At 73.5% G+C, this 104,522-nt stretch carries 85 protein-coding genes, 4 tRNA genes and 1 riboswitch; of the genes, 52 read left to right on the top strand and 37 right to left on the bottom strand.

Annotation, left to right across the window (positions count from 1 at the left end):
- Positions 1–146: 146 nt before the first annotated feature.
- From ACIGZJ_RS00955 to ACIGZJ_RS00940, 4 genes are all read right to left on the bottom strand, one after another.
- Positions 147–2,705, bottom strand: a complete 2,559-nt coding sequence (locus ACIGZJ_RS00955) for an ATP-dependent Clp protease ATP-binding subunit (protein WP_396455736.1) — start codon at positions 2,703–2,705, stop codon at positions 147–149.
- 110 nt (positions 2,706–2,815) lie between these two features.
- Positions 2,816–3,817 (bottom strand): proline racemase family protein, encoded by a 1,002-nt coding sequence (locus tag ACIGZJ_RS00950; protein ID WP_396455304.1) that lies wholly within the window; start codon positions 3,815–3,817, stop codon positions 2,816–2,818.
- Between the two features lie 81 nt (positions 3,818–3,898).
- Positions 3,899–5,701, bottom strand: coding sequence for an ATP-binding cassette domain-containing protein (locus ACIGZJ_RS00945; RefSeq protein ID WP_396455303.1), 1,803 nt, complete (start codon positions 5,699–5,701; stop codon positions 3,899–3,901).
- On the bottom strand, positions 5,698–7,683 hold the full coding sequence (locus ACIGZJ_RS00940; protein ID WP_396455302.1) for an ABC transporter ATP-binding protein: 1,986 nt from the start codon (positions 7,681–7,683) through the stop codon (positions 5,698–5,700). The genes ACIGZJ_RS00945 and ACIGZJ_RS00940 overlap by 4 nt, the downstream gene beginning before the upstream one ends.
- 546 nt (positions 7,684–8,229) lie before the next feature.
- Between ACIGZJ_RS00940 and ACIGZJ_RS00935 the strand changes: the two genes are divergently transcribed.
- From ACIGZJ_RS00935 to ACIGZJ_RS00885, 11 genes are all read left to right on the top strand, one after another.
- Positions 8,230–9,144: a transglutaminase domain-containing protein gene (locus tag ACIGZJ_RS00935; protein WP_396455301.1), complete on the top strand. Its 915-nt coding sequence runs from the start codon at positions 8,230–8,232 to the stop codon at positions 9,142–9,144.
- Positions 9,141–10,622 (top strand): class I adenylate-forming enzyme family protein, encoded by a 1,482-nt coding sequence (locus ACIGZJ_RS00930; RefSeq protein WP_396455300.1) that lies wholly within the window; start codon positions 9,141–9,143, stop codon positions 10,620–10,622. Before ACIGZJ_RS00935 ends, ACIGZJ_RS00930 begins: the two co-directional genes overlap by 4 nt.
- Positions 10,623–10,713: 91 nt before the next feature.
- A riboswitch (ZMP/ZTP riboswitch) is annotated at positions 10,714–10,799 on the top strand.
- Positions 10,782–11,987, top strand: coding sequence for a phosphoribosylaminoimidazolecarboxamide formyltransferase (locus ACIGZJ_RS00925; protein ID WP_396455735.1), 1,206 nt, complete (start codon positions 10,782–10,784; stop codon positions 11,985–11,987). Its footprint overlaps the riboswitch before it by 18 nt.
- 418 nt (positions 11,988–12,405) lie before the next feature.
- Positions 12,406–12,756: a 4a-hydroxytetrahydrobiopterin dehydratase gene (locus ACIGZJ_RS00920; protein ID WP_396455299.1), complete on the top strand. Its 351-nt coding sequence runs from the start codon at positions 12,406–12,408 to the stop codon at positions 12,754–12,756.
- A gap of 33 nt (positions 12,757–12,789) precedes the next feature.
- Positions 12,790–13,695, top strand: coding sequence for a dihydropteroate synthase (folP, locus tag ACIGZJ_RS00915; protein ID WP_392927320.1), 906 nt, complete (start codon positions 12,790–12,792; stop codon positions 13,693–13,695).
- Positions 13,696–13,743: 48 nt separating this feature from the next.
- Positions 13,744–14,373, top strand: coding sequence for a GTP cyclohydrolase I FolE (gene folE / locus ACIGZJ_RS00910; protein ID WP_396455298.1), 630 nt, complete (start codon positions 13,744–13,746; stop codon positions 14,371–14,373).
- Positions 14,374–14,499: 126 nt separating this feature from the next.
- Positions 14,500–15,285: an SDR family NAD(P)-dependent oxidoreductase gene (locus ACIGZJ_RS00905; protein WP_396455297.1), complete on the top strand. Its 786-nt coding sequence runs from the start codon at positions 14,500–14,502 to the stop codon at positions 15,283–15,285.
- A 40-nt stretch (positions 15,286–15,325) separates the two neighbouring features.
- Positions 15,326–16,507, top strand: coding sequence for an acyl-CoA dehydrogenase family protein (locus tag ACIGZJ_RS00900; protein ID WP_396455296.1), 1,182 nt, complete (start codon positions 15,326–15,328; stop codon positions 16,505–16,507).
- Between the two features lie 58 nt (positions 16,508–16,565).
- Complete coding sequence (locus tag ACIGZJ_RS00895; protein WP_396455295.1) at positions 16,566–17,390, top strand: phytanoyl-CoA dioxygenase family protein; 825 nt, start codon at positions 16,566–16,568, stop codon at positions 17,388–17,390.
- A 4-nt stretch (positions 17,391–17,394) separates the two neighbouring features.
- Positions 17,395–19,176 (top strand): AMP-binding protein, encoded by a 1,782-nt coding sequence (locus ACIGZJ_RS00890; protein ID WP_396455294.1) that lies wholly within the window; start codon positions 17,395–17,397, stop codon positions 19,174–19,176.
- Positions 19,170–20,504: a bifunctional folylpolyglutamate synthase/dihydrofolate synthase gene (locus ACIGZJ_RS00885; protein ID WP_396455293.1), complete on the top strand. Its 1,335-nt coding sequence runs from the start codon at positions 19,170–19,172 to the stop codon at positions 20,502–20,504. Before ACIGZJ_RS00890 ends, ACIGZJ_RS00885 begins: the two co-directional genes overlap by 7 nt.
- 92 nt (positions 20,505–20,596) lie before the next feature.
- Here the strand turns inward: ACIGZJ_RS00885 and ACIGZJ_RS00880 are convergent, their stop codons facing one another.
- From ACIGZJ_RS00880 to ACIGZJ_RS00865, 4 genes are all read right to left on the bottom strand, one after another.
- Positions 20,597–21,976, bottom strand: a complete 1,380-nt coding sequence (locus ACIGZJ_RS00880) for a condensation domain-containing protein (protein WP_396455292.1) — start codon at positions 21,974–21,976, stop codon at positions 20,597–20,599.
- A complete protein-coding gene (locus tag ACIGZJ_RS00875; RefSeq protein WP_396455291.1) occupies positions 21,973–22,230 on the bottom strand; it encodes a phosphopantetheine-binding protein in 258 nt (85 codons plus the stop codon). Before ACIGZJ_RS00875 ends, ACIGZJ_RS00880 begins: the two co-directional genes overlap by 4 nt.
- Positions 22,231–22,296: 66 nt before the next feature.
- Positions 22,297–24,720: an acyl-CoA dehydrogenase family protein gene (locus tag ACIGZJ_RS00870; RefSeq protein WP_396455290.1), complete on the bottom strand. Its 2,424-nt coding sequence runs from the start codon at positions 24,718–24,720 to the stop codon at positions 22,297–22,299.
- Between the two features lie 410 nt (positions 24,721–25,130).
- Positions 25,131–26,144, bottom strand: a complete 1,014-nt coding sequence (locus ACIGZJ_RS00865) for an LLM class flavin-dependent oxidoreductase (RefSeq protein WP_396455289.1) — start codon at positions 26,142–26,144, stop codon at positions 25,131–25,133.
- A gap of 1,826 nt (positions 26,145–27,970) precedes the next feature.
- On the opposite strand from ACIGZJ_RS00865, the gene ACIGZJ_RS00860 reads away from it, so the two are divergent.
- Complete coding sequence (locus tag ACIGZJ_RS00860; RefSeq protein ID WP_396455288.1) at positions 27,971–28,990, top strand: ParB N-terminal domain-containing protein; 1,020 nt, start codon at positions 27,971–27,973, stop codon at positions 28,988–28,990.
- Between the two features lie 65 nt (positions 28,991–29,055).
- A complete protein-coding gene (locus ACIGZJ_RS00855; protein ID WP_396455287.1) occupies positions 29,056–30,531 on the top strand; it encodes a glycoside hydrolase family 3 N-terminal domain-containing protein in 1,476 nt (491 codons plus the stop codon).
- 16 nt (positions 30,532–30,547) lie between these two features.
- Here ACIGZJ_RS00855 and ACIGZJ_RS00850 read toward each other — a convergent pair whose 3' ends face one another.
- Positions 30,548–31,438, bottom strand: coding sequence for an arylamine N-acetyltransferase (locus tag ACIGZJ_RS00850; protein WP_396455286.1), 891 nt, complete (start codon positions 31,436–31,438; stop codon positions 30,548–30,550).
- Between the two features lie 166 nt (positions 31,439–31,604).
- Between ACIGZJ_RS00850 and pgl the strand changes: the two genes are divergently transcribed.
- From pgl to ACIGZJ_RS00805, 9 genes are all read left to right on the top strand, one after another.
- Positions 31,605–32,303 carry a 6-phosphogluconolactonase gene (pgl, locus tag ACIGZJ_RS00845; protein ID WP_396455285.1) on the top strand — a complete coding sequence of 233 codons (699 nt, stop codon included), beginning with the start codon at positions 31,605–31,607 and terminating at the stop codon, positions 32,301–32,303.
- Positions 32,300–33,418 (top strand): ROK family protein, encoded by a 1,119-nt coding sequence (locus tag ACIGZJ_RS00840; RefSeq protein WP_396455284.1) that lies wholly within the window; start codon positions 32,300–32,302, stop codon positions 33,416–33,418. The genes pgl and ACIGZJ_RS00840 overlap by 4 nt, the downstream gene beginning before the upstream one ends.
- A complete protein-coding gene (locus tag ACIGZJ_RS00835; protein ID WP_396455283.1) occupies positions 33,415–34,548 on the top strand; it encodes a sedoheptulose 7-phosphate cyclase in 1,134 nt (377 codons plus the stop codon). The genes ACIGZJ_RS00840 and ACIGZJ_RS00835 overlap by 4 nt, the downstream gene beginning before the upstream one ends.
- Complete coding sequence (locus tag ACIGZJ_RS00830) at positions 34,545–35,723, top strand: dehydrogenase (RefSeq protein WP_396455282.1); 1,179 nt, start codon at positions 34,545–34,547, stop codon at positions 35,721–35,723. The genes ACIGZJ_RS00835 and ACIGZJ_RS00830 overlap by 4 nt, the downstream gene beginning before the upstream one ends.
- Positions 35,724–35,802: 79 nt before the next feature.
- On the top strand, positions 35,803–36,894 hold the full coding sequence (locus tag ACIGZJ_RS00825) for a DegT/DnrJ/EryC1/StrS family aminotransferase (protein WP_396455281.1): 1,092 nt from the start codon (positions 35,803–35,805) through the stop codon (positions 36,892–36,894).
- Positions 36,895–36,916: 22 nt separating this feature from the next.
- Entirely contained in the window at positions 36,917–37,594 is a 678-nt protein-coding gene (locus ACIGZJ_RS00820; RefSeq protein ID WP_396455280.1) for a ribulose-phosphate 3-epimerase, read from the top strand.
- Entirely contained in the window at positions 37,594–38,241 is a 648-nt protein-coding gene (locus ACIGZJ_RS00815; protein WP_396455279.1) for an HAD-IA family hydrolase, read from the top strand. Before ACIGZJ_RS00820 ends, ACIGZJ_RS00815 begins: the two co-directional genes overlap by 1 nt.
- Positions 38,242–38,361: 120 nt before the next feature.
- Positions 38,362–38,730 carry a PadR family transcriptional regulator gene (locus ACIGZJ_RS00810; protein ID WP_392927281.1) on the top strand — a complete coding sequence of 123 codons (369 nt, stop codon included), beginning with the start codon at positions 38,362–38,364 and terminating at the stop codon, positions 38,728–38,730.
- A complete protein-coding gene (locus ACIGZJ_RS00805) occupies positions 38,727–39,299 on the top strand; it encodes an HAAS signaling domain-containing protein (RefSeq protein WP_396455278.1) in 573 nt (190 codons plus the stop codon). The genes ACIGZJ_RS00810 and ACIGZJ_RS00805 overlap by 4 nt, the downstream gene beginning before the upstream one ends.
- A gap of 12 nt (positions 39,300–39,311) precedes the next feature.
- On the opposite strand, the gene ACIGZJ_RS00800 is transcribed toward ACIGZJ_RS00805, so the two are convergent.
- Complete coding sequence (locus tag ACIGZJ_RS00800) at positions 39,312–39,869, bottom strand: flavoprotein (protein ID WP_396455277.1); 558 nt, start codon at positions 39,867–39,869, stop codon at positions 39,312–39,314.
- Between the two features lie 177 nt (positions 39,870–40,046).
- On the opposite strand from ACIGZJ_RS00800, the gene ACIGZJ_RS00795 reads away from it, so the two are divergent.
- Positions 40,047–40,970: a nuclease-related domain-containing protein gene (locus ACIGZJ_RS00795; RefSeq protein WP_396455276.1), complete on the top strand. Its 924-nt coding sequence runs from the start codon at positions 40,047–40,049 to the stop codon at positions 40,968–40,970.
- A 242-nt stretch (positions 40,971–41,212) separates the two neighbouring features.
- Here the strand turns inward: ACIGZJ_RS00795 and ACIGZJ_RS00790 are convergent, their stop codons facing one another.
- Entirely contained in the window at positions 41,213–42,121 is a 909-nt protein-coding gene (locus ACIGZJ_RS00790) for a hypothetical protein (RefSeq protein WP_396455275.1), read from the bottom strand.
- A gap of 464 nt (positions 42,122–42,585) precedes the next feature.
- Positions 42,586–42,657, bottom strand: a tRNA-Val gene (locus ACIGZJ_RS00785).
- A gap of 222 nt (positions 42,658–42,879) precedes the next feature.
- On the opposite strand from ACIGZJ_RS00785, the gene ACIGZJ_RS00780 reads away from it, so the two are divergent.
- Positions 42,880–44,214 carry a hypothetical protein gene (locus ACIGZJ_RS00780; protein ID WP_396455274.1) on the top strand — a complete coding sequence of 445 codons (1,335 nt, stop codon included), beginning with the start codon at positions 42,880–42,882 and terminating at the stop codon, positions 44,212–44,214.
- A 91-nt stretch (positions 44,215–44,305) separates the two neighbouring features.
- Positions 44,306–44,530 (top strand): zinc ribbon domain-containing protein, encoded by a 225-nt coding sequence (locus tag ACIGZJ_RS00775; RefSeq protein ID WP_396455273.1) that lies wholly within the window; start codon positions 44,306–44,308, stop codon positions 44,528–44,530.
- An 81-nt stretch (positions 44,531–44,611) separates the two neighbouring features.
- Here ACIGZJ_RS00775 and ACIGZJ_RS00770 read toward each other — a convergent pair whose 3' ends face one another.
- The 3 genes from ACIGZJ_RS00770 to ACIGZJ_RS00760 form a co-directional block, all read right to left on the bottom strand.
- Positions 44,612–45,460 carry an HAD family hydrolase gene (locus tag ACIGZJ_RS00770; RefSeq protein ID WP_396455272.1) on the bottom strand — a complete coding sequence of 283 codons (849 nt, stop codon included), beginning with the start codon at positions 45,458–45,460 and terminating at the stop codon, positions 44,612–44,614.
- A gap of 5 nt (positions 45,461–45,465) precedes the next feature.
- Positions 45,466–47,979 carry a phosphoribosyltransferase gene (locus tag ACIGZJ_RS00765; RefSeq protein ID WP_396455271.1) on the bottom strand — a complete coding sequence of 838 codons (2,514 nt, stop codon included), beginning with the start codon at positions 47,977–47,979 and terminating at the stop codon, positions 45,466–45,468.
- Between the two features lie 97 nt (positions 47,980–48,076).
- Positions 48,077–49,288, bottom strand: a complete 1,212-nt coding sequence (locus ACIGZJ_RS00760) for an HpcH/HpaI aldolase/citrate lyase family protein (RefSeq protein ID WP_396455270.1) — start codon at positions 49,286–49,288, stop codon at positions 48,077–48,079.
- 359 nt (positions 49,289–49,647) lie between these two features.
- Between ACIGZJ_RS00760 and ACIGZJ_RS00755 the strand changes: the two genes are divergently transcribed.
- Positions 49,648–50,766 carry a TerD family protein gene (locus ACIGZJ_RS00755; protein ID WP_396455269.1) on the top strand — a complete coding sequence of 373 codons (1,119 nt, stop codon included), beginning with the start codon at positions 49,648–49,650 and terminating at the stop codon, positions 50,764–50,766.
- Between the two features lie 52 nt (positions 50,767–50,818).
- Here ACIGZJ_RS00755 and ACIGZJ_RS00750 read toward each other — a convergent pair whose 3' ends face one another.
- Positions 50,819–51,565 carry a Tellurium resistance gene (locus ACIGZJ_RS00750; protein WP_396455268.1) on the bottom strand — a complete coding sequence of 249 codons (747 nt, stop codon included), beginning with the start codon at positions 51,563–51,565 and terminating at the stop codon, positions 50,819–50,821.
- A gap of 508 nt (positions 51,566–52,073) precedes the next feature.
- On the opposite strand from ACIGZJ_RS00750, the gene ACIGZJ_RS00745 reads away from it, so the two are divergent.
- Positions 52,074–53,237: a DUF2637 domain-containing protein gene (locus ACIGZJ_RS00745; RefSeq protein WP_396455267.1), complete on the top strand. Its 1,164-nt coding sequence runs from the start codon at positions 52,074–52,076 to the stop codon at positions 53,235–53,237.
- A 96-nt stretch (positions 53,238–53,333) separates the two neighbouring features.
- On the opposite strand, the gene ACIGZJ_RS00740 is transcribed toward ACIGZJ_RS00745, so the two are convergent.
- The 5 genes from ACIGZJ_RS00740 to ACIGZJ_RS00720 all read right to left on the bottom strand — a co-directional run bounded on the left by ACIGZJ_RS00740 (position 53,334) and on the right by ACIGZJ_RS00720 (position 57,394).
- Positions 53,334–54,440, bottom strand: a complete 1,107-nt coding sequence (locus ACIGZJ_RS00740; RefSeq protein WP_392927258.1) for a DUF475 domain-containing protein — start codon at positions 54,438–54,440, stop codon at positions 53,334–53,336.
- Between the two features lie 187 nt (positions 54,441–54,627).
- Complete coding sequence (locus ACIGZJ_RS00735) at positions 54,628–55,203, bottom strand: TerD family protein (RefSeq protein WP_387939956.1); 576 nt, start codon at positions 55,201–55,203, stop codon at positions 54,628–54,630.
- Positions 55,204–55,433: 230 nt separating this feature from the next.
- On the bottom strand, positions 55,434–56,009 hold the full coding sequence (locus tag ACIGZJ_RS00730; RefSeq protein ID WP_387939954.1) for a TerD family protein: 576 nt from the start codon (positions 56,007–56,009) through the stop codon (positions 55,434–55,436).
- 262 nt (positions 56,010–56,271) lie between these two features.
- Entirely contained in the window at positions 56,272–56,730 is a 459-nt protein-coding gene (locus ACIGZJ_RS00725; protein ID WP_396455266.1) for a peroxiredoxin, read from the bottom strand.
- Positions 56,731–56,959: 229 nt separating this feature from the next.
- Entirely contained in the window at positions 56,960–57,394 is a 435-nt protein-coding gene (locus ACIGZJ_RS00720) for a DUF3052 domain-containing protein (protein ID WP_387939950.1), read from the bottom strand.
- A gap of 516 nt (positions 57,395–57,910) precedes the next feature.
- On the opposite strand from ACIGZJ_RS00720, the gene aceE reads away from it, so the two are divergent.
- The gene (aceE, locus tag ACIGZJ_RS00715; protein WP_396455265.1) at positions 57,911–60,661 is read left to right on the top strand and encodes a pyruvate dehydrogenase (acetyl-transferring), homodimeric type; all 2,751 of its coding nucleotides are present in this window, start codon (positions 57,911–57,913) and stop codon (positions 60,659–60,661) included.
- A gap of 178 nt (positions 60,662–60,839) precedes the next feature.
- On the opposite strand, the gene ACIGZJ_RS00710 is transcribed toward aceE, so the two are convergent.
- A complete protein-coding gene (locus ACIGZJ_RS00710; protein WP_396455264.1) occupies positions 60,840–62,447 on the bottom strand; it encodes an MFS transporter in 1,608 nt (535 codons plus the stop codon).
- A 219-nt stretch (positions 62,448–62,666) separates the two neighbouring features.
- On the opposite strand from ACIGZJ_RS00710, the gene ACIGZJ_RS00705 reads away from it, so the two are divergent.
- The 9 genes from ACIGZJ_RS00705 (at position 62,667) to ACIGZJ_RS00665 (ending at position 74,247) form a co-directional block, all read left to right on the top strand.
- Positions 62,667–63,371: a TetR/AcrR family transcriptional regulator gene (locus ACIGZJ_RS00705; RefSeq protein ID WP_396455263.1), complete on the top strand. Its 705-nt coding sequence runs from the start codon at positions 62,667–62,669 to the stop codon at positions 63,369–63,371.
- A gap of 109 nt (positions 63,372–63,480) precedes the next feature.
- The gene (locus ACIGZJ_RS00700) at positions 63,481–64,782 is read left to right on the top strand and encodes a sensor histidine kinase (protein ID WP_396455262.1); all 1,302 of its coding nucleotides are present in this window, start codon (positions 63,481–63,483) and stop codon (positions 64,780–64,782) included.
- Positions 64,779–65,453, top strand: a complete 675-nt coding sequence (locus ACIGZJ_RS00695) for a response regulator (RefSeq protein WP_396455261.1) — start codon at positions 64,779–64,781, stop codon at positions 65,451–65,453. The genes ACIGZJ_RS00700 and ACIGZJ_RS00695 overlap by 4 nt, the downstream gene beginning before the upstream one ends.
- A 121-nt stretch (positions 65,454–65,574) precedes the next feature.
- Positions 65,575–66,693 carry an alpha/beta hydrolase gene (locus tag ACIGZJ_RS00690; protein ID WP_396455260.1) on the top strand — a complete coding sequence of 373 codons (1,119 nt, stop codon included), beginning with the start codon at positions 65,575–65,577 and terminating at the stop codon, positions 66,691–66,693.
- Between the two features lie 30 nt (positions 66,694–66,723).
- Positions 66,724–67,968, top strand: a complete 1,245-nt coding sequence (locus ACIGZJ_RS00685; RefSeq protein ID WP_396455259.1) for an acyltransferase — start codon at positions 66,724–66,726, stop codon at positions 67,966–67,968.
- 232 nt (positions 67,969–68,200) lie between these two features.
- The gene (locus ACIGZJ_RS00680) at positions 68,201–70,093 is read left to right on the top strand and encodes a galactose oxidase-like domain-containing protein (protein ID WP_396455258.1); all 1,893 of its coding nucleotides are present in this window, start codon (positions 68,201–68,203) and stop codon (positions 70,091–70,093) included.
- 47 nt (positions 70,094–70,140) lie between these two features.
- Complete coding sequence (locus ACIGZJ_RS00675; RefSeq protein WP_396455257.1) at positions 70,141–72,435, top strand: Dyp-type peroxidase; 2,295 nt, start codon at positions 70,141–70,143, stop codon at positions 72,433–72,435.
- Between the two features lie 95 nt (positions 72,436–72,530).
- Positions 72,531–72,878 carry an MmcQ/YjbR family DNA-binding protein gene (locus ACIGZJ_RS00670; RefSeq protein ID WP_396455256.1) on the top strand — a complete coding sequence of 116 codons (348 nt, stop codon included), beginning with the start codon at positions 72,531–72,533 and terminating at the stop codon, positions 72,876–72,878.
- A gap of 184 nt (positions 72,879–73,062) precedes the next feature.
- Complete coding sequence (locus ACIGZJ_RS00665) at positions 73,063–74,247, top strand: alpha/beta hydrolase (RefSeq protein ID WP_392927237.1); 1,185 nt, start codon at positions 73,063–73,065, stop codon at positions 74,245–74,247.
- Here ACIGZJ_RS00665 and ACIGZJ_RS00660 read toward each other — a convergent pair.
- Positions 74,211–75,248 carry a helix-turn-helix transcriptional regulator gene (locus ACIGZJ_RS00660; RefSeq protein ID WP_396455255.1) on the bottom strand — a complete coding sequence of 346 codons (1,038 nt, stop codon included), beginning with the start codon at positions 75,246–75,248 and terminating at the stop codon, positions 74,211–74,213. The genes ACIGZJ_RS00665 and ACIGZJ_RS00660 overlap by 37 nt on opposite strands.
- Before the next feature lie 99 nt (positions 75,249–75,347).
- On the opposite strand from ACIGZJ_RS00660, the gene ACIGZJ_RS00655 reads away from it, so the two are divergent.
- Entirely contained in the window at positions 75,348–75,926 is a 579-nt protein-coding gene (locus ACIGZJ_RS00655) for a TIGR03086 family metal-binding protein (RefSeq protein WP_396455254.1), read from the top strand.
- A gap of 30 nt (positions 75,927–75,956) precedes the next feature.
- Here ACIGZJ_RS00655 and ACIGZJ_RS00650 read toward each other — a convergent pair whose 3' ends face one another.
- Positions 75,957–76,970, bottom strand: coding sequence for an aldo/keto reductase (locus ACIGZJ_RS00650; protein WP_396455253.1), 1,014 nt, complete (start codon positions 76,968–76,970; stop codon positions 75,957–75,959).
- Entirely contained in the window at positions 76,967–77,458 is a 492-nt protein-coding gene (locus tag ACIGZJ_RS00645; protein ID WP_396455252.1) for a MerR family transcriptional regulator, read from the bottom strand. The genes ACIGZJ_RS00650 and ACIGZJ_RS00645 overlap by 4 nt, the downstream gene beginning before the upstream one ends.
- A gap of 121 nt (positions 77,459–77,579) precedes the next feature.
- Here ACIGZJ_RS00645 and ACIGZJ_RS00640 point away from each other — a divergent pair, with 121 nt between their 5' ends.
- Positions 77,580–78,413, top strand: coding sequence for a serine hydrolase domain-containing protein (locus ACIGZJ_RS00640; protein WP_396455251.1), 834 nt, complete (start codon positions 77,580–77,582; stop codon positions 78,411–78,413).
- 52 nt (positions 78,414–78,465) lie between these two features.
- Here ACIGZJ_RS00640 and ACIGZJ_RS00635 read toward each other — a convergent pair whose 3' ends face one another.
- Positions 78,466–79,242 (bottom strand): pirin family protein, encoded by a 777-nt coding sequence (locus ACIGZJ_RS00635; RefSeq protein ID WP_396455250.1) that lies wholly within the window; start codon positions 79,240–79,242, stop codon positions 78,466–78,468.
- 207 nt (positions 79,243–79,449) lie between these two features.
- Here ACIGZJ_RS00635 and ACIGZJ_RS00630 point away from each other — a divergent pair, with 207 nt between their 5' ends.
- From ACIGZJ_RS00630 to fabF, 5 genes are all read left to right on the top strand, one after another.
- Positions 79,450–80,646 (top strand): PucR family transcriptional regulator, encoded by a 1,197-nt coding sequence (locus ACIGZJ_RS00630; RefSeq protein ID WP_392928288.1) that lies wholly within the window; start codon positions 79,450–79,452, stop codon positions 80,644–80,646.
- A 90-nt stretch (positions 80,647–80,736) separates the two neighbouring features.
- On the top strand, positions 80,737–81,687 hold the full coding sequence (locus ACIGZJ_RS00625) for an ACP S-malonyltransferase (RefSeq protein WP_396455249.1): 951 nt from the start codon (positions 80,737–80,739) through the stop codon (positions 81,685–81,687).
- Positions 81,684–82,715 carry a beta-ketoacyl-ACP synthase III gene (locus ACIGZJ_RS00620; protein WP_392927221.1) on the top strand — a complete coding sequence of 344 codons (1,032 nt, stop codon included), beginning with the start codon at positions 81,684–81,686 and terminating at the stop codon, positions 82,713–82,715. The genes ACIGZJ_RS00625 and ACIGZJ_RS00620 overlap by 4 nt, the downstream gene beginning before the upstream one ends.
- Before the next feature lie 81 nt (positions 82,716–82,796).
- Positions 82,797–83,039 (top strand): acyl carrier protein, encoded by a 243-nt coding sequence (locus ACIGZJ_RS00615; RefSeq protein ID WP_387939906.1) that lies wholly within the window; start codon positions 82,797–82,799, stop codon positions 83,037–83,039.
- Positions 83,040–83,178: 139 nt separating this feature from the next.
- Positions 83,179–84,444, top strand: coding sequence for a beta-ketoacyl-ACP synthase II (fabF, locus tag ACIGZJ_RS00610; RefSeq protein WP_396455248.1), 1,266 nt, complete (start codon positions 83,179–83,181; stop codon positions 84,442–84,444).
- 66 nt (positions 84,445–84,510) lie between these two features.
- Here the strand turns inward: fabF and ACIGZJ_RS00605 are convergent, their stop codons facing one another.
- On the bottom strand, positions 84,511–85,005 hold the full coding sequence (locus ACIGZJ_RS00605; RefSeq protein ID WP_238740953.1) for a DUF3145 domain-containing protein: 495 nt from the start codon (positions 85,003–85,005) through the stop codon (positions 84,511–84,513).
- 372 nt (positions 85,006–85,377) lie between these two features.
- Positions 85,378–86,400 (bottom strand): NADP-dependent oxidoreductase, encoded by a 1,023-nt coding sequence (locus ACIGZJ_RS00600; protein WP_396455247.1) that lies wholly within the window; start codon positions 86,398–86,400, stop codon positions 85,378–85,380.
- A gap of 96 nt (positions 86,401–86,496) precedes the next feature.
- On the opposite strand from ACIGZJ_RS00600, the gene ACIGZJ_RS00595 reads away from it, so the two are divergent.
- Both ACIGZJ_RS00595 and ACIGZJ_RS00590 read left to right on the top strand, forming a co-directional pair.
- On the top strand, positions 86,497–86,961 hold the full coding sequence (locus tag ACIGZJ_RS00595) for a MarR family winged helix-turn-helix transcriptional regulator (RefSeq protein WP_387939898.1): 465 nt from the start codon (positions 86,497–86,499) through the stop codon (positions 86,959–86,961).
- Positions 86,962–87,159: 198 nt separating this feature from the next.
- A complete protein-coding gene (locus ACIGZJ_RS00590) occupies positions 87,160–88,728 on the top strand; it encodes an LCP family protein (protein WP_396455246.1) in 1,569 nt (522 codons plus the stop codon).
- A 10-nt stretch (positions 88,729–88,738) separates the two neighbouring features.
- Here the strand turns inward: ACIGZJ_RS00590 and ACIGZJ_RS00585 are convergent, their stop codons facing one another.
- Positions 88,739–89,674 (bottom strand): 1-aminocyclopropane-1-carboxylate deaminase/D-cysteine desulfhydrase, encoded by a 936-nt coding sequence (locus tag ACIGZJ_RS00585; RefSeq protein WP_396455245.1) that lies wholly within the window; start codon positions 89,672–89,674, stop codon positions 88,739–88,741.
- A gap of 212 nt (positions 89,675–89,886) precedes the next feature.
- Positions 89,887–89,960: transfer RNA gene (locus ACIGZJ_RS00580), tRNA-Ile, on the bottom strand.
- A 190-nt stretch (positions 89,961–90,150) separates the two neighbouring features.
- Here ACIGZJ_RS00580 and ACIGZJ_RS00575 point away from each other — a divergent pair.
- Positions 90,151–90,999 carry a trypsin-like serine peptidase gene (locus tag ACIGZJ_RS00575; protein WP_396455244.1) on the top strand — a complete coding sequence of 283 codons (849 nt, stop codon included), beginning with the start codon at positions 90,151–90,153 and terminating at the stop codon, positions 90,997–90,999.
- 104 nt (positions 91,000–91,103) lie between these two features.
- Positions 91,104–91,871, top strand: coding sequence for a trypsin-like serine peptidase (locus ACIGZJ_RS00570; protein ID WP_396455243.1), 768 nt, complete (start codon positions 91,104–91,106; stop codon positions 91,869–91,871).
- A gap of 124 nt (positions 91,872–91,995) precedes the next feature.
- Here ACIGZJ_RS00570 and ACIGZJ_RS00565 read toward each other — a convergent pair.
- Both ACIGZJ_RS00565 and ACIGZJ_RS00560 read right to left on the bottom strand, forming a co-directional pair.
- Positions 91,996–92,068 (bottom strand) — tRNA-Asn (locus ACIGZJ_RS00565).
- Between the two features lie 61 nt (positions 92,069–92,129).
- Positions 92,130–92,202 (bottom strand) — tRNA-Asn (locus tag ACIGZJ_RS00560).
- Between the two features lie 243 nt (positions 92,203–92,445).
- On the opposite strand from ACIGZJ_RS00560, the gene ACIGZJ_RS00555 reads away from it, so the two are divergent.
- The 4 genes from ACIGZJ_RS00555 (at position 92,446) to ACIGZJ_RS00540 (ending at position 97,296) form a co-directional block, all read left to right on the top strand.
- A complete protein-coding gene (locus tag ACIGZJ_RS00555; RefSeq protein ID WP_392928286.1) occupies positions 92,446–92,742 on the top strand; it encodes a hypothetical protein in 297 nt (98 codons plus the stop codon).
- A gap of 108 nt (positions 92,743–92,850) precedes the next feature.
- Complete coding sequence (locus ACIGZJ_RS00550) at positions 92,851–94,281, top strand: FGGY family carbohydrate kinase (RefSeq protein WP_396455242.1); 1,431 nt, start codon at positions 92,851–92,853, stop codon at positions 94,279–94,281.
- A 95-nt stretch (positions 94,282–94,376) separates the two neighbouring features.
- A complete protein-coding gene (locus ACIGZJ_RS00545) occupies positions 94,377–95,780 on the top strand; it encodes a glutamate decarboxylase (protein WP_396455734.1) in 1,404 nt (467 codons plus the stop codon).
- 433 nt (positions 95,781–96,213) lie between these two features.
- On the top strand, positions 96,214–97,296 hold the full coding sequence (locus tag ACIGZJ_RS00540; protein WP_396455241.1) for a DUF2690 domain-containing protein: 1,083 nt from the start codon (positions 96,214–96,216) through the stop codon (positions 97,294–97,296).
- 8 nt (positions 97,297–97,304) lie between these two features.
- Here ACIGZJ_RS00540 and ACIGZJ_RS00535 read toward each other — a convergent pair whose 3' ends face one another.
- The 5 genes from ACIGZJ_RS00535 to ACIGZJ_RS00515 all read right to left on the bottom strand — a co-directional run bounded on the left by ACIGZJ_RS00535 (position 97,305) and on the right by ACIGZJ_RS00515 (position 104,339).
- Positions 97,305–98,561 carry a sigma-70 family RNA polymerase sigma factor gene (locus tag ACIGZJ_RS00535; protein WP_396455240.1) on the bottom strand — a complete coding sequence of 419 codons (1,257 nt, stop codon included), beginning with the start codon at positions 98,559–98,561 and terminating at the stop codon, positions 97,305–97,307.
- Between the two features lie 160 nt (positions 98,562–98,721).
- Positions 98,722–100,632, bottom strand: a complete 1,911-nt coding sequence (gene dnaG, locus ACIGZJ_RS00530) for a DNA primase (RefSeq protein ID WP_396455239.1) — start codon at positions 100,630–100,632, stop codon at positions 98,722–98,724.
- A 104-nt stretch (positions 100,633–100,736) separates the two neighbouring features.
- Positions 100,737–102,047, bottom strand: coding sequence for a deoxyguanosinetriphosphate triphosphohydrolase (locus ACIGZJ_RS00525; protein ID WP_396455238.1), 1,311 nt, complete (start codon positions 102,045–102,047; stop codon positions 100,737–100,739).
- Positions 102,048–102,180: 133 nt separating this feature from the next.
- On the bottom strand, positions 102,181–103,185 hold the full coding sequence (locus ACIGZJ_RS00520) for an SGNH/GDSL hydrolase family protein (RefSeq protein ID WP_396455237.1): 1,005 nt from the start codon (positions 103,183–103,185) through the stop codon (positions 102,181–102,183).
- Positions 103,186–103,394: 209 nt separating this feature from the next.
- Complete coding sequence (locus ACIGZJ_RS00515; RefSeq protein WP_396455236.1) at positions 103,395–104,339, bottom strand: PAC2 family protein; 945 nt, start codon at positions 104,337–104,339, stop codon at positions 103,395–103,397.
- Between the last annotated feature and the right edge of the window lie 183 nt (positions 104,340–104,522).

The following is a 104,522-nucleotide window of genomic DNA, read 5'->3' as shown; positions in this document are numbered from 1 at the left end:
TGCTCTGGGCGTACTCCCCGGGGAGTACGCCCAGAGCACGCCGACGGCACGTCCCGAGCGGGCCCGGAGCCGACCCGAAGCCCGCCGACGCCCGCGCGGGGCCGCCCTTCACCGGACGGCCCGCGCGGGGCGGACCGGCCGTCGCCTCAGTTCCCACCGGACCGGGCCAGGCTCCCCGTGTCCGCTGCGCCTTCCTCCCCCGGCCCCCCGGCCTCCCCCGCCGCCGAGGCCTCCGGTCGGGCCGGCGTCACCACCAGCCCGCCGTCCTCCACCGACGCGATCAGGGTGTCGCCCGGCTGCACACTGCCGTCCAGCAGCAGGTTGGAGACCCGGTTGTCCAGCTCCGACTGGATGGTCCGGCGCAGCGGACGCGCCCCGAACTCCGGCTGGTAACCCCGGTTGACCAGCCACTCCTTGGCCCCCTCGGTCACCTCAAGACCCACGTCCTGTGCCTTCAGCCGGCGCCGGCTGCGCTCCAGCAGCAGGTCGACCACCGAGAGCAGGTCCTTGCGGGTGAGCCCGTGGAAGACGATCACCTCGTCGATCCGGTTGAGGAACTCCGGCCGGAACTGCCCGCGCAGGTCCCGCATCAGGTCCTCGCGGATCTCGTCCACGTTGCCCGCGTGGTCCAGGATCCGCTGCGAGCCGATGTTGCTGGTCATGATGACCACGGTGTTGCGGAAGTCGACCGTGCGCCCCTGGGCGTCCGTCAGCCGCCCGTCGTCCAGCACCTGGAGCAGCAGGTTGAAGACGTCCGGGTGGGCCTTCTCCACCTCGTCGAAGAGCAGCACGCTGTACGGCTTGCGGCGGACCGCCTCGGTGAGCTGGCCCGCCTCCTCGTAGCCGACGTACCCGGGCGGGGAGCCGACCAGCCGGGAGACGGTGTGCTTCTCCTGGAACTCGCTCATGTCGAAGCGGATCATCCGGTCCGGGTCGCCGAACAGCAGCGCGGCCAGCGCCTTCGCCAGCTCGGTCTTGCCGACGCCGGTCGGCCCGAGGAACAGGAAGGATCCGGTCGGCCGCTCCGGGTCGCCCATCCCGGCCCGGCCGCGCCGCACCGCCTGGGCGACGGCCGTGACCGCCTGGTCCTGGCCGATCACCTTCCGGTGCAGGTGCTCCTCCAGCCTCAGCAGCCGCTCGCGCTCGGTCGCGTTGAGCTCGGCGACCGGGATGCCGGTGCGGCCCGACAGCACCTGGGCGATGTCCTGCGCGGTGACCGCGACGACCTCCTCGCGCGACCCGGCCATCGCGGCCAGCTCGTCCTCGGTCTGGCGCAGCTCGGTCTTCAGGTTCGCGGCCCGCACGAACTCCTCGTCCGCGACGGCCTCGTCCAGCTCCCGGCGCAGCTTGGTGATCCGGTCCTGCACCGGCATCACCTCGGTGGAGCCGCTCAGGCTGCGCAGCCGGACCCGCGCACCGGCCTGGTCGAGCAGGTCGATCGCCTTGTCCGGCAGGAAGCGGTCGCTGACGTACCGGTCGGAGAGCGTGGCGGCCGCGTCCAGCGCCTCGTCGGTGAACCGCACCTGGTGGTGCGCCTCGTACGCGTCGCGCAGCCCGTGCAGGATCTCGACCGTCTCCTCGACGCTCGGCTCGGGCACCAGCACCGGCTGGAAGCGGCGCTCCAGCGCGGCGTCCTTCTCCACGTGCCTGCGGTACTCGTCCAGGGTGGTCGCGCCGACCACGCTCAGCTCGCCGCGGGCCAGGGCGGGCTTGAGGATGTTGCCCGCGTCCATCGAGCCCTCGCCGCCACCGCCCGCGCCGACCACGGTGTGCAGCTCGTCCAGGAAGAGGATCACGCTCTTGTCGGCCGCCGTGACCTCGTCGATCACGGACTTCAGGCGCTCCTCGAACTCGCCCCGGTACTTGGAGCCCGCCACCAGCGCGGTGAGGTCGAGGGCGACCACCCGCTTCTCCTTGAGGCTCTGCGGGACGTCCCCGGAGACGATCCGCTGCGCCAGGCCCTCGACGATCGCGGTCTTGCCGACACCCGGCTCGCCGATCAGGACGGGGTTGTTCTTCGTCCGGCGGGAGAGGATCTCGACGGTCTGCTCGATCTCCTCGGCGCGGCCGACCACCGGGTCCAGCCGGCCCGCCCGGGCGTCCTCGGTGAGGTCGCGGCCGTACTCGTCCAGGGTGGGCGTCGAGCTCGACCGGGTACCCGCACCGCTGCGCTCGCCGCCGGTGCCGCGGCCCACCAGCGCCGTCCGCAGCGCCTCCGGCGAGGGCGCCGCGTTGCGCAGGGCCGATCCCGCGCCCGAGCGCTCCTCGTCCAGCAGTGCGCCGAGGATGTGCTCCGGCCCGATGTACGAGGCCCCGGCCGCCTGCGAACGGGCGTGCGCGGCAAGCAGTGCGCGCTTGGCGGACGGGGTGAGCGAGGGGCGCCCGTCCGGGGCCGCCGCGTCCCCGGTCGGCAGGGCCTTGCCCAGGTCCTCGGCGAGCTCGTCCGGGTCGATCCCGGCACGCTCCAGCATCCGGCGGGACGGCTCCACCCGGGTGGCGGCCCAGGCCAGGTGCGCGGTGTCCAGGTCGCTGCCCCCGTCCTCGGCGGCCCGCTGCGCGGCCAGCGCCAGCAGCTCCTGCGAGGACTCGCTCAGCAGCCGCCCGATCGGCACCCGCTGCACGGCGGGCGGGGAGGCCGTCGGGCTCATCCCGAAGAAGCGGCTGAGCAGATCCGAGAACGGATCGTTCGATCCGAACGGGGGCATCGTCACTGTGGATCACCTCTCCCAGGCGGTTTGGGCCCACACAAACACAGCCTGCAGCGGGCCGCCTGTCGGGACGGACCCGCCCGGGGAGCGTCGGACACACTCAGGCTCTAGAGCAGAAAGCCCGCCGGGAACGGGTCGTCCGGGTCGAGGAGGAACTGCGCCGTGCCGGTCAGCCAGGCGCGGCCGGTGATCGAGGGGATGACCGCGGGCCGCCCCGCCACCGCGGTCTCCTCCAGGACCGCGGCGGTGAAGCGGCTGCCGATGAAGGACTCGTTGACCAGGACGTCGCCGACGCCCGCCTCGCCTCGGGCGTGCAGCTGGGCGATCCGGGCGCTCGTCCCGGTTCCGCACGGGGAGCGGTCGAACCAGCCGGGGTGGATCGCCATCGCGTGCCGCGAGTGGCGGGCGGTCGAACCCGGTGCGACGAACTGGACGTGGTGGCAGCCGGCGATCTCGGGCACCTCCGGATGGACCGGGCGCACCTGCTCGTTGACGGCCTCCATGATCGCCAGTCCGGCGGTCAGGATGTCCGCTCCCGCCCGCCGGTCGAAGGGCAGGCCCACCTGGTCCAGCGGCAGGATGGCGTAGAAGTTGCCGCCGTAGGCGAGGTCCATCCGCAGCGGGCCGTACCCCGGCACCTCGACGAGGGCGTCCAGCCGGTCCACGAACGAGGGGACGTTGCGCAGCGTCACACTGCGGGCGGCGCCGTCCTCGACCTCGACCTCCGCCACGACGAGCCCGGCCGGGGTGTCCAGGCGGATCACCGTGCGGGGCTCGGTGACGGGCACCATGCCGGTCTCGACCAGGACGGTCGCCACGCCCATGGTGCCGTGGCCGCACATCGGCAGGCAGCCGGAGACCTCGACGAAGAGCACGCCCCAGTCCGCGTCCGGGCGGGTCGGCGACTGCAGGATCGCGCCGCTCATCGCGGAGTGGCCGCGCGGCTCGTACATCAGCAGGGTGCGCAGGTGGTCGAGGTGGTCCAGGAAGTAGCGGCGGCGCTCGGCCATGGTGGCGCCGGGGATCGTGCCGACGCCGCCGGTCACCACCCGGGTGGGCATGCCCTCGGTGTGGGATTCGACGGTGTGCAGGACGAGCCGGCTGCGCATGGGGGTTCTCCGGTGGTGCGGGGTCGGACGCCCGGCCGGGGCGGCGGGTGGCGGTCGCGGCCGGCGGTCGGTGGTAGGCGGTCAGTGGTAGGCGCGGGCCTGGAGTTCGAACAGTTCGCGGTACGGGCCGTGCTGCTGCATCAGCTCGGTGTGGCCGCCCGACTCGCGGACCGCGCCGTCCTCCAGCACCACGATCAGGTCGGCCTGACGGACGGTCGAGAACCGGTGCGAGGTGAACAGCACGATCGCGCCGTGCTCGCGCGCGGCCAGTTCGGCCGTGCGGTCGAAGCGGCGGAAGAGCGCGTGCTCGGCCGCCGCGTCGAGCGCGGCGGCGGGCTCGTCCAGCACCAGCAGCAGGGGATCGCGGCGGATCAGGCAGCGGGCGAGGCCCAGTGACTGCCACTGCCCGCCGGAGAGTTCGGCGCCGTCGCCGTAGGAGCGGCCCAACAGGCCGTCCAGGCCGTCGGGAACGGCGGCGAGCGCGCGGTCGGCGCCCGCCGAGGAGATCGCGGCCAGGACGGGCGCGTCCTCGGCCATCAGGTCGGCGGCGCCGACCCCGACGCTCTCCCGGAGCAGCAGTTCCAGCCGGGCGAAGTCCTGGAAGAGCGGGGCGACCCTGGCGCTCCACTCGGCGGCTGACAGCTCGTGCAGGTCCGTCCCGTCCACCAGGATCCGGCCCTCGGTCGGCCGGTAGAGGCCGCAGAGCAGCTTGACCAGGGTGCTCTTGCCCGCCCCGTTCTCACCGACCAGGGCGACGGTGGCCCCGGCCGGGATCAGCAGGTCGATGCCGCGCAGGGCCGGGCGGTCACCGCCCGGGTAGCGGAACCCGACGCCCTCCAGCCGGATGCCCCGCTCCAGTCGGGCGGGGGCCGGCAGAGCCGGGCCCGGGCGGGCGGGGGCGGCCTCGGCGTCCCCCTCCTCGGACCAGTTCCGCAGCTTCTCCAGCCGCTCGGCGGTGCGGCCCGCCCCCTGGAGGACGCCGAACAGCCCGACCACCCCGGAGACCTGCACCGCCACCTGCACCGCGAGGGCGATCACCAGCACCAGGTCCCCGACGGCGGACGTACCGGTGGCCGCCTGGGCGACCACGGTCAGGACGGCGCCTCCGTAGGCGAGCGCGAAGCAGAGCTGCCCGGCGGCCCGCAGCGCGGCCGCCCGGGCCTCGGCGCGGGCCAGGGTCCGCGAGACCGACCGCCAGTTCGCGGTGTAGTGCCGGACCAGCTCCCGGCCACCGCCCAGCAGCCGCAGCTCCATCACCGGCTGCGCGGTGGTGGCCAGCGCCAGGAGGTGCTGGCCCAGCCGGGTGCGCTCGGCGGACTCCTCGCGCGCGGCGTCCGACAGCTCCTGCGCGCGGCGGCCGAGCCGGACGGGGAGGACCGCGGCCAGCGGCAGCAGCGCCAGCCAGGGGTTGACGGAGCCGAGCAGCACCGTGGTGACGACGGTCTGCAGTGCCAGTCCGAGGAACTGCAGCAGCGCCTCCAGAGCGGCCCGGACCCGGGCGAGTTCGTCCCGCACCAGCGCCACCGTGTCGGCGAACCGGGGCCGGTCGGCGTGGGCGAGCCCGGGCACCCCGTTGGACACCGCGCACAGCTCGCGGTGCAGCCGGGCCTCCAGCTGCTCGCCGAGCTCGAAGTAGGAGAGGTGCGCGAAGTGGCCGAGCATCAGCTCGGCCAGCAGCAGCCCCGCGGCGGCCAGGGCGGCGGCCGTGGCGGCGCCGCCGTGGCCGGCGAGGGACTCGTCGGTGAGGCGGCGCAGTGCCAGCGCGATGCCGGGGGTGGCGAGGTATCCGAGCAGCAGGAGGACGGCCGACACCAGCAGTCGGCGACGGCCGTGTCGAAGGGCGAGTCCGCCCAGCAGCCGGGCGGCGCGCAGCATCAGGCTCATCGGGCGGACTCCAGGGTCGGCGGTGCGGTTTCCCCGGGCACGGCCTCGGGCGCGGCATCGGGCACGGTCCCGGCCTCGGCCTCAGCCTCGGCCTCGCCGAAGCGGGCGGCCTGGAGCCGGAACAGCCGGGCGTACTCGCCGTCCCGGGGCAGCAGTTCCCCGTGGGTGCCGCGCTCGGCGACCCGGCCGCCGTCCAGCACGACGATGTGGTCCGCCCGTCGCACGGTGGAGAAGCGGTGCGAGATGACGACACTGGTCAGGCCCTCGGTGAGGGTCAGGAAGCGGTCGAAGAACTCGCTCTCGGCGCGCACGTCGAGCTGGGCGGTGGGCTCGTCCAGCACGAGCACCCGGGCGCCCGCCTCGACGGCGTAGAACGCCCTGGCCAGCGCGATGCGCTGCCACTGGCCGCCGGAGAGGTCCTGCCCGCCCGTGTAGCGCTGGGAGAGCACGGTGTCCAGGCCCTGCGGGAGGCCTTCGATCAGCGCCCGGGCGTCCGCCCGGTCGATCGCGGCGTCCAGAGCGGCGGCCAGGGCGGCGGCCGACAGCCCCTCGGCGAGGTGGGGCGCGCCCATGGTGATGTTCCGACGCGCGGTCAGTTCGTAGCGGATGTAGTCCTGGAAGATCACCGCGAGCCGGCTCTGCCAGGCGTCGGCGGCGATCGTCCGCAGGTCCACGCCGTCGACGGTGACCCGGCCGGAGTCCGGCTCGTAGAGCTTGGTGAGCAGTTTGACCAGGGTGGTCTTGCCCGCGCCGTTGAGGCCCACGATGGCGGTGGACCGGCCGGCCGGGAGGTCGAGGTCGAGGCCGTCGAGGACGGTGCGGCCGCTGCGCGGGTAGCCGAATCCGACCTTCTCGAAGCGGATGGCGGCCGTCGGCTCGGCGGCGGGTTCCACCGCCGCCCTCCCCTCGGGGACCGGTGCGGCGGACCGGGCGGTGGCCGACCCGGTCTGCCGCTCGAAGTCGCGGAGCGCGTGGAAGGCCTGGAGCCCGAACTGGGTCTGGGCGTCGCTGTCGGGGAAGTAGACGCCGAAGCGCATCGGCACCAGGGCGGTCTGGAGGGCCAGCGCGAGTCCGAAGAGCCCCGGTTCACCGTCGAGGGCCTGCCGGACCACGGCCAGCAGCAGCACGACCGCGCCTGCCAGCCCGGCGGCGGTGAACCAGAGGAACGGGGCGAACAGCAGCCGCCGCCGGGCCTTCCAGAGCGTTCGCAGGAAGAGGTCGCTCCGCGCGTCGTGCCGGGCGGCCAGCCAGTCGAAGATGCCCAGGATGCGGATCTCCTTGGCCGCCGACGGGCCTGATCCGAGCTCCCGCAGGTAGGCCAACTCCCGCCGCCGGGCACCGAGGCCGCGCCACATGTCGGCGAACCGGGCGAGCGAGCCGCGCTGGCCGAACCGGACCAGCAGGGCGGTCGCCCCGGCGGCCAGGGCCGGCCAGGGGCCCAGCACCAACGCCAGCAGTACCACCGCGCCCGCCAGTTGGCCGTACCGCGCGACCAGGGCCAGCAGGCCCGCGACCGCGTCGCCGGGCGTCAGCGTGGTGCGCTGGAAGGCCTCGCGGGCGTTCCCGAGCAGGGTGAGGACGGCCGGATCCTCCAACGCGGCGATGTCCGCCCCGGCCAGCGAGGCGGACATCATCCGCCCGGCGCAGTGGACGTCGACCCGGCGGACGACCACCCTGGCCAGGTACTGCTGGAAGGGGGCGAGGAGCTGCTGGAGCACGAGCGCCGCGACCCCCAGCGCGAACGGGGTGAGCAGGCCGCTCCAGTCCCGGTCGGACGGGTCGAGCGCGGCGGGCACCCGGGAGATCACCTCGGCCATGCCGACCACGAAGCCCAGCGGCAGCAGCCCGAGCACCAGGTTGAACAGCGCCGTCGCGGCGACCGTCGCCCGGCCGGCGGCCGGCATCAGCCCCAGGATGGGCAGCCACTGCCCGGTGCGGCGCGCCAGGAACGCGCGCAACGGGGTGGCGGTTGCTTCGGGCACAGGAGCCCCTTCGTGGTCGGGCGGGTCGGCGGGCCTGCGGTGCGAAAGGCCTGCGGGTAGGCGGACCTTCGGGGAGGCGGACCCGCGGTCTGCGAGAGGTTCGGCCACGACGCCTTCCGGCCCGAACGGCGCCACGCCGCTCCCCCGGTCCCGCCCGGGGTCCGGGGTCCGGGGTCCGGGGTCCGTCCCAGCGGTCGCGGAGCGGGGTGGGCCTCGTTTCAGGGCCCCCGCGGTACGGGCGGTGCGGCGCCGGCCGGCCGCTCACCCGAGGTCGGGGGGATCGCCGGACGGCAGCACCGAGCCACGGACGCTAGCAGCGCGCCGACGAGGTTGTCCAGACCAATCGCAGGCCCCGTCGAACACCCTGACCAGGCCGTTCGACACCCCATTTCCGGTTCATCGGATGGCAGTTGAAAGATCGAAAGGCTTTGACCTATGTTTCCCAGCGCCGACCGACCAGGCGTCGGCCGACGGCCCGACCGACAGTCGGCGCGACGGTCGGCGCGATGTTCGGCGCGACCGACGACGGACCCCAGGAGGCCCCGCGTGACCATCCCGGCCGAGGGCCCATCCCCGGCGCGGATCATCGCTCCGCTGCTCCGCATTCCGCATTCCCAGCGGGTCTTCCGACTGCCGCCGTCCGCACTGAAGCGGGGCTACGGAATGACCGGGGAGATCGTCGACCAGCTCGTCGGTCTCGGCCTTCCGCACCTGGCCACCCCCGAGGGCCCGCTCTTCGACGAGGACGACATCGCCTCGGTGTCGCTCTACCTCCGGCTGCCCTCCGCCAGGCGCGGCGTGATGACCTACTGGGTCCGCGCGCTGCGCCGCCTCGGCACCGCCGGGGCACCGCCCGTCCACCGGGTCGACGTCGCCGCCGGCTGCCCCGATCCCGGGCACGAGGGCGCCTGCCGGTACACGCTCGCGCTCGACGACGGACCGCCGCGCGCCCAGGACGCCCACCGGGACGCCACCGAGCCGCTGGCCTCCCTCGTCGTCCGGGCGGCGGGCCGGCCCCGGGAGCTCCCCGCCGCGGTCCGCGAGGTGCTGCGCGTCTTCCAGGACATCGACTACTACCTGCTGCCCGGGACGGCCGCCGCCGAGCCGGGACTCATGCAGCGCACCGGGATCGGGGACTGCATCCTGATGGCCCGGGCACTGGTGGAGGAGGCCCTCGACCGCGGCATGGACGCCCGCGTCGCGTCCGGGCTCATCGTCGCCGTCCCGTTCTCCTCCGCCCACACCTGGGCGGAGTTCCAGGTGGCCGGCGAGTGGCTGCCGGTCGACCCGCTGCTGCCCAAGGCGCTCTCCGCCTGGGGGGTGCCGGGCGCCGCCGAGTGGCCGCCGACGCTGTCCCCGGTCGGCCTGTTCCACCGGCTCGGCGGGCAGCCCCGTCAGCTGGTCACCCACGGCGGGGAGCCCTGCGGGTTCTCGCTGCGCACCAGGGAGGAAGCCGCTTGAGGCAGCTTCACGAGGTGCTCGCCCGGCAGGCCGCGGCGACGCCCGGGGCCCCCGCGGTGGAGGACGCCGACGGCGGGTACAGCTACCGCGAACTGCTGCTGGCCGCCGAATCCGTGGCGGACCAGCTGACCCGCAACGGCGTGGCGCAGGGCGACCGCGTCCTGCTGCACGGCGCCAACTCCCGCGCCCTCGCGGCCGCCGTCTACGGCTGCTCCCGGGCCGGCGCCGTGTTCGTCCCGCTGCACCCGGGCATCCGGCCGGCCCAGCTGGCGCACATCGCCCGGGACTGCACCCCCGTGCTCGCCCTCGTCGATCCGGAGCTGTCACCGACCCACCGCGACTCCGGGGTGCCCGTCCTCGCACTGGGCGCGCCGCCGGCGCCGCCCAGTGCGGCCGCCCGGTCCGGCCCGCCGGAGCCCCGGTACGACCCGGACCGCCCCGCCGCGCTGATCTACACCTCGGGGAGCACCGGTGCGCCCAAGGCCGTGGTGTCCCCGCACGCCCCGATGCTGTTCGCCGCGCGGGCGATCGCCGAACGGCTCGGCTACCGCGGCGACGACACCGTGTTCTGCGCACTGCCGTTCTCGTTCGACTACGGGCTCTACCAGTTGCTGCTGTCGACCCTCGCGGGCGCCCGACTGGTGCTCCCGCCGCCCTCGGACACCGGGCCGCGCCTGCTGAAGGCGCTCACCGCCTGCGGCGCCACCGTCCTGCCGCTGGTGCCCAGCATGGCCGCCGCCCTCGTGCAGCTGGTCGGCCGGGCGGGGCAGCCGCCGGACGGGGTGCGCCTGGTGACCAGCACCGGCGCCGCGTTCACCGAACCACTGGCCGACGCCCTGCGGCGGGCCCTGCCCGAGGCCGGGCTCGCCCTGATGTACGGCCTGACCGAGTGCAAGCGGGTCTCGATCCTGACGCCCGCCGAGCTCGACCTGCGGCCGGGTTCGGTCGGCCGCCCGCTCACCGGGACGGACTGCCAGGTGGTGAACGCCGAGGGCCGTGCGGCGGCGCCCGGCGAGGAGGGGGAGATCGTGGTCCGCGGACCGCATCTGATGGCCGGCTACTGGCGCGCCCCGGAACTGACGGCCGCCCGGTTCCCCACCGGGCCGGACGGCACGGCCGAGCTGCGCACCGGCGACTTCGGCTGGATGGACGAGGACGGCTACCTCTACGTGAAGGGCCGCACCGACGACATCTACAAGCAGAACGGGTTCCGGGTCGGCGCGATCGAGGTCGAGCGGTCCGCGCTGGCCGTCCCCGGCGTCGCCCAGGCGGCCGTCCTCCCCCCGTCGGGCACCAGGCCGGCCTGTCTGTTCCTGGTGACCGGCCGCACCCTGGCGGAGTTCGTCCACGGCCTGGGCGACCACCTGGAGCAGTACAAGGTGCCGCCGCTGATCCGCATCGTGGCCGGGCTGCCGCTCACGGCGCACGGAAAGGTCGACCGCGGTCGGCTGGCCGCCCTGCTGGACGGCGGCCCGTGACCGGGCGGCGGCCGCCGCCCGGTCCGTCCCGACGTGCCAACTTTCCTTGATCGATGAGCCGTTGCCCCCGGTCGCGGCTGAGGATATGGTCCTTCCCGGCCGCGACTGGCGAACAGTGGAGCACCACAGGGGAGCGGCCCCCACACGGAGCCGACGTCGATCGCCTGGGCGTCTTCCCCAGTTGTCCCGTCATCTGAGGAGACCCACGTGGACATGCGCTACGGCATCAACCCCCAGCAGGCGGCGGCGCGGGCCGTCCCGGTGAACCCCGACCGCCTGCCGCTGCGGGTCCTGCAGGGCCGGCCCTCGTACATCAACCTGCTGGACGCCCTCAACTCCTGGCAGCTGGTGCGCGAGGCCGCCGGCACCCTCGACCGGCCGGCCGCCGCCTCCTTCAAGCACGTCTCCCCGGCCGGCGCCGCGCTGGCGGGCGGGATCGACGAGGCGACCGCCCGGCTGTACGGCGTGGACGCCGACTCGGTGGGCGAGCTCACCAGCGCCTACCTCCGGGCCAGGGACGCCGACCCCAAGTCCTCCTACGGCGACTTCGTGGCCGTCTCCCACGAGGTGGACGTCGAACTGGCCGAACTGCTCGCCAGGGTCGTCTCGGACGGCATCGTCGCCCCCGGCTACGCCCCGGGCGCGACGGAGATCCTGGCGAAGAAGAAGAACGGCCGCTTCCTGGTGATGGAGGCGGACCCGGCCTTCGAGCCCCCGGAGCAGGAGAACCGCGACGTCTTCGGCCTGCGCCTCACCCAGGACCGCGACACCACCGCGCTCACCCCCGACCTGCTGGCGGACGTCCAGGTCGGCACCCTGCCCGAGCAGGCCAGGACCGACCTGCTGCTCGGCCTCGCGGTGCTGCGCTACACCCAGTCCAACTCGGTCTGCTACGTGCGGGACGGCATGGCCCTGGGCATCGGGGCGGGCCAGCAGTCGCGGGTGGACTGCACCCGGCTCGCGGGCGCCAAGGTGGACACCTGGTGGCTGCGCCGGCACCCGCTCGTGCAGGGCCTCGCGTTCCGGCCCGAGGTCCGCCGCCAGGACCGGGTGAACTGGCAGATCCGCTTCATCGAGGGCGATCTGACGGCGGACGAGCGCGCGCGCTTCCACGAGGCGGTCGAGGTGGAGCCCGGTGCGCTCGGCCCGGCCGAGCGGGCCGACTGGCTCGCCCGGCTGAGCGGCGTGTCCTTCGTCTCGGACGGCTCGCTGCCGTTCCGCGACAACGTCGACCACGCCCGTCGGCACGGGGTCACCAGCATCGCCGAGCCCGGCGGGTCCATCCGGTCCGGCGAGGTCGAGGACGCCTGCCGGGAGCACGGCATCGCCCTGGCCAGGACCGGCCTGCGGCTGTTCCACCACTGATCCGACCGGCCACGCCACCGGGGCGCCGCGCACTCCCGCGCGGCGCCCCGGTGGCGTTTCAGGGCCGGTCCGACCGGCCGCCCCGAAGCTCGACGCCGATGGCAAACCCCCTGGTTCCAGCGCGAGTTGGCGCGGCGCTGGACGCCCACCGGCCTGTACTTGAACAGCCGATCCGATTACCTTGATCAAATGGGCGGTGGCCGTTGCCCCACGAGGCCGGCCGCCCCCTCGCGGCCCGCCCGGGGCCTGCACCCGACGCGCCGCGTCCGGGCCGCCCCATCGGTCGGCGGGACCTCCCCGCCCCCCAGTGACGCCACACCGTGACCCGCCCGCCGGTTCCCACCGGTCGGCCGATCGCGCCCATCCGCCTGCCCGCCCATCCGCCTGCCCGCGCAGTCGCCCATCCCCGGAGAGACCCGTGACCGCCACCGCCCCCACCGACCCCACCGACCCCGCCGCGCCGGCCGTACCGGCCGCCTGGCAGCAGCAGGACAACGCCCTGGTTCGGGTCTTCGAACCGTCGACCTTCCCCGAACTCCTCGCCACGGTAAGCCGCGTGGAGCAGGTCGCGGAGGCCGCCAACCACCACCCCGACATCGAGATCCGCTGGCGCCCGCCGGTCCGCACCCCGCAGGACGACCCCGCCGTGAAGCTGCCGGCCGTGCTCTCGCTGACCTTCCGCTGCAACACCCACACCCTCGGCGCGGTCACCGCGGCGGACGCGGCCCTGGCCGCGTCCATCGAGACCGCCCTGACCCCCGCCGGCTGAGCCCGCCGACCGAGTCCGAGAGGAGAACGCACCGTGTCCGCAGGAACCACCACCACCGTCGGCCCCCTGGACATCCACTGGGGGAGCCGCACGTACATCCTGGCCATCATCAACGCCACCCCCGACTCCTTCAGCGGCGACGGCGTCTACGCCACCCCGGCCGCCGAGGCCCAGGCGATCAGGATCGCGGCCAGGGCGCTGGCCGACGGCGCCGACGTGGTCGACATCGGCGGCGTGCCCACCTTCCCCGGGGCCGCCCCGGTCCCGTGGGAGGAGGAGCGCGCCCGGGTCGCCCCGATCGTGCGGGCCGTCAGCGCCGAGGTCCCGGTCGCCGTCTCCGTCGACACCTGCCAGGCCAGGGTCGCCGAGGCCGCCCTCGACGCCGGCGCCCACATGATCAACAGCTGCTGGGGGCTGCGCACCACCGACGGCGGCTGGAACGCCGACCTCGCCAAGGTGGTGGCCGAGCGGGAGGTCCCGCTCGTCCTGACCCACAACCGCAGGTCGGTCGCCGTCACCGGGCCCAACGGCGGCTACTGGCTGGACGCCGGCTACCGGGACGTGCTCGCCGAGGTGATGGCCGACCTGCGCGAGCAGCTCGCCTACGCCCAGGAGCAGGGCATCGCCGCCGACCGGCTGATCGCCGACTTCGGCCTCGGCATGGGCAAGGCGCCCGCGCAGAACCTCGTGCTCTTCCGGAACCTCGCCGCCATGCGCGAACTCGGTGCCCCGGCCCTGCTGTCGCACTCGCGGAAGAACTTCATCGGCGAGGTCGTCGGCGGCACCCCGGCCGAGCGCGACGGCGCCACCGTCGCCACCACCGGCCTCGGCATCGCCGCCGGGGTCGACATGCTGCGCATCCACAACGTGCCGCTGAACAAGCAGGCCGCCCTGATGTGCGACCGGCTGCTGCGCGCGCAGCCCACCCCCGCGGGCTGAGCACCCGCCACGTCCGGGCCGCCAGGCCCCCTGCCCCGAGAGGAACCCATGCCTGCCGCTGGAACAGCCGAACCGACGGTCATCCCGGCCGTCCCCGAGCAGCACATCCACGTCGCCCGGGGCGGCGCCGCCCCCGACCTGGCAGCGGCGGAGGAGGCCGCCGGGCACTTCCTCGCCGCCCTCGGCGTGCCGACCGACTCGGAGAGCCTGCGCAACACCCCGCGCCGGATGGCGAAGGCGTACGCGGAGCTCTTCACCCCCCGCCCGTTCGACCTCACCACGTTCCCCAACGACGAGGGCTACGACGAACTGGTCCTGGCCCGGCGCATCCCGCTGCGCTCGGTCTGCGAGCACCACCTGCTGCCGTTCGTCGGCGTCGCCCACGTCGGCTACCTGCCGAAGGACCGGATCCTCGGCCTCTCCAAACTGGCCCGCGTGGTGGAGCACTTCGCGTGCCGCCCGCAGGTCCAGGAGCGGCTCACCAAGCAGATCGCCGACTGGCTCGACACCCGCCTCGCCCCCAAGGGCGTGGGCGTGGTCATCGAGGCGGAGCACACCTGCATGACCCTGCGCGGCGTCCGCGCCGGCGGCACCGACACGGTGACCTCGACCCTGCTCGGCACCCTGCGCGACGACGCGCGGTCGCGCCAGGAGTTCCTGGCGCTGACGCAGCGCTGACGGCAGCACCGACGCAGCACCGATGCGGCACCGACGCAGCACCGGCGCGGCACCGACGCAGCACCGACCATCCGCCGAACCGGCCGCAAGCCGCCGCGTCCGGCCCACCACGAGGGGTCCTCCGACATGACCACCGCACTGGACTACACGAGCATGTTCCGGCTGGACGGCCGCCGGGCCGTCGTCCTCGGCGCCGGCAGCGGCATCGGCCGGGAGGCCGCCCTGGCGCTGGCCGCCCAGGGGGCGGAGGTGATCTGCGCCGACCTCGACCCGGCCTCGGCCGAGCAGACCGCGAAGGAGGCCGGACCGGCGGCCCGCCCGCTGGAGCTGGACGTCCTGGACCGGCCGGCGCTGACCCGCGCGGCGGAGCTGCTCGGCGACGTCGACGTCCTGGTGCTCACCGCCGGCACCCACGTCCGCAAGCGCCTGCTCGACTACTCCGCCGAGGAGTTCGACCGGGTCGTCACGCTCAACCTCCGGGGGGCCTTCGACGTCATCCGGGCCTTCGGCGGCCCGATGGCGGCCCGGGGAAGCGGCAGCATCATCGGGTTCTCCTCGATGCGCGCGGTGGCCCTCGAACCCGGCCAGGGCGTCTACTCGGCGAGCAAGGCCGGGGTGGCCCAGCTGCTGCGGGCCGCGGCGACCGAGTTCGGGCCGAGCGGGGTGCGGGTCAACGCGATCGCCCCCGGCATCGTGGAGACGCCGCTCACCGCGCAGATCATGGCCGAGCCCGACTGGTACCGGGCGTACGCCGAGAAGAGCGTGCTCAACCGCTGGGCCCGCCCGGAGGAGATCGCCGGCGCCGTGGTCTACCTCGCCTCGGACGCGTCGACCTTCGTCACCGGCGCGGTGCTCGCGGTCGACGGCGGGTGGACCGCCGCCGACGGGCGCTTCGAACCGCCGTCCAAGTGACCGGACCGAGGTCCGGCCGTACCGAGCTCCAGGAGAACCGATGGACGTCGTCCCGGGCGCGAACAGCGCCGAACCCGAGGTCGAGGCGCTGGCCGGCCTGGTGCCCCTGCTGCGCCGGCACGCCGCCGAGACCGAGCGGCACCGCCGCCTCGTCCCCGCCGTGGTGGACGCCCTCACCACGGCGGGGCTGTTCGGCCTGGCCGTCCCCGAGCGCCACGGCGGGCGGCAGGCCGGCCTCCCCACCCAGGTGCGGGCGCTCGCCGAGCTGGGCCGGGGGTGCGCCTCCACGTCCTGGACGGCGTCCATCTACCTCACCGGCTGCTGGCTGACCGGCCTGTTCCCCGACCGGGTGGCGGCGGAGGTGTTCGCCGTCCCGGCCGCCCGGATCTCGGTGAGCCTCAGCCCCACCGGCGTCCTGGCGGACGGACCGGGCGGCCCCCGGCTGACCGGCCGCTGGGGGTTCAACACCGGTGTGCCGGACGCCCACTGGGACATCCTGGGGGCGCTTCGGCAGGCCCCCGACGGCACCCGCGAACACGTCCTGGTGCTGGTGCCCACCGCCGATCTGTCGGTCCACGACGACTGGTACGCCTCCGGCCTGCAGGGCACCGGGAGCAACACCGTCGAGTGCGCGGACCTGGCCGTGCCGGCCGAGCGGGTGCTGCCCTTCCCGGTCGGTACGACGCTGCCCGGCGGCGACCCGCAGGCCGCCCCCGCCGCACCCCGGTACGAGGTCTTCCCGCTGTTCTCGACCCTCAACGTCGGCACGCCGCTCGGCATCGCCCGGGCGGCGGCCGAGTTCCTGGTCGAGCGGGCCCCCGGCCGGCAGATCACCTTCAGCCCGTACCCGGACCAGAGCCTCGCCCCGCTGACCCACCGCCAGCTCGGCGAGGTCGGCCTCAAGCTGCGGCTGGCCGGGCTGCTGGCCGACGACCTGGCGGAGCGCACCGAGCGGCTGGGCGCCGCGCACACCGCGCACGCGCTCGCCGAGCGCGCCGCGGCCCGGTCGTCCGCCGCGTACGTCGCCAGGCTCTGCCACGAGGCCGTCGAGATCGTCTGCTCGGCGAGCGGCGCCTCCTCCATCCGGTCCGAGGTGCCCGTGCAGCGGATGCGGCGCGACATCCAGGCCCTGTGCCTGCACGCGGCGCTCAACCCGGACACCGCGCTGGAGCTCCAGGGCCGGATAGCCCTCGGCCTGGACCCGCAGAGCAACTTCCTCTGACGCCGCTTGCGCCGACGCCGCGCGCCCGACCTTCATCCACCCCGCTCAGGAGGCGGCTTTGACCATCCCGACACCCGCCGCGTCCCCGGACGCCGTCGCCCAGTACCACGAGACCGGCTGGTACCCGGCCGGGTTCGCGCTCGACCGCGACTCGGTGGCCGCCGTCCGCGGCCGGATCACCGAACTCGGCGGCCGGCGCCGCCCCGAGGTCGTGCACGAGAAGCAGGGCGGGAGCACCCGGGCCGTCCACGGCTGCCACACCTGGGACGAGCTGTGCGCCGCGCTGGTCCGGCTGCCGGAGCTGGTCGGCCTGGCCGAGTCGCTGCTCGGCGGACCGGTCTACGTCTACCAGTTCAAGGTCAACTTCAAGCAGCCGTACGAGGGCGCCGCATGGCCGTGGCACCAGGACTACGCGTTCTGGCGCGAGGAGGACGGCATGCCCCGGCCCGACGCGGTGAACATCGCCATCGCGCTGGACGACGCCCACGAGGGCAACGGGCCGCTGACCGTGATCCCCCGGTCCCACCGGCTCGGCCTGCTGGACCTGCCCGAGCCGACCGCCCGCTCGGGCGACTGGCGCGACCACGTGTCCGCGGACCTCGCGTACACCGTCTCCCCCGACCTGGCCGCCCGGCTCGGCGCCGAGCACGGCACCGAGCTGCTGGTCGGCCCGGCCGGCACGGTGCACGCCTTCCACCCGAGCATCGTCCACTCCTCGACCGACAACCTCTCGCCCGACCGCAGGGCGCTCCTGCTCATCACCTACAACGCGGTGGCCAACGCCCCGGCCGCACCGACCAGGCCGGAGTTCCTGGTGGCGCGCGACACCGCCCCCGTGGTGCCCGCGGCCGACGCCCGGCTCACCCTGCGCCGGGCCGGGTGACGGCATGACCGCACCGACGGCGCGCCCGTCCGCGCCCACCCGGGTCGACCTGCTGCGGCGCAGCGCGGCGCAGCGGCCCGACCACGTGGTGCTGGCGACGGTGGACGGCCCCGAGCTGACCTACGCCGAGTGGGACGCCCGGTCGGACGCGCTCGCCCGCCACCTGTCCGACCACGGCGCCGCCCCGGGCGGCCGGATCGCACTGGTCTTCCCCGAGGACCAGTGGGTGTCGTTCGCCTGCTGGCACGCGGCGGCGCTCAAGGCCGGCGCCACGGTGCTGCCGGTGTCGGCCCGCTTCACCGCCGCCGAGATCGCCGGGCTGATCGCCGCCGTCCGGCCCTCGCACGTGGTCTGCGCCGAACGGCCCGACGCCCTCACCGGGGACGCGGTCTGGCTGGACAGCGCCACCGTCCCGGCCGCGGACGGGCCCGCGCCGCCGCGGGTGCCGGTGGCCGAGGTGTCCGAACTCGTCTGCACCTCGGGCACCACCGGGCGCCCGAAGATCATCGCGTGCTCGGAGGCCAACCTGCTCGCCCCGCTCGCCGTCGACCAGGCCTCCGGTCTGGTCGTCCCCACCGGGGCCGAGCGCTCGCTGCACTCCACGGTGATCGGCACCGCCGGCGGCCAGCGCATCCTGAACGGCGCCTACATCGGCGGCGGGAGCAGCTACATCGCGCTGCCGGACCCGGCCCCGCGCCGCCTGCTGGAGGCCGTCGACCGGTACCGCCCCGACCGGATCGGGCTGGTGCCCGCCTCGGCGGCCGCCCTCGTGGCGGCCGACACCGGCGGCTACCGCCTCGACAGCGTGCGCGTGGTGACCGTCTCCACCGCGGCCGCCACCGCCGCCCTGCTGACCGCCGTCCAGCGGCTCTTCCCGCTCGCCGGGGTCCTCCGGATGTACGGGGCCACCGAGATCCTCCCGGCCGGCGCGGCGATGCTGTTCGACCCCGCGCGGCCCGAGGCCGTGGGCGCCCCGGTCGGCCGGACCCTGGTCTCGATCCGCGACGAGGACTTCGCCGAACTGCCGCCGGGCGCCACCGGCCTGGTCTGGCTGCGGTACGCCGGGGCTCCGGCGCGCCGGCTGTGGGTGTCCCCCGAGGACGTCCGGGACCTCGACCGGGAGGGCTGGCTGTGGGCCGGTGACCTCGGGTCCGTGGACGCCGACGGACTGCTGCGGATCGACGGCCGGGCCGACGACGTGCTGAACGTCGCCGGCATGCGGGTCTCACCGGGCGAGATCGAGGCCGTGCTGGCCGGGCACCCGGCCGTCGCGGACCTCGCCGTCCACGGCGAGCCGGACGGCGCGGCCGGTGACCGGGTCACCGCCGTGGTGGTCGCCCGCCGACCGGTGGAGGCCGCCGAGCTGCGCCGGTTCGCCGCGCAGCGGCTGGCCCGGCACAAGGTCCCCTCGGTGGTGCGGTTCGTCCCGGACCTGCCGCGCGGGGCCACCGGCAAGGTGCGGCGGCACCTGCTGGCCGCTGTGCCGACCGCGCCCACCGCGCCCGCCGCCGGGCCGGCCGCGCCGGGCCCGGCGGCCTTCCTGCGCGCGGTCTGGGCCGAGCACACCACCGACGACCCGGGCGTGGACGCCGGCTTCTTCGACCTCGGCGGCACCTCGGTCGGCGCCATGCTGATGCTGACCCGGATCGAGGAGGAGTTCGCGGTCGAGCTGCCCGCCGAGGCCCTCTACACCCACCCCACCCTGGCCGGGTTCACCCGGTTGGTGGCAGAACTCACCGAGGGCGCGGCACCGCTCCCCCCGGCGACAGGAGAAGAGCCGTGCTGAACCCCGAAGCGGGCGACGCGGTAAGCCCCCAGGACCTCTACGACGCCGTCCTGGCCTCCTCGCGGCCCCGCCACTGGGACGAGGAGTTCGACCTGGAACGGGTCCGCCGGCTGATGGCGGTCCTGGGCGACCCCCACCGCGGGCTCCCGGTGGTCCACGTCGGCGGCACCGCCGGCAAGGGGTCCACGGCCCGCATGATCGCCGAGATGCTCCAGGCCGGCGGGTACCGGGTCGGCCTCTCCACCAAGCCGCACCTGCGGAGCCTGACCGAGCGCTTCCTCGTCGACGGCCGGGCGATCGGCGCGGGCGAGCTGATGGACCGCGCCCGGGCGCTCGGGCGCCTGGTCGACGGCATCGGGCCCACCTGGTTCGAGTCGGTCTCCGCCCTCGCCCTGCGCTACTTCGCCGACGCCGAGGTCGACGTGGCGGTGGTCGAGGTGGGCATGGGAGGCACCACCGACGCGACCAACGTGGTCGAACCGCTGGTCAGCGTAGTGACCAACGTGGGTGACGACCACGTCGACATGCTGGGCGGCAGCCTGCTCACGGTCGCCGGGCACAAGGCCGGCATCATCAAGCCCGGTGCCGTCGCCGTGAGCGGGGTGACCCGGCCCGAGCTGGCCGAGGTGATCAGGGCGCGGGCCGCCGAGACGGGCTCGCCGCTGCTGGAACTCGGGCGGGACTTCACCGCGGAGATCGAGTCCGTCGACACCGAGGGCACCGGCTGGCGGCTCTCCGGCGCGGGCGGCGACCGGTCCGGCCTGCGGCTGCGCGCCCGCGGCCGCCACCAGGTCTCCAACGCGGCCCTCGCGGTGACCGCCGTCGAGGCCCTCGGCTCCCGGGGCCTGCCGGTCGCCGAGGCACACTGGCGCAAGGCCCTGGCCGAGGTGACCGTCCCCGGGCGGCTGGAGACCGTCCGGCGCGCACCGGAGGTCGTCCTGGACGGCGCCCACTGCCCGCCGAAGCTGGAGGCCCTGGCCCAGGCGCTCGGCGAGGTGTACGCGGGCCGCCGCAGGATCGGGGTGCTCGCCCTGGCCCCCGGGCGGGACGGCGAGCGCTCCCTGGGGCTGGTGGCCGACACCTTCGACGTCGTGGTCGCCACCGGCTACCAGGCCCACACCGAGTTCGGCGCGATCTCCGGGCGCTCCACCGGGGAGATCGCGGAGATCCTCGGCCGCCTGCGCCCCGACCTGCCCGTCCACCAGGCCGCCGAGCCGTGGGACGCCTACCGGTTGGCCCTCTCGCTCGCCGGCGAGCACGACCTGATCTGTGTGACCGGGTCCTTCAACCTGGTCGGCGCGGTGCGCAACCGGCTGCTGGCGGACTGAGCGGACCCCGCGTCGGCAGAAGACCCGGCCGCCCCCTCCGTCCTGGACGGAGGGGGCGGCCGGGTCTTCTGGGCGCTCGCCGGGTACTTCCGTCAGGGCGCCCCGACGGCCGCCGACACGATCACCCGCTCGACCGCGAGCAGCAGTTCCTCCGTCCGTTCCCTGGGCAGGTAGTGCAGGTCGACCAGGGCGTGGTGGACGTCGACGCCGTCCGACTCCTGCGCCCAGTACCAGAGTTTGACCTCCTGGCGGGGCCGCGGACCGTCCCACACCACCTCGGTGCGCGGGCGGAGGTCGGAGATCTCCCGCGCGGCGGCGGCCTGCGTGCGCGCGGGCCGCATGTCGTTGAAGCCGCAGGACAACTCGATCTCCGCCACGCCGCGTTCGGCGCTCACCGCGGCCCGCAGCGCGGACAGCTCCACCGGGTCGCACTGCGCCCTGCGGTAGGCCCGCAGCGCGGCCTGGCCGGTGTCGCGGACCACCTCGGGGAAGCCCCGGTCGCGGGTGGGGACCAGCGTGACGCAGCTGCCGAGGGCGATGCCCACGAGGTCGCGCAGCTCGGGGAACCCGCGGTTCGACGCGATCAGCTTGACCGGGACCTCCGCCCGCCCGGTGACGGCGCCGAGCACCACGTTCAGAGCCGCCATCAGCACGGTGGTGCTGCTGACCCCGAGCCGGTCGGCCAGTGTTCCGGTGGCGAGCGTCAGCGCCGGCGAGACCATGGTGACCTGGCCGAACCGGTCCGGATCGGTGTCGGCCACCGGGGTGCCGGCAGGCGGGGTACCGGCAGGCGGGTCGAAGATGCTGACGGGCGCCGCGCGCAGGACCTGCTCCCAGTAGCCGAGCGCGGCCGCGGAGCGCTGCCGCAGCCGCGGGGTCGCCTCGGCGGCCGCCTGGTCGAAGTGCTGGTGGTGCACGGGGGCCAACCCGGCGGGGGTGGTCCGGCCGTGCAGCAGCGCGTCCAGTTCCTCCGTCAGCAGGACGAGGCCCGAGTAGTCCAGGGTCACGTGGGACACCACCAGCACCAGGTACCGGGGCCTCCCCCCGTGCTCCAGGACGGCGAGCCGCAGCGGCAGTTCCTCGGTCAGCTCGAACCGCTCGGCCCGGAGGCGGTCGCACAGCCGGGTGGCGGCCCGCGCCGGATCCGGTGCCGAGGTGCGGTAGACGGGCACCAGGAGCTCCTCGGCGTCGGCGAGCCGCTGGACCGGTCCGCCACCGGCGTCGACCGGGTAGCGGGTGCGCAGGCTCTCGTGCCGGGTCACCACCGCGCCGACGGCCTCGACCACCTCCGGCAGCCCGCAGTCCGGCGGAACGGCCAGCACCTTGCCCTGGTTGAAGTGGTGGTCGTGCGGCTTCATCCACTCCGTGTCGTTCCACTGCAGGCGCTGGGCCCAGGTGAGGGGCGCGGTGCCCGAGCGCCGGCCGCCGACCGGGATCCGGACCACCTGGGCCCGGGTGACGTCCTCGTTCACGACTGCGGGGTCGCCAGGCTCGTCATCGCCGCCCAGAGCGCGCCGGGGGTAGCGAAGTTCTCGGGCGTGAGCATCGCGTCCGGGATGGTCGTCTCCAGGGCGTCCTCCAGTCCGATCAGCAGCTGCACCGTCGCCAGCGAGTCCAGGCCGAGCGCCGTCAACTGGGCTTCGGGAAGCAGGTGTTGATCGGCCTCCAGTAGGGGGAGGTGCTCCCGGAGTACCTGCTCGAACTGCGGTGTCCATTCGGTGGGCACGGTCTTGCTCCGCTCTGGTGGTGGTGGTCCGACGGCCTGGTGACCGCCGGCCCCGCCTGTCGGCCGTCAGCCGGACGCCGCGCTCCCGAGGAGCCGGACCTCCCGGTCGACCAGGCACAGCGTTCCGGTCGCGGTCAGCAGGCGGTCGTTGGAGTAGTTGAGGCTCGCCGACCGCAGGTCGCGCAGGTGGCGCTCCAGCGGGACGGGAGAGTCCGCCCGGTAGCCGAGCCCGAGTCCGGCCAGCTCCACACACCGGTCGGCCGCGCGGTGGCACAGCTCCGCGGCCAGCACCTTCAGGGTGTTGAGATGGATCTGCACCGAGATCTCGGCGGGGTCCGTGCCCAGGGCGCGGCAGCGCGAGACCTCCTCCTCGCTCTGGCGCAGATAGGCGCCGACCGTCTCCAGGTCCATCCGGATCCTGGCCAGCCGCTCGGCGACCAGGTCGGACTTCAGGTCCAGGGAGGACGGACGCACCGGCGAGCGCAGCACCGTGATGAGCTCGGCCAGCGCCTGCCGGGCCGCGCCGAGCCAGCAGGCCGACCAGCCGATGTGGCCGAGCGGGGCGAAGCCGGAGACCGCCACCTTCGCGAACTCCCCTCTGGTGCCGACGATCTGATGCGGCGCCACCACGGCGGACAGCCGCAGCGCGACGCTGTGGGTGCCCCGCATGCCCAGCGGGTTCCAGTCGCCGCCGACCTGGATGTCGGCCTGGCCGCGCTCGACGTAGACCAGGGTGACCTGCCGCGGCGAGGCCTCCGGCGCGTCGCGCATCGTGACCAGGAAGCCGTCCGCCACCGCGCCGCCGGTGACGATGGGCGCGTCCCGCTCGACGACGAGGCCGTCCACGGTCTCCCGCAGCGGGGCGGCGCTGGTCAGCAGATGGCCGCCGGTCTGCTTCTCCGAGGTGATCGAGCCGAGGTAGACCTCGCCCGCCGCGATCCTGGGCAACAGGTCCGCGCGCAGCTCGGCGGTGCCGAACCGGACGACGGCGTCGACCTGTTGGCAGTGCATCGCCCAGATCATCGCGGTGGACAGGCAGGCCGAGGCCAGGATCCCGGCCACCTCGACGAGGTCGGCGAGCCCGCCGCCCAGTCCGCCCTGGGCGACCGGGACGAGCAGCCCCATCAGGCCGCTGCCGCGCAGGGCCGCCAGGGCCTCGGCGGGGAAGCGCGCCTCGGTGTCCACCGCGCGGGCGTGCTCGGCGATCACCGGGAGGATCCCGCGCGCCCGGTCCGCCGGCGAGGCGGCCCGCTCCGGGCCGAACGGGTGCGCGTCCCGCCGCAGTTCGAGCAGCGTGGCGGACACCACCCGGTCGTCGAGGACGGCGACCTCGGCGGGCGCGGGCCGGGAGAGGAAGCCGATCAGGCTGGCGGTCAGGCCGTACGCACCGGTGTTCGGGATGGCGAGCAGGTCGCCCGGCGCCGGGCAGGGCAGCACGGCGTCGTGCGCGAGGGTGTCGCTCGGGGTGCAGAGCGGTCCGACCAGCGTCACCCGCCGCTCCGCCGCGGGGTCCGGGTCGGGGCCGTCGGCCGTCACCGCCCTGGCCCGGACCGGCGGCAGCCTGCGCAGGCCCGCGAGGCCCCCGAGGGTGTTCACGCCTGCGTCGAGCACCACGAAGGTCTTTCCCTTGCTCTCCTTCACGTCGGTGACGCTGGTGAGCAGTTGCCCGCAGGAGCCGCTGAGGTAGCGGCCCGACTCGAAGGCCACCTCCGGGGCGCCGTCGCGCCACCCGGCGAACCGCCGGTCGAGCTCCTCCTCCAGGGCTCCCCGCAGCAGCGGGTAGTCGGGCCGCTCGCCGGGGACGGCGTACGGGTGCGCGAACCCGCCGCCGAGGTCGAGCAGCCGCACCGGGATCCCGTGCTCGGACCGCAGGAGCGCCGCGGTGCGCACGCTCGCCACCAGCTCCCGGATCAGTCCGGCCTCGTCCCCGGCGTTGGTCAGGGCGAACAGGTGCAGGCCGACCAGTTCGACGTTCGGGACCTCCGCGACGGCGCCGGCCCAGTCGGCCGCGGCGTCGAGGTCGAACCCGAACTGCGAGGCGGTGCCGGTCATCCGCAGCCCGGCGGACCCGGCGCCGGTGGTCCCGTTGATCCGCAGCAGGCACTGCGCCGTCACCCCGTGCCGCTCGGCCGCCGCGCCGATCCGCCGCAGGTCGTCGAGCGACTCGGCGGAGTAGCAGGTGACGCCGGAGCGCATGGCGTGCGCCAGTTCGGCGGCGGTCTTCCCGGGCCCCGTGTACAGGCAGTCGGACCCGGCGTGGCCCGCGAGCAGCGCCGCGTCCAGTTCGCCCGCCGAGCTGACCTCGGCGCGGCAGCCGGCCGACCGCAGGGTGCGCACGACGTCCGGGTGGGGGTTGGCCTTGAGCGAGTAGAACAGGGTGGCACCGGTCGGCAGCCGGTCGCGCAGCGCGGCGGCGGCCTCGGTGGCCCGGGCCAGGTCGTAGACGTAGAGCGGGCTGCCGAACTGTTCGACCAGCGTGGTCGCCTTCATCGCTTCTGGTTCCTCACGGTTGCGGGCGACCGCTTCCGGTCGGTCCTGTGACAGGGGGGCGGCAGCTCCTCGATCAGCGCCCAAGTCCCGGTCGCCCAAGCCCCGGCCGCGCGGCCGCCCAGCTGCCCGGCCCACCGCGTACGACCCCCGGGGAACACGCTCGGATGAAGATACACACGGGGCGGGGCGTTCACGTCGAACGCTTTGAGCACCCGTCAGCGGCCCTCGCGGACGGGTCGTTCAACTGCTCCCGGGCAGCAGTTGAACGACCCCTCCCGGGCCCCTCCCGGACCGAACCCGGACAGGCCGTGCGGTCCGTCGCCGACCTTCCCCGCGCCGCCCCGCCGCGTTCAACTGCTCCGCGTTCAAGTGATCCGGGTTCAAGTGCTCCGCGTTCAACTGCTCGGGGTTCAAGTGCTCCGGGTCCGGCCGAGCAGCGAGAGCACGGCGTCGGCGTGCCGGAAGTCCTCCGCCGTGCTCATGTTGCCGAGCAGGACCACCCGCACGCCCGCCTCGAGGTACCGGGCGAGGTAGCCGGCGACGGCCTCGTAGTCGCCGACCAGCAGCGGGAGGGTCCCCTTGTCGGCCCGGTACGCACCGGTCCAGTACACGTCGTCGTAGACGTCGCCCTCGGTCGCCAGGACCGCCAGCCGCCGGCTCCAGTCCGATCCGGTCCTGCGGCGCATGGCCGCCGTCATCCGGGACGCCCGGCTGTCCTGGTACGTCTCGCGGGCGGCCGCCCAGGCCTGCGCGCCGGTCGGCCGCGCGACCAGCCCCACCCGGATTCCGATCCGCGGTCCTCCGGCCAGCGCGCCCGCGAAGTCCGCAGCGAACCCCGCCACCGGCTCCGGGTGGGTGATCGCGACGTCGGCGACGGCCCGGGCCGCCTCCAGACCCGCGGGCGACGAACCGGCGACGAACACCCGGGGCATCAGCGAGGGGGCGAGCGGGGCGTTGATCCGCAGGCCCTCGTACCGGTAGTAGCCGCCCTCGTGGTGGAGCGGGCCGGGCTCCGAGAGCAGCCCGCGGATCACCGAGACGTACTCCACCGCGCGCCGGTAGCGCTCGTCGTGGTCCAGCGTCTCGCCCACCTGGGCCAGTTCGGCCCCCGCGGCGCCGGTGATCAGATTGAGGTCCACCCGGCGGCCGTGGAGGGTGGTCAGCGTGTAGACCATCTGGGCCACGGTAAACGGCGGCGCGGCGTACGGCTGGGCGGCGACCAGCGGCACCAGGCGCTCGGTGCACCCCATCATGGTCGACGCGACCAGCCAGGGATCGAGGTTGCGGTGGTTGTAGAAGGCCAGCAATCCGGTGAACCCGTGCTCCTCGGCATTCCGGGAGACCTCGCCGAGGGCGGAGAGCCCGTGCCCCTCGCCGGGTCGGGACGTGGCGGCCGTCGCGTAGACGTCAAAGTCGTGTTTCACCGTGTAATCCCTGGTCTGCTCGGCGGGCTGGTGCCTTTTCGGGTTCTCCGCGGGGAGGCGATCGGGCAAATTCCCCACGGAATGCCGACGCGGCCGGCCGGCGTCCGGTAGTGGGCCGGGAGGGTGGGGAGGGCTCCGGCCGGGCTCATGGGAGGTCGCGGCCCGGACGGGCCGGTCGTACGGGGTGGTCCGGGTGGTCCGGGTGCTCCGACGGCCTCCTCGGCCCTGCGGCGGGCGCCCGACCCGCCGGCCGGGGGCCGCGGGCTCCGAGGGCCACGCGGCGGGGGTCCGGCGGCAGTCACGCTAGACCACCGCCCGCCCGTCCTCAACAGCCCTCCCGGGAACACCGTCGGACGGCGGGCGGCCCGCCGAGGCCGGCGGCCGCTTCACGTTTCGCCGACCGGGCGGCACAACGCCGTCGACCGGAATCCGATCAGAATCAAATCCGAATCCAATCAGAATGAAATCCCCCCACCTGCGGGGCCGCGAATCAATGGTCGCACCCACAATGACCGATCCCCCCGGCCGATTCCCGCAATCCGCGCCGGCAATCCGTCCGGAAATCGCCGCCGAGGAGCGGTGAATCGGCGGTGGCACCCCGGGATCCGACCCCGCCGCCAATCCACGTAACGCGCGTAGACATTCCTTGCACGGCACAGCCGGCGATGGTGACCGACCGTCAACCCCATTCGGCGCAGCACCATCGAGGCAGGGAGCCACCCGTCAGACGGGTCAAACATCCCCGAGTTCTGCACGCTCTGGACACACCCGCACGAGCAGGGCCGCACCGAACCGCACCTGCGGGTTCGTCATGAACCAATGCCCTCAAGGGAGTCGGCGAAATTACGTCGCCCGTGCAGCGGAAGCCCGCACTCCGGTCGCCCGCCGGAACGCCTCCGCCCTACTCCACCGCGACCCTCGCGCATCTGTGGCGCCATATCCCACATTGAACTCGGGGGAGCCGCCCATATTGGTCTAGACATAGGAACTGCGCCCCTGTTACGTTTCGCATCGCATGACCGCTGGGGGTGTCGTCAACTACGGCTCCGGGGGAGCCCGTTACTCGCGTTCAAAGGTCCTTTGAATGCGGGCCGGGGGCCGCCTCGGCCGGCTGCAACCCCCACTCGGCGGGCCGTTCATTACCTGCGATCCGCAGCCGGGTCCAGGACGGCCCCGACCGATCCGTGCTTGATTTCTGACGGGGATATCGGATACATGAGGGCCCAACACCGACGAAGAGACGCCTCGCCGCAGGCACGCCGAAGAGCCGGCCACGGCGTGGCGCCGGACCCGCTCGCCGCGTCGGCGGACTGTGCGGCCCTCGGCACGAGCGCGCCGCGCACCCGACCCGCCGACAGTGCGGAGCCGCACCGCGCCGGGTGACCCGGCCCAGTCCTGTCCGGTCGCCCTGGGAACCCCGGCCCGATCGGGCAGCCCCGGCAGCCGTGCTCCCACCCGGGCATGCGCACTCCGCGCGGCCGACCGGACCAGCAGGCCTCCGTCCACCGGAGCCCGTCCCGACGCGAACCGTCACCCACCCATGACGCCGCGTCGGATCCACTCGGTGCGGCGCGGCGCCCTGCCGCCACCGAAGGGCCCTCGTCATAGGGTCGCCCGTTCCGCAGCCGCGCGTGCGTGCAGGCCGCAACCGGTCGCCTCGGACGGCGCGCACCGGTGGCGGGCGGATCACCGGTCAGGGGCGGGGTGTTGCAGGGCGGCCGGTGTCGGTGCCATGGACCGACACCGGCGGGGCGCGGGCGAGCAGGCCGCCCGGGCCCGATTTCCCATGGCCAGTACCGAGTTCGATGACAAAGGGGGAGTTTCCGATGGAAGGCCGGCTCGATACGGCGGTGCTGGGGCTCAGCGAGGACGGTGCCGGGGAGCGCACGACCGAGTCGGTCCCCATCGCGTCACTGCGATCGGCCGACTCGCCGCGACTCCAGGCCGAGGACCCGGACCACGTGCAGGTCCTGGCGCAGTCGGACACGCCGTTGCCGCCCATCGTCGTCCACCGGTCGAGCATGCGGGTGATCGACGGGATGCACCGCGTCCACGCCGCCCGGCTGCGCGGCGCCGAGCGGATCGACGTCCGGTTCGTCGAGGGTGACGAGAAGGACCTCTTCCTCCTCGCCGTACGGCTCAACGTCACGCACGGCCTGCCCCTCTCGCTGGCGGACCGCCGCGCCGCGGTGGCGCGGATCCTGGTCTCCCACCCCCAGTGGTCCGACCGGGCCATCGCCGAGGCGACCGGGCTCGCCGCCAAGGCGGTCGGCGCCATGCGCCAGGAGCCCGACGCCGAGGTGGCCACGCTCCAGGCCCGGATCGGCCGGGACGGCAAGCGCCGTCCGCTGAGCAGCGCCGAGGGGCGGCGGTCCGCCGGTGAGCTGGTCAAAGCCGATCCGCAGACCCCGCTGCGCCGGATCGCCAGGGAGGCGGGCATCTCCCTGGGCACCGCCTCCGACGTCCGCGCCCGCGTGCTGCGCGGCGAGGACCCGGTGCCGCAGCCGCGGCTGCGCGGCGTGCCCGCCGCGAGCGGCGCCGAGGCCGCAGCGGTCCTCCCGCACGGCGCTCCCGCCGCCCCGGCCGTCGAGCGGCGCAGCCAGCGGGACGTGGCGATGGCGATGCGGATCCTGGTCGCGGACCCGTCGCTGCGCTTCACGGACGCCGGGCGCAACCTGCTCCGCTGGCTGGGCGGACACGTCATCGAGCCGGACGAGTGGCAGACCGTGGTCGAGACCGTGCCGAGCCACTGCGTCGGCACGGTGGCGGACCTCGCGCACCGCTGCAGCGACTCCTGGCGGGAGTTCGCCAAGCAGCTGGAACAGCGCCACCGCGCGTCGGCCTAGGGCCTGCCTGACACAAGGCCTCAACCGGACACGTCCCCGCACGAAAGAACAGCCGAGGGAAACTGATGGACCGTCTGTCGACTCTGGTCAACTCCTGCCTGCTGCCGGCCTACGGCGGCGCGGCGCCCACCGACTGGCTGCGGCGCGAGCTGGACGACGGGCTCGCGGGGATCGTGCTGTTCGGCGCGAACCTGGGGCTCCTGGACGGCCGGGTGCGCGAGGTGGTCACCGAGCCGCTGCGGGCCCACCGCCCGGATCTGATCGTCGCCCTGGACGAGGAGGGCGGCGACATCACCCGGGTCGAGTACCACCGGGGCAGCAACTACCCCGGCAACCTCGCCCTCGGCGTGGTGGACGATCCGGCGCTGACCTCGCAGGTGGCCGGCGCCATCGCCGCCGACCTGATCGACGCGGGCGTCTCGCTGAACCTCGCCCCCTCCGTCGAGGTCTGTCCCGGGTACGACATGCCGGTGTTCGGCGCCCGGTCGTTCGGCTCCGACCCGGCGCGGGTGGCCGCGCACACCCGGGCCTTCGTCGAGGGGCTGCAGCGCCACGGCGTCGCCGCGACGGCCAAGCACTTCCCCGGTCTGGGGGCCACCCGGGTCGACTCCCACTTCGAGCTGCCCGTCGTGGACACCCCCGCCGCGGAGTTCCGCTCCCGTGACCTGCACCCGTTCACGGCGGCCGTCGAGGCGGGCGTGCAGGCCGTGATGACCGGGCACGTGGTCGTCGGCGCGATCGACGACACCCCGGCCACCTTCAGCCCGCGGTTCGTCACCGACCTGCTGCGGGGTGAACTCGGCTTCGACGGCGTGGTGATCAGCGACTCGCTGGACATGCGGTCCGCGCAGGCCGGGCTGGGGTTCGGCGGCGCCGCCGTGCGGGCCTGGCTCGCGGGCGTCGACCTGATGATCATCGGGCCGCAGGACGGCGAGGGGATCTGCGCGGAGATCCGGGACAGCGCCCGGCGGGCCGTCGCCGAGGGCGTCCTGCCGCTGTCCCGGCTGGAGGAGGCCGCCGAGCGGGTCGCCCGGCTGCGCAAGTGGACCTCCTCCCCCGTCAGGCCGGCCGGCGACCTGGGCGGGGTCGGGCTGGCGGCCGCCCGCCGGGCCGTCGAGGTGCGCGGCACGCTGCCCGCGCCCTCCGCGCGGTTCGTCGTCGAGCTGCGCCCGGAGCCCAACATCTCCTGCGGCACGGTGCCGTGGGGTCTGGCGGAGCCGATGGCGCGGCTCGGCGCGCTCGCCGGGGCGCTCACGGTGGCACCCGGCACGGCGGCCGCCGACCTCGACCTGCCGGCGGGCGTGCCACTGGCCGTCGTGGTCAGGGCCGAGACCGCGGACGCCTGGCAGACCGGGGTGCTCACCGCACTGCTGGCGGGCCGCCCCGACGCGGTCCTGGTGGACATGGGCTTCCGCGACCTGCCCGCCCCCGCCGGCACGGTGGTGCTGAAGACCTTCGGCGCCGGCCTGGTCAACGCGATGGCGGCGGCCGAGCTGCTGTCCGGCAGGCGGGCGGCGGGCGCCCCGAGGGACCGGTGGTGAGACCGCCGCCGGGGGGTCAGCCCCGCCGCGCGCCCGGTAGGGCCGCGCCCTGCCGCAGCCAGGCCTCGTGGCCGTCGCACACCACCGCCCACAGCCGCTCGCGCCCGGCGGCGCCGAGCTCGTCGAGGGGCAGGCCGAAGCGGGTCCGCAGCACCTCGAACCACTCGTCGGGGCCGGTCAGTTCACGGCGCTGATCGCCCGCCGCGTCGATCCGGGTGAGCACCCGGCCCAGCAGCAGGTCGGTGCCGAGGGCGTCCCTGCGCTGCACCCGGGCGAGGCGGACGAAGTCGGACTCGGGCGAGGTCGACAGGTGGGCGTGCTGGTCGGCGAAGTCCTCGGCTCGGGCCGGACGGACGGAGATGTCGGCGCCCGCGAAACCGCGCAGCGGGCGGTGGTCCAGGCGCCAGCCGCCGGGCTCGCAGGAGGACTCCGACAGCCGGTACCCGAACGGGCCCTGCTCGGTCAGGCCGGGCCGCAGCGGGAGGGGCTCGTGGAAGGCGAAGCCCAGACCGACGTCGACCAGCCAGCGCCCGTCGGGCGACTGCGGCGTCGGCAGCCCGCCGACCGTCAGCGCCATGTGGTTGCCGTTGACCCCCACCGGCTCCGCCTCGTCGACCTTCTGGACGCCGACCCGGTGCATCCCGACCTGGTAGCCGAGTTCTCGCAGAAGGACCAGGAAAGCGCCGTTCAGCTGGAAGCAGTAACCGCCCCGGCGGAATTGCCCGATACGGTCGAACGACTCCTGCGGGTCGATCCCCGCGGGCGTTCCGAGCTGGAAGTCCAGCGTCTCGTAGGGAATTCTCTCCACATGGGCGCGGTGCAGTCGTCGCAGATTCCCGACGGTGGGCGCCAGGTCGCCGGCGAGGCCGAGTCGGTCGAGATATCCAGCGATAGTGGTCGTCGGCATGGTCGGAACCGTAGCAGCCGTCCACGCCGTTCGACAGGGTCTGACGTGCGGGTCCATCTCCCGCCCCCAGGGCGGATGTTCAATCCCGCCCATGGCCGGAGAGAGCCGCCCGCAGTACGGTCGTACCGGATTGATCGATTGTTTGGCCAAGACCGGGAGTTTTGCATTGAGCCCCCTCCCCTCGAAGGTTCTGCCGACCGCCGACGCGGTGGCCGAGAATGCCGCAGAAGCCGTCGCCGAAGCCGTACGAAAGGCCGTGTCCGAGCGCGGCGAATGCGTCGTCGCACTGACCGGAGGAAATACTCCGACCGCGGCCTACCAATTGCTCGCGACCTACGACCTGCCCTGGGCGTCGGTGCACTTCGTGCAGACCGACGACCGGGTCCTCCCCGAGGCCGAGACCGGGTCCAACTGGCGGATGATCTGCGAGACGCTGCTGGACCCGGCCGCGGTGCCCCGGGACCGCCGGCACCCCATGCCGGTCCGGTCCGGCGACCCGGCCGACGGCGCGGCGCAGTACGCGAAGCTGCTGGCCTCGCTGACCGGCACCGCGGGCGCCGACGCCGTCCTGCTCCAACTGGGCCCGGACGGCCACCTGGCCTCGCTGTTCGCCGACCGCTACGACCCTCAGGACCAGGCCGGGGTCACGGTGACCACCACCGTGGACGGCGCGGTGCGCATGACGCAGACCCTGCCGTCGCTGCGCGGCGCCGCCGCCCGCATCATCATGGCGACCGGCGCCCAGAAGACCGAGGCGGTGGCCAAGTTGGCGACCGGCACGGCCGACACCCTGGCCGCCCGGGCCTTCCTCGGTTCGGACGGGCTCCTGCTGCTGGACGCCGAAGCCGCCGGCACCTACCGGTGACCGCTCCCCCGTCCGAACCGGCCACCACCGGGACGCCCGGCTTCTGCGCCGCCGAGGCCCGCCGCAGCACGCGCCCGGTGGTGGTGTTCGACCTCGGCGGCACCTGGTTCCGGGCGGGCGTCCTGGTCGACGGAGACACCGTCGCGGCCCTCCGCCGCCACCCGGCCGTCACCCGCGCCGCCGCGCCCGCCACGGCCGCCGTCCTCCAACAGCGCATCGTCGACTGGCTGGTGCGGACGCTGGACGAGATCCGGCTGGAGTGGCCCACCGCGCTCGACCTGTGCGCGGTCTCCCTCGGCGCGGCGATGGACGGGCGGACCGGCCATGTGGTCGGCAGCGCACCGCTGTTCGGCAGTGAGCGGACCGACTGGTGGCCGGCCCGGGAGCTCTCCGCCCGCCGGCCGGACGCGCGCTGGTCGGTGGTCAACGACGTGTCCGCGCTCGCCTACGCGCTACTGGGGAACGACCGCCTGGACCAGCGCCGGCAGGCCGCCGCCGTCACCGTGAGCACCGGCATCGCCTACCGGACGATCGACCTGGCCTCCGGCCGCATCCCGCTGGACCGGGAGCACGGACTGCAGGGCGAGATCGGCCACCTGCCCGCACAACTGCACTGGGACGGCGCCCCCGTGACCGCCCGCTGCGACTGCGGGGCGCCCGACCACGTCGCCTCGTTCTCCTCGGGCGCGGGCATCGGGCGCTTCCTGCGCAGCCTGCCCGCTGCGGTGTGGGGCGGTACGGACACGGCGAACCGGTCGACGGCGCAGACGCTCGCGTCCTTCGGCGGGCTGGTCGCGCAGGGCCACCGCGGCGCCCTGCGGGTGCTCGACGCGGTGACCCTGCCGCTGGCCCGGGTGCTGCTCGCCCAGGCCGCCCTCAACCCGGAGGTTGAACACACCGTGCTCACCGGCGGGGTGGTGGACAATCTCGGGGACGCCTATCTGGCGAGCCTGCTACGCAACCTCAACCAGCTGGGGTTGTACGGGATTTCGGACCGGGACCAGGGCTACTTCGCCCGCCGGATCGTCCGAGGACAGCCGAACGGGCTGAACGCGCTGCGTGGAGCGGGAGTTCACGCACGGGGAATTCTGAACGAGAGAGCGCACACAGCATGAGTCTTGGGCAATGGTCCGTCCGCGCCCGTCAGGACGTCTCCTACCGGGTCACCCAGGTGACGGAGGTGCTGTCACCCGCGAACGACGCGCTCGCCCGGGCCGCGGGCCTGACGCCGGGGGCGCGGCGCCTGGTGGTGGTGGACGAGCAGGTCTTCGCCCTGCACGGCGCGCGGATCCAGGAGTACTTCCTCAGCCGGAAGACCGTCCCACACATCCTGCGGCTGCCCGGCGGCGAGCAGACCAAGACGATCCCGTCACTCGAGGAGATCGTGCGCGCGGCCGACTCGATCGCGCTCGCCCGCCGGGAGCCGATCACGGCGATCGGCGGCGGCGTGCTGACCGACCTGGTCGGACTGGCCGCCGGACTGTACCGGCGCGGCACCCCGTTCGTCCGCATCCCCACCACGCTGGTCGGGATGGTCGACGCGGCGGTCGGCGCCAAGAACGCGGTGAACTTCCACGGCCACAAGAACCGGCTCGGCACCTACCATCCCGCCCGCGACACGCTGGTGGACCGGGCCTTCCTGAGCACCCTGGACACCCGCCACATCAGCAACGGACTGGCCGAGATCATCAAGATGGCGGTGATCCACGACGCCGCCCTCTTCGACCTGCTCGACGCGGAGGCCGAACAGCTGGTGCGCCGGCGGCTGGACGGCTCCGCCGGGCAGGAGGTGATCCGGCGCGCGGTCGGCGGCATGCTGGAGGAGCTCGAACCCAACCTGTGGGAGCACGAGCTGCGCCGGGCGGTGGACTTCGGGCACACCTTCAGCCCGGGGTTCGAGATGGCGGCCCGGCCCGGGCTGCTGCACGGCGAGGCGGTGTCGATCGACATGGCGCTGTCCTGCGCGCTGGCCGTCGACCAGGGCCTGCAGTCGCCCGCCGACGCCGTCCGCGTGCTGCGCCTGCTGCGCAGGTCCGGACTGCCCGTCTGGCACCCCGTCTGCGAGGTCGGACTGCTCTGGGACGCCCTCGGCGAGTCCACCCGGCACCGCGACGGGCAGCAGAACATCCCGCTGCCCGTCGGCATCGGAAAGTGCGTGTTCGTCAACGAGCTGACGGAGCCGGAGCTGCGGCGCTCGGTGGACGTCCTCCACCGGCTGCTCGACGAGGAGGGGCTCGCGGCATGAGCGACACCTACGGCGCCCCCGCCCGCACCGGCGTCTCCACCACCACCGCCACCGGCGTCTCCACCGGGGGCGACCTCGCCTGGACCCGCACCGCCGAGCACGGCCTGCGCCTCGACCGCACCGAGGCCGCGGCCGGCCCGGCCCTGCGGGTGCTCCGCGCCGGGATCTGCGGCACCGACCTGCAGATCCAGCGCGGGATCCGGCCCGACGGGGCCGCGGTGCTCGGCCACGAGGGGCTCGCGGAGTACCGCTCGCCCTCGGGCGTCCACCGGGGCATCTTCAACCCGGTGGACCCCCACGACCAGGACAGCATCCTCGGCCACTCCCACGACGGGGTCTTCCGGCGGTACTACCCGGCGACGGGCGCCGGCGCCGCGGTGCTGCGCACCCTCGTCCCCGCCCGGCCGGACCTGGTCGCCGACCTCTCCGTGCTCGTCGAACCGCTGGGCGCGGTCCTCTACGGCTGGGACCTGCTCGACGCCTCCGGGCGGGCGCGGAGCGCGGCGGTGTGGGGCAGCGGGACGACCGCCGTCCTGGCCGCACTGGTCGGCGAACTGCGCGGGACACCGATGACCCTGGTCCACGGGCGCGCGGAGCGGCTGGACTACCTGCGCGGCCGCGACGTCCTGCCCGGCACCCGGTACCGCACCGAACCGCCCGTCTCCGGCGTCGGGGCGGCCTTCCTCTGCCTGCCCCGGGAGGCCTCGGCCACCGCGCTCACCCAGGCCGCGCGCGCCCTGGAGGAGGGCGGGGCCGTCGACCTGTTCGGCGGCTTCGGTACCGGCACGGCGCACGAGCTGACCGGGGACCTGGACCTCAACTCGATCCGCAGGTCCAACATCTGCGGCTCTCCCGAACCGGCACCGGGGCGCCTGGTGGCCCTGCCCTCGGGCAAGCGGATCCGCCTCACCGGGCACCGCGGCACCTCCGCCGACCTCCTGCGGCGCGCGCAGGACCTGCTCGTCGCCCACCCCCAGCGGTTCGGCCGGGTGCTCAGCCACGTCCTCCCCCTGGAGGCGGCCGGACCGGTCCTGCGGTCGATGGCGACCGACCCGCCGGGCCGGCGGCTGACCGGAGAGCACCTCAAGGTGCTGATCGACCCGACGATGCCGTCGGGCACCACCCGGGCGCCCGACCTCACCACCACGGTGGCCGAGGTCCTCCCCGGCTGCTGAACCCCGGGCTGCCGAACCACGCCGCCCCGCTTCGAACCACCCACCCGTCCAGGGCACCCACCCGTCCAGGGAGAACACCATGCTGGTCCCGCGTTACGGCTACCCGGCCCAGTTCGACGACCTCGAAGAGCTGACCGGGAGGATCTCCGAACTCCTGCTGTCCGGCGACTACATCCTCGGCAAGCCGGTCGAGCACTTCGAGCGGGCCTTCGCCGAGCAGGTCGAGGCGGGCTTCGCCGTCGGGGTCAACTCCGGTACCGACGCGCTCATCCTCGCCCTGCACGCCCTGGGCATCGGGCCGGGCGACGAGGTCGTCACGGTGGCCAACACCTTCCACTCCACCGTGCTGGCGATCGTCCGGGTCGGTGCCGTCCCGGTCCTGGTGGACTGCACGGACACCGACTACCTGATGGACCTGGACCGGCTCGAAGCCGCGATCACGCCCCGCACCAAGGCGATCCTCGCCGTCCACATGTTCGGCCAGGTGCTGGACATGGACCGGATCACCGGACTGGCCGCGACCCACGGCCTCGCGGTCGTCGAGGACTGCGCCCAGGCGGTCGGCGCCCGCTGGAAGGGCCGGCCGGTCGGCACCTTCGGCGAGATCGGCTGCTTCAGCTTCCACCCGTCGAAGAACCTCGGCGCCGCCGGCGACGCGGGCGCCGCCGTGACCGGCGGCCCGGAGCTGGCCGACCGGCTGCGCCGACTGCGCGGACTGGGCCAACAGGAGCAGAACCACCACGTCGAGGCCGGGTTCAGCAGTCGGATGGACTCCGTGCAGGCGCTGGTGCTGGGGCACAAGCTGCCCCGGCTGGACGCGTGGAACCAGGCCCGCCGCGAACGCGCCGAGCAGTACACCCGGGCCCTGTCCGGCAGCGCCGTCCGGGTGCCCGTCGCCGGCCCGGAGCACGTCTACCACATGTACCAGGCCATCGTCCCCGACCGTGACGCCACCCTGGCCGCCCTCAGGGCCGCGGGAGTCGACGCCGTCGTGCGCTACCCGGTGCCCATCGCCCGCCAACCCGCCTTCTCCGACTACGCGTTCGACGCGGCCGCGTTCCCGAACTCCGACTTCCTGGCGGAGAACGCGCTGTGCCTGCCGCTGCGCCCGGAGATGAGCCCCGACGAGGTCGACCTGGTGGCCGCCACGCTGCTGTCGATCGTCGGCTGACCGAGAAATCGAGGAGATCCCCATGACCGGGTCAACGACCGATGTTTCCATTGTGCCGGGCCTGTTCGGCGCCGATCCGCTGGAGTACGGGCGGGCGGTGGGCGATGTCTCGCGCACCGACGCGGACCTCCTGCACCTCGACGTGATGGACGGGGTGTTCGTCCCCGACATCAGCCTCGGCCTCAAGGCGGTGAAGTCCGTCCGCAAGGCCTTCGACCGGCGGTTGGACGTGCACCTCCAGGTGACGCGGCCGGAGTCCCACATCGACGGCCTGGCCGAGGCGGGCGTCGACCTCGTCTCCGTCCACGTCGAGAGCACCCCCCACATCGCCCGACTGCTGCGCGACCTGGAGAAGTCGGGCATCGCGGCAGGCATCGCGCTCAACCCCGGCACCCCGCTGTCGTCCGTCGAGGAGATCGCCCACCTCGTCGAACAGGTCGTCGTCATGGCGGTCAACCCCGGCACCAGCGACTTCCTGCCCTACACCGTGGACAAGATCCGCCGTCTGCGCGCCGACCTGGACGCGCGCGGTCTCGGCCACATCCGGATCGCCGCGGACGGCGGCGTGACGGCGGAGCGCGCCGCCGCGCTGCGGGCGGCCGGCGCCGACCGCCTGGTCGTCGCCTCGGCCCTGTTCCAGGACCCGGCCGGCGTGGAGTCGGCGTTCCGCTCGCTGGGCGCCATCGCGGCAGGCGCCTGATGACGGCCGTCGCCCCGGCCCCCGCGGACCTGCGCCTCCTGTTCGACATCGACGGCACCCTGGTCGACTCCAGCCGGCTGATCGTCGACGTCTGGCGGCGGGTGGCGGCCGAGTTCGGCACGGACGCGGACGCCATCCTGGCGGTCTGCCACGGCCGCCGGGACGCCGAGGTCGTACCGATGTTCTTCCGCGCCGAGGACATCCCCTCGGTGCTGACCCGCATCCAGCAGCTGGAGGCCGAGGGGGTCGCCCTGCTCAGCCCGGTGGCGGGCGCGCCCGAACTGCTCGGCGGCCTGCCCGCGGACCGGTGGGCCGCGGTGACGTCCGGCCCGAGCGGCCTGATGACCGGCCGCCTGCGCAGCGCCGGGCTGCCGACCCCGGCCGTCCTGGTGGCCGCCGACCACGTCGAGAACGGCAAGCCCCACCCCGAGGGCTACCTGGCCGCGGCCGACGCGCTCGGCGCCGCCCCGCAGGAGTGCGTGGTGGTCGAGGACGCACCGGCCGGCGTGACCGCGGGCCGCCGGGCGGGGATGTTCGTCATCGGGATCACCACCACCCACACGGCCGACCAACTCGCCGAGGCCCACGCGGTGGTGGACAGCCTGTCGGACATCCGCGCCGTCCTGGCCGCACACGCCCCGCGCTGAACGTCGCCCCGCACCGACACCCCGCCTCCGACTACAAGGGCCGGTCCGCAGACTCCCCACCTGCGGACCGGCCCTTCGCGCTACCGCCTTGTCCGCCCCCGGCGTGCTACCATGCTTTGCATGGTAGATGGCAATGCAAGTAACCCCGAGGCAGACGGCCGGGTGGCAAGCCAACTCCGCAAAGGAGTGCTGGAGTACTGCGTCCTGGCGCTGCTGCGGGACGGCCCCCGCTACGGCGTCGAGCTGCTGGCGGAACTCGCCCGCGTCGAGGTGATGGCCACCAGCCAGGGCACGATCTACCCCCTGCTGTCACGCCTGCGCCGGACCGGGCTCGCCGACACCCACCTGCAGGAGTCCGAGAGTGGACCCCCGCGCCGGTACTACACGCTGACCGACGCCGGCCGGAGCGCGCTGGAGGAGTTCACCGCGAACTGGCCCTCCTTCCGCGCCGCCGTCGACCACTTCCTCACCCCTGGAGAGCCGACGTGACCAACACCCTCGCCCACCCCCTCGTCCGCTCCTTCCTGTCCTCGGTCGAGGACCGGACCGCGGCCCTGCCCGACACCCGCCGCCGGGAGCTGCTCGCGGACCTGCGCGAACACATCGAGGTGGCCCTGTCGGAGTCCGACCCCTCCGACGGGAGCGCCGTCCGCCGCATCCTGGAACAACTCGGCACCCCCGCCGAGATCGCCGACGCCGCCCTCGCCGAGGAACCCGCCGCCCGGCCCGTCCCGGAGAGCCCCCGCCGCACCGCCATCACCCTCGGCCTGCTCGTCCTCCCGCTGCCGGCCGCACTCATCCCCGTCCTCGGACTCCTCCTCGCCCCCGCCGCCACGGCCGCCGGCCTCATCCGCCTGTGGAAGTCCCCCCAGTGGTCCCGCGGCGAGAAGCGGCAGGCGACCCTGCTCGCCCTCTCCCCCCTCCTCACCGTCCCCGCCCTCGCCGCCGCCCTCTCCACCACCCTCGGCGGCCTCAGCCCCGTCGGCCTGCTGGCCGCCCTCCTCCTGGCCGCCGCCCTCCCGACCCTCGCCGCCATCCGCCTCCACCGGACGGCGTGAACCGTTTGCCGCTCAGCCGCGCCGGGCCCCGTCACCGAGCCTCGCCACTCCGGCGAGCGCCGCCGCCCAGGGGTACTCGGCCGGCTGCCCCTCCCCCGGCGCGTTCGGGACGAACCCGCCCTCCCCGAGCAGGACGGCCACCCCCGCCTCCCGAAGCACCGCAAGGCTCTGCCCAGCCTGCGGATGAGCAAGAAGCGCGGTATTCACACAAGGCATCACCGCCATGGGAATGCCCTTGCCGATCGCCTCCGCCGCGAACCCGACCACCCATGACCCGGTGATCCCGAGAGCCAGCGCGTTGATCGTGTGAAAGGTCGCCGGAGCCAGCAGCACCGCACTCGCCGCAGGCCACAACTCCGGATCACCGGGCCGCCGATACCGACTCTTCACCGGATGCCCGGTCAGCGCCTCCAACTCCGCCAGCTCACCCCCCAACCACTCCGCAGCCGTGGGCGTCAACCCCAGACAGACATTCCACCCCTCCCCCTGCGCAGCCCGCACCACCACCCCCACATCCAGCACCGGCAACGCAGCGGACCCCAGCACGTACAGCACCCCACGACTCGACATGGCCCCATGCAACCCCCGCCACCACACCCCGGGCAAGGCGCCCCATCACGCAGACCCACTCACTCGATCATTGACCGAACCTCTCCCCTCCCTGGCTGGCCGAAGCCGTTCGCTCCCACTACGGGCTGGGCATGCTGATGTGGTGTCAGGCGTCTGGACCGGGGAGGACAGAGCCGCGTGGAGGAGCTTTCGGTCAGGCCGTGGCGGAAGCCGGGTAGGTGGCGCTTGTACGTCAACAGGGCCGGCGCCCGCGGCTCTTCGGTCGCATGGCTTGACTGTCTGACCGGTGTGGTCGAGATCCAGGACTCCGCGCTTGAGGGTGCCGCGCTGGCGAAAATCGAAGAGTGGTGTGCCGTCTACGGGCAGGTCATACCTCCGCGCGCTGTGCGGCGCAACGGAGACGCAACCGCGCCGGGGCCGCAGGTGCGCGTGCCCTACCTCCCGCCCCTGCGCGATGAGGACGACCTCGCGTTGAACGCTCCCGGCGCCGGTCTGCAGAGCATGCTCCGGCGGGACGAGCGGACGCACAACGTGTGGGTCCGGCTGGTCGCCAAGGCAACGCGGAATCCCCTCGGGGCGCCGACCACTCTCCTGGGGCTGGAGGGCGAACGCATCGTCGGGGCCAACCTGGAGCCGCTGCGGGTCTCCGGCTGGAAGATCCTGCACGGCGTGCCCCTGCCCAGCGGCGCCGACATCGACCACGTGGTGATCGGGTCACCGGGAGTCTTCACGATCAACACCAAGCACCACCCGGACGCCACCGTGCGGGTCGGCGACCGGATGGTGAGCGTCAACCGCAACAGCTTCCCCTACCTGGCGAACGCCGCATTCGAGGCCACCAGGACCGCAGAGCTGCTCACGAAGTGGTGCGGCTTCGAGGTACCCGTTCACCCGGTCGTCGCCGTGGTCGGAGCCCGAAAGATCACCCAGGAAACGGCCTCCCCCGTGCTCGTCGTCACCGGCGAACAGATCGCCGCGAACCTCGCATCCGCACCGACGCAGCTGACCCCCGAGCGCGTCGAACGCATCTTCACCATCGCCCGGCACCGCCACGTCTGGACCCAGCTCGGCACCCGCAACAGGAAGTCCCGCCAGCCCTGACCGCCGTGACGCCGAACGCCCCCAAGCCGCCGCACGGGAGCCACCATCAGCCGTTGCCGTCGCCTACTTCAGCCAACCGGCCTCTAAAGCCCGGTGCCCCGGTGCGGGGCACCGGGGCCGGTGGGCGCGGACGGTTTCGAACCGGACCGGACGAGCAGGTCACATGTGCATCGCCGGACGCGATGGCATGGATTCGAATAGCACCCAGCTCTGACCACTGAGAGCAGCGCGGACTTGAATCACTAGGCAGCCCCCTGGATGGGAATTGGCACTTCGCCACGCATCTGCTCGTCAAACCAGGGGAGAATTTCAGCCGAGTCCGCGAGCGCCTCAAGCTCCCTAACATCATCCCGGAGGCGCGAGTAATAATCACTCCCCCCTTTGGTTTTCTTGAACCACATCGCCGGCGGCACCTTCCGCCCCTTTGATGCATAGTACGGCGCAATAATGGCATCCGTGTCGGTCAGTATGAGCAGGCAAGGATGGAACAACTGATGGCCGATCACCTTGTAGGGGCGATCGCCATCTCGAGGGGACAGGCCATCAAGCTTGCGAATGACGCCTATTTGCCTATTTATGAGGGCATCCGCGTTCATCTCTTCCTTCTGGGCCTGAATAACCGAGAAGTCGGACGCAGGGCTCGGCATGAAGATCGTGGTCGATTTTTCTTGATCGCCAAATCGGGAGCGGAATGACTCCCTATGCATCTCAACCCAGCTGGCACCTGCATTCATGAGCAGAGTCAAACTTGCAGCTTCGCGTATCAGCTTCCCCTCCGCCCTCATGCACTCGTCATTCCTGTCGTTCGTAAATACCTGAACCAACCCCAGGTCACGAGCATTTGAAACCGCATTCGATTGAAACTCCAGGGATCGAATCTCGGCGAGCATCATGTTGCCAAGCTGCTCAATATACTGCGCATAGTCTCTTCTGCTCAACAGATAGTCGGCCAAGGTGAACAGGAGGGCTGCGGTTAAGGAGGCGGCGATGGAGTTGAGAACCGCATTCCAGCCAACGCTACCCCTTTCGGCGAATGCGATGAAATATAGAATGGTTGCGACGAGAGCCACACCACACCCGAGGGCAACGTTCCCTTTACTTGCAGCCTTGCTCAGCGCCGGACTGTCCGCATGCGAGCGTTGGTTGGCCACAATCGCCCCCTCTCCTAGGGCTCGATTTGATGCCGGATGATCATCCTTTGATTCTTGAGTACATTTCCTACGATCCTCTGCGGCAGCGCCAGATGCAACCATTCCCTCATGCGCGACGCCGACCATCCCAGTGTCACGGATTCGCCACTGCCTGAATTCAATTGCTGACTATGGGTGTGCCGACGTAGTGCCGCCTGGCCCTCCTCCGCAGATGCAGGAGGCGACCCGTGACAACCAGCGTTCTGCCGTACCGATCTGCGGCGCAACATCGTCGACCTGCTTCACCAGCACGGCTGCACGCTCAAGGGGCCAAGGGGCCAAGGCAGCCGTCCCGTCCTGGCCGGCCCAGTGCTTCCCTGCGCCCGGGTCATCTGGCACACCAGTGGCGCAGCCCGACTGAGACCCGGAAACGACCGAGGGCCAGTTCGGGAGGATCACTCCTCCGAACTGGCCCTTCTCATCTGTGGGCGCGGACGGTTTCGAACCGCCGACATCTGCTTTGTAAGAGCAGCGCTCTACCACTGAGCTACGCGCCCCCTGTCGCGGCCTGGTGGGGGCACGACGACTGCCTAGAGTACCTGGTCCGGCGGGTGGTGTGGCGCAGGTGGTCGGGGAGTGGGACGGGGTGGGGTGGGTGGGGGTGCCGGTCGGGTGGGGTGATCGGGAAGAATGGGGGTGGATCAAACGGTCGGAGCAGGGAGCGCGCAGTGAGGGTGGCCGGCGGGATCGGGCGGGGGCGGCGGTGGCCGGGGGGTGCAGTGGCCGAGGCGCTGGTGCTGCCGCTGGTGGTCGCGGGGGCGCTGGGGGCCGCGGGGGCGGCGGCGTTCGGTGGTGCCGGCGGTGGGCGTGGCGGGGGCTGGTGGGGCAGGCGCGGCGGCGAGGGCATGCGGGCGGATGCCAAGGCGGCCCGGGACGCGGCGCAGCAGGCGTTCTACGAGCTGGACTCCGCGCAGCGGGAGGTGCAGCTGGCGGTGGAGACGGTGCGGGCCGCCGAGGACGGTGCGGCGGCGCGGCGGGCGCTGGCGGACTTCCAGGCGATCTCCGGCCGGGTCGACCAGGTGACGGTGAACTATCTGGCCGCGCTGGACGCGCACGACCTGGACGCCGAGGAGCTGGAGTCCGGTGCGGCGGCGCGGGCCCGGCACCAGCTGGAGGACGTGAAGGGGCAGCTCGGGGCGGCGCAGGCGGAGTTGGGCGACTTCCTCCGGCGGTTGCAGCCGACGCTGGATCACGCGGAGTCGCAGCTGATGCGGGTGACGCCCGCGGTGGAGCAGGCGAAGCGTGCGCTGCTGGGGGCGACGAACGCGCTGGACGCGGTGCGCGGGGCCGGGCTGCGGGCGGACGACCTGGCGGCGCGGCTGGCGGAGCTGGCCCCGGAGCTGGGGCGGCTGAACGAGGGCGCGGCCAAGCACGGGGTGGCGGGCACGCTGCAGCGGGCGGAGAACGTGAAGGAGCGCGCCCAGGCGATCGCCGCGGATGCGGAGCAACTGCCGGAGCGGGCGCGGGAGATCGACCGGCGGGTGGCGAGTCTGCGGACCCGGATCCAGGCGCTGGAGACCAAGGCGGGCACGGTGGAGCCGGCGCTGAGCGAGCTGCGTCGCCGGTTCAGCACGGCGTGCTGGCAGGACCTCCAGCGGGTGCCGGACCAGGTGGCGGAGACCGGGCGCGCGGCCGAGCAGAAGCTGGCCGAGGCGGCGCGGGCGCGCGATGAGCAGCGCTGGGCGGAGGCGACCGGCGCGATCGGTACGGTGCGCGCCCTGCTGGACACGGCGGACGGCTCGGTGGTCGCGGTGAACGAGCGGCTGCGGCAGCTGAACGAGGTGCAGCACGACCCGAACCGGGAGATCGAGCGGACCCGTTTCGCCCTGCGGGACGCGCAGCGACTCGCGATGGCCGGACGGCAGGCGCCGGATCCTCGGCACGCCGGTCCGCTGGACGCGGCGGTGGGACGGCTGGACCGGGCGGTGGCGGAGCTGGAGGCGGCCGGGCGGCACCCCGACTACTGGCACTTCCTGACCGAGCTGGCCGAGGTGCGGGGGACGGCGGCGCGGGTGGTGGAGCTGATCCGGGGGGACCTCGGCAGCCACCACTGAACCGTGACCCCGCCGTGCCCGGCCCGAGCGCACCCGAGCACGAACACCCAAGCACGCCCGAGCACGGCCCGCGCTGGGTACGCTGCGGGGTATGCCACGCTACGACTTCCGCTGCCGCTCCTGCGGAGCCACCTTTGAACTCCGCCGCCAGATGGCGCAGGCCAACGACCCGGCGGTGTGCCCGCAGGGGCACGAGGACACCGTGAAGCTGCTGTCGGCCGTCGCCGTCACCGGCGCCGCCTCCGGAGGCGGCGCCCCGCAGCAGGCCCCGTCCGGCGGGGGCGGGGGCTGCTGCGGCGGCGGCTGCTGCGGCTAGCAGGCCCCGGCTACAGGCCCAGGCCCAGCCGAAGCCCCAGCTCAGGCTCCAAGCCTCAGGCCCCAGCCGAAGCCCCAACCCCTACCCCAGCTCGGCCGCGACCGGCACTCCCGCCCGCACCCGGTCCAGGAAGCGGCGGACGATCTCCTCCCCGGCCGCCACCCCCACCTGGTCGAGGGCGGTGACGCCGGGGGCGGTCCAGCCGCTGTCGGCGAGTTCGCCGTGCCCGGGCCGCCAGCCGGCGTCCGCGGCGAGCAGCAGGTCCGCGTCGAGCAGCGAGTCGCCGGCGGCCAGCACGGTACAGCCGCCGACCCGCCGTTCGACCTCGGCCAGGGCGGCGCTCTTGCTCAGCGGCGCCGGCACGGCGTACGCCTTGCGGCCCTGGAGCGAGACCGTCCAGCCGCGCTCGGCGCACCAGCCGGTGAGCTCGTCGAGCCAGCCGGTCGGCAGCTCGGCGCGCTCGACGACCAGGTAGGCGAAGAGGTCGTCGGCGACCCTGCGCTTGTGGGTCCACTCCGGGTCGGCGCACAGGGCCAGGTGCTCGACCACCTCGGTCAGCGGCACGGAGGCGGTGGCCAGCCGGCCGCGCACCTCGGTGCGCCAGTCCTCGTCCGGGACGCCGTCCACGATGAGCTGCCCGCCGTTGCTGCAGATCGCGTACGACGGGACCCAGCCGGGCGTCGGGCCGGGCAGGTTGACGCGCTCGTACTGCGTCCTGGTCCGGGTGGTGGCGGGGACGAGGACGGCCTCGCGGGCGAGCTCGACCAGCAGGGCGGCGGCCTGCTCGGTCATGAACGAGAGCGCCTTGCCGTCGTGCACCTCGACCGAGAGCAGCCGCGGGGCGAGCCGGTCGGGCACGTCCAGCGCGAGTGCGCGGTTGGAGTAGATCAGGGTGCGGTCGAGGTCGCTCGCGACCAGGAAACCACTCATCGGGCTCAGGACTCCTTCACCAGGACGGCTGTGCCGGAGGCACCGGTCGCTCCCCGACTGTAGCGGGGGTGGATCAGGCCGACGCAGGAGTACGGCAGGTCGTCCACCTCCTCGACGGGGACGCCGCGCTGGGCGGCGAGCAGGCGGACGTGGTCGAGGTCGGCTCCGGTGCCGCGGCGGGCCAGCACCTTCCAGGGGACGCGGCGCAGCATGACCCGGGTGGTCTCGCCGACGCCGGGCTTGACCAGGTTGACGTCGTCGATGCCGTACTCGGCGCTGATCCGCTCGACGGCGGCCCAGCCGGCCCAGTCGGGGGTGCGGTCGGCGGCGGCGGCCAGTTCTGCGGCGGCCTGCGCCTCGTCCCGGACCTGCGCGAAGTGGTCGGCGACGGTGTCCAGGAAGGCGCCGGAGACGTCCCCGCCGGCCAGGTCGGTGTAGTGCTTGGCACCGTGGAAGTCGTCCGGGCCGATCAGGTCGGCCCGCAGCACGGTGCGCGAGACCAGGCCGGAGACGGTGGAGTTGAGGCAGGCCGAGGGGATCAGGAAGTCGTCCCGGGTGCCGTAGGTGCGCACGCAGCGGCCGGGGTCGGCGAGGACGGCCAGCTCCGGGTTGAACGCCGATCCGGCGAGGGCGGCGGCGAGTTCGCGGGTGATGGCGCCCTTGCCGGTCCAGCCGTCGACGAAGACCACGTCGGGGGCGTGGTGGTAGGCGTCCAGGTAACGCACCGCGACGGGGTCGATGCCCCGGCCCCGGATGATCGAGACGGCGTAGTGCGGGGTGTCCAGCCCGTGCGCGAAGGCGAGCCAGCGGCGGATCAGGACGCCGACGGGCGTACCGGCCCGCGCCAGCGAGGCGAGCACCAGGCCGGGGCCGCGCTCGCGCAGCAGGGTCTCGGCGACGGTGCCGACGGCGAGCGCGATCCGGCGGGCGGAGACCCGCAGGGCCTGGTGGAACAGCTCCTGGTACTCGGGGCTGGGCTGGTACTCGACCGGCAGGGACTCGGCGTAGTGGGCGCCGCCGCTCTGGACGGCCTCCTCGCGCTCCTCGGTGGGGGCCTCCAGCGGGACGTCGGAGAGGTCCTTGAGCAGCCAGGCCACCTCCTCGGGGCGGTAGGAGGAGAACGCCGGACCGTACAGCGGCGACGGCAGACCGGCAGCCGAGCCAGCGGCCGGACCGGCAGCCGGACCAGCCGGCGCAACAACAGCCGGACCACCCGGCGCAGCAACAGCCAGGCCGGCAGGCCGGTGCGAGGGCAGCACCGCGAGCACCACCCGGTCGGTGACCTGCCGCAGCTGGGTCAGCAGGGCCCGCTCCCCCTCGTGCAGGGCGGGCGTGTCCGCGGCGTCGTCGACCACCAGCACGACGGCGTCGAAGCGGCGGGCCGGGTCGGCGCCGGGGGCCACGTTGTAGGCGAAGCGCTCGCGCGAGGCCTGGTCCTGCGGGTCGTCGTGCGCCGGGAAGGAGAGCCGGGTACGGATGGCGTAGCCGGGGTCGTCCACCGCGAGGACGGGCGAGCGGGTGGTGGTGGAGTAGCGGACCCGCTCCTCGCCGAGCCGGTCGGCCAGTGCCCCGGCCAGGCGCAGCGGCGCGTACATCAGCTCCTCGAAGCCGAGGACCAGGATCCGCTCCTCCCCGCCGTCCAGCTCCCCGGCGACCTGCTCGGCCAGGTCGGGGAGAGCGGAGTCCAGCGCGGCCCGGTGCGCGGTGGTGAACCCGTGCCGCCCGCCGTCCGGCAGTCCGGTCGGCCAGGCCAGCTCCACCCGCGCCAGCGGGGCGGGCGCGCCGGCGGGCGGCTCGGGGGCCGGACCGGTCTCGGCGATCAGCCGCTGCGCCCGGGCCAGGATGTCCGCGGGCAGCTCGACGCCGCCGGCGGCGGTGGCCACCAGGTCGACCCGGGTGCCGAGTTCGGCGGCGAGGTCGGTCAGACGGGCGCGGTCCCGCTCGTCGCGCAGGTCGACCAGGGCGACGACCACGTAGTGGCCGCGCGGGTGGCGGGCGTGCAGGGCGCGGATGGTGTTGAGGACGGTGTTGCCGGTCGAGAACTCGTCGTCCACCAGCACCAACGGGCCGTCCCCGGTGAGGAGTTCGACCAGTCGCGGGTGGGCGGGCAGCAGCAGGTGGGAGGTGGCGTGCGAGTGCTCCTCCTCGAAGCCCCCGAGCGGGGCGACGCCTGCCACCGGGCGGCGGGTGGAGTGCAGGCAGGGGGCGTCCAGGCCGTCGGCGACGCTGTGGCCGAGGCCGGTGGCGGTCTCCGCGTACCCGAGCACCACGGCGCGTGCGGCCGCGTCCTCACCGAGCAGTTCGCGCACCCGGCGGCCGAGCTCCAGTCCGGCGCCGTGGACCACGGACGGGCGCTGCGGGACGTGCTTGCCGAGCACGTTGGAGACCAGCAGGTGGGCCCGCTTCGGGTTCTCCCGCAGGGCCAGGCCGACCAGTTCGGGGAGCCGGTCGGAGCCGGTCAGACCGACGCCGGCCCGCTCGGCCACCCAGCGGCCGGTCCACTCTTGCTGTGCTGTCACTGCTGGTCCAACTTTCGGTGGTGCGGTGCGGTGCGGTCCATACGAAGCGGTGCGGTGCGGTGAAGGTGAAGGTGAAGGTGAAGGGCACCCCGCCCCCTCACCCGCAGAGGCAGGCCGAGAGCAGCTCCGCGAAGCTGACGTCCTCCCGGGCCACCCCGAACACCTCGGCGCGCAGCATCACCCGCTCCGCCCAGGCCCGGTGCGGCTTGGCCTCGTTCATCTTGTTGGTGTACGCCGAGCGGAGCACCCCTCCCCCGCCGCGCTCCTGGTCGAGGATGTCGCGCGCGTCGCTGTACTCCTCGTGCGTGACCACCGAGAGGGCGTGCACGGCGGGGACGTGGCTGGGGTGGATGCAGGTCTTGCCGAGCAGTCCGTTGGCGCGGTCGAGCTCTATCTCGCGGATCAGCCCGTCCAGGTCGTGCTCGATGATCCGCTGGCGGACGGCCTCCCCGGACGGCTCCGCCTCCGCGAACGGGGTGCGGCGCAGCTGCGGCTTGAACATCCGCTCCTGGACGGGGAAGTACTCCCAGACCGGCCCGGTGATGGTGTACCCGGTGCCGTCGGCCCGGCCGAGCACGTTGACCACGTCCCCGATCACGGCCGCGACCAGGGCGACGTCGTACGCGGTGAGGTCGGGCGAGCGGCGCAGGCCGTACGCGGAGCAGAGGTCGGTGACGCCGAGGCGGACGGCGAGGACCCGCTCGCGGTACTTGTCGAGCAGCCGGGAGACGCCGAACAGCTGCTCGCGCCTGGTCTCCAGGTGGGCCAGTTCGGGGGACTCCAGGACGGGCATGGCGAACAGCCGCCGACCGGTGGCGGCCTCGGCGGCGGCCAGCGCCTCCAGGAACCCGCCGCCGCTCTCCTCGGTGAACTTCGGCAGGACGAAGCCGGTGAGCAGGCCGATCGCCGGGCCGAGCCGGGCGGTGAGATCGGTGATCTGGGAGGCCGCACGAACCCTTATGAAGAGAAGGGGCAGATCATGTGTGCAATCGATGGAGATATCGGCACCGGAAAGGCCTCCTGCGACGTCCTCGTGAAGCTCTCCGAGCTGTGCGACCAGATTGGCCTCGGCGGCCGGCACCTCGTGGTCGGCGATCGCGTCCTCCAGGCAGAGCACCATGGAGACGACGCCCCGGGCGGCCTGCTTGCGGATGTCGACCGCCAGGGTGAGCCGGGTCGCGGGGCTGTAGAGGGTCGCTCCGAGTGCCGTGGAGAGGACCGCCGCCCCGCTCTCCGCGGAGAACGCCCGGGGCTGTTCGAGGAAGAGCCGGCCGCGTACGTCGTCGGCGAGGTGGCCGAAATGGCGCATGGTGCTCTCCTCTGGGGGTGCGACCGCCGGGCGGCGGGGGTGCGGGTACGCAGGCCCGGTACGGGGTATGCGGGTACGGAGCGTCATCGCTCCCGGGCTCGCGCATCACCAGGACTAACCGGTCCACGGGGCGGGTGGTTCCCGGGTGCGCACTGCTCCGCCACCCCCCGACAAACCCCCCGGGCCCTCTCGCCGCCCATCGTACGGACGACACCCGGTCGAACGCGGTTCCGAAACATCGAATTCTCGGAAGGTTACCGTCCGCTTCACAAAGCGCAAGCGTTGGCAAAGTCCCCCACCGTTCCACCACCTTCGGTCACGTTGTCCGAAGGGGTGGCGAACAGGCAGGATGGTCGGCTATGACGCACGTGATGGCCAAGGGCGCCAACATCGCACTGCCGGTGGCGGCGGTCCGCGCCGTGCTGCGCTGGAGCGCGACGCCCGGCGCGCCGGACGTGGACGCGTCCGCGCTACTGCTCGGTACGGACGGCCGGGTCCGCTCCGATGCCGACTTCGTCTTCTACAACCAGCCGCGGCACCCCTCCGGCCTGGTGCGCCACCTGCCCAAGCAGCAGACGGCCGGCGGGGCCGAGATCGCCGACACCGTGGAGGTGGAGCTCGGCAAGCTGCCCGCCGAGGTCGACCGGGTGGTGCTGGCCGGCTCCTCCGAGGGCGGCACGTTCCGCGCCGTGACGGGCCTGCGGGTCATGCTCTACGACGCCGCCGGCGGCGAGGGCGGGCCTGCCATCGCCGAGTTCGCCATGCTGGAGGCCGACGAGGTCACCGCCCTGGTCGCGGGTGAGCTCTACCGCCGGGCCGGCGCCTGGAAGTTCCGGGCGGTCGGCCAGGGCTACGCCTCCGGGCTGATCGGCCTGGCCACCGACTTCGGCATCACCGTCGAGGACTCCGCCGAGGGCGGGCAGGCCTCCGACCCGGCCCTCCAGCCCGCCCCGCAGGCCACCCGGGCCGTGGACCCGCGCGCCGCCGCCATGCCGGACCCGCGCCCGGCCCAGCGCCCCGAGCCCGGGACCTTCACCCTGGCTCCCGCCGTCCCGCTGCCGCCCACGGCCGCGCCGACCGTCGCACCGGCGGCCGCCGTGCCCACCACTCCCCCGCCGCCGCCGGCACCGCCGACCGTGCCGCCGGCCATCCCGCCCGCACCCCAGGCGCCGCCGGCCCAGCAGCCGGGGTACGGGTACCCCCCGCGGCAGCCGCAGAACCAGCCCCAGCAGGCGGGCGGCTACGGCTACCCGCCGCAGGCCCAGCACCCCGGCTACCCGCAAGCCCAGCCGCAGCAGCAGCCGTACCAGCAGTCGGCCGCCGGGTACGGCTACCCGCCGCCGAACACCGCCCAGCAGGCCCAACAGCCCCAGGCCCCGCAGCCGCCCCAGCAGCAGCCGGTCCAGGCCGCCCAGGGCGCAACCGGCACCGAGGAGTTCGCGCTGCCCCCGCAGGGCCCGCAGTTCCAGCCCCGCTAGGCCCGCCACAGACCGCCGCGGACCGGCCAGGAGCTCCGACCCAGGGCAGCGCCTAGTCCGACCCGCCCCCCGGCCCGCCCTTGTAGCCGCGCTGCCACTGCATCCCGAAGCCGTACAGCCGGTCGATGTCCGCCTGGAAGCCGTTGACGTACCGCACCTCGCGGCGCACCGTCAGCTGGTTGTCCCCGTCGTTCTCGATCAGCACCACCGCGCAGGACCGCGCGGCCGCGGCCCGCTCCTCCAGCTTGATCTCGATCCGCGGACCGGTCTGCGGCACGATCGTCACCACCGCGTTGGCCTGCTCGAAGGCGGGCGTGCCGTCGTAGATGTAGACGAAGATCAGCAGCCGCTTGAACTGGTCCTTCTTCTCCAGGTTGACGTACATCGTCTCGCCGGAGGGCGCCCCGTACTGGTCGTCGCCGCTGAGCTTGACGTACGGCGCGCGCTGCAGATCGCCGAAGAAGCCGCCGAGCGGCTGCACCACCCCCCGGGTGCCGTCGGCCAGTTCGTACATGCAGGCCAGGTCGAGGTCCACGTTGACCTGCGCGCTCTGGTAGGAGTCCGGCTCCATCGGGCTCAGGATCCGCGGGCTGAACCAGCGCTTGAGCGTCTCCCGCGCGGTCGGCCCGGGAGACGAGACGCGGGCGGTCCAGTGCAGGTTGACGTACAGGAAGCCGGTGGTGGCCGCGACCCCGGTGATGGCGTAGTGCGGGGCCGACTTGGTGAGCGTGATCTTGTGCTGACCGCCGGGGTCGAGGGTGTTCCGCTCCCCGCGCAGGTACTCCCAAATCGAGGCCATCCAGTCCTCCCCCGCGGCCGCCGGTCGGTCCGACGGTCCGCCGCTCCATGATCGGGCATCAGGCCACCCGCCGGGTACCCAACTTCCCTACCCATCCAGGTGGACGGGACACCGACCGGCCTCCGCGGACGACCACCGGAGCCGCCGCCCGAACCACCACCGCAGCCACCACGAAACAACCGCCCGAACAACCACCCGAACCACCACCGCAGCCACCACGAAACCACCGCCCGAAGCCGATACCAGAACCGGCCCCCGAGCCGCCACCAAAGTGCCCGCCCGAGCCGTCGGCGGGTCGATTGGCGGGCCCGAGCCCCGCTCCCGTACGATGCCGCCCCTTCGGACGCGATATCGTCTAGCCGCACAGGTGTCCCGTCCGCCCTGCCCGGGCGCGGTGGGCGCGCCCGGCGGCAACGACGCACCGTCAGGCTCGCTCCCCGCCCTGCGACCTGACCGCCTGTCTCGCACTGTGACCTGTCCCCTGCGGAAACCCGAGGCCCGACCCGCAATGAACCTGACCTCCATACAGCTGGTCTGGACCGTCATCGGCGGCGCAGCCCTGCTGTTCACCGCCATCCTGGTGGCGACCCTGCGCTTCAAGAACACCAAGGCCGAGGAGTCGGGCGACTCCTGGGAGCGCAGCGAGGAGCGCCGCCGGCGCAAGGAGATGATCTACGGGATCTCCTCCTACGTCCTGCTGTTCTGCTGCGCCGGCGTCGCGGCCGCACTGTCGTTCCACGGCCTGGTGGGCTTCGGCAAGGAGAACCTGGGCCTGTCCAACGGCTGGGAGTACCTCGTCCCGTTCGGCCTGGACGGCGCGGCGATGTTCTGCTCGGTGCTCGCCGTGCGCGAGGCCAGCCACGGTGACGCGGCGCTCGGTTCGCGCCTGCTGGTCTGGGTGTTCGCGGTCGCCTCGGCCTGGTTCAACTGGGTGCACGCCCCGCGCGGCCTGTCCCACGACGGCGCCCCCGAGTTCTTCTCCGGTATGTCCATCTCGGCGGCGATCCTGTTCGACCGCGCGCTGAAGCAGACCCGCAAGGCCGCCCTGCGCGAGCAGGGCCTGGTGCCGCGCCCGCTGCCGCAGATCCGCATCGTCCGCTGGCTGCGCGCCCCGCGCGAGACCTACGCGGCCTGGTCGCTGATGCTGCTGGAGAACGTCCGCAGCCTGGACGAGGCGGTCGAGGAGGTGCGCGAGGAGCGCCAGGCCAAGGAGGCCGCGAAGCTGCGGGCCCGCAGCGCCGACCGCCGCGAGCGTGCCGAGCTCAAGGCCATCTCCCGTCAGGGCGGCGTGCTCGCCCGCGCCCGCGGCGGCCGCCAGGTGCCCGCTCTCACCGCTGCCGGAGACGGCCCGAACGCTTCGGAGCCTGCCCTAGCCGCCGAGGCCGATACCGCCTCCGCGAACTCCCAGGCCCCCGAGCTGGAGGCCGCCGCCTCGCTGAGCGCTCTGGAGGCCGGCCGCCGCCCGCGCGCCGCCGTCGGCTCCTCCTCCAGCGGCTCCACCGGCAGCGGCTCCTCGGAGTCCTCCTACGGCAGCTCCTCCTACAGCAGCACCTACGGCAGCTCGTACCGCAGCTCGACGATCGACCTGACGGCCGACGACGACACGCTGTCGATGCCGAAGCTGGACTCGCTGGAGCGCAAGCTGCGCGCCATCGAGCAGCAGCTCGGCTGACCACCGGAGCGCAAGCGCCCCGCTACACGTGAACGGCCGCCCCCGGGGATCCGGGGGCGGCCGTTCACGTGTGTTCGCCGGCGGGGCGGGCGGGAACTACTCGCCCGCGCTCACCAGTTCCTTCTCCTCGCCGTCCCCGCCCCCGGCGGTCTCACGGCGGTTGCGAAGGATCGAGGACCCGAGGGCCAGGCCGATGAAGGCGACCCCGATCAGGCCGGTGACCATCTCCGGGATGTGGTACTTGATGCCGACCAGCAGGATCACCGAGAGCGCACCGATCGCGTAGTGCGCGCCGTGCTCCAGGTAGACGTAGTCGTCCAGGGTGCCCTTGCGGACCAGGAAGACGGTCAGCGAGCGGATGTACATGGCGCCGATGCCGAGGCCCAGCGTGATCATGAAGATGTCACTGGTGATGGCGAACGCGCCGACCACGCCGTCGAAGGAGAACGACGCGTCCAGGACCTCCAGGTAGAGGAAGAGGAAGAACGCGGCCTTCCCGCCGACCTGGACGATCGACTTGCCGCTCTTCTCGGCCTTCTCCTCCTCCTCGGCCTCCTCCTCCAGCCCAGCCTCGAAGATCGAGGACAGGCCGTTCACGGCGAGGTAGGTGACCAGGCCGAGGATGCCGGAGAGCAGCACGGTCTCGGCGTGCCCGTCGGCGAAGAAGTTGGCGGCCAGGCAGAGCGAGACCAGCGCGACCACCGAGGAGAAGGCCTCCAGCTTGCCGACCTTCTCCAGCGGGCGCTCGATCCAGGCCAGCCAGTTGTAGTCCTTCTCCTCGAAGATGAAGTCGAGGAAGATCATCAGCAGGAACACGCCGCCGAAGGCCGCGATGGCCGGGTTGGCCGCCTCCAGGTACTGGGCGTACGTGGAGCCGTTGTACGTGTTGTCGGAGTTGAGCGCGAGGTCGATGACCGTCGCCGGGCTGAGGTGCGCGGTGAGGCCGACGACCAGCAGCGGGAAGATCAGGCGCATACCGAAGACGGCGATCAGCACGCCGACGGTGAGGAAGATCTTCTGCCAGTACGGGTTCATCCGCTTCAACACCGTGGCGTTGACCACCGCGTTGTCGAACGAGAGGGAGATCTCCAGGACGGAGAGGATCAGCACGATGCCGAATCCCTCGGCTCCCCAGAGCAGGCCGGCTGCGATCAGGCCGATGACGGTGATCGCGAATGACCAGCCGAATGTGCGGAGGAACACGGGACTTGGTTACCTTTCAGGTTCAGGGCGTGCCGCGGGTGCGGCGTCGTTGCGAGTGTTCTCGCGAGGTTCTCGCGGAGTTCTCACGGCGTCGTAGCGGCGGCGTCCTGAGACGCCCTGACCGGGCCCGGCCCGGTCAGGTCACCCCCGCACTGCCCACTGCTCAATATGTGTGACGTCCGGGCCTTTACTGTACGTTTACGCCGAAATCGAGGGCAATGCCCCGCAGGCCGGAGGCGTAGCCCTGGCCCACCGCGCGGAACTTCCACTCCCCCGCGTAGCGGTACAGCTCGCCGAAGATCATGGCGGTCTCGCTGGAGGCGTCCTCGGTCAGGTCGTAGCGGGCGATCTCCTGCCCGTCCACCGAGTTGACCACCCGGATGTAGGCGTTGCGCACCTGGCCGAAGTTCTGCAGCCGCGTCTCGGCGTCGTAGATCGACACCGCGAAGACCACCTTGTCCACCTGGGCCGGCACGAGGTCCAGGTTGACCAGGACGACCTCGTCGTCGCCGTCGCCGTCGCCGGTGAGGTTGTCGCCCTGGTGCTCGACCGAGCCCTCGGGGCTCGTGAGGTTGTTGTAGAAGACGAAGTACTCGTCACCGAGCACCCGGCCTCCGCCGCAGAGCAGGGCGCTCGCGTCGAGGTCGAACGGCGCACCCGTGGTCGAGCGGGCGTCCCAGCCGAGGCCGATCTGCACCTGCGTCAGATTCGGCGCGGCCTTGGTGAGCGAGACGTTTCCGCCCTTGGCGAGCGTGACACTCATGGCTGTCCTTCCTCCCTTGCGTCCCGGAGCGCATCTCAGGTGTATGCCCCCGTGGCCCCGTCCGGCCTCTTCCGACCGGCTGAACTTCCTGAACTCCTATCCTCCCAGTGCGTCGGGCCCGCCCCGCACCCGGGCAGCACGAAGCCGGGGCGGCCGCCGACGCATCGCGTCCGCGGCCGCCCCGGCCCGGGTGGTGTTCCGTCAGGCCGCCACGGGCCCGTACCAGGGGATCAGACGTTGACGCCGAAGTCCTGGGCGATGCCGCGCAGGCCGGAGGCGTAGCCCTGGCCGATGGCACGGAACTTCCACTCGGCGCCGTTGCGGTAGAGCTCGCCGAAGACCATGGCCGTCTCGGTGGAGGCGTCCTCGGAGAGGTCGTAGCGGGCCAGCTCCTTGTTGTCCGCCTGGTTCACCACGCGGATGAACGCGTTGCGGACCTGGCCGAAGTTCTGGGTCCGGTTCTCGGCGTCGTAGATCGACACCGGGAAGACGATCTTGGCGACGTCGGCCGGGACGCCGGCCAGGTTGACCTTGATCTGCTCGTCGTCGCCCTCGCCCTCACCGGTGAGGTTGTCGCCGGTGTGCTCGACCGAGCCGTCCGGGCTCGTCAGGTTGTTGAAGAAGACGAAGTTGCCGTCCGCGCCGACGCGGCCCTGGTCGTTGCAGAGCAGGGCGCTGGCGTCCAGGTCGAAATCCGTGCCGGTGGTGGTGCGAACGTCCCAGCCAAGGCCGACGATCACGGCGGTCAGGCCGGGGGCCTCCTTGGTGAGGGAGACATTGCCGCCCTTGCTCAGGCTGACACCCACTGGTCCTCCAAGAATCGGGAGGCACGCCCTGGTGCCCCCGTGGTGCGGTCCGAGGCGCCGGCCGGCGATTGCCGCCGAGCCTCTGACCAGCCAACGGACCGATCGTAGTGCCGGGTTCCCGTCCTGGGCAGGGAACGGGCCCGGCGTGCCTGTTCGAATCTCCGTGATCGATTCCCGGCACCGCCGGGCCCAGGGGCCCCACAGGCCCTCCCGGGCCTCTCCCGCGCCGCCCCGAGGGGCCGTACGCGGCCTGCACGGGGCCTCAGAGCGCGCCGAGGACCTTCAGGTACTCCTGCTCGTCCCGGGCGTCCGGCAGGTCGTTGACCACGCTCCAGCGGACCGTGCCGGCCTTGTCGATCACGAAGGTGCCGCGCACGGCGCAGCCCTTCTCCTCGTTGAAGACGCCGTAGGCCCGGGAGACCTCGCCGTGCGGCCAGAAGTCGGAGAGCAGCGGATAGTCCAGGCCCTCCTGCTCGGCGAAGACCCGCTGGGTGAACGGCGAGTCGTTGGAGACGCCGAGCACCTGCACCTCGTCGTTCTGCAGCTGCGGGAGCTCCTTCTGGATCGCGCAGACCTCGCCGGTGCAGACGCCCGTGAAGGAGAACGGGTAGAAGACCAGGACGACGTTCTTGCTGCCCTGGAAGTCGGAGAGCCTGACCAGCTCGCCGTGCTGGTTCTTCAGCTCGAAGTCCGGAGCCTGGGTGCCGACCTCGATGGCCATGAGTGGGACCTTTCTGACGCGACCGTGCCGCGCGACGGGCGCGGCGAGCGTCATCCTCGCATTCGTCGGGGCCGATTCGGCCGGATGGGTGAGGCCGGGGGTCCGGGACCCCCCGCTTTCGCCCTCGGCGAACGCCGCCCTGGTCAGCGACTCCAAACGGGAACGGAAAGCGGCCGGGCCCCGCTGGAGGTTCGTCCAGCGGGGCCCGGCCGGGGCTTTCACAGGGTGCTCAGCGCTTGCCCGCCTTCGCGGCCTTGGTGGCCAGACGGGTGGCGGCCCAGTCCTTGGCGACGGCGATCGAGCTGGTCTGCGAGAGACCGGCGGTCTTGGCCGCGTCCGCGATGTCGGAGGCCTCGATATGGCCGTCCCGACCCGTCTTGGGCGTCAGCAGCCAGATCAGGCCGCCCTCCGCCAGGTACTCCAGGGCGTCGACGAGGGCGTCGGTGAGATCCCCGTCGTCGTCGCGGTGCCACAGCAGGACGGCGTCGGCGACGTCGTCGTAGTCCTCGTCGACGAGATCCGTCCCGGTGAGCTCCTCGATGCCCTCGCGGAGTTCCTGGTCAGTGTCTTCGTCGTACCCCAGCTCCTGGATGATCTGGTCCTTCTCGAAACCGAGACGGTGCGCCGGGTTGGACTTGTCCGCGGGGTCCGCGGTCGCGCTCACGGGAATAACCTCCAGTATTCGGCCCGGCGTCCATGCCGAGGCTGTGGCCGTAGTCCACACGGGCGCGGCGGTTCGCGCAAGTACCCGACCCCCGATCCCCCCCAAAGGTTGACGTGCCACAGGGGGACACGCCGGTCGATGTGTCGCGAATCACACCGATTTGCCCTTCTCTGCGTAAGACAAGGATGCTTCGGGTGGTCCCGGCCCACAGGGCGTACGCGTGCCCGAGATGCGAACGGCATTCGGGTCCGCGCGTGCGCGGGCGTAGAGTCTCCTGTTGGCCCTCACCCCGACCGCCCGCCATCGGACGGTCGGGCAACCAGGTCGGACCACCTCTGTTCGTAACACCCGGGGGTGCGCGGTACAGGCGACGGCGCCTGGACCGCTCACCGCCAGACCGTACCGCCCACCAGGCGGAATGGTTACCGATCGGTAGAGATGACGGATCTCCGAGCGCGGTAGCACGATGGAGGCGGCGCGACACACCTCAGTTTCGACCGACAGTGAAGGAACAGCGTGGCTTCCGGATCCGATCGCAACCCGATCATCATTGGCGGCCTTCCGAGTCAGGTCCCGGACTTCGATCCCGAGGAGACCGCGGAATGGCTGGAGTCGCTTGACGCGGCCATCGACGAGCGGGGGCGCGAGCGCGCCCGCTACCTGATGCTCCGCCTGATCGAGCGCGCCCGCGAGAAGCGCGTCGCCGTGCCCGAGATGCGCAGCACGGACTACGTCAACACCATCGCGACCAAGGACGAGCCCTTCTTCCCCGGCAACGAGGAGATCGAGCGCAAGGTCCTCAACGCGACCCGCTGGAACGCGGCCGTCATGGTCTCCCGGGCCCAGCGGCCCGGCATCGGCGTGGGCGGCCACATCGCCACCTTCGCCTCCTCCGCGTCGCTGTACGACGTGGGCTTCAACTACTTCTTCCGCGGCAAGGACGCCGAGGGCGAGTCCGGCGACCAGATCTTCTTCCAGGGCCACGCCTCCCCCGGCATCTACGCCCGCGCCTTCCTCCTGGACCGACTGTCCGAGCAGCAGCTCGACGCCTTCCGCCAGGAGAAGTCGAAGGCCCCGTACGGCCTCTCCAGCTACCCGCACCCGCGGCTGATGCCGGACTTCTGGGAGTTCCCGACCGTCTCGATGGGCCTCGGCCCGCTCGGCGCGATCTACCAGGCCCGGATGAACCGCTACCTGGAGCACCGGGGCATCAAGGACACCTCCGACTCGCACGTCTACGCCTTCCTCGGCGACGGCGAGATGGACGAGCCCGAGTCGCTGGGCCAGCTGTCGCTGGCCGCCCGTGAGGGCCTGGACAACCTGACCTTCGTGGTCAACTGCAACCTGCAGCGCCTGGACGGCCCGGTCCGCGGCAACGGCAAGATCATCCAGGAGCTGGAGTCCCAGTTCCGGGGCGCCGGCTGGAACGTGATCAAGCTGGTCTGGGACCGCAGCTGGGACCCGCTGCTCGCGCAGGACCGCGACGGCGTCCTGGTGAACAAGCTGAACACCACGGTGGACGGCCAGTTCCAGACCTACGCGACCGAGACCGGCGCGTACATCCGCGAGAACTTCTTCGGCGGCGACCTGCGGCTGCGCAAGATGGTCGAGTCGATGACCGACCAGCAGATCCAGCACCTGGGTCGCGGCGGCCACGACCACGCCAAGGTCTACGCGGCGTTCAAGGCGGCCCGCGAGCACCAGGGCCAGCCGACGGTCATCCTCGCCCAGACGGTCAAGGGCTGGACGCTGGGCCCCAACTTCGAGGGCCGCAACGCGACGCACCAGATGAAGAAGCTGACGGTCGAGGACCTGAAGCGCTTCCGCGACCGCCTGCACCTGCCGATCACGGACAAGCAGCTGGAGGAGGGCTACCCGCCCTACTACCACCCGGGCCGTGACTCGGAGGAGATCCAGTACATGCACGACCGCCGCAAGGAGCTGGGCGGCTACGTGCCGACCCGCAAGGTGCGGCCGCGCAAGCTGGAGCTCCCGGGCGACGACGCGTACAAGGCGGTCAAGAAGGGCTCCGGCAACCAGACCATCGCCACCACCATGGCGTTCGTCCGGGTGCTCAAGGACCTGATGCGCGACAAGGGCATCGGCAACCGCTTCGTGCCGATCGCGCCCGACGAGTACCGCACCTTCGGCATGGACTCGCTCTTCCCGTCGGCGAAGATCTACAACCCGCTCGGCCAGACCTACGAGTCGGTCGACCGCGATCTGCTGCTCGCCTACAAGGAGTCGCCGAGCGGCCAGATGCTGCACGACGGCATCTCCGAGGCCGGCTGCACCGCCTCGCTGATCGCCGCCGGGTCGTCCTACGCGACCCACGGCGAGCCGCTGATCCCGGTGTACGTCTTCTACTCGATGTTCGGGTTCCAGCGCACCGGCGACCAGTTCTGGCAGATGGCCGACCAGCTGGCGCGCGGCTTCGTGATCGGCGCCACCGCCGGCCGCACCACCCTCACGGGTGAGGGCCTGCAGCACGCCGACGGCCACTCGCACCTGCTGGCCTCGACCAACCCGGGCGTCGTCGCGTACGACCCCGCGTACGGCTTCGAGATCGCGCACATCGTCCAGGACGGTCTGCGGCGGATGTACGGCTCCAGCGCCGAGCACCCGCACGGCGAGGACGTGTTCTACTACATGACCGTCTACAACGAGCCGATCAAGATGCCGGCCGAGCCCGAGAACGTCGACGTCGAGGGCATCCTCAAGGGTCTGCACCGGTACGCCCCGGCGACCGCCGGCCAGGTCCCGGCCCAGATCCTCGCCTCCGGCGTGGCGGTGCCGTGGGCCCTGGAGGCCCAGCGCATCCTCGCCGAGCAGTGGAACGTCAAGGCCGACGTCTGGTCCGCGACCTCCTGGAACGAGCTGCGCCGCGACGCGGTGGAGGCCGAGGAGTTCAACCTGCTGCACCCGGAGGAGCCGCAGCGCGTCCCCTTCGTGACGCAGAAGCTCCAGGGCGCCGAGGGCCCGTTCGTCGCCGTGTCCGACTGGATGCGCGCCGTGCCGGACCAGATCTCGCGCTGGGTGCCGGGCCAGTACCAGTCCCTGGGCGCCGACGGCTTCGGCTTCGCCGACACCCGTGGCGCGGCCCGTCGCTTCTTCCACATCGACGCGCAGTCGATCGTCCTGGGCGTGCTCACCGAGCTCGCCAAGCAGGGCAGGATCGACCGCAGCGCGCTGAAGGAGGCGATCGACCGCTACCAGCTGCTGGACGTGGCGGCGGCCGACCCGGGCGCCGCCGGCGGCGACGCCTGACCGGTCCGACCGATACCGAAGGGCCCGGCCTCCGTGACGGAGGCCGGGCCCTTCGGGGTTTCGCGGCCCGGTTCGCCCGGCCACGGGCACTCGCGGCGCGTCCGGCCCGGGCCCGGACGGCAGGCGGCCCCGGACTCCCTGTGCGGGGTCCGGGGCCGCCCGGGCGGTGCGCGGTGCCTCAGATGTGCACGGCCGGGCCGGCGTCCGTGCTGCCCCGGCGGGTGAGCAGGCCGAGCAGCGCGGCGCCGAAGGCCACCACGGCGGCCACCGCGAAGGCGAGCGACATGCCGCTGACGAAGGAGTCGTGGACGGCGCCGGCCATCGCGTCCACCGCCTGCTGCGGGGTGCCGGCCGGGGCGGGCGGGGCGATGCCCAGCTGGGCGGCCTGGTTGAGGCCCTCGACCTGGGAGGCCTCGACCGGCGGCAGCCCGGCCCCGGCCCAGTTGCCGGGCAGCACGTCGGTGACCTTGGCGGCCATCAGCGCGCCCAGTACGGCGGTACCCAGGCTGCCGCCGACCTGCATCGCGGCCTGCTGCAGGCCGCCCGCCACACCGGACAGCTCCAGCGGGGCGTTGCCGACGATCACCTCGGTGGCGCCGACCATGACCGGGCTGATGCCCAGGCCCATCAGCACGAACCAGAGCGACATCACGCCGCCGCCGGAGCCCGCGTCCAGGGTGGACATCCCGAACATCGCCACCGTGGTGATCAGCATGCCCGCCACGATCGGGATCCGCGGGCCCAGCCTGCCGATCGCCAGTCCGGCCACCGGCGAGCCGACGATCATCATTCCGGTCATCGGCAGCAGGTGGACACCGGCCGAGACCGGCGAGAGCCCGTGGACGTTCTGCAGGTAGAAGGTCACGAAGAAGATCGCGCCGAAGAACGAGAAGGCCATCAGCACCATCAGCAGGGTGCCCGCCGACAGCGGCACCGAGCGGAACAGGCCGAGCGGGATCAGCGGCTCGCGGGCCACCCGCTGCCAGAACGCGAAGGCCGTCATCAGGATCACCGCGCCGCCCAGGAAGAGCAGCGTGGAGACGTCGGCCCAGCCCCACTCGGGGGCCTTGATGATGCCGAAGACCAGGGCGAACATCGCCGCCGAGAGCAGCGCGATGCCGGGCAGGTCGAAGGACCTGGCGGCGTTCTCGGCCCGGACGTCCTTGAGGATCCAGAGCCCGAGGAGCAGCGCGACCAGGCCGACCGGGATGTTGATGAAGAACACCGACTCCCAGCTGACGTGCTCGACCAGCAGGCCGCCGACGATCGGGCCGGCCGCGGTGGAGGCGCCGATCACCCCGCCCCAGATGCCGATCGCCATGTTGAGCCGCTCGGCCGGGAACGCCCCGCGCAGCAGGCCGAGCGCGGCCGGCTGGAGCAGCGCGCCGAACAGGCCCTGGAGCACCCGGAAGGCGATCACCGTCTGGATGTTCCCGGCGAAGCCGATCGCGGCCGAGGTGGCGGCGAAGCCGACGGCGCCGACCAGGAAGGTGTTCTTGTGCCCGAACCGGTCGCCGATCTTGCCGGCGGTGATCAGGAAGACCGCGAGGGCCAGCAGGTAGCCGCTGGTCACCCACTGGATCTCGGACGGCGCGGCCTTCAGGTCGGCCTGGATGACCGGGTTGGCGATCGCGACGATGGTGCCGTCGAGGGCGACCATCATCACGCCGACCGCGACGGTCAGCAGGGTCAGCCAGGGGTGCCCCTGGAGGCGGCCCCCGGCGGTTGGCTCATCGCGCAGCGGCGGCCGGCCCGCCTTGGCGCTCTTGACGACGGACTGGCTCATCCGGGGCCCTCCGGGGGCGTGGCAGAGATCGGAAGTGGACGTGGCGCCCACTGCCCACCCGTCCCCACGAGTCATCGGCCCGGCGGGCGCCACTTCCGGCAGATTATGTCAGCCTCTGACATTCGGCAAGAACTGACTTCTGACCCTGTCTGACATTTGTCAGAACGCTACAGTTGTGCTCCGACACCCCGCCCGCAGCACCTCCGGAAGGCCCCCGCCATGGCCGCGCAGCCCGCTCCCCCCGCCGCCGCAGCGGCCTCCGCCGCAGCGGTCTCCGGGCAGTCCGCCGCCCAGCCGCCCGGTCTGCGCGAACGCAAGAAGCAGCGCACCAGGGACGCCCTGATCGAGGCCGCCCACCAGCTGTTCATCGGCCAGGGCTTCGCCCGGACGACCGTGGACGAGATCGCCGCCGCCGTCGACGTCTCGCAGCGCACCTTCTTCCGCTACTTCGCCAACAAGGACGAGGTCGCCCTCGCCGTGCTGGCCGACGCCGAGGACTACTTCATCGAGCGGCTGCGCCGGCGCCCCGCCGAGGAGAACCCGCTGCGGGCCCTGCGCGCCGCGATCGTCGAGTCCTGGCGCGACCTCGCCTCCGACCACCCGAGCGGGAGCGGCTCGATCACCAGCGCGCTGGAGCTGATGCAGATCATCGAGAACACCCCGCCGCTGCTCGCCACCCACCTGCGCCGCGTCACCGAGCAGGAGCGGGTGGTGGCCCGGGTGATCGCCGACCGCGAGGGGCTGGACCCGGCCGAGGACCTGCGCCCCGCCGTCCTGGCCGCCGTCTTCGGCGCCGTCCTGCGCTCCGCCCACCTCTCCTGGACGCCCGACCGCGCGGAGTCCGGCCCCGAGGGCATGATCGAGCTGATCGAACGCCACTTCGACCAGCTCGGCCCCGCCCTGGCCGGCGACTGGCGCCGCTGAGCGGCCCGCGCCGGGGCCCCCGGGCGCCGCCGGGTCATACCGGGGTACTACGGCCGATCCCCCTCCCCGGTCCGACGCCCGGGCGGCCCGGCGCACCTAGGCTGACCGGATGATCGATCCGCCCACCGGGCCGGCCCGGGGCGGCCGACTCCCCGCCCTGCTCGCCCCGCTCGCCAGCCCGTCCGCCGACCGCACCCCGCTGCTGGCCCACGCCTCCCGCCGCTGGGTCCGCTACCTGCCGTACGCGCTCGCGCTGTGCGCGTTCTGCTCGCTGCTGCCGAGCACGATCAACGTCCTCACCCGCGACTACGGGCTGGACGCCGGGCTCGCCGCCCCCCTCGCCCTCGCGCAGACCGCGCCGCTGCTGTTCGCGTCGAGCCGTCCGCTGCCCGCCTGGTGGGTGACCGGCGGCGCCGGCGCACTGGCCGCCCTGCTGATCCTCACCACCGGCGGCGAGTCCTCCGCCAGCTGGCCCTGGCCCGCCCCCCTCGTCGTCGGCTACCTGATGCTGATGGTGCCGCTCGCGCTCCGCGAGCCCCGGCGCACCCTCATCGCGGTCTGGCTGGCCACCGCCGCCGGCAGCCTCACCCTGTCGGCGATCGGCCTCGGCAGCCGGGAGGGCGGCGACAACAGCGTGCTGGCGATCGCGCTGACCGGCGCCGTCCTGGTGCTCGGCGGGGCCCTGCGGGAGCGGGCCGAGGCCCAGCGGCTGCTCACCGAGCAGGAGCACATCAGCGAGGCCGAGCGCGAGCGGCGCACCCTGCTGGAGGAGCGCGCCCGGATCGCCCGGGAGCTGCACGACGTGGTCGCCCACCACATGTCGGTGATCGCCGTCCAGGCCGCCAGCGCGCCCTACCGGATCACCGGCGTCCCACCGGAGGCCGCCGAGGAGTTCACCGCCATCGCCGGGACGGCCCGCGAGTCGCTGACCGAGATGCGGCGGCTGCTGGGCGTGCTGCGCAGCGAGGAGTCCGCCGCCGAGACGGCCCCGCAGCCCGGCGTCGGCCAACTCGCCCAGCTGGTCGAGACGGTCGGCCGGGCCGGGGTCCCGGCCGAACTGACCGTGCCGCCGGGGATCGACGGCGCGCTGGCACCGGCCGTCGACCTCTCCGTCTACCGGATCGTCCAGGAGGCGCTGGCCAACGTCGTCCGGCACGCGCCCGGCGCGCCCGCCTGGGTCTCGCTCGCCGTCGACGGCCCGGTCCTGCTGGTCACCGTGGTGAACGGCGCCCCGCCCGAGCGCCGCGCGCCGCTGGAGGACTCCGCCGAGGGCACCGGCCACGGCCTGGTCGGAATGCGGGAACGCGTACGCCTGCTGGATGGCAGTCTGGACACCGGCCCGTTGCCCGACGGCGGCTTCAAGGTGGCCGCCGCCCTGCCGCTCGACACCCCTGTGGAGACAACGCCATGACCATCCGCGTGATCATCGTCGACGACCAGGCGATGGTCAGGGCCGGCTTCGGGGCCCTGCTGGGCGTCCAGAGCGACATCGACGTGGTGGGCGACGCCGCGGACGGTGCACAGGCCCTGGAGGTCTGCGGACGCACCCACCCGGACGTGGTCCTGATGGACGTCCGGATGCCCGGCATGGACGGCCTGGAGGCGACCCGCCGGCTGCTCGACCCGGCCGTGCCCGGGGCCCACCGCCCCAAGGTGCTGATGCTGACCACCTTCGACCTGGACGACTACGTGTACGAGGCGCTGCGCGCCGGGGCCAGCGGCTTCCTGTTGAAGGACGCACCGCCGGCCGACCTGATCGCCGCCGTCCGGGTGGTCGCGGCCGGCGAGGGCCTGCTCGCCCCCTCGGTGACCCGCCGGCTGATCGAGGACTTCGCCCGGACCAGGCCCGCCCGCCGCCGGGACCCTCGGCTGCGGCTCAACGGGCTGACCCCGCGCGAGACCGAGGTCCTGGAGCTGATCGCCCGCGGCCTGTCCAACCAGGAGATCGCCGCCGGACTCGTCCTCGCCGAACAGACCGTCAAGACCCACATCGGGCGCATCCTCGCCAAGCTCGACCTGCGCGACCGCGCCCAGGCGGTCGTCCTCGCCTACGAGTCCGGCCTGGTGACCCCGGGTCAGTGACGGCCCTCCCCTGATACCCGGGTAGCACCCGGGAGTTGGCCCCGCGGTGTGACGCCCGCGGGGCCGCCGCATTTCTACCTTCCTCTCCGTCGGGACCACACGGACGAGGGAGACAACGGACATGCAGCAGCGCCTGAGGAGGACGGTCGCCGCCGTCGCACTGGCCGTCGCCGCGGTACTGGGCGCCGGCGGCTGGGCGGCCGGCACCCAGCAGGCCGTCACCGGCCCGCCGCCCGGCAGCGCCGCCTGGACGGCCGACACCACCCTGGGCATCCGGCTGCCGGACCCGGCCACCGCCACCCCCGCCGAGGTGGCCGCCTTCTTCGCCGCCCTGCCGCCCGCCCAGCGGGACGCGCTGGCCGTCCGCCACCCGCTGGTGGTCGGCAACCTGGACGGCGCCCCCGTCCCGCTGCGCTACCGCGCCAACGCGCTGGCCCTCGCCGAGGAGCGCGGCCGCCAGCTGGCCCGCGCCGCCGACCCGGCACTCACCCCCCAGGACCACGCCGCCGCCCGCGAGCGCGCCGAGCGCTACCGCACCCTGCTCGACGGCGGCCGACAGATCCTCGCCTTCGACCCGCGCGGCCGCGGCCAGGCCGCCGAGGTGTTCGGCGACCTGGCCGCGGCGCCCCGCACGGCGGTGGTCGTCCCCGGCTCCGACATCGACCTGCTGAGCTTCGACCGGGCCGCCGACCCCTACGGCACCCCGGCCGGGATGGCCCGCGCGCTGTACGAGGCCACCGGCCGGCGGACCGCCGTGGTCGCCTGGGCCGGCTACACCACCCCGGTCGGCCTCGGCCCGGACGCCGCCACCGAGGACCTCGCCCGCGCCGGGGCCCGGCGGCTCGACCGGCTGCTCGACGGACTCGCCGTCACCACCCGCCCCGACGCCCCCGCCACGGTGTTCTGCCACAGCTACGGCTCGGTGGTCTGCGGACTGGCCGCACCCGGGCCCGCGCGGGCCTCCGGCCTGGTGGTGCTCGGCTCCCCCGGGATGGGCGTCGGCTCGGCCGCCGAGCTCGACCCCCGGGTGCCGCTCTGGGCCACCGCGCGCAACGGCTCCGACTGGATCGGCGACGTGCCCCACGTCTCGGTGCTCGGCCTCGGCCACGGCGCCGACCCGACCGGCGCCGGCTTCGGCGCCCGCCCGCTGCCCGCCACCGGCTCGCACGGCCACACCGGCTACTTCGCCCCCGGCACCGCGTCCCTGGCCGCCTTCGCCGCCGTCGCGCTCGGCCGCTGACCCGACCCACCACCCCCGAGGAGCACCGCCATGGCCCACCCCCGCACCGCCCGCCCCTTCACCGCGCTGCGCAACGCCGCCGCCCGGGTCGACGCCCGCACCCCCGAGACCCGCGACCGCGCCCTGGACGGCCTGCGCGCGCTCGCCCTGCTCGCCGTGCCGTTCGGCCACTGGATGCTCGGCGGCCTCACCCGATCCGCCGACGGCGCCCTGCACAACGCCAGCCCGCTCGCCTCGCTCGGCTTCTTCGCCCCGCTCAGCTGGGTGCTCCAGATGCTCGGGGTCTTCTTCCTGGTCGGCGGCCACTCCTCGGTCCGCTCGCTGGAACGGGCCAGGGCCAGGGGGGAGACCTGGGCGGGCTGGCTGCGCGGCCGGTCGGTGCGGCTGCTGCGCCCGGTGCTCGGGGTGGCGGCCGTCTGGGCGGTACTGATCCCGCTGCTGGGACGGCTGGGCGTCCCCGGCGACACCGTGCGGACCGGCTCGGTGCTGGTGGTGCAGCCGCTCTGGTACATCGTCGTCTACCTGGGGCTGACCGCGCTCACCCCGCTCTGCATGGCGGCCGGCCGCAGGCTTCGCGGCTGGTCGGCGGGCGCCCTGGTGGCCGCCGTCGCGGTGGTCGACGCGCTGCGGTACGGGCCGTGGGCCGACGCGGTGCCGTCCTGGGTCGGGCTGCTGAACATCCTGCCGGGCTGGCTGTTCGGCTACCAGCTCGGGGTGCTCTGGGCGCAGGGCCGGCTCGGCCGGCCGGGGGCGCGGCTGCTGCTGTTCGGCGGCGGTGCGCTGTTCGCCGCCCTGCTGCTGGTCTTCCACTACCCGGCCAGCATGGTCGGCGTGCCCGGGGTGCAGCGGACCAACTCGCACCCGCCGTCCCTGCTGGTGCCGGCCCTGGCGGCGGTGCAGTGCGGCGCGGCCGTGCTGCTGCGCGAGCGGCTCGGGCGGCTGCTGGGGCGCCGTCCGCTGCTCTGGCTGCCGGTGGTCGTGGTCAACCTCTCGGCGATGACGATCTTCTGCTGGCACCAGAGCGCGATGCTCGCGGTCGCCGCGCCCGGCGCCGCGGCCCTCGGCGCGGTGCCGGGACTGACCACCGCACCCGACTCGCTCGGCTGGGTGGCCGCCCGGCTGGCGCTGCTTCCGCTGTTCGGCGCCGCGCTGGTCGCGATCGGGTGGTTCACCCGCCGTTTCGACGGGCCGTGGACGTCCGTCTCCCGCACCTGGAAGGCGGTGGCCGGTGCCGGGGCGGCGCTCTTCGCCGCCTACGCGCTGGGGGTGGTGTGACCAGGGAGGGCGCGAGCGCCGGAGCGTGAGGACCAGTGGGGCGCGGGCCGATCGGCCCGCGCCCCAGGCGTGTCCGCGACACGCACCCACCCACGGGTGGATCCGCATGCGAACCACCACGCGCTGTGATGTCCTGTCACCGTCGGCCACCGCGTGTGCCCGCGTCCGCCCACGGCCCGTCCGCGCCGTTGCGCCGACCCCTCCTGACGTGTCCCCCCTTCCGAGGAGTCCCATGTCCCTGTCCCCGCCACGGCCGCAGCCCCGGCCGCGGTCCCGCCGGCTGTCCGCCCTCGCCACCGCCGTGGCCGGCGCGCTGACCGCCGGCACCGTCCTGACCGCCGCCCCGGCCCTCGCCCTCGGCCGCGCCCACGGTGAACCCGCCGACACCGCCCCGCACATCACCGCGCCCCGGGTCCAGGAGGAGATGCGGGACGACGAGGTGGCCGCCCTCGGCCAGGAGCACGCCGAGGAGCACGCCCGCGCCCGGGCGGCCGTGCGCGGCGTCGGCGACTACCCGCAGACCACGCGGACCAACCGGCTGAAGGCGCTGACGGACTCCCAGACCAGCATCAACGCGGGCTTCGACCCGACGGTCTTCGGCGCGTTCAAGGAGTACTTCCCCTCCCCCGAGTTCGCCGCCCACATCGCCATGCTGCCGACCGGCAAGGTGCTGCTGTTCTCCTTCGAACGGATCGAGACCAACCCGGAGAAGGAGCCCGCGCCCACCCAGACCACCGGCACCGAGAACGCCGGCCGCGCCTACATCTGGGACCCGGCCAAGGGCACCGGCGCGAACGCCTTCACCAAGGCCACCCCGCCGGTGGTCGACATGCCGGACGGCCTCAACCAGCCCCGCCCGGCGCCGTTCTTCTGCTCCGGCCACTCCTTCCTGCCCAACGGCATGCTCGGCGTCTTCGGCGGCAACCTCGGTGGCAACGGCGGCACCGGCGCCAAGCTCTCGCTGGTCTTCGACCCCTGGACGGAGACCTGGACCCGCAACCCCGACATGTCCGTCGGCCGCTGGTACCCCTCGGTGGTCACCGGCGCGGACGGCCGGCAGCTGATCATGTCCGGCCAGTCCGAACTGGGCTGGGGCACCCCGACCCCGGTGGTGGAGCGCTTCCCCGCCAAGGGCCACGCGGTGCCGACGCTGAAGACCGACACCCCGCGGAACACCCCGGTGGACCGGTTCAAGGCGGACGCCCCGTTCACCCTGGACTACCCGCACCTGTTCTCGCTGCGCGACGGCAACATCTACGCCTTCGGGCGCCAGCCGAACGAGCAGTGGGCCTTCGACCCGGTCAACGAGACCCGCAGCGACCTCCAGGCCCGCCCGGACGGCAAGAAGCGCAACTACGGCTCCGCCATCCCGCTGCCCGGCGGGGTGAACGGGCCCGACTCCGCGCTGGTCCTCGGCGGCGACCGGGACAACCCGAGCACCCTGCGGTTCGCCAACGGCACCTGGACGGCCGAGAAGTCCCGGGCGTTCGGCCGTACCCAGGACGACACCCTGCTGCTGCCCGACGGCAACCTGCTGACCGTCAACGGCGCGTACGACATCCGCGACTACGGCAACGGGCCCTACAACCCCAACGCCGACCTGAAGTACCGCCAGACGGAGCTTCGCGACTCCCAGGGCAACTGGCGGCTCGGCCCGGTCCAGCGGCTGCCGCGCGGCTACCACTCCAACGCCGTGGTCCTGCCGGACGGGCGCGTCATGGTGACGGGCGACGAGCTGCAGCAGCTCGCCAACGACCCCAACATCAACGACGACATGAACGGCACCATCGAGATCTACGAGCCGGCCTACCTGCACAAGGGCAACCGGCCCTCGCTCGACCGGGCGCCCACCACCCCGGTCGGCTTCGACAAGAAGTTCCTGGTCACCACCGGCACCCCGGAGCGCGCCGCCAAGGCCGTACTGCTCTCGCCGACCACCGCGACCCACTCGGTCAACACCAGCCAGCGCCACGTCGAGCTGCGGATCACCAGCCGCGCCGGCAACCGGCTGGAGCTCCAGGCCCCGCCGGACGCCAAGGCCGCGCCGCCCGGCTGGTACATGCTCTTCCTCCTGAACGACCAGGGCGTGCCCAGCGTCGCGCAGTGGGTGCAGCTCGGCTCCTGAGGCCCGATCCCGTCCGCCTCCCCCGAAACACCAGCGAAGGAAACCCCATGGCAACGGATCTGAGACTGCGCCAAAGCGACGAGATCCAGGGCGACATCGTCGCCGGCTTCAAGAAGGACAACGTCACCCTGCTGTTCCTGAAGTTCGAGGACGCGGCCAGGGCCCGCAGCTGGCTGCGGACCCTGGCGCCGCAGATCGCCACCACCCGGCAGGTCGCCGACTTCAACGAGGCGTTCAGCGAGGCCCGCCGGTCCTCGGGCGGCGACGACCCGAAGACCCTCAAGGCCACCTGGCTCGGCGTCAGCTTCACCTACGAGGGCATGCGCCAGCTCTCCACCACCGACCCGTTCGAGAAGGCCCCGCCGACCGGCAGCGGCCTGGAGGCGTTCAAGGAGGGCTCCGCCAAACGGGCCGGCGCGCTCGGGGACACCGGCGACAACTCCCCGGAGAACTGGCTCTTCGGCAACGGCAGGAGCCAGCCGGTGCACGCCGTGCTGACGATCGCCTCGGACACCGAGGCCGACCTGGCGGCCGCCGTCACCGCCCAGCGCGAGGCGGCCGCCGAGTCCAAGATCGTCATCATCTTCCAGCAGAACGCCAAGACCCTGCTCGGCAGCCGCCGGGGCAAGGAGCACTTCGGCTTCAAGGACGGCATCAGCGAGCCCGGCATCCGCTTCTTCGACCGGCCCAGCGCCGCCCGCCCGGAGGAGGTGGACGGCCACCCGGGCACCCGGATCATCCCGGCCGGCGAGTTCGTCGTCGGCGAGGAGCCCGCCCCCGGCAGCTTCACCGACTACCCCGAGTGGGCGCGGAACGGCTCCTTCCAGGTCGTCCGCCGGTTGTCCCAGGACGTCCCCGGCTGGTGGTCGCAGATCTCCGTCAAGCTGAAGGAGCTCAAGCAGGCCAAGGCCGTCCCCGACACCGCCACCGCCGAGTGGCTGGCCGCCCGGCTGGTCGGCCGCTGGCGCTCGGGTGCGCCGGTCTGCAAGCACCAGGACCGGGACGTCCCGTTCGACCCGAACGCCTCCTCGGACAACGACTTCGACTACCGGGACGACCTGGAGGGCCTGGCCACCCCGCTCTTCTCGCACCTGCGCAAGACCAGCCCGCGCGCCGGGCTGCAGGCGCCGAACCCCAGCCGGCCCCCGTTCGACGCCAAGGAGCTCGACGGCCGGCGGATCATGCGCCGCGGCGCACCCTACGGGCACCCCTTCGACCCGGCCTCCGAGGGCCCCGGCGGCCCGGACGACCCGCGCGGCCTGCTCTTCGTCTGCTACCAGGCCGACATCGCAAGGCAGTTCGAGTTCATCCAGGCGGACTGGATCGACCAGCCCGACTTCCCGCCCGGCCGCAACCCCCAGCCCGGCAAGGACCCGGTGATCACCGAGGCCGACAGCGTCGACTTCGAGAGCCGCGGCCCCGACGGCGCGATCCGGCACACCCCGCTGAGCTTCCAGCAGTTCGTCCAGACCCAGGGCTCGGTCTACGCCTTCGCCCCCTCCCTCTCCACCCTGAAGGCGCTCGCCGAGGGGCGGCTCACCGGGCAGTCGCAGGGCCAGCAGGGCGGCGGCCAACAGCAGCCGCAGCCCGGCAAGGCGTACCCCTGCGACGAGTTCCTCGCCGTCCCGGACCAGCAGCGCAAGGGCGGGCAGAGCCAGTACTGGGCGTTCCACAGCGAGCAGTACCGCCGGATCTCGGTCGCGGACGGCGCCGCCCACACCGACCGCGCGGTCGAGGGCGACAGCCGGCTGACCACCTGGACCTGCCTGCAGGGCGTCGGGCGGATCGACTGCGTGCTGCCGATGCCCGACCTGCAGAACCCCGGCGGCAAGAGCTGGTACTGGGTGTTCCACAGCACCGGCGGCCGCCAGCAGTACCGGGCCGTCTCGATCACCTGCGGCGGCGGGGGCTACACCAGCGCCCTGGAGCGCCCGGACCGCGACCTCACGGCCTGGAGCTCACTGGGCGGCGTCGGCCAGGTGAACTGCTTCCTCCCCGTGCCGGACCAGCAGCGGGTCGGCGGCAAGAGCTGGTACTGGGTGTTCCACAGCACCGGCGGCCGGCAGGTCTACCGGCTGATCTCGGTGGCCGACGGCGCCGCCCACACCGACGCGCTGGAGCGCTCCGACCGCGAGCTGACCCAGTGGGGATCGCTCGGCGGCATCGCCAGGGTGGACTGCTTCCTGGCCGTGCCCGACCAGCAGCGGGTCGGCGGCAAGAGCGAGTACTGGGTCTTCCACGGCGAGGACTACCGCCGGATCTCGGTGGCCGACGGCAGCGGCCACCCGGACCGCCAGGTCGCCGGCGACCGCTCCTGCAGCGGCTGGGGCTCACTGCTGTGACGTGACGCCCTGACCGACCGTCGCCCCCGGCGCGCGCAGCACTCGCGGCGCACCGGGGGCGACGGTCCGTCAGGCCCCTGGCCTAGGCTGCCGCCATGGTGACCTTCGACGAGTTCCGGACCATGGCCCTCGCCCTGCCGGCGGCCGTGCAGCAGCCCACCTGGGAGATCGAGACCCTGCGGGTGGGCGCGAAGATCTTCGCGATGGGCTCGCCGGACGGCGAAACGGTCAGTCTGAAGGCCGCCCGGGAGGACCAACTGGAGCTGATCGCCGCCGAACCCGAGGTGTTCTCCTACCCCAAGTACGTCGGCCGGCACGGCTGGGTGGGCGTCCGGCTCGACGCGGTCGACCCGGACGAGCTGCGCGATCTGCTGACCGAGGCCTGGCGGCGCACCGCACCGAAGCGACTGGTCAAGGAGTTCGACGCACTGGCCGATGACTGAAACCAACCGGACACCCCCGGTTCATGTGACCCATCCCACAGTTTAGGCGTGCCCACCAGTCCCCCGGGCACCCTAGGCTGGCCCAGGAAGTTGGCAGTCGTACCACCCTCCGGGCCCCGCCCGTGGAACGGTCACGGGCCCCTAGGGAGTTGACGCGATGCGCCGTCGGCGGTGGAAGCGTGTAATGATCGGCGCCTTCGCGGCCGGCGCCGTGCTTGCCGATGCCGGCGCAGCCGCGGCCCAGGCCGCCGCCTCCACCGAGCAGCTGGCCATCTCCACGCCTCCGGCCGGCAGCGCCGCCTGGGTCGAGGACCACACCTTCGGCCGGTCCCTGCCGGACCCGGCCACCACCACGCCGGCCGCCGCCGCCGACTTCTTCGCCTCGCTCGCCCCGACCGAGCTGGACCGGCTGATCAAGGACTACCCGCTGGTCGTCGGCAACTTCGACGGCGCCCCGGTGGAGCTGCGCTACCGCGCCAACCGGATCGCCCTCACCGCCGAGCGGGACCGCGCCCGGGCCCGCGCCGCCGACCGGAAGGTCGACTCCGACCTCCGCGCGCTGGCCGTCTCGCGCGCCAACGACGTCGACCACCTGCTCGCCCCCGAGCGCCAGGTGCTCGCCTTCGACCCGCGCGGGCGCGGCCTGGTCACCGAGGTCTTCGGCGACCTCGCGGACGCCGACCGGATCTCCGTCCTGGTGCCCGGATCGGACGCCGACCTGGGCCACTTCGACCAGGCCTCCGAGCCGCTGCGCTCCCCCGCCGGGATGGCCCGGGCGCTCTTCGCCGAGGAGCACCGGCAGTCGCCCGGCACCCGGACCGCGGTGATCGCCTGGACGGGGTACGTCACCCCGTCGGGCCTCGGCCCGGACGCCGTCACCTCCCGCCTCGCCGACGTCGGCGCGCCGCGGCTGGGCCGTCTGCTGGCCGGGCTGAAGGAGACCACCCGGCCGGACGCGCCGCCCTCGCTGCTCTGCCACTCCTACGGCACGGTGGTCTGCGGCAACGCCGCGCCGGACATCCCGCGGGCGGCCACCTCGCCGTCCGACACCTCCGGGGTCACCGACCTGATGGTGTTCGGCAGCCCCGGCATGGGCGTGCAGAGCACCTCCGAGCTGGGCGCCGGCGTGCACGTCTGGGCGACCCGCAACGGCAGTGACTGGATCGGCAACGTGCCCTACCTGGAGGTCGGCGGGCTCGGCCACGGCGCCGACCCGACCTCGACCGACTTCGGCGCCGAGCAGATCTCCTCGGCCCGCTCCTCCGGGCACAACGGCTACTTCGTCGCCGGCACCGACAGCCTGCACAACTTCGCGGCCATCGCCCTGGGCCACTACGAGGACGTGGTCCGCCCGGCCCCGGAGGCCTGACCCGGCCCTCCGCAGGAACGCTGGTCCCGCTGGTCCTGGTAGACCCGGGCGGCCTCGGCGGCGGCCCGGGCCATCTCCCGCCGGGCGGCGGGCGGCGAGAGCACCTCGGCGTCCATCCCGAAGGAGAGCAGCGCGCGGACGGCCGCCGGCGACGGGAAGGCCATCGCCAGCTCGACCCACTCCTCGGGGGCCCCGGCGCCCGTCTCCGGCGGCGCGGCGGCGAGCCGGGTGCCGTGGATCCGGATGAACAGGTCCAGCCGCCCGCGCCGCACCCGGACCTTCACCGGCACCTCCTTCGGCAGCCGCTCCACCTGCTCGCGCAGCACCGCCCAGACGTCGCCGAGCCCCAGGCCCGGGCGGCGCCGCACCGGCTCCTCGGCGGCCTCCGCGGCCAGCACCCGGTCGGCCCGGAACAGCCGGGGCTCGCCCTGCAGATCGGCCACCAGGTACCAGACGGCGGCCTTGCTGACCAGGCCGTAGGGGTCGACGGTGTACTCGACCGGGGCGGGCGCGCCGCTGTGCCGGTAGCGCAGCCGCAGCCGCCGGTCGGCGAACACGGCGTGCTGGAGCTCCCCGAGGTCCGGCCCGGCGGGCGGCCCGGGCTGGAGCCAGCGGGCCGGGTCGACCAGGATCCGCTCGCTGATCCGCTCGGCGGCCGGGCGGTGCGGGGCCGGCAGTGCGGCCATCACCTTGCGCAGGGCCGAGCCGAGCGCGCCGTCCAGGCCGAGGTCGCTGTGCGCACCCTGGGCGGAGAGCACGAACAGCGCGCGGGCCTCGTCGGCGGTCAGGCCGCTGACGTCGGTGCGGTAGCCGGGCAGCAGGCTTATCCCGCCGTGCCGGCCGCGCTCGGTGTAGACCGGGACGCCGGCCGTCGAGAGCGCCTCGACATCGCGGTAGATGGTGCGGACCGACACCTCCAGCCGGTCGGCCAGTTCGGTGGCGGGCACCCGGCCCCGGGTCTGGAGCAGCAGCAGGATCGAGAGCAGGCGGTCGGCCTTCATGGCACGAGGATCCCAGAAATCCTGACGCTCCCTGTCAGGTTTTGCCGGGAGATTGCCTCCGAGAAGGAAACCCTTGCGAATCGACGGAGTTGACCCCGCGTGGACACCACCCAGGACCCCCGCCCGCTGTACCTGCTCGCCCTCGGACAGCTGGAGAAGCTGATCGCCGAGGTCACCCCGGAGGCGCTGGGGCGGCCGACCCCGTGTACCGAGTACGACCTGCGGCAGCTGCTCGGCCATGTGGTCGGCGGGGTGCACCGGCTCGCCTACATCGGTGAGGGCGGCATCGCCCACGACGTGGCGGCCGCGACCGGCGATCAGCCGGACGACGGCTGGCCGGCCGCGCTCGGCCGGGCCCGGGCCCGGGTCACCGCCGCCTGGGCGGACGACGCCAAGCTGGACCGCCCGTCCGTCGCGCCCTGGGGCGAGGTGCCGGGCCGGGCGGTGCTGGGCGGCTACATCGTGGAGGCCGTCACCCACTCCTGGGACATCGCCCGGGCGCTCGGCAGCAGCCTCGTCCTGGACGGGCCGCTGGCCGAGACCGCCCTGTCGATCGCCCGGGCCGTGCTGCCGCCCGGCTCGCGCGACGAGACCATCCCCTTCGCCGACGAGCGGACCGCGCCCGAGGGTGCGGACGCCGCCACCCGGCTGGCCGCCTGGCTGGGCCGCGAGGCCTGAGCCGCCGCCGGGTGCCGCCCGCACCCGGCGTTACTCGCGGCCGACCGAGGTGAAGGCCATGTCCGGGTAGCGGTCGCCGGCCACCTGGCCGGCGACCGGCTCCAGCACCGCCAGCTCCTCGGCGGTCAGCCGCAGCACGGCGGCCGCGGTGTTCTCGGCCAGCCGGGCGCGCCGGCGGGTGCCCGGGATCGGGATGACCGCCAGCCCGTGCACCTCCGCGCGCTGGTGCACCCAGGCGAGCGCCACCTGGGCGGTGGTGACCCCGCGCGCCGCCGCGATCTCCCGGATCGGCTCGACCAGCGCCAGGTTGGCCGCCGCGTTCGCACCGTTGAACCGGGGCTGGGTGCGTCGCACGTCGTCCGCCGGCAACTCCTCGGCGGCGGCGAAGGACCCGGTCAGGAAGCCCCGCCCGAGCGGCGAGTAGGGCACGAAGGCGACGCCCAGCTCGGCGGCGGCCTGCACCGCCGAGCGCTCGACGTCCCGGGCGAAGACCGACCACTCGGACTGCAGGGCGGCGATCGGGTGCACCGCGTGCGCCTCGCGCAGCTCGGCCCCGGTCACCTCGGAGAGCCCGAGGTGGCGCACCTTGCCGGCCGCCACCAGCTCGGCCATCGCGCCGACCGACTCGGCGATCGGCACGGCCGGGTTGCGGCGGTGCATGTAGTAGAGGTCGATCACGTCCACGCCGAGCCGGCGCAGCGAGGCGTCCACCGCGGTCCGGATGTACGCCGGCTCGTTGCGGACGGCCCGGTACAGCGGGTCGTCCGCCTTGCGCTCGACGCCGAACTTGGTGGCCAGCACCACCCGGTCGCGGTTGGCCCGGACGAACGGGCCGATCAGCTCCTCGTTGCGCCCTTCGCCGTACTGGTCGGCGGTGTCGAAGAGGGTGACGCCCGCCTCCAGGGCGGCGTCCAGGGTGGCGAGGGCCTCGGCGGTGTCGGTCGGGCCGTAGAACTCGCTCATGCCCATGCAGCCGAGGCCCTGGACGCCCACGGTCGGGCCGTCGGTGCCGAGCTGCGCGGTGGGAAGGACGGGGAGGTTCATGCGCTCTGCTTCTTCCTCTGCGGGCGGTCCGCCGGTGCGCCGCTGTCGGCGATCTTCCCGGCGTAGAGATCGATCTTGTAGTCGATGACGGCGAGGGTCGCGTGGAGGTCGGCGATCCGCTGCCGGACCTCCTCGCGGTGGGCGACCAGCAGGTCGCGCCGGTCCTCGAGGGTCTGCTCACCGCTGCGGGCCAGTTCGACGTACCGGAGCATGTCGGCCACCGACATGCCGGTCAGCCGCAGCCGGCCCAGGAAGGCCAGCCGGTGCAGGTCGGCGTCGCAGTAGCGGCGCCGGCCGGACGCGGAGCGGTCGACCGGGTCGAGCAGGCCGATCCGCTCGTACCAGCGCAGCGTGTGGGCGGTCAGTCCGCTGGCCTCCGCGACCTCGCTGATGCCGTGCCGCGGGGTCCGGTCCGGTTCGCCGGTCGGCGTGTGGAAGACCTGGTCGCAGGTCCGCAGATCCACCTTGATCGACGCGAGCGTTGCCATCTTCCAAACCCCCTGTGGTGAGCGGTGTCCACGACGCTAATGAGTTAGAGCGCACTCCAAGCAAGCCTCCCACGCGGGTACTCCCGGCACCCGGCTCCGGCCCCCGGTTAGAGTCGGGCCCATGGAGAGCTTGCGGATGATCGAGAACTGGCCGGTGCCGAACGCCGCGGTGGCCGTCGTACGGGGTGCGGACGGCGCGGTGCTGGGCGGGCACGGGCCCCAGCAGCACCTCTTCCCGCTGGCGTCGGTGACCAAGCTGCTCACCTCCTACGCCGTGCTGGTCGCCGTGGAGGAGGGCGTGTTCGAGCTGGACTCCCCGGCCGGGCCCGCGGGTTCGACCGTCCGGCACCTGCTGGCGCACACCTCGGGGCTGGCCTTCGACGAGCACCGGGTGATGGCCGAGCCGGGCAACCGCCGGCTGTACTCCAACGCCGGGTTCGACGTGCTGGCGCAGGCCCTGGCGCAGGCCTCCGGCATCGAGTTCGGCCGGTACGCCGCCGAGGCGGTGTTCGAGCCGCTGGGTATGCGCTCGACGCTGATCAACACCGCGCACAAGTCCCCGGCCGGGGCCGGCGGCCTGTCCACGGCGGCGGACCTCGCGCTGTTCGCGGCCGAGCTGCAGTCGCCCAAGCTGCTGGACCCGTCCACCCTGCGCGCCGCCACCCGCGAGGTGGCCTTCCCCGGGACCAGCGGCGTACTGCCCGGCTTCGGCCACCGCCGGCCGAACGACTGGGGCCTCGGCTTCGAGATCCGCGACGGCAAGGCGCCGCACTGGACGGGTACCACCAGCTCGCCCGCGACCTTCGGCCACTTCGGCCAGTCCGGCACCTTCCTCTGGGTCGACCCGGAGGCGGGCGCGGCCTGCGTCGCGCTCACCGACCGGGACTTCGGCCCGTGGGCGGCCGAGGTCTGGCCCGTGCTCACCGACGCCGTGCTGGCCGAACTGCGCCGCTGAGGCCACCCGGTACGGCTGGGCTCCTGGTACGGCTGGGCCCCCGCCCGGTGGCTCAGCCGTACGAGACCGGCGAGTGCATCTCCCAGACCAGCAGCTCGGCGCCCGCCTCGCCGGCCGTCGGGTCGGCGAAGGCGGCGCCGGTGATCCGCACGCTGTCCCCGGGCACCATCGATCGGCCGCCGCCCTGCGGGCCCGGGACGGTGCGGTAGCCGAGCGAACCGGCCGTCAGGTGCGCGTACCGCCAGGCCGCGGCGGGCGGTTGGGGCAGCGGCTGCCAGGGGCCCGCGGTGGCCAGCCAGAGCGCGGCGTCGCCGCGCCGCAGCCGCAGGGCGTCCGTCCCGGCGTCCCGGGCCAGGCCGGAGGCGAGCAGCGTCAATCCGTCGGCGGCCCGCTCCACCCGGCGCAGCCCGTACCCGGGGGCCGCGTCGAACACGTCCGGCTGGAGCCACATCTGGACGAAGCGCACCGGTCCGTCGGCGCCGCCGACGTTGCGCTCGGTGTGGGTGACCCCGGAGCCCGCACTCAGGTGCTGGAGCATCCCGGGCCGGACCACGCCGCTGTGGCCCTGCGAGTCGCGGTGGGCGAGCGCGCCCTCCAGCACCCAGGTGAGGATCTCGGTGTCGCGGTGCTTGTGCTCGGCGAACCCCGCACCGGGCGCGAGCAGTTCCTCGTTGCAGGCGAGCAGTGCGCCGAAGTGGGTGTTCCTCGGGTCGTAGTGGCCCGAGAAGGAGAACGCGTGTCTGGTCTCGATGCCCTCGTCCGGGGTGGAGAGGTAGCGCTCGGCGGCACGGCGCAGGTCGGCGCGGGGGCGGGCGGGGGCGTCGGTCACGGGCCCACGGTAGCGGGTGCGACCACGGCCACCGCGCCTCCTTAACCGGGGGGTGTGCACGAGCAGTCACTCCGGTGAGGCAGTCTTGTCCTTGTGCCAGCCGCCTCCGCGAACTCCAAGAGCGATCCCACCGCCCAGCCCGACAAGGCCGGGAAGAGCCTGACGCCCGGGGCCGGGCGAGACCGGCCGGGGCGCGCGGCGCCACGGCTGACGGCGCAGGAGCGCAGACTCGCGGCCGACCGGGCCGAGCGCCGGGCCGCCACCCTGAAGCGGCTGGAGAAGTCCTCGGGCAAGCTGGCCACGGCCGCGATCTCGCGGATGGACGACCAGCTCGGCTGGTACCGGCGGATGCCGCCGGAGCACCGCTCCTGGATCGGTCTGGTCGCCCAGGCCGGTATCGCCGCCTTCACCGAGTGGTACCGCCACCCGGACGCCCCGCAGGCGATCTCCACCGATGTCTTCGGCACCGCCCCGCGCGAGCTGACCAGGGCCATCACCCTGCGCCAGACCGTCGAGCTGATCCGCACCACGATCGAGGTGATGGAGGAGGCCATCGAGGAGGTGGCCGCCCCCGGCGACGAGGCGGACATGCGCGAGTCCGTCCTGGTGTACGCCCGGGAGATCGCCTTCGCGACCGCCCAGGTGTACGCGCAGGCGGCCGAGGCGCGCGGCGCCTGGGACGCCCGGCTGGAGGCCCTGGTCGTCAACTCGCTGCTCTCCGGCGACGCCGACGAGGGCGTGCTGTCCCGGGCCGCGGCGCTCGGCTGGGGCCAGCCGAGCCAGGTGCGGGTGGTGATGGGCAGCGCCCCGGACGGGGACAGCGAGCTGGTGGTGGAGGCGATCCGCCGAGCCGCCCGGTACGCCAAGCTGCACGTCCTGACCGGGGTGCTGGGCAAGCGCCTGGTGGTGGTGGTCGGCGGCGACAAGGAGCCGGTGCACGCGGCCCGCGCGCTGATCGGCCAGTTCGCGCCCGGCCCGGTCGTGGTCGGCCCGACCGTGCCCGACCTGCTGTCGGCGACCCGCTCGGCGCACGCCGCGGCCGCGGGCCTGCGGGCCTGCGCGGCCTGGCCGGACGCGCCGCGCCCGGTGCTGGCCGACGATCTGCTGCCCGAGCGCGCGCTCGCCGGGGACCAGGCGGCCCGCCGCCAGCTGGTGGAGGAGATCTACACACCGCTGGACGAAGCAGGCTCGGCACTCCTGGAGACCTTGAGTGTCTATCTGGAGCAGGCCTCCTCCCTGGAGGGCGCTGCCAGAATGCTCTTCGTCCACCCCAACACTGTGCGCTACCGGCTCCGACGTGTGACAGACGTCACGGGCTACGCTCCTTCGGACGTGCGTTCGGCGTTCACCCTGCGTATCGCACTGGCGCTGGGCCGACTCGCGGCGACCGGGGAGCAGAACTGACCAGGCTGTAGGGAACTTACAATCCCCGATGCTTTTCTTCGTTACCGTCGCCTACCCGCCCCCGGGCGCCTGGCGAGAGAGGGTTGAACCGTGCTCGTAATCGTCGCCCCTGGACAGGGTGCCCAGACCCCCGGTTTCCTCAGCCCCTGGCTGGAGCTCGACGGTGTCGCCGACCGGCTTCGCGGCTGGTCGGAGGTCGCCGGGCTCGACCTGGTGCACGCCGGTACCGAGGCGTCCGCCGAGGACATCAAGGACACCGCCGTCGCCCAGCCGCTGCTGGTCGCGGCCGGACTGGTCACCGCCCGCGCGCTCTTCCCCGACGAGGACCGCGCCCGTGAGCTGGTCGGCGCCGTGGCCGGCCACAGCGTCGGCGAGATCACCGCCGCCGCCGGCGCCGGGGTGCTCACCGCCCATGACGCCCTGACGTTCGTTCGTGAGCGCAGCCTGGCGATGGCCGAGGCCGCCGCCGCCACCGAGACCGGCATGATCGCCGTCCTCGGCGGCGAGCCGGAGGTCGTGGCCGCCAAGCTCGCCGAACACGGCCTGACCGCGGCCAACAACAACGGCGGCGGCCAGATCGTGGCGGCCGGCACGCTGGCCCAGCTGGAGGCCCTCAAGGCCGACCCGCCGGCCGGTGCGCGGATGATCGCGCTCAAGGTCGCCGGCGCGTTCCACACCGACCACATGGCCCCGGGCGTCGAGCGGCTGGCCAAGCTGGCCCCGACCCTGCCGGTCGCGGACCCGAAGGTCGCGTACGTCTCCAACCGGGACGGCGAGGTCGTGGCCACCGGCGGCGAGGTGCTCGACCGCCTCGTGTCCCAGGTGTCCAACCCGGTCCGCTGGGACCTCTGCATGGAGACCCTCCAGCAGCTGGGTGCGACCGCCGTCATCGAGCTCGCTCCCGCGGGCACCCTCACCGGACTGGTCAAGCGCAACCTCAAGGGTGTGGCGACGCTTGCCCTCAAGACCCCCGCCGATCTGGACAAGGCCCGCGCGATCGTCGCGGAGCACGGCGGTAAGGATCAGGAGACCAAGGCATGAGTGTGCCCCAGATCAAGCCCGTCACCGGCGCCCGCTACTCGCGCATCCACGGCGTCGGCGGCTACCGTCCGGTCCGGGTGATCCCGAACGCCGAGGTGCTGAACTGGATCGACTCCTCGGACGAGTGGATCCGCACCCGCAGCGGCATCGCCGAGCGCCGCTGGGCCGGTCCGGAGGAGAGCGTCGCCGAGATGTCGGTGCAGGCCGCCGGCAAGGCGATCGCCCAGGCCGGGATCACCCCGGACCAGATCGGCGGCGTCATCGTCGCGACCGTCTCGCACCTCAAGCAGACCCCGGCCATCGCCACCGAGATCGCCGAGCGGCTCGGCTGCGGCACCGCCCCGGCCTTCGACATCTCGGCCGCCTGCGCCGGCTTCGGCTACGGTCTGAGCCTGGCCGACGGCATGGTCCGCGGCGGCAGCGCCGGGTACGTCCTGGTGATCGGTGTCGAGCGGCTCAGCGACCTCACCGACCAGTCGGACCGCTCGACCGCCTTCATCTTCGGCGACGGCGCCGGCGCCGCGATCGTCGGCCCGTCCGACACGCCCGGCATCGGCAAGGTCGTCTGGGGCTCGGACGGCTCCCAGAAGGACGTCATCTCGCAGACCGAGGCCTGGGACACCGCCTTCGCGAAGGAGGACGCCGTCAACGGCGTCGGCGCGGAGACCAGGTGGCCGGCCCTGCGGATGGAGGGCCAGGCGGTCTTCCGCTGGGCCGTCTGGGAGATGGCCAAGGTGGCCCAGCAGGCGCTGGACGCCGCCGGGGTCACCGCCGACCAGCTCGGCGCGTTCATCCCCCACCAGGCGAACATGCGCATCACCGATGCCATGATCAAGAAGCTTCAGCTGCCCGACTCGGTGCCGGTCGCCCGCGACATCACCGAGACGGGGAACACGTCCGCGGCCTCCATCCCGCTGGCGATGGAGCGCATGCTGGAGAGCGGCGAGGCCCGAAGTGGCGACCTCGCGCTGATCATCGGGTTCGGGGCGGGTCTGGTCTACGCGGCGGCAGTCGTTACGCTCCCCTAGGCGCGTTTCGCCCCATCCCATCCACAAGCCTGCGTCCGTCCGCCGGGCGGCCGCATTCAACACCGAAGAGGAGCAGCCAGTATGGCTACCAAGGACGAGGTCCTGGAAGGTCTCGCTGAGATCGTCAACGAGATCGCCGGCATCCCGGCCGAGGACGTCGAGGTCGACAAGTCCTTCACCGACGACCTGGACGTCGACTCGCTCTCCATGGTCGAGGTCGTCGTGGCCGCCGAGGAGCGCTTCGACGTGAAGATCCCGGACGACGAGGTCAAGAACCTCAAGACCGTCGGCGACGCGGTGGACTACATCCTCGCCAACGCCTGAGCGATCAACCAGCTCGATGCCTGACCGTCGGTAGGCCCCGTGCCCGCCGACCTTCCGGTCGGGGCGCCCCACCGGGCGCCCCGGCCGGGTCCCACCCCCGGCTCGCCGCCGAACCGCACACGTGAGAGAAGAAGATCCAGTGACCGCTGAAAACCGTACCGTGGTCGTCACGGGTATCGGCGCCTTCACGCCGCTGGGCGGCGATGCCGCCACCACCTGGGAGAACCTGGTTGCCGGGCACTCGGGAGTGGCTCCGCTGACCGACGAGTGGGCCGCCGATCTGCCTGTCCGGATCGGCGCGCGCGTCGCGATCGAGCCGGGCGAGATCCTCCCCCGCCCGCTGGCGCGCCGGCTGGACCGCTCGGCGCAGTTCGCGCTGATCGCCGCCCGCGAGGCCTGGGCCGACGCCGGGTACGAGACCCCGGCCACCGACAACTCCTCCAAGCTCGCCCCCGAGCGCCTGGGCGCCGTGGTCGCCTCCGGCATCGGCGGTGTGGGCACCCTGCTCGACCAGTACGACATCCTGCGGGAGAAGGGCGCCCGCAAGGTCTCCCCGCACACCGTCCCGATGCTGATGCCCAACTCCCCGGCGGCCAACGTCGGCCTGGAGGTCGGCGCCCGCGCGGGTGTGCACACCCCTGTCTCCGCCTGTGCCTCCGGCGCCGAGGCGATCGGCTACGCGATCGAGATGATCCGCACCGGCCGCGCCGACGTCGTGGTGGCCGGCGGCACCGAGGCCGCGATGCACCCGCTGCCGATCGCCGCCTTCGCCAACATGATGGCGATGTCCAAGAACAACGACGAGCCGCAGCGCGCCTCCCGCCCGTACGACAAGGGCCGGGACGGCTTCGTGCTGGGCGAGGGCGCCGGCATCGTCGTCCTGGAGTCGATCGAGCACGCCGAGGCGCGCGGCGCCCGGATCTACTGCGAGGCCGTGGGCCAGGGCCTGTCCTCGGACGCCCACCACATCGCCCAGCCCGAGCCCACCGGCGCCGGCGTGGCGCGGGCGCTCGCCGACCTCTTCGAGCGCAACGACCTGTCCAAGGCCGAGATCGTGCACGTCAACGCGCACGCCACCTCGACCCCGCAGGGCGACACCGCCGAGCTGAAGGCGCTCCGCAAGGAGCTGGGCGACGACCTGGACCACATCGCCATCTCGGCGACCAAGTCGATGACCGGCCACCTGCTGGGCGGCGCCGGCGGCATCGAGACCGTCGCCACCGTGCTGGCGCTGCACCACCGGCTCGCCCCGCCGACCATCAACGTCGAGGAGCTGGACGACGACGTGGACGCGGACATCGTGCGCGACGTGGCCCGTCCGCTGCCCGAGGGCCGGATCGCGGCACTGAACAACTCGTTCGGCTTCGGCGGCCACAACGTGGTGCTGGCCTTCCGCAGCCTCTGACCGAACCCGCGCGAAGGGGCCGGCCGCTCGTACCGAGCGGCCGGCCCCTTCGTCGTACGTCCGGTCTCAGACCACCTGGTGCAGCCAGCGCACCGGGGCACCCTCCCCGGCGTAGCGGAACGGCTCCAGTTCGTCGTCCCAGGGCTTGCCGAGCAGCCGGGAGATCTCCGCCTCCAGGTCGGCGCCCTCGCTGCGGGCGCGCAGCAGGACGGCGCGCAGCCGGTCCTCGGGGATCAGGATGTCCCCGTGGATGCCCGTGACGGCATGGAAGATGCCGAGTGTGGGCGTGCTGCTGTACCGCTCGCCCTCCGCCGTGGCGCAGGGCTCGCTGGTGACCTCGTAGCGCATCAGCTGCCAGCCGCGCAGCGCGGAGGCGAGCTTCGAGGCCGTACCGGGCTCACCCTGCCAGGAGAGCTCGGCGCGCCAGTGTCCGGGTGCGGCCGGCTGGCGGATCCAGTCCAGGCTCACCCGCACACCGAGCACTCCCGCGACGGCCCACTCGACGTGCGGGCACAGCGCGCGGGGCGCGGAGTGGACGTACAGGACTCCACGTGTCGTCACCGGGACCTCCAGGCTGTGGACGAGGGTCGCCTTCCCCAGCTGCCTCGTGTCAGTGCCTGTAGTTGATCCACAGTTACCCACGTTAGCCGACATTAAGCCACTAAATTGAGCAAAACGGACAGGCTTTCGCTCAATGCTAGTCGAATCCTCAACGAGGTCCACCCCTCGGTGGGATCTCTCCCCCGAACGGCCCCATAGGCGGCGCAACCACCGTACCGCGCCTCCCCGCACCGCGGATGACGCACTTTCGGATCCGGCCGGAATGCGGTAGTGCGACCGAACCCCCAGCGCCCGGTACGCAAACCGCCCCGCACGCCCGGGTGGGGCGGCGGGGCGGTCGAGCGGCCCCGGCCAAGGGGTCCTGACGCGGCGTCAGCCGTCGAGGCGAACGACCATCTTGCCGGTGTTGACGCCCCGCAGCAGGTCCAGGAAGGCCTGCGCGGTGTGCTCGAAGCCGTCCACCACGGTCTCCTCGTTGCGCAGCGCGCCGCTCTGCAGCCAGCCGCCGACCTCGGCGACGAACTGCGGCTGCAGGGCGGCGTGGTCGCCCACCAGCATGCCCTCCAGGCGCAGCCGCTTGCCGATCACCAGCGCCAGGTTGCGCGGGGCCACCGGGGCGGAGGTCTCGTTGTACTGGGCGATCGCGCCGCACAGCACGGCCCGGCCGTGCGGGGTGAGCGCGCCGATCGCGGCCTCCAGGTGGTCGCCGCCGACGTTGTCGAAGTACACGTCGATGCCGTCCGGGGCGGCCTTGGCGAGCTGCTCGGCGACCGGGGCGTCCTTGTAGTTGAAGGCCGCGTCGAAGCCGTACTCGTCGACCAGCTTGGCGACCTTCTCCGGGCTGCCGGCCGAACCGACGACCAGTGCCGCGCCCTTGAGCCGGGCGATCTGGCCGACCATCGAGCCGACCGCGCCGGCCGCGCCGGAGACGAAGACCCGGTCGCCCTCCTTGAGACCGGCGACGGCCAGCAGGCCGGCGTAGGCGGTCAGGCCGGTCATGCCGAGCACGCCGAGGTAGGCGGACAGCGGCACGGACGGGTCGACCTTCACCGCGCGCCCGGCGTCCACGGTGGCGTACTCGCGCCAGCCGAGCCCGTGCAGCACCGCGTCGCCCGGGGCGAAGCCCTCGGCCGCGGAGGCGACCACGTAGCCGACGGCGCCGCCGTCCATCGGCTCGCCGAGCTGGAACGGCGGGACGTAGGACTTCACGTCGTTCATCCGGCCGCGCATGTACGGGTCGACCGAGAGGTAGGCGTTGCGGACCAGGATCTCGCCCGGGCCGGGGGTGCGGACCGGCGCCTCGACCAGCGCGAAGTCGGCGGGGGCGGGCCAGCCCTGCGGGCGGGCGGCGAGGTGCCATTCGCGGGCGGTCGCGGGCGCTGCCTGGTCTGCCATGGGTGGTACTCCCTGCTTGCATGAAAGGTTGACTTACTGAAGTAACGATGGACATGAAAGGTTCATGTTGTCAAATGTTCAGGTAGACTGTGAGGCATGGACACCCAGCCGACCGGGGCCGCCACGCCGCAATCCGACGAGATCACCCGCGAGGTCGTCGACCTCATGGCCAATCTGGTCGGGCTCTTCCACCGCGAGTACGAGGAGGCCGCAGCCGCCCGCTCGCTCACCGGCGCGCAGGCCAAGGTGCTCGCCCTGCTGCGGCGCGGGCCGATGCCGATGCGCCACATCGCGCAGACGCTGAGCTGCGAGCCGTCCAACATCACCGGGATAGTCGACCGCCTGGAGTCGCGCGGCTTCGTGACCCGCGAGGCCGACCGGCAGGACCGCCGGGTGAAGCTGGTCGCCGCCACCGACACCGGCGCGGCCGCCTCCGAGGAGCTGCGCGAGTCGCTCAACTTCGCCCGTGAGCCGCTGGCCGCCCTCGACGCCGAGGAGCGCACCGCCCTGCGGGACCTGCTGCGGCGGATGCTGTCCGGCGCCTCCGGCCCGGGGGCCTGACCAGGCGCCCGATTCGGGCACCCCGAGGCGCCGGCGTGAGCAGCATCACAGCCGGAATGCCTGATCCGGGCCATATTCGTCGGCCATCGGATGTAACCGAACACTTCCCCGAAACGTCTAACGTTCGAGTAACTCGGCACCGGCCTGTCCAGGTCGGCGCCGCACGCACCGACACGAGAAGACGGGGGCCCGGGGACGATGAGCAGCAGCTCGCGCAGGCGGCGCATCGTACGAACCGCCGTAGGGCTCGCCGCCGTCCTGGTGCTGTCCGTCACGGGCGCCGGGGCCTGGTTCTACCACCGGCTCGACAGCAACATCACCACCTTCGACCCGGGCGGCGTGGCCACCACCCGCCCGCCGGCGCCCGTCCCGGTCACGCCCGGCGCCTCCGTCCCGGTCAACGTCCTGCTGCTCGGCTCGGACACCCGGGACGACGGCAACGCCGACCTCGGCGGCGGTGACGAGGGCGTGGGCCACTCGGACACCGCGATCGTGCTGCACATCTACGCCGACCACAAGCACGCCGTCGGCGTCTCCATACCCCGGGACACCCTGGTGACCATCCCGTCCTGCAAGCTGCCGAGCGGCCGGTGGACGGAGCCGCGGTCGAACCAGATGTTCAACTCGGCGTTCACCATAGGCGAGCTGCCCAAGGGCAACCCGGCCTGCACGCAGAACACCGTCGAGGCGCTGACCGGGCTGCGGATCGACCACACCATCGTGGTCGACTTCAAGGGCGTCGCGGCGATGACCGAGGCCATCAACGGCGTGGACATCTGCGTCCCCAACGACGTCAACTCGCACAACATCCGGCTCAAGAAGGGGCTGCAGAAGATCTCCGGCCAGCCGGCCGTGGACTACCTGCGGGCCCGGTACGGCTTCGGCGACAACTCCGACATCGGGCGGATGAAGCGCCAGCAGGCCTTCCTCTCCTCGATGATCAAGAAGATCCAGGGCCTCGGCTTCTCGCTGCCCACCCTGCTCCCGCTGGCCGACGCCGCCACCCGCTCGCTCACCGTCGACGAGAACCTCGGCACCGCGCTGAAGCTGGTGGACTTCGCCCAGTCGCTGCAGAGCATCAAGCTCTCCGACATCACCTTCGTCACCACGCCCTGGCGCTACTCCGGCGAGCGGGTCGCCCTGGTCCACCCCGACGTGGACACGCTGTGGCGGCTGCTGCGGGAGGACCGCACCCTGGACGGGCAGAGCACCGGCCAGGCCGACGGCGCCCCCGCCCCCTCCGAGACGCCGACCGCCGCCGCGCCCTCCCCCACCGCGCTGACGCCCGAGCAGGCCGCCGCGCCCGTCGTGGTGGTGAACGGGGTCGGCACCTCCGGCCTGGCCGGCAAGGCCGCGGAGACGATCCGGGCGAAGGGCTTCCAGAACGTCGTCCTGGGCCCGGTCGACGGCGGGCGGCTGCGGACCGAGATCGCCTACGGCCCCGCACTGAAGGCCGTCGCCGACCAGCTGGCGCCGCTCTTCCCGCAGGCGCGGCTGGTCGAGGAGCCGGGCTCGGAGGACGTCACCATCACCCTCGGCCGGGACTACCACCCGTCCGCCTCCACCGGCATCGACTCCCTCGCCGCCGCCCCGGGAGCGGCCGCCCCCGGCGTCCCCGCCCCCGGCGTCCCCACTCCCGGCGTCCCCACTCCCGGCGGCGCCCCCGGCGCGAGCGCCACCCCGACCCCGACCGGCGTCCCCACCGGCATCGCCGAGAACTCCCGCAACGCCGACACCGACCCCTGCGCCAACCTCACCTTCGGCTAGGCCCTGGGCGCTACGGCCGCCCCGGCCCCTCGTCCGGCGGGTCCGGCAGGCCGGTGACGACCGCGGTCAGCCTGGTCCCCGGCGGGAAGGCCCCGGCGGCGGCCAGGCCGTGCACGGCGGCGAGCAGCTTCGCGACGTAGCGCCGCTCCAGCGCGACGCCGTGCCGCTGCTCGAAGCCCTCCGCGAAGGCGGCCAGCCCGGCCGGGACGCGGCCGTAGCCGCCGCCGTGGTGGTCGTGGTCGATCCGCCAGTTGTCGAACTCGCGCCCGTACGCGGCCCGGTGCAGCCGCGTCACCTCGCCCTCCAGATAGCCCTCGCCGCCGCGCAGCACGGCCACGCCGAGCGCCCGTGCCCCCGGCGGCAGGCCGGCCGCGATGCCCGCGAGCGTGCCGCCGGTGCCGACCGGGCAGCAGACCACGTCCCGCTCGCCGAGGCCGGGCAGCTCCGCCGGGATCTGCGCCGCACCGATCGCCGCGAGCGCGTTGGAGCCGCCCTCCGGCAGCACCATGCACGGGCCCCAGCGGCGCTGCAGCTCCGCCTCGGCCGCGCTCCCGGGCGCCCCGCGGCCGGCCGCCTCCCGGTACGCCGAGCGCGACAGGAACGCCAGCTCCATCCCCGCCGCCTCGGCCGCCCGCAGCGACCAGTTGCGCGGGGCCCCGGCCAGCTCCTCGCCGCGGACCAGCCCGACACTCTCCAGCCCGAGCGCCCGGGCCGCCACGGCCACCGCCCGCAGATGCGTGGAGTACGCCCCGCCGAAGGTCAGCAGCCGGGTGTGCCCCTGCTCGACGGCCGCCGACAGGTTGGGGGCGAGCTTGCGCCACTTGTTCCCCGGCACGCCCGGGTGCAGCAGGTCGTCCCGCTTGAGCCGCAGCTCCACCCCGGTACGCGCCAGGGCCTCGTCGGTGCAGTCGGTCAGCGGGGTCGGCAACAGGGCGGGTTCGAGCATCGGGTCAGGATACGGAACGCGGCCCGGTTCGCTCCCCCGGGAGGCGGCGCCCGCCCCGCCTCTGCGCCGTGTCCACGGATGTCCACTCGTGGGTGATTCTCGGCGTGGCGGCCGGGCTCCAGCGGGCCCGGTGCTCTACAGTTCGATCAGACCGGGGTGCATTTTCCCTGGCCAGAAGCCCTTTTTATCTGACGAACCGTCTGGTTCGGAGGTGGGGCGGGTGGGACTCGAACCCACGACCAAGGGATTATGAGTCCCCTGCTCTAACCGGCTGAGCTACCGCCCCGGTTCGCCGTGCCCGCCGGTCACCCGGTTGCGGCAGCAGCAGACGGCCCCGAAAGGCCGTCCCGGGCAGCATAGCCGGTCGGTCAGCCGTGGTGCGCGCCGGGGGCGCACACGGGTGCGCCCGCCATCACGCCTCCCCGGACGGCGCAGGCCCGCTGGCGGGCGGCCAGGGGCGCCGGGAGCCTGGGCGGATGACGGTACGTGAGCTGGCCCCGGTCGGCGCCGCCCTGCTGGTCCTGGCGGCCGCGGGCTGCACCACCGCCGCGGGCCCCGGCGGCAGCACCCCGACGGTGAGCTCGCACCCGCCGTCGCCACCCGCCGCCGACAGCCACGGCTGGAGCCGGGACCGGCTGCGCGGCGCCGCCGCCCGGCACACCGGCGTCACCCGCACCGCCAAGCCCAGCGTCCTCAACGGACTGGTCGGCGCCGTCTTCACCCGCAACGCGGACGGCGACCACTTCTGCACCGCCAGCGTGGTCGACAGCGCCGGACTCAACCTGATCGTCACCGCCGCGCACTGCGTCTGGGACCCGAAGCTCGGTCAGCGCGGCGACCTGGTGTTCGTGCCCGGCTACCGGGACGGCGACGCCCCGAGCGGCGTCTGGCCGCTGCTGGCCGTCACCGTCGACCAGGCCTGGAAGGACGGCGCCGACCCGGACGTGGACGTCGCCTTCGCGGTCGTCCAGGCGCAGAACGGGCAGCAGGTGCAGCAGGTGCTCGGCGCGAACCGGCTGGGCGTCAACCGCGGCTTCCGGCTGCCGGTGAAGATCACCGGCTACCCCGGCACCAGCGACGTGCCGATCACCTGCAGCAACACCACCACCGAGCAGAGCCCGACCCAGCTGCGGATCGACTGCCCGGACTACACCGGCGGCACCAGCGGCAGCCCCTGGGTGACCGACTTCGACCCGGCCTCCAGGACCGGCACCGTGGTCGGCGTGATCGGCGGCTACCAGGAGGGCGGGGACAGCCCCGACACCTCGTACAGCAGCTACTTCGGGGACCGCGTCCAGGCCCTCTACGACCGGGCCACGGGCTGACCGGGCCGGGGGTGGCGCCACCGGGCGCGGCCTGATAGATCTTCCTCACGAACGGCGGTACGCACGACCCGCAGTGCCCGCCCCGAGGACGAGACGGAGACCCGATGGCCTCCCGCCCGGTACGGCCCCTGCGCGCGGGCCAGGCGGTCGCGCTGGCGGCCCTGCTGCTCGCCGCCGGCATCGCCTGCGGCGGCGGGGCGGAGCCGGCCGCGACCGCCGAGGTGGCGGCGCAGAGCCCGTCGGGCGACCGGGTCGGCACCCTCTCGATCCGCACCGCGCAGGGTCCGCGGGCGTGCACGGCGAGCGTGGTGCACAGCCCGCGGCGCAATCTGCTGGTGACGGCCGCGCACTGCGTGCAGAGCCGCCGGATCGGCCTGCTGGACGGCCTGGTGTTCACCCCCGGCTACCGCAACGGCTACTCGCCCTACGGGAGTTGGCCGGTCCAGTCGATCACCGTCGACCCGCGCTGGGTGGAGGACGACGACCCCGAGTACGACGTGGCCTTCGTCACCCTGCGGCCGGCCGGCGGCCGGGAGGTCGAGGACGCGGTCGGCGGCAACACCCTCGGCACCGGCGAGGGCTTCGGGCTCGCGGTCTCGGTGACGGGCTACCCCAACGAGCGCGACGAGCCGATCACCTGCGCGGCCCGGACCAGCTCGCAGAGCCCCACCCAGGAGCGGTTCGACTGCGGCGGCTACACCGACGGCACCAGCGGGAGCCCGTGGATCACCCAGGGCGGCACGGTGGTCGGCGTGATCGGCGGCTATCAGGAGGGCGGCGAGACCCCGGACACCTCGTACAGCGTCGCCTTCGACGACAAGGTCGCCGAGCTGTACCGCCGGGCCACCGCCCAGGTCCTGCCCGGCCCCTAGGTTTCCGCCCGGCCCCTGGATCCGGGCGGCCGGGCCGGAAGTGGCGCAGGCCACACAACACGAAGGCCCCCCGGTCGACCGGGGGGCCTTCGCTCTGAGCAGTCACCGGGCGTACCCGGTGAAGCTCCCGCATTTGGACTCGAACCAAAAACCTGCCGGTTAACAGCCGGCTGCTCTGCCAATTGAGCTATGCGGGATCGCGGTACACAACTGCCGTACCACGAACAGGAGAACGGACCCGAAGGACCGCCACCTGAGCTCCCCCAATTGGACTCGAACCAATAACCTGCCGATTAACAGTCGGCTGCTCTGCCAATTGAGCTATGGGGGATCGGCTTCCGCTTCGGCCCCCGGTTCCCCGGGCTCCTCGGCGCTCGCTGCGGGACATACATTAGCGCACTCGGGGGGGTGGTCCGCCAATCGCTTTCCCCCCGGCCGCCCCGGCGGCCCCGACCGGCGCGCCCCGCGCGCGCCCGGCGGAGCACCCGGGGATGCTGGGGGGCACGGACGGTTCGCCGCCCCGAACTACGGGTAGGGCAATGCGGCAGAGGCCGCCAGGAGAGGGTGGAATCCGATCATGTGGAAGCTGTCGTTGATCGTCGGACTCGCGGCGGGCTACGTGCTGGGCTCGCGCGCCGGGCGCCAGCGCTATGAGCAGATCGCCAAGGTCACCCGGCAGGTCGCCCAGAACCCCAAGGTCCAGGGCGCGGCCGGCAAGGCGAAGCAGCAGGCCGGAGCGGTCGCCGGGAAGGCCGCCGGGGCCGTCGCGGACAAGGTCGGCGACAAGCTGCCGCCCGCCGTCACCGAGCGGGTGCCGTACTTCAACCGGCCCCGGGTCGAGGACGACGGCTGGGGTACCTTCCGCCCGTGACGGCCCGGTGACGGGCGGCTGTCCGCGGGGGATCCGGCCGCGATACCGAACGGGCAAAACCTGCCCGGTCCGGACGCGTCCGACCGTGCGCTGAGGCATGATCTCGACATGGCCATCGTCGCGGGGATAGACAGCTCGACCAGCCACACCCGGATCGTCGCGTGCGACACCGAAACCGGCGCGGTGCTGCGGTCCGGCAAGGCACCGCACCCCGCTCCGGAGGGCCCGGACGCCCGGGCCGGCGAGGCCGACCCGCAGATCTGGCTGCACTCGCTCGGCAACGCGGCCGCCGGCGGCCTGCTGGAGGGCGTCCGGGCGATCGGCGTCAGCGCGCAGCAGCACGGCATGCTCGGCCTGGACGCGGGCGGCGTACTGGTCCGCCCCGCGATCCTGTGGAACGACCCGCGCTCCAGCGGCGCCGCGGCCGCCCTGCTGGACGCCCTGGGCGGCCCGGCGGCCTGGACCCAGGCGATCGGCGCCGTACCGGGCCCCACCTACACGATCGCGAAGCTGCGCTGGCTCGCCGAGTTCGAGCCGGCCAACGCCCGCCGGGTGGCCGAGGTGCTGCTGCCGCACGACTGGCTGGTCTGGCAGCTGCTCGGCCACCCCAAGCGGCGCACCACCGACCGGGGCGACGCCTCCGGGACGGGCTACTGGTCGCCGATCACCGGCGAGTACCGCCAGGACCTGGTGGAGCTCGCGCTCGGCCACGAGCTGCGGCTGCCCGAGGTGCTCGCCCCCGCCGAGCCCGCCGGGCACACCCCCGAAGGCCTGCTGATCTCGGCCGGCACCGGCGACAACATGGCGGCCGCGCTCGGCCTCGGCCTCGGGCCGGGGGACGCGGTGGTCTCGCTGGGCAGCTCCGGGACGATCTTCGCCGTGCACGAGCAGGCCGTGGTGGACGCCACCGGGCTGGTCTCCTCCTTCGCCGACGCCACCGGCCGGCACCTGCCGATGGTCGCCACCCTGAACGCCGCCCAGGTGCTCCGCTCCACCGCCGCCCTGCTCGGCCGCGACCTGGAGGGCCTGAGCGACCTCGCCCTGCAGTCCTCCCCCGGCGCGTACGGACTGGTGCTGCTGCCCTACCTGGACGGCGAGCGGACGCCCGCGCTGCCGCACGCGGCCGGCACCCTCACCGGGATGCGGGCCGAGTCGATGACCCCCCAGCACCTGGCCCGGGCCGCCGTCGAGGGCATGCTCTGCAACATCGCGGACGCGCTGGACGTGCTGCGCGTCCAGGGCGTCGAGGTGAAGCGGGTCTTCCTGCTGGGCGCCGCCGGTCGGCTCCCGGCCGTCCGGCAGATCGCGCCGCTGCTGTTCGGCGTCCCCGTCGTGGTGCCGCCGCCCGGTGCGCACGCGGCCCGCGGCGCGGCCCGGCAGGCCGCCTGGGCGCTGGCCGGCACCCCCGAGCCACCGCGCTGGCCGCTGCCGGAGGCCGTCACCGTGGCACCCGACCCGGAGCAGGACCTGCCGCTCGGCTCGGCGGTGCGCCAGCAGTACCGCTCCGCCCGCGAGCAGATCCACCCGGAGAGCGCCTAGCTCCACCCTGGCGCGCGGTGGAGATGCGCCCTCCGGTGGCCGGTGGCAGCGTGGGAGGCGACGCGGTCACCGGTAGCGAAGGGCGGCAGGACTTCATGGCGCTGCACAAGGGAGCCGGCGACGACCGCCGGCTGACCATCAGTCCGTTCGTCGGCACGGCCGACCCGCTGGGCCCGATGGAGCTGTCACCGCCGCTTCACCGGCTCGCGGACAAGCCCGTCGCGGCCGACACGGCGTACCAGCTGATCCACGACGAGCTGATGCTGGACGGCAACGCCAAGCTCAACCTGGCCACCTTCGTCACCACCTCGATGGAGGCCCAGGCCTCCCGGCTGATGACCGAGTGCCTCGACAAGAACATGATCGACAAGGACGAGTACCCGCAGACCGCCGAACTGGAGCGGCGCTGCGTGGCGATCCTCGCCGACCTCTGGCACGCCGCCGACCCGGAGAACACGGTCGGCTGCTCCACCACCGGCTCCAGCGAGGCCTGCATGCTGGCCGGCCTCGCCCTCAAGCGCCGCTGGATGCGCCGCAACCCCGAGCGCTACGCGGCCGGCGCCAGGCCCAACCTGGTGATGGGCGTCAACGTGCAGGTCTGCTGGGAGAAGTTCTGCACCTTCTGGGAGGTCGAGGCCCGCACCGCGCCGATGGAGGGCGAGCGGTACCACCTCGGTGCCGAGCAGGCGGTGGCGCTCTGCGACGAGAACACCATCGGCGTGGTCGGCATCCTCGGCTCGACCTTCGACGGCTCGTACGAGCCCGTGGCGGAGATCTGCGCCGCCCTGGACGAGCTCCAGGCGCGTACCGGGCTGGACGTCCCGGTGCACGTGGACGGTGCCTCAGGTGCCATGGTGGCGCCCTTCCTCGACCCCGAGCTGGTCTGGGACTTCCGGCTGCCCAGGGTCGCCTCGATCAACACCTCCGGCCACAAGTTCGGGCTGGTCTACCCGGGCGTCGGCTGGGCGCTCTGGCGCGACCGCGAGGCGCTGCCCGAGGAACTGGTGTTCCGGGTCAACTACCTCGGCGGCGAGATGCCGACCTTCGCGCTGAACTTCTCCCGGCCCGGCGCCGAGGTGATCGCGCAGTACTACACCTTCGTCCGGCTCGGCCGGGAGGGCTTCCGGGCCGTGCAGGGGGCCTCGCGCGAGGTGGCGCAGTACCTGGCCGCGCGGGTCGAGGCGCTCGGCTGCTTCCGGATGCTGACCCGGGGTGACGAACTGCCGGTCTTCGCCTTCACCACCACCGACGACGTGCCGTTCGACGTGTTCGACGTCTCGCGCCGGCTGCGCGAGCGCGGCTGGCAGGTGCCCGCGTACACCTTCCCCGAGAACCGTCAGGACCTCTCGGTGCTGCGCGTGGTGTGCCGCAACGGCTTCTCGCGGGACCTGGCCGACCTGCTGCTCGGCGACCTCGAACGGCTGCTGCCGGAACTTCGGAGCCAGCCCGGTCCGCTGAAGGAGCTCGGGGTGCCGGCCCGGACGGCCTTCCACCACTGACACGACCCACTACCGACACGACCCGGCGCGGAGCGCGGACGCCCGCGGGCAGGTGGTGGTCCCGGCGGGGAGGGCGCCCTGAGGGCACCCTCCCCGCCGCGCGTCCCTTGATTCGAGGCAGCCTCCCCCCGCGAGGCTGCCTCGATCCGTGGGGGATTCGGGACGTCTGATCGCCGGGTCTGCGAACAGTGCCCGGACGAAGGATCGGGCGCTGAAACGCTCCGACCAGAGAACTTTGCAGCACGGGCACATGCATGTTCGAGCGGTAGACGGGGTTGTGAGACACTTCCGTCCGTCTCAGAGCCATGACCTGGGGTTTGAGACGGTAGGCCGGTGAGGTTGGAGACGCCGAAACGCCCCCACGGCCCCGGGCCGGTGCGCACCTCGGCCCTCCCCGCCCCCCGTCCGCCGTTTCTCATGTTGGGAAGGCCCCATGGCATCCACCTGGAAGCAACTGCCGGACGAGCTGTCCGGCCCCGCCAGACGCCTGACGGAGGACCTCCGCGCCATCAAGGACGCGGCCGGCCTCTCGCTGTCCGAGCTGGCCACCAGGACCCACTACAGCCGGGCCTCCTGGGAGCGCTGGCTGAACGGCAAACGGGTCGTCACCGAGCAGGCGCTGGAGGCGCTGATCGGGGCGGTGGAGTGCGACGGGGCCAGGCTGCGGGCGCTCTGGGCGGAGGCGTCGGCCCCGGAGGCCGCCGAGGACGCCCCGGCCGTGGAGGGTCTCGCGTCGGATGCCCCGGCGGCGGACGCGGCCGGGGAGGCACCGGTCGAGGAGGCCGCGGTCGAGGCCGCCGTCGAGGAGACGCCGGAGACGCCGGAGGCCTCGGAGTCCGGGGAGTCCGGGGAGTCCGGGGATGACTCGGCACCCGGCCCGATCGCGGGACCGGTGTGGTGGCGTCGGCCGCTGGTACTGGTGACCTGCGCGGCCGTGGCGCTCGCGCTGCTGGTGCTGGCCGGCGTACGGCTCTCCGGCGCCGACGGGGACCAGGCCGTCGCCGCCCAGTCCGTCCCGCCCACGACGGCCGCCCCGAGCCCGGCCGGCAAGACCGCGGGCCCGGCCCAGGCGGTGCCCGCCTGTCAGGGCCTCGGCTGCTCGCACAAGGACCCGAAGACCACCGGCTGCGGCGCCGACGCCCGCACCCTGCAGACCAGCAACGTCGGCAAGGTGGTCGTCTACCTGCGCTACAGCCAGAAGTGCCAGGCCGCCTGGGCGGCCATCACCGAGGGCGCGCCCGGCGACGCCTCCACCATCACCAGCTCCTCCGGCGAGCTGGAGACGGCCCTGATCCACTGGGGCTATGACAACTACTCGGCGATGGTGAACGCGGCGGACCCGGCCACCACCTTCCAGGTCTGCGGGCAGCGGGCCGAGGCGAACGGCGGCGGCGGCGCCTGCACGATGACCGTCAGCGACCTGGCCACCCTGGTGGCCTCCACCCCGATCCCGATCGGCCCGGCCTCCCCGCCGCCGGCTGCGGCCGCACCGTCGCCGTCTCCGTCGGCCTCCTGAGCCGGGGCCTAGTCGAGGTACCCGCGCAGCTGGGCGGCGAAGGCGTGGTCGCGGAGCTTGACCAGGGTCTTGGACTCGATCTGGCGGATCCGCTCGCGGGTCACCCCGAACAGGCCGCCGATCTCCTCCAGGGTGCGCGGGCGCCCGTCGTCCAGGCCGTAGCGGAGCTGGACGACCTGGCGCTCGCGCTCGCCGAGGGTGGCCAGCACCGCCTCCAGGTGCTGACGCAGCAGCAGGAAGGTCGCCGACTCGGCCGGTGACGCGGCGTCGGCGTCCTCGATCAGGTCGCCGAGCGCGACGTCGTCCTCCTCCCCCACCGGGGTGTGCAGCGAGATCGGCTCCTGCGCCAGCCGCAGCAGCTCCCGCACCCGCTCCTCGGTCAGCTCCAGGGCGGCGGCGATGTCGGCCGCGCCGGGTTCGGTCCCGCGCTCCTGGAGCAGTGAGCGCTGCACCCGGATCACCCGGTTGATCAGCTCGACGACGTGCACCGGCACCCGGATCGTCCGGGCCTGGTCGGCCAGCGCGCGGCTCATCGCCTGCCGGATCCACCAGGTGGCATAGGTGGAGAACTTGTAGCCGCGCGCGTAGTCGAACTTCTCCACCGCCCGGATCAGGCCGAGGTTGCCCTCCTGGACGAGGTCCAGCAGGGTCAGCCCGCGGCCGACGTAGCGTTTGGCGACCGAGACCACCAGCCGCAGGTTGGCCTCGATCAGCCGCCGTTTGGCGATCCGGCCGATCACCACCAGGGTGTCCAGCTCGGCGGCCAGCGGGTCGGGTGGGGCCGACGCGCGGTTCAGCTGCTCCTCGGCGAAGAGGCCGGCCTCGATCTGGCGGGCCAGCTCCACCTCCTCGGCGGCGTTGAGCAGGCGGATCCGGCCGATCTCGCGCAGGTACTGGCGGAGCAGGTCGGCCGCCGGGCCGGTCACCCCGGCGGGTCCGGCCGCCTCGCGGTCCGAGCGGTCCGAGCGGTCCGAGCCGTCGGAGCGGTCCGGGGTGCGCGGGGTATCCGGGCCCTCGTCGACACCGCCTGCGCCGTCTGCGCCGTCTGCGCCGTCTGCGCCGTCGGCGTCCTCGGCGTCCTGGGCGCTGTCGTCCAGGGCCTGGGGGTGGCCCTGCACGGGCACCCGGGCGCCGTCCGGTGGCGGGGCCTGGGCCCGGCCGTGGTCGTCGTCGCGATCCTCGGGGGCGCCGGCGGGGGCGTCATCGGGGGCGAGCGGGTCGGTGGTGGGGCGGGGGGTGGCGGCAAGGCCTCGGTCCACGGGCATCCCTCGGGGCGGGCGCGACTCTGGCGGACCCGCGCTGTACGGAGGTGGGACGCCCTCCAGTGTGCGGCACACCACGCTCCGTGGCCGAGACTCGTGCGCGGACTTTCTGCCGCCCACCGCCTGCCGGGCACAAGGCCCGGCGGCCTGGCCGGACCGCGGCCTACAGTCCGGCGGCTCCCCGGCTGCGCAGGCCCTGCCCGTACTGCTGGAGCTGCCACAGCTCGGACTGCACCGCGTGCTGCTCCTCGGCCGAGGCCCGGGTGCCGAGCCGCTGCAGGTGGGCGCGGACCTCGTCGACCCGCCGGTCCACCGCCAGCAGGCGCAGCTTGACCAGGAACTCCCCCGCGTAGACCGCGTCCACCTTGCGGCGCGAGCGCACCGGCTCCACGGTCAGCTCGGTGACCAGCGAGCGCACCTGGTCGTCCGGACAGACCTCGCGCACCGTGCTGGTGAAGTCGGCCAGGGTGGCCCCGTACGCGGCGCCGCCGGCCTGGCCGATGGCGCGGCGCACGGCCGTGTACGGCGGGGTCGGGAACTCGTCCTCGCCGTAGTGGTCGAAGGCCGGGGCGACCAGCTCCGGGTGCTGCAGGGCCAGCTTGAGCAGCTCGCGCTCGACGAACTGGGCCGGGTCGCGCGGGTTGAGCCGGAACACCGGGCGGGTCTGCTGGACGGGCTGGGCCGGCTCGGGGCGGCGCGGCTGGGCGGCGCGCGGGTTCTGCTGGCGCTCGCGGTCCCAGCGGGCCAGCTGGGTGATCCGCCGGACGACGAACTGCTCGTCGCCCGGGGTCACGCCCAGCAGTCCGGCCAGTCGGACCGCGTAGCCGTGGCGGACGGACTGGTCCTTGATCTTGGCGACGATCGGCGCCGCGGCCTCCATGGCGGCCGCCTGCCCCTCGGGCGTCTCCACCCGGTGCTGCGCGACCGCCGTCCGGAGCGCGAACTCGAAGAGCGGGACGGAGTTCTCGACCAGCGCGCGCACCGCCTCGTCGCCCTGGGCCAGCCGCAGGTCGCACGGGTCCATGCCGCCGGGGCTGACCGCGATGGAGGTCTTGGCGGCGAACTTCTGGTCGTCCTCGAAGGCCCGGAGCGCGGCCTTCTGGCCGGCCGCGTCGCCGTCGAAGGTGAAGACCGTCTCGCCGCGGTACTGGGAGGTGTCCATCAGCAGCCGGCGGATGATCTTGATGTGGTCCTCGGCGAACGCGGTGCCGCAGGTGGCCACCGCCGAGGTGACGCCCGCCAGGTGGCAGGCCATCACGTCGGTGTAGCCCTCGACCACCACGGCCCGGCCCGACTTGGCGATGTCCTTCTTCGCCAGGTCGATGCCGTAGAGCACGTGGGACTTCTTGTAGATCGGCGTCTCGGGGGTGTTGAGGTACTTCGGACCGTTGTCGTCCTCGCGCAGGCGGCGGGCGCCGAAGCCGACCACCTCGCCCGCGATGTCCCGGATCGGCCAGACCAGCCGGCCCCGGAAGCGGTCGATCAGGCCGCCGCGCTGGCCCTGCGAGGCGAGGCCGCCGAGCAGGATCTCCTTGTCGCTGAAGCCCTTGCCGCGCAGGTAGCGCACCAGGTGCTCCCAGCCGACCGGCGCGTAGCCGACGCCGAAGGTCTGCGCCGCCTGCTCGTCGAAGCCGCGCTCGGCGAGGAAGCGGCGGCCGATCTCCGCCTCCGGCGAGCCCAGCTGCTCCTGGTAGTAGGCGGCCGCCACCTTGTGCGCCTCGACCAGGCGGGTGCGCTCGCCCTGCTGGTGGCGGGGGCTGTAGCCGCCCTCCTCGTAGCGCAGGGTGATGTTGGCCTGGGCGGCCATCCGCTCGACGGCCTCGGCGAAGGTGAAGTGCTCGATCTTCATCAGGAAGGCGATGGTGTCGCCGTTCTCCTGGCAGCCGAAGCAGTGGAAGACGCCCTTGGCGGGGTTCACGTAGAAGGAGGCGGACTTCTCGTCGTGGAAGGGGCAGACGCCCTTGTACTCGCCACCGCCACCGTTGGTGAGCTGTACGTAGTCGCCGACCACCACGTCGATGGGCAGTGCGCTGCGCACCGCCTGTACGTCTTCGTCCCTGATCCGCCCGGCCACCCAGGAAGTCTACGGTGCCGGGAATCGTTTCCCGCCGGGCTTTCCCGCCGGGCTTTCCGGTGGGCCTTCCCGCCGGGCCCTCCCGCCGGGCCCGGCGGGGGCCGTCACGTCCAGGCCGCGCCGACCAGCCTGGCGTGCAGGGCCAGGGCGGAGGCGTCGGTGAGGGTGGCGATCTGGTCGATCACCGCCCGCAGGGCCGCGCAGTCGTCCTCGGCCTCCTCGTAGAGCGTGGCGAAGACCGGGTCCAGCCCCTCGGGAGCGCGCTGGGTGAGCACGTAGGCCAGCTCGGCGATCACGATCCGCTGGCGGGCCCGCAGCTGGGCCTGCTCGTCGCGCTGCATCACGTACCGGACGGCGACCGCCTTGAGCACCGCGCACTCCAGCCGGACGTCGCGCGGCACCACCAGCTCGGCCCCGTACCGGGTCAGCCGGCCCGGGCCGTAGCGGGCCCGGGTGGCCTGCTCGGCGCCGAGGCAGAAGCGGCCGATCAGCTGGCTGGTGAGGTCCTTCAGCCCGGCCCGGGCGCGGGCCGAGCCGTCGTACGAGCGGGGCCACCACTCCTGGGCGAGCAGCCGGTCCAGGGCGGCGTCCAGCTCCTCGGGCTCGGCGTCCGGGGCATAGCGCTCGGCGACCTTGAACAGCTCGGCGCGCTCGCCCGGGGCGCGCAGTGCGGCCGGGTCGATGTGGCCGGCCTGGAGGCCGTCCTCGACGTCGTGGGTGGAGTAGGCGACGTCGTCGGACCAGTCCATGACGGTGGCCTCGAAGCACTTGCGCCCGGTCGGGGAGCCGGCCCGCAGCCAGCGGAAGACCGGCAGGTCGTCGGCGTAGACGCCGTACTTGGGCGAGGCCGGGTCGGTGGGGTGGGAGCCCCGGCTCCACGGGTACTTGGTGGCGGCGTCCAGCGCGGCGCGCGAGAGGTTGAGGCCGACGCTGCGGCCGGGCCAGGGCGCGAGGCGGGCCGGCTGCTCGTCCTGCGGGGCGAAGCGCTTGGGCTCCAGGCGGGTGAGGATGCGCAGCGACTGGGCGTTGCCCTCGAAGCCGCCGCAGGACTCGGCGGCCTGGTCGAGCGCCTCCTCGCCGGTGTGGCCGAACGGCGGGTGGCCGATGTCGTGGGCCAGGCAGGCGGTCTCGACGAGGTCCGGGTCGCAGCCCAGCGCCGCACCCAACTCCCGGCCGACCTGGGCGCATTCGAGCGAGTGGGTCAGCCGCGTACGGGGGAAGTCGCTGCGCATCGGGGCGACCACCTGCGTGGTGCCGGCGAGTCGGCGCAGAGCGGCGGAGTGGAGCACGCGGGCGCGGTCGCGCTGGAACGCCGTCCGGCCGGGGCGCTTGTCCGGTTCGGGCACCCAGCGGGCCTCGGCGGCGTGGTCGTACGGGGTCGGGGCGGCGGTGGGGCGGTGCGCGGTGTCGTCCATATGCCAATCACGGTACGCCGAGGCTCCGACACCCGAGGTGAGCCGCGCGCGAAGGGGCGCGGGCCGGGGCGTGAACCCTTGGCCGTACGCCGGCGGGGGTTTGAGGACCGGCCTAGGCCATGTCTGGCAATGCCTAACCCCGGACGGCCTTCAGGACGGCGGCGGCCAGGCCCTGCTGGCCCTGGGCGTTGGGGTGGATGGCCGCCAGGCCGGGGGCCGGGAACGGCGGCTCGACCCAGCGGGCGGCCTCGCCCGCGCACATGTCGTGGCCGACCGAGGGCGCGGCGGCGTCCACGAAGACCGCGCCGGCCGTCTCCGCCCGGCGTTGCAGCATCGCGTTCAGCTGCTGCTCCTTCTCGACCAGGAAGCCCAGGTCTGCGGCGGCCACGGCGGCGCCGAGCACCGGCGCGCAGCCGCCCGGGTCGGCGGGGAGCAGCCCCGGGTAGCCGACCACGTAGACCCGGGCCTGCGGGGAGCGGCGCTTGATCTCCTGCAGCACCTGGCCCAGCCGCTCACCGGCCGCGTCCACCTTGCGCTGCACCTGGTCCACGCCGGTTCCCGCGGAGTAGTGGTCCCGGCAGGGCGCCGCCGCCCGGCCGGAGCCGACCAGGCCCTTCACCGCGTCCACCAGGTTCTCCTTGGCGCACTGGCCGACGACCTCCATGAACCCGGCGTCGTTGCCGCCGATCCCCACGGTCACCAGGCGGGTGGCCGGGGAGAGCGCGTCCAGCTGCGGCGGGTTGGCCACCCCGCCGTCGGTCTGCTGGGCGCCCGTCAGGTCGCCGGTGCGGGCACCGCTGCAGCTGACGTCGCGGAACTGCTCCTGCGCCAGGCCGAGCGCCTTGGCCACCAGGGACGGGTAGTTGACGGCGGAGCGGGAGCAGCCCTTCGGCTCCCCCACCTGCGGACCGAGCTTCAGGCCCGCCGTGTACGAGTCCCCCAGCGCGACGTACGGCCCGGTCGGGGGCGGAGTCGGGGTCGGGGTCGGCGTGGGCGTCGGGCCGGTCGAGGTACGGCCCGGCAGGGCGCCGCCGAAGCCCTTGGCCTGGCCGCCGTCCGAGCCGCTCTGGCCGGTGCAGCCGGCCAGCAGCAGGGCGGCCAGCCCGGCCGTCATGACGGCGGTCGAGCGCCTGGGCATCAGCACGAAGTCCCCCCGGGGGTAGGAGTCAAAAGTGTTCTCCGGACGGCGGCCCGTCCCCCGGGCACCTCCCGCCCAACGAACGACGGCGCCCGATGACTCCCGACCCCCGGGAAATTTCCCGGGCCTTGACCCCGCCCCGGCCAGGACCTGACCAGGCGCCGGCCCGCTCCGGGCCGGCGCCTGCTGTGGTCCGCTCCTCCGGCCCGCTACTCCGGCCCGCGCTCGTGCTCGGCCAGGAACTCCTCGAAGCGCCGGCCCAGCTCGTCCGCGGACGGCAGGTCGACCGGCTCGGCCAGCAGGCTCTCCCGGCCCTCGGCGCCCGCGACCGCGTCGTACTGGCCCTCCATCCCCCGGATCGCCGAGCGCAGCTCGCCGTCCCCCTGGGCCAGCTGCTCCTCGATGTCGGCGTACACCTCGCCGACCCGCTCGCGCAGCCGCATGCCCGGCAGCACCAGGCCGGTCGCCGACTGCACCGCCTCCAGGATCAGCACCGCCGCGGCCGGGTACTCCGAGCGCGCCACGTAGTGCGGCACGTGCACGGCGAAACCGAGCACGTCGTGCCCGGCCTCGGCGAGCCGGTACTCCAGCAGGGCCTGGGCGCTGCCCGGCACCTGGGCCTGCTCGAACCACTGCGGGTACCCGGCGGCGAGGTCCAGCCTCGTCCCGTGCGGGGTCAGGCCGACCGGGCGGGTGTGCGGCACGCCCATCGGGATGCCGTGGAAGTCGATCGTCAGCCGCACCTCGAAGCGCTCGACCAGCTCGCGGACGGCGGCGATGAAGCGCTCCCACTCGACGTCCGGCTCGGGCCCGCTGAGCAGCAGGAACGGCGATCCGGCCGCGTCGTGGACGAGCTGCAGCAGGATCTCCGGCGGCTCGTAGGTGGACCAGCGCTCGCGGTCGAAGACCATCGCGGGCCGGCGGGCCCGGTAGTCGACCAGCCGGTCGTGGTCGAAGCGGGCCACCACCTGCGGCTCGCCCTCCTCCAGGAGGTGGGCCACCACCTGGCCGCCGGCCTCGCCGGCGTCCATGAAGCCCTCGAAGTGGTGGAGCAGGACCAGGCCGGCGCCGGTGTCGCCCAATGCGGCGTTCGCCGCGGCCACGGCGTCCACACCCTGCTGATCCAGCTCGTACAGCGCCTGGGGATCACGCACCGCGCACCCAACCCCGATCTCTACTCGTCACCTGCGTACTTCTCGTCCAGCGTGCCCGACCCCGCCGGAATTCCCGGCACCGCCGGCCATCGTCGCGGCCGCACCCCGGCGACCGCCCGGAGCCCCGCTGGAAGGGCTCTCCGACCATGATCGCACCCGGCGGGAAAGCCGCTGGTCACAGGC

It is taken from the genome of Kitasatospora sp. NPDC052868, from assembly GCF_044547105.1.
Classification (GTDB): domain Bacteria; phylum Actinomycetota; class Actinomycetes; order Streptomycetales; family Streptomycetaceae; genus Kitasatospora.
The sequence above is the reverse complement of the archived record's forward strand: the minus strand, read 5'-3'. Positions and strand labels throughout refer to the sequence as shown.

Excerpts from the sequence above, each read along its gene's own strand:
- ACIGZJ_RS00540 (WP_396455241.1), top strand. The coding sequence starts at position 96,214 with ATGGCATCCACCTGGAAGCAACTGCCGGACGAGCTGTCCGGCCCCGCC.
- ACIGZJ_RS00520 (WP_396455237.1), bottom strand. The coding sequence starts at position 103,185 with ATGCCCAGGCGCTCGACCGCCGTCATGACGGCCGGGCTGGCCGCCCTG.
- ACIGZJ_RS00620 (WP_392927221.1), top strand. The coding sequence starts at position 81,684 with ATGAGTGTGCCCCAGATCAAGCCCGTCACCGGCGCCCGCTACTCGCGC.
- ACIGZJ_RS00770 (WP_396455272.1), bottom strand. The coding sequence starts at position 45,460 with ATGAGTGGTTTCCTGGTCGCGAGCGACCTCGACCGCACCCTGATCTAC.
- ACIGZJ_RS00820 (WP_396455280.1), top strand. The coding sequence starts at position 36,917 with ATGACCGGGTCAACGACCGATGTTTCCATTGTGCCGGGCCTGTTCGGC.
- ACIGZJ_RS00695 (WP_396455261.1), top strand. The coding sequence starts at position 64,779 with ATGACCATCCGCGTGATCATCGTCGACGACCAGGCGATGGTCAGGGCC.
- ACIGZJ_RS00855 (WP_396455287.1), top strand. The coding sequence starts at position 29,056 with ATGGACCGTCTGTCGACTCTGGTCAACTCCTGCCTGCTGCCGGCCTAC.
- ACIGZJ_RS00775 (WP_396455273.1), top strand. The coding sequence starts at position 44,306 with ATGCCACGCTACGACTTCCGCTGCCGCTCCTGCGGAGCCACCTTTGAA.
- ACIGZJ_RS00640 (WP_396455251.1), top strand. The coding sequence starts at position 77,580 with ATGGAGAGCTTGCGGATGATCGAGAACTGGCCGGTGCCGAACGCCGCG.
- ACIGZJ_RS00850 (WP_396455286.1), bottom strand. The coding sequence starts at position 31,438 with ATGCCGACGACCACTATCGCTGGATATCTCGACCGACTCGGCCTCGCC.
- ACIGZJ_RS00665 (WP_392927237.1), top strand. The coding sequence starts at position 73,063 with ATGATCGGCGCCTTCGCGGCCGGCGCCGTGCTTGCCGATGCCGGCGCA.
- ACIGZJ_RS00710 (WP_396455264.1), bottom strand. The coding sequence starts at position 62,447 with ATGAGCCAGTCCGTCGTCAAGAGCGCCAAGGCGGGCCGGCCGCCGCTG.
- ACIGZJ_RS00955 (WP_396455736.1), bottom strand. The coding sequence starts at position 2,705 with ATGCCCCCGTTCGGATCGAACGATCCGTTCTCGGATCTGCTCAGCCGC.
- ACIGZJ_RS00660 (WP_396455255.1), bottom strand. The coding sequence starts at position 75,248 with ATGAAGGCCGACCGCCTGCTCTCGATCCTGCTGCTGCTCCAGACCCGG.
- ACIGZJ_RS00525 (WP_396455238.1), bottom strand. The coding sequence starts at position 102,047 with ATGGACGACACCGCGCACCGCCCCACCGCCGCCCCGACCCCGTACGAC.
- ACIGZJ_RS00835 (WP_396455283.1), top strand. The coding sequence starts at position 33,415 with ATGAGTCTTGGGCAATGGTCCGTCCGCGCCCGTCAGGACGTCTCCTAC.
- ACIGZJ_RS00650 (WP_396455253.1), bottom strand. The coding sequence starts at position 76,970 with ATGAACCTCCCCGTCCTTCCCACCGCGCAGCTCGGCACCGACGGCCCG.
- ACIGZJ_RS00750 (WP_396455268.1), bottom strand. The coding sequence starts at position 51,565 with ATGGCCTCGATTTGGGAGTACCTGCGCGGGGAGCGGAACACCCTCGAC.
- ACIGZJ_RS00680 (WP_396455258.1), top strand. The coding sequence starts at position 68,201 with ATGTCCCTGTCCCCGCCACGGCCGCAGCCCCGGCCGCGGTCCCGCCGG.
- ACIGZJ_RS00670 (WP_396455256.1), top strand. The coding sequence starts at position 72,531 with ATGGTGACCTTCGACGAGTTCCGGACCATGGCCCTCGCCCTGCCGGCG.
- ACIGZJ_RS00615 (WP_387939906.1), top strand. The coding sequence starts at position 82,797 with ATGGCTACCAAGGACGAGGTCCTGGAAGGTCTCGCTGAGATCGTCAAC.
- ACIGZJ_RS00830 (WP_396455282.1), top strand. The coding sequence starts at position 34,545 with ATGAGCGACACCTACGGCGCCCCCGCCCGCACCGGCGTCTCCACCACC.
- ACIGZJ_RS00570 (WP_396455243.1), top strand. The coding sequence starts at position 91,104 with ATGGCCTCCCGCCCGGTACGGCCCCTGCGCGCGGGCCAGGCGGTCGCG.
- ACIGZJ_RS00690 (WP_396455260.1), top strand. The coding sequence starts at position 65,575 with ATGCAGCAGCGCCTGAGGAGGACGGTCGCCGCCGTCGCACTGGCCGTC.
- ACIGZJ_RS00725 (WP_396455266.1), bottom strand. The coding sequence starts at position 56,730 with ATGGCCATCGAGGTCGGCACCCAGGCTCCGGACTTCGAGCTGAAGAAC.
- ACIGZJ_RS00590 (WP_396455246.1), top strand. The coding sequence starts at position 87,160 with ATGAGCAGCAGCTCGCGCAGGCGGCGCATCGTACGAACCGCCGTAGGG.
- ACIGZJ_RS00550 (WP_396455242.1), top strand. The coding sequence starts at position 92,851 with ATGGCCATCGTCGCGGGGATAGACAGCTCGACCAGCCACACCCGGATC.
- ACIGZJ_RS00825 (WP_396455281.1), top strand. The coding sequence starts at position 35,803 with ATGCTGGTCCCGCGTTACGGCTACCCGGCCCAGTTCGACGACCTCGAA.
- ACIGZJ_RS00535 (WP_396455240.1), bottom strand. The coding sequence starts at position 98,561 with ATGCCCGTGGACCGAGGCCTTGCCGCCACCCCCCGCCCCACCACCGAC.
- ACIGZJ_RS00800 (WP_396455277.1), bottom strand. The coding sequence starts at position 39,869 with ATGTCGAGTCGTGGGGTGCTGTACGTGCTGGGGTCCGCTGCGTTGCCG.
- ACIGZJ_RS00870 (WP_396455290.1), bottom strand. The coding sequence starts at position 24,720 with ATGAAGGCGACCACGCTGGTCGAACAGTTCGGCAGCCCGCTCTACGTC.
- ACIGZJ_RS00755 (WP_396455269.1), top strand. The coding sequence starts at position 49,648 with ATGACGCACGTGATGGCCAAGGGCGCCAACATCGCACTGCCGGTGGCG.
- ACIGZJ_RS00860 (WP_396455288.1), top strand. The coding sequence starts at position 27,971 with ATGGAAGGCCGGCTCGATACGGCGGTGCTGGGGCTCAGCGAGGACGGT.
- ACIGZJ_RS00675 (WP_396455257.1), top strand. The coding sequence starts at position 70,141 with ATGGCAACGGATCTGAGACTGCGCCAAAGCGACGAGATCCAGGGCGAC.
- ACIGZJ_RS00950 (WP_396455304.1), bottom strand. The coding sequence starts at position 3,817 with ATGCGCAGCCGGCTCGTCCTGCACACCGTCGAATCCCACACCGAGGGC.
- ACIGZJ_RS00545 (WP_396455734.1), top strand. The coding sequence starts at position 94,377 with ATGGCGCTGCACAAGGGAGCCGGCGACGACCGCCGGCTGACCATCAGT.
- ACIGZJ_RS00705 (WP_396455263.1), top strand. The coding sequence starts at position 62,667 with ATGGCCGCGCAGCCCGCTCCCCCCGCCGCCGCAGCGGCCTCCGCCGCA.
- ACIGZJ_RS00685 (WP_396455259.1), top strand. The coding sequence starts at position 66,724 with ATGGCCCACCCCCGCACCGCCCGCCCCTTCACCGCGCTGCGCAACGCC.
- ACIGZJ_RS00735 (WP_387939956.1), bottom strand. The coding sequence starts at position 55,203 with ATGAGTGTCACGCTCGCCAAGGGCGGAAACGTCTCGCTCACCAAGGCC.
- folE (WP_396455298.1), top strand. The coding sequence starts at position 13,744 with ATGCCTGCCGCTGGAACAGCCGAACCGACGGTCATCCCGGCCGTCCCC.
- ACIGZJ_RS00815 (WP_396455279.1), top strand. The coding sequence starts at position 37,594 with ATGACGGCCGTCGCCCCGGCCCCCGCGGACCTGCGCCTCCTGTTCGAC.
- ACIGZJ_RS00595 (WP_387939898.1), top strand. The coding sequence starts at position 86,497 with ATGGACACCCAGCCGACCGGGGCCGCCACGCCGCAATCCGACGAGATC.
- ACIGZJ_RS00905 (WP_396455297.1), top strand. The coding sequence starts at position 14,500 with ATGACCACCGCACTGGACTACACGAGCATGTTCCGGCTGGACGGCCGC.
- ACIGZJ_RS00890 (WP_396455294.1), top strand. The coding sequence starts at position 17,395 with ATGACCGCACCGACGGCGCGCCCGTCCGCGCCCACCCGGGTCGACCTG.
- ACIGZJ_RS00645 (WP_396455252.1), bottom strand. The coding sequence starts at position 77,458 with ATGGCAACGCTCGCGTCGATCAAGGTGGATCTGCGGACCTGCGACCAG.
- ACIGZJ_RS00900 (WP_396455296.1), top strand. The coding sequence starts at position 15,326 with ATGGACGTCGTCCCGGGCGCGAACAGCGCCGAACCCGAGGTCGAGGCG.
- ACIGZJ_RS00745 (WP_396455267.1), top strand. The coding sequence starts at position 52,074 with ATGAACCTGACCTCCATACAGCTGGTCTGGACCGTCATCGGCGGCGCA.
- ACIGZJ_RS00760 (WP_396455270.1), bottom strand. The coding sequence starts at position 49,288 with ATGCGCCATTTCGGCCACCTCGCCGACGACGTACGCGGCCGGCTCTTC.
- ACIGZJ_RS00575 (WP_396455244.1), top strand. The coding sequence starts at position 90,151 with ATGACGGTACGTGAGCTGGCCCCGGTCGGCGCCGCCCTGCTGGTCCTG.
- ACIGZJ_RS00810 (WP_392927281.1), top strand. The coding sequence starts at position 38,362 with ATGGTAGATGGCAATGCAAGTAACCCCGAGGCAGACGGCCGGGTGGCA.
- ACIGZJ_RS00945 (WP_396455303.1), bottom strand. The coding sequence starts at position 5,701 with ATGAGCCTGATGCTGCGCGCCGCCCGGCTGCTGGGCGGACTCGCCCTT.
- ACIGZJ_RS00585 (WP_396455245.1), bottom strand. The coding sequence starts at position 89,674 with ATGCTCGAACCCGCCCTGTTGCCGACCCCGCTGACCGACTGCACCGAC.
- ACIGZJ_RS00700 (WP_396455262.1), top strand. The coding sequence starts at position 63,481 with ATGATCGATCCGCCCACCGGGCCGGCCCGGGGCGGCCGACTCCCCGCC.
- ACIGZJ_RS00600 (WP_396455247.1), bottom strand. The coding sequence starts at position 86,400 with ATGGCAGACCAGGCAGCGCCCGCGACCGCCCGCGAATGGCACCTCGCC.